This window comes from Xylella fastidiosa, from assembly GCF_011801475.1.
In the GTDB taxonomy this organism is placed as follows: domain Bacteria; phylum Pseudomonadota; class Gammaproteobacteria; order Xanthomonadales; family Xanthomonadaceae; genus Xylella; species Xylella fastidiosa.
Genome location: NZ_CP044352.1, coordinates 2,465,352 through 2,565,504, shown reverse-complemented (window position 1 = coordinate 2,565,504; position 100,153 = coordinate 2,465,352). Strand labels below are relative to the sequence as shown.

Sequence of the window (100,153 nt, the reverse complement as noted above, 5' to 3'; positions counted from 1 at the left end):
GAAAAGATGAAGATGATGCGAAAGCAGCTCAAGGGATCATGAAATTGACTATCAGACTATCATTGGGAGCGGATTTTTCCCAGACTTATTCATATATCCATTCATAAAATCCTCCTTGACAACGATTGGAGCAATTCTTGTAGAATAGGTGCCTCTTTAGTTTTACATAGATAGCTTAATAGAGGACCGATGGCCACCAAGCGTACTTATCAACCTAGTAATCTTAAGCGTAAGCGTGATCATGGCTTTCGTGCTCGTATGAGCACCGCAGATGGTCGTAAAATCTTAGCTCGCCGTCGTGCTAAAGGCCGTAAGCGTTTGAGTGCTTAATTAAATTTATCCTTTTAAACGCAGCTGAAAGTCAATTTTGTGTCTTCATTTGGGTACATTGAATTCATGTAAGCGCTTTCCTCGTTCTGCTAGGATTTGTTTGCCTTCGGAATATTATGTCGCCTTTGAGCAAGGTCGACGTTATTCGTCTGTTTTATTGAGATTGCATCATCTGCCGACTTCAGGACCAGTGCGTTTGGGCCTAGTAGTTTCCCGTAGAGTTGATATACGCGCTGTTAATCGTAATCGGATCAAACGAGCACTGCGTGAGGTAATGCGCCAGATCGCCTATAAGTTAGTTCCAGGTGACTACGTGGTAGTTGTTCGTCAAACTGCCAAAGACGTTAGTAATGCTGAATTGAGTGTGGCCTTATTGTCATTGTTACGGCGCATCGGAGCATTGCCTTTAGCTTCAATTGATAACGCAATGCTGCCTTTCTTCGAACGCAATTGTTCCCGTAAATAAACGAATTAGAACCCCGTTCCGACTGAACGAGAAATTTTTCTTAAATGAACCAGACTCGTGTATTACTGATATTTTCCTGGCTGACGGTAGCAACACTATTGTGGATGGATTGGAGTAAAAATAAAAATGAAACACTAGAAATCTCGGCTTCTCATAATCTTGGTGTTGATAGCAATTTGGAGTTGGAGCACGCAGTTCCCCAAATTCATGCTGGCGCAGTTCCACTTCAAAAAGACTCACAATTAATTGCAGCTGCTCCGAAAGTGCCTGTGATCAATGTAACAACTGATGTCCTACAGCTAAAATTAGATGGATTTAGCATACTTGCTGCTGATTTATTACGTTTTCCTCAAAGTAAAGATCGAGGTGCTAAGCCAATTAAGTTGCTTACAGATGATCCAAATTATCCTTACAGTGCCACTACTGGTTGGGTAAGCCAGAGTAATTCTCCAGTGCCGAATTTAAGTACATTTCTTCCTGAGCAGCCAGATGTTTCCTATAAATTGGCCAATGATCAAAATCGTTTAGTGGTCCCGTTTATTTGGACAGCTGCAAATGGAGTCAGCATTCGCCGAACATTTACTTTCGAACGTGGTCGCTATGCCATCTTAATTAGAGATGAAATCCGTAACAGTGGCGAGACCCCTTGGAACGCTTATGTTTTCCGTAAGTTGAGTCGGGTACCTATACCTAATATCTTAAACCGCGCGATGACCAATCCAGACTCGTTCAGTTTTAACGGCGCTGTTTGGTACAGTGAGAAAGGTGGTTATGAACGCCGTGCGTTTAAGGATTATATGAATGATGGCGGTCTTAATCGAGAAATTGGTGGTGGTTGGATCGCACTGCTTCAACATCATTTTTTCACTGCATGGATCCCGCAGAAAGATCAAGCATCGTTGTATTTATTAGCTCAGAATGGTTCACGTGATATAGCTGAACTCCGTGGGCCTGCTTTTACGGTAGCGCCTGGTCAAACTACAACGACGGAGGCCAGATTGTGGGTCGGTCCGAAGCTGGTCGAGCAAATTACTAAAGAGCATGTCAAGGGATTAGATCGTGTTGTTGACTATAGTCGCTTCCAGTTAATGGCATTGATTGGTCAAGGTTTATTTTGGATCTTGAGTCACCTGAACAGTCTTTTGCATAACTGGGGATGGGCTATTGTCGGTTTGGTAGTCTTGCTTCGTATTGCCATGTACCCTTTAAGTGCTTCCCAATATAAATCCGCAGCGAAAATGCGTAAATTTCAACCGCGCCTGCAGCAGCTTAAGGAACGCTATGGTGAGGATAGGCAAAAGTTCCAGCAAGCGATGATGGAACTATATAAGAAAGAAAAAATTAATCCCATGGGTGGGTGCTTCCCTATTTTAATTCAGATGCCGATTTTCTTTGCGCTGTATTGGGTGTTGGTTGAGTCTGTTGAGTTGCGTCAAGCACCTTGGCTGGGTTGGATCCAGGATCTGACTACGCGCGATCCTTATTTTATCTTGCCTCTTCTCAATATAGTAATCATGTGGGCAACACAAAAACTGACTCCGACACCAGCTGGTATGGATCCTATCGCTGGAAAAATGATGCAGGTGATGCCGTTGATTTTTGGCGTGATGATGGCTTTTGTGCCCTCCGGTTTAGCATTGTATTGGGTGATCAATGGTGGTTTAAATTTGTTAATCCAATGGTGGATGATTCGTCAACATGCAGATTTTTCACGTAAAAGGAGTAGAGAGAATATTAAATAATTATTATATCGTTTTCTCTAAATTTATCTCTCACGCATTATTTTCTCTATATATTTAAAATTCTTGATTTATTATTAATATAATCCCCCATGTTAAATCAAGCCAAACCGCTCAGTTCTTTATTACTGAATCTGTGTACATTGCTGGCACTTGTAGCTTGTAAGCATCAATCAACACCTGTTGAGTCTGCATCACCGGTCACTACCGTTTCAGTTGACGTTAAACATCATTCCCCTGACCCACAACAGGCCCAGCCACTTCTAGCGTCTTTGCATCAACAGTTAGAAAGTTACCGTCGTATTATGGTGCTTCTCACGGATGATGGGGTACAGTCGCCTCAGGAGCGTGTTACTTCGAGCCAAGTTGGCCAAATTCTGTTTAATGAAGGATTGAATCAACGCACCGCCTTTTCTAAAAGAATTGATGCACTGCTTGCTTCTGGTGCTCCTAACCGTTTTGATACTTTGACAGTAATACTGGATTATATTGAGTCCTCCCCTGATCTCTATGACGCTGATCGTTTGGCCTTTCGTGAAGCGTTAAATGATCTTGACGCCCGTATTAACCATGATTCGGCGCTTCCGGCGATAAAGTTGCGTCAACGTATTCATGAAGATATAGATGCATTAAATCAGATTGAGCGCAACTACAATCAGGAAATTACTCGGCTATCTATTCCTTTTGATCGTAATCGAGGAATCCTTATTAAGCGTGAAAAGTGGGATGACTACGTGGCGCATTTGCGTCGTTCTTACACACGTAAAATGATTTTGCATGATTATGGAATTCTCGAAGCTTATCCGATACCAATTGAAGAAAGCGAACATGAGATATTTGGTAATGAATTACCTCCTAAAACATTGGTACTTACCTTCGATGATGGCCCGCATCGAATTTATACAAATGAAATCAAAGAAATCTTACAGCACTATGCTGTGCCAGCAGTGTTCTTCGAGGTTGGACGTAATATTGGCAGATTCGATAGGGCCGGAAAACCGCGACTAGGACCTTTATCTAAAATCACCCGTGAGCTAATAGAGCAAGGATACGCAGTTGCTAATCATAGTATGACCCATGACCTGTTATCTAAGCTTAGTGGCAATGCGCTCCGCAAAGAGGTGATTAATGCAGATATAATATTGCGTGCAGTTGATGAAAGGCGTGCACCATTATTCCGCTTCCCTTACGGAGCGCGTAATGCTGAGGGGCTGCGATTACTTTCTGAAATCGGCCTTCAATCAGTGAGATGGAATATTGATTCCCTTGACTGGGCCGATCCAGTTCCCAATTCTGTTGCCCGGCGTGTACTCCTCCAGGTGGCCCAAAGGCAGCGTGGCATCATTTTATTTCACGATATCCATGACCGCGCAGTTAAAGCATTACCGCAGATTTTGGAGAAACTTATCGCTGAAGGCTACCAATTTGCTGGTTGGGATGGTCATGCTTTTAGCGTGAATAATAGCCATCCTAAAAGTGCCAAAATCGATGGTGAAGGGATAGAAACGACAGCTTCACGTTCTTGGGCAACAGTGATTGGTGTGGATGACTACACCAAATGGCCGAAATTGAAATACGCAGCTAACGACGCGCAGGCAATTGCTAACACATTAATTCAATCCTTTGGCTTTCCATCTTCACACGTCATTCTATTGAAGAACCGTGAGGCTACTCGCGATAAAATTCTTTCTGTTTTTAACGACTTGGCGAATGGCCGTATACAAAAAAATGATCGCCTATTCGTCTTCTTTGCTGGTCATGGCGCCACACGCCAACTCTCATTAGGACGCGAAGTGGGTTACATCATTCCTGTTGACTCGGATCCGGCGCATTTTGCAGATGATGCGATTTCAATGACCAAGATACAGAACATCGCTAAGAGCTTTGAAGCTAAGCATGTACTGCTTGTGATGGATGCTTGCTATAGCGGTTTGGGTTTAATGCCTAAACAGACACAGACCAGTCCTCGCCTTGCTACGAACATTAACCGAATGAGTCGTCAAATACTCACTTCTGGTGCGCCTGATCAACCAGTGACCGATAGAGGCCCAAATGGGCATTCCGTCTTCACATGGGCGTTGTTGAAAGCCTTGTCTGGGCATGCTGACTTTAATGATGATGGATTGATCACTGGTACTGAATTGGGAGCATACGTTGCATCAGCCGTATCAACGGTATCAGCACAAACCCCAGCATTCGGTCCCTTGCTTGGTTCACCGGGCGGGGAATTTGTGTTCGAGATACCCAGGCGTAAAAAAATTCTGACAACACAAAACACAAAGAGACCTGTAAAGGCGATTAACTTCAATCGTCCTTTTGAGTCCGCAAATACTACACGCCAAGCTAAAAAACTACATCAAAATACGACTGCCGTTAAATTAATCACAGTAAAAAATCTACACCGTGATGAGGCAAGATTATTATTACCTCCAACCGTTAAGTTGGGCAAAGGAAAGCTAGTCCAGCCTGCAAATGATCTTGGGTTGCAATTATGCACTAAGGAACTTACCGATCAATTCACTGACACACTGGAACTAAAACCCCACTTTTTACTGACGTCTAAAAATTTTGGTTTCTTTTATCCTCCTCAGAGCGAATATGCACAACATGTGCCGTGGTTGCAGAACACCCTCAAAATAGATTACCCACCTGTGACCACACAACTCAATCGTGGTGATATCTATTTACAGTTAAATAATAAGGATAAAGCGCGAAAAACGTATACCACTGACGTGGATCTTCAACCAGAAGATTCTGCTACAAAGCAGCTGGGTATGAAACTGACTAAATTATGAGCCAGCGCTCAACCAAGATGGGCGACACCATTGCTGCCATTGCGACTGCCTCTGGTGCTGCTGGAATAGGGATCATTCGTATTTCTGGCTCACAGATTAAGACAATTGCAACTGGTCTAGGAATGACCACCTTACGGCCACGATATGCGCATTACACCCGTTTTCTTGATGTCGATGATCAAGTCATTGATGACGGATTAGCAATATGGTTTCCTGCTCCGCATAGTTTCACTGGCGAAGATGTACTAGAACTGCAAGGCCACGGTAGCCCACTGTTGCTACGCCAACTACTGACACGATGCCTGGATCTGGGAGCGCGCCAAGCACGCCCTGGTGAATTTAGCGAACGTGCCTTCCTCAACGGAAAACTCGATTTGATACAAGCAGAAGCAATTGCCGATATGATCGGCGCTGCTGACCTGCGTGCTGCCCGTGCTGCTCGTAGATCGTTGGATGGCGTATTTTCCCGGCGTTGCGAAGCATTAGCCCAACAATTAGTCAGATTACGTATTCACGTTGAGGCAACAATCGACTTTGCCGATGAATCATTAGATACCCTAGACCGTGCCCAGATACGTACTTCTTTACAAACCTTGAATGTTGAATTGACCCAACTACTTCGAGACGCTGAGCATGGCAAGCGCCTTTGTGATGGACTGTATACCGTTTTAGTTGGTCCACCGAATGTTGGTAAAAGCTCACTACTCAATGCCTTAATTGGTAGTGACCGTGCGATCGTCACCGATGTTCCTGGTACCACTCGTGACACATTACGAGAGAGCGTACATTTCCATGGCTTGGAATTTGTTTTAGTTGACACTGCTGGCTTACGTGGAGAAGGCGATGCAATTGAGCGTGAAGGCATGCGTCGTACCCTCAATGAATTACAACGCGCTGATTTAGCATTGGTCGTCTTAGATGCCTGCGATCCCCAGATTGGCAGCCTTGCCCTTGCAGATGCCCTTACTTCAGTGCCACGCGTCCTCTGGATTCATAACAAACTTGATTTACTTACCGAGCCACCGTCCGTATTGGATACAGATGTGATCCCAGTGTCTGCAATGACAGGTGCTGGCTTGGACACATTGAAAACCCGCTTGCGCACATTACTGCTTGGCGAGACAGTCGAAACAATCGAAGGTGAATTTTCGGCACGATTACGTCATGTACAAGCCTTACAACGTACAGCGGCCCATGTAACCGATGCGAATGCACAATTCTCCTACGAACATTTGGAATTGACAGCTGAAGAACTTCGTTTGGCTTATAAAGCACTGGGTGAAATCAATGGCAGCATGAGCCCCGATGAATTACTCGGCCGGATCTTCTCAAACTTCTGTATTGGAAAATAAACACTATTTTTTAGACATCCAAACAAACCAGAAAAACCTATAAAGCCCGCTTTAATGCGGGCTTTACGCTTGACTATTACACGCCCAAACATACACATCTTAGACACACCACAGACCCAACCCAACGGCACTGGTGGTGGCAATACCACCGTGCAGCAGCACTTGAATACCTGACCCGCATCCTCACAGACCCTCCCCGATTCCCCGACCTGATCCCTGACCGCATCCGTCAGCATGTCAAACACCCCGCCCCCAAAATGCCCCAGCTCCCATACCGCCGGTAAAACCTTAGCTTTACACCAACACATCCCAAACCGAACCGACTTCTACCCTCATACCGATGCAGCAAGGCAATACATCGTCCTGCCCCAAACATTCAAACCGCCCCCCACCCCCCTATCCCTGCGATCAACCCCCAAAGACGCACACCCTGCTACGTGACCACCGATCCCATCACCGGCACAACCACATCAGATACCCCCAGTCTCCATACGACTGCCCCCCAAAAAAAAGGATCAAACCAGATACCAAAAAAATCACACACCCCAAACAGAACACCAGCAACCTACTGAAAAAAGATTGACCATCCCAAACCGCACAAAAAACCACCACACAGCCTCCTACAGATGGAGACGGTGCCACCGCCTGCCCCCAAAAATTCCCCCCATCCCCCCCGATTCTGCCCGTCTTTCAGATTTTTCTGACATCCACATCCGGCAAATTCCTCCCTTTCGTCTTCACCTTCTTCCCCTGTCGCCCCTGATAAAATGTGACAAAAATCACCAATTAACACAGCATCCCCCCACACCAAACGATTCGGGATGCCCCTTACCCAAAGGAAACCTCATGAACAAGGACCTCTACCGCCTCATCTACAACCGTGCCCTGCGTCTGTGGCAAGTGGCCTCAGAACTCGCCACCGCATCCGGCGGTACCCCAGGTCCTTCCCCGACAGCGCAACGGCCAGCCCGTGCCTGCCTCCATCCCATCCCCTTTGCCCTCTGGCTCAGCCTTGGCTGGGTGAGTATCACCGGCATGGCCACCGCCCAAGTGGTGGCTGACCCCCACGCCCCCGGCCAACAACGCCCCACCATTCTCACCGCCCCCAACGGCGCCCCCCTGATCAACATCCAGACCCCCAGCCCAGCGGGCGTCTCCCGCAACACCTACCAACAATTTGACATCACCCCACAAGGCGCCATCCTCAACAACGCCCGCACCCCGACCCAGACCCACCTGGCGGGCACCGTCCAAGGCAACCCCTGGCTGGCCGCCGGCACCGCCAAAATCATCCTCAACGAAGTCAACAGCCCCACCTCCACCCAACTGCACGGCACGATGGAAGTGGCTGGCGCCCGCGCCCAACTCATCATTGCCAACCCCTCCGGCATCACCTGCAACGGCTGCGGCGTCATCAACGCCCACCAACTTACCCTCACCACCGGCACCCCCATCTTCAACGCCCGTGGCGCCCTAGACCACTACCGCGTCCAAGGCGGCGCCATCCAGATTGACGGCCTAGGCCTAGACAGCCACAGCACCGACTACACCGCCCTCATTGCCCGCACCGTCCAACTCAACGCTGGCCTCTGGGCCCACACCCTGCAGACCACCACCGGCCCCGCCACCGTCGCCCTGGACGGACACCCCACCGCCTCCCTGCCTGCCCCCCCAGGCGACCGCCCCACCGTGGCCCTGGACGTCTCCGCCCTGGGCGGCATGTATGCCGGCAAAATCACCCTGATTGGCACCGAACACGGCCTGGGCGTCCGCAACGCCGGCCAACTCAGCGCCACCAGCGCCCCCCTCACCGTCACCGTGGATGGTCTTCTGGAGAACACCGGCCGCCTTCAATCCGCCACCGACACCCAACTCAACGCCACCGCACAAGTCACCAACAGCGGCCTCATCAGCGCCGCCCAGACCCTGACCCTGCACACCCCCACCACCATTGACAACCGCAGCGGCACCCTCAACGCCGCCCGCCTGGACATCACCGGCACCCGCCTGGATAACCGCGGCGGCCACATCCAACAAACCGGCCTCCAACCCCTCACCCTCCAGACCCAACACCTGGACAACCAGGACCAGGGCCGCCTTGGCGTCCTAGACACCCCAGCGCCCGCCACCCCGGCCACCCCGACAGTCACGGCCCCGATTAGCAACGCCCCTCCCACCGTCACCGCCCCCCCGGCCACCGACCCCACCACCTCCCCCGTTGCCCCCACCGTCCCCCACCTGGCCCATGGCACCCTTACCCTCACACAGACCATTGACAACCGCGGCGGCCACATCACCGCCGGCGGCCCCATCGACGCCATCCTCACCGACCTAGACAACCGCGACGGCACCGCCGCCCTCAACCGCCTCACCCTCCAAGGCCAACGCCTGGATAACCAACACGGCATCCTCACCCTCGCCACCGATGCCACCATTCACACCCACACCCTCAACAACACCGCCGGCCAACTTCACGCCAACGGCACCCTGGACCTCACCGCCGACACCTTCAGCAACCAAAACGGCCAACTCCTCACCACCGGCCCCCAGAACGCCACCCTCACCATTGCCGACCTCCTGGACAACCAACACGGCATCATTGCTAGCGCCGCGAACCTCCTGACCCTAAAGACCGACCACCTCAACAACGCTGCTGGCCAACTCCACGCCAACGGCGCCCTGGACCTCACCGCCCAACGTTTCAGCAACCAAAACGGCCAACTCCTCCACACCGGCTCCCAGAACGCCACCCTCACCATTGCCAACCTCCTGGACAACCAACACGGCCTAGTAGCCAGCGCGGCTAACGCCCTGACCCTGCACACCGGCCACCTCAACAACGACGCCGGTCAATTCCAGACTAACGGCGCTCTTGACCTGACCGCCCAACGTTTCAGCAACCAACACGGCCAATTCCTGCACAACAGCCCGCAAAGCGCCCACCTGCGGATTGATGGCCAGCTGGACAACCAACAAGGCGTACTCGCCAGCAACGCCGCCGAACTGACACTAGAGACTGGCCAATTCAACAACGACAGCGGCACCCTCCAACAGAGCGGGCAGGGCACCCTGCACATTGACGCCGCCACCCTGACCGGCCACGGCGGCACCCTGACCAGCCAAGGCGCCCTCACCCTCACCGGCACCCACACCGACCTCAGCCACGCCACCACCACCGCCCAACACATCACCATCCACACCGACGACCTCACTACCGCCGGCGGCCACCTCACCGCCTACGGAGAACACACCCTCCAACTGAATGCCCGTACCCGCATCGACAACACCGCCGGCACCATTGCCACCAACGGCAGCCTAGACCTGCACACCGCCGCCCTGGATAACACCGGCGGCACCCTCCACAGCACCGCCACCGGCCCCAACCGCCTAGACATCACCCACACCCTCACCAACACCGCCGGCCACCTCCTCCTTAACGGCCCCACCACCCTCACCACCGGCACCTGGACCAACACGGGCGGCCAACTCCAGATCACCGGCCCGGCCACCCTCCACGCCACCACCCTAGACAACCGCGGCGGCATCCTCCACACCGCCACCGGCCCCCTGGACCTGCGCGTCACCGGCACCATTAACAACCAAGACAACGGCATCCTCTCCAGCACCGCCGCCCTCACCCTCACCGCCGCCAGCCTCCACAACCAACACGGCACCCTGGATGCCGCCGGCCCCGCCCACCTCACCCTTACCGGCCTACTGGATAACACCGCCGGCCTCCTCCAAACCGCCCACACCCTCTGGCTCACCAGCGCCGGCCTCACCAACCGCAGCGGCACCCTCACCGCCGCCGCCCTCACCCTAGACACCCAAGCCCACACCCTGGACAACACCAGCGGCCGCCTCGGCACCACCACCGGCAACCTCACCCTTCACACCGGCCTACTGGACAACACCGCCGGCCTCCTCCAAACCGCCGCCACCCTCACCATCGACACCGGCGCCGCCCCCCTGACCAACCGCGACGGCGGCACCCTCCTGGCTGCTGACACCCTGGACCTACACACCACCACCCTGGACAACCGCGGCGGCACCATCGACTCCCAGACCGCCACCCACCTGCACACCACCACCATTGACAACACCACCGCCGGACACATCAGCAGCAACGGCACCCTCCAGATTGACGGCACCACCCTCACCAACACCGGCGGCCGCCTCCACAGCGGCGGCGACACCCGCCTCCACCTCCAAGACACCCTGAACAACCACGACGGCCGCATCACCGCCGCCGGCACCCTGGACATCACCACCACCACCCTGGACAACCACAGCACCCCCCTTACCGCGCCCCCGGCCACCCAGACCCGCGCCCCCACCGGCGCCCCAGACAACGGCCTCTACGCCACCCACATCCAAATCGCCAGCACCACCCTGGACAACACCGCCGGCACCCTCAGCGCCGCTCAAAACCTCACCCTCACCCTGAGCGACACCCTCACCAACACCGCCGGCCACCTCAGCGCCGGCGCCACCCTGGACCTCACTGCAGACCACCTGAGCAACCACACCGGCACCCTCCTCAGCGGCGCCAGCCAAACCCTGCACCTCCACCGCCTCACCGGCGACGGCCGCCTCCATGCCGGCAACGCCCTCACCCTGACCCTCCAAGACAGCCTCGACACCGCCGGCACCCTCAGCGCCACCGGCCTGCTCACCCTCACCACCGCTGGCGACCTCACCAACCGCGGCCTCATCCAAGCCGCCGACCTCACCGCCCAGGCCCGTGACATCACCACCACCGCCACCGGCCAACTCCTGACCACCGGCCACACCCACCTCACCGCCACCGGCACCCTGAACAACAGCGGCCACCTCCAAGCTGCCGACCTCACCGCCCAGGCCCATGACATCACCACCACCGCCACCGGCCAACTCCTGACCACCGGCCACACCCACCTCACCGCCACCGGCACCCTGAACAACAGCGGCCACCTCCAAGCCGCCGACCTCACCGCCCAAGCCAACACCATCACCAACACCGGCACCTTCCTGGCTACGAGCCACGCCACCCTCACCGCCACCGACACCCTGACCAACAGCGGCTTGCTCCAAGCCGCCGACCTCACCGCCCAAGCCAACACCATTACCAACACCGCCACCGGACGGCTCCTGACCACCGCCCACACCCAGCTCACCGCCACCGACACCCTCACCAACAGCGGCCTTGTCCACGCCGGTGACCTGACCGTCCACGCCCGTGACATCACCAACACCGCCACCGGCCAACTTATCGCCAGCAACCTCGCCCAACTCACCGCCACCGCCACCCTCACCAACCGCGGCCTCATCGACGCCTTCACCACCCACCTCAGCGCCCCCACCATTGACAACCTCGGCACCGGCCGCCTCTACGGCGACCACATTGCCCTCCAAGCCCACACCCTCACCAACCGCGATGAAACCAGCGACGGCCACACCCACACCGCCACCATCGCCGCCCGCCAACGCCTAGACATTGGCGCGGACACCCTGCGTAACACCGCTAACGCCATGATTCTCAGTGATGGAGATGCCGCCATCGGCGCCACCCTGGACAACACCCTCCACGCCACCGGCATCGCCACCCTCATCGACAACCGCAGCGCCACCATCGACATCACCGGCACCCTGAACATCACCACCACCACCCTCAACAACATCCGCGAAAACGTCCACATCGCCCACGCCCCCGACGTCGTGACCGAAGCCCGCATGTACCAACCCCACTGGCGCAAAAACAAACCCAACGGCGGCTCAGGCGACTTCCGACTGAGCAGCAACTACGACGCCCACGAAATCTACTACCTCAACCCCGCCGACATCCTCGAAGACACCCCCTACATCACCCCCGATGGCCAAAAGATCCACCGCGCCATCGTCCGCCTCACCCCCCAGACCAGCGCCTACTTCTATGCCCGTGGTGGCCTGCATGCCAGCCAGGCTGAACGCCGCCGCCTGGACCTCACCGCCCGCACCGGCGACAGCGTCGTCCTGTACTACACCGACCGTCAGGACAAACAGCCCAACCCCGACCACGTCGCCGCCGCCGCAACCAATGACAGCGCCTTCATCGGCCTGGACGCCGCCCAGCAAAACGAACGCTTAAAAATCGTCCCCATCACCTACGCCCCCGGCGATGACCGCCTCACCTACGACCCCACCTACGGCACCTGCACTGACGACTGCGTCCGCCTCGTCACCTGGCACGACTACACCGACCCAGACCACACCCTCATTGACATGCGCCGCGGCCCCAACGATGTCGACGACAACGAGCGCGAACGTCATGCCACCAGAACCACCCAACAAGAAATCCTCAACCCCGATGCCGGCGCCCCAGCCCTCATCCAGTCTGGCGGCACCATGCGTATTGACGTCGGCTACCTCTACAACCACTACGCCGACCTGCTGGCCGGCGGCGACCAAACCATCGTTGGCCTGCCCCCCCATCCGACCAAAGAAACAGCAGATGACGAACACAAGTACAACAGAGCCCTGCTGATCGACAACCGCGCCCTCCAACTCTCCCGTACCGACAGATTCCAAAACATCAGCACCACCTACCGTGGCAAAGACTCCGCACCATGGAGCAATGAATCCCGGACCACCCCCACCACACAGATTGGCGGCCGCATCACCAGCGGCGGCCACCAACACATTGCCGCCCAAACATTCAACAACGTCACCGACTCCACCCACGCCCCTGAGCCCATCCAACATGTCACCTACAACCCCAGCACCCAAACCCTGACCATTGCTGACGGCCACATCACCGTCACCGACACCCCCCCCAGCCTCCACACCGTCTCCCTTGCCGACAACGGCTTCAGCCACGGCCAAGAACTCACCTACATCCCTGAAAAGAGCATCACCACCCCCAACGCCCCCATCCGCGACCCCGCCGCCCCCCCCGCCGTCACCGTCACCCCCACCGGCCCCCTCACCCTGCCCAACAACAGCCTCTTCACCATTCACCCCGACACCGCCACCCTCATCACCACCGACCCCCGCTTTACCCTCGGCCGCCCCTACACCAGCGCCGACAGCCAACTCCACGCCCTGGGCGACCACGACACCCTCCACAAACGCCTCGGCGACGGCTACTACGAACAACGCCTCATCCGCGAACAAATCGCCCAACTCACCGGCCGCCGCCGCCTGGACGGCTACACCGACGACGACCACCAATACCGCGCCCTCCTGGACGCCGGCCTCACCGTCGCCAAACAGCACCAACTGCGCCCCGGCATTGCCCTCAGTGCCGACCAAATGGCCCAACTCACCAGCGACATCGTCTGGCTCGTCCAACAAGACGTCCACCTGCCCGACGGCACCACCACCGTCGCCCTCGTCCCCCGCCTCTACCTGCGCCCCCGCACCGGCGACCTCACCCCAGACGGCGCCCTCCTGGCGGCCGCCAGCACCACCATCAACGCCCACACCCTCACCAACACCGGCACCATTGACGCCCGCGACCTCATCAACATCAACACCCACATCATGGACCAACAAGGCGGCCGCCTTACCGCCGACGCCATCAACATCCACACCACCGGCGACTTCACCAACCTGGGCGGACAATTCACCGCCGGCGACTTCCTCAAAGTCCATGCCCAAGGCAACTTCCTTGCTAGCAGCACCCTACGCGACGCCACCACCCAAGGCACCCGCCACCACAGCGTGACGGAACTGGACCAACAGGCCGGCTTCACCGTCACCGGCCCCGGCGCCTACCTCGGCTTGAGCACCAACCAAGCCATGACCCAACAAGCCGTTGCCATCAGCAACACCGGCACTGACGGCTACACCTCCCTCAAAGCCACCGGCCCCCTACACCTGGGCACCCTCAACACCCACCGCAGCGACACCACCCAGTGGGACCCCCGCAACAGCCGCCACACCCGCATCGACACCGAACACGGCACCAGTATCCGCAGCGCCGGCGACATCCAACTCAACAGCGGCCAAGACATCAACCTGCGTGCCGTCACCCTCCACAGCACCCAAGGCACTGTCAGCGCCCTGGCCACCGGCAACGTCACCATTACGCACGGGGACACCCTCCAATACACCAGCCAAGATAACCACAGCAAACGCAGCGGCCTCCTCAACAGCCGCACCACCACCACCCACGCCGACCAACAACAGACCCAGGCCATGAGCAGCACCCTCAGCGGCACTAAAGTCCTCGTCAAAGGCAACAACATCACCGTCACCGGCAGCCACCTCCTTTCCGATGCCGGCACCTACATGCAGGCCAAAGGCGACCTCACCCTCCAAGCCGCCACCAACACCACCCAATCCACCTACTCAGAACACACCAAACAACGCGGCCTCATCCGCAACGGCGGCGCCTCCCTCACCCTGGGCAACCAAAGCCAGCGCACCGACAGCACCACCACAGCCACCACCACCACCGGCTCCCTCATCGGCGCCACCAACGGCAATGTGACCCTGCTGGCGGGCGGCCACTACCAACAGATCGGCAGCGACGTCCTGTCCCCTAACGGCGACATCGACATCCACGCCAAAAAAGTCGACATCATCCAAGCCCACCACACCAGCCACACCACCCAACACACCGCCACCCGCCAAAGCGGCCTCACCGTCGGCCTCAGCAACCCCCTGATTGCCGGTGCCCAGACCGCCCAGCAAATGCAACACGCCGCCGCTCGCAGCGGCGACCCCCGTCTCCACGCCCTGGCCGGCCTCACCACCGCCCTGGGCGCCAAAAACACCATTGATGCCGTGCGCCAAGACCCCCGCGCCCTGGGCGGCCTCAACGCCTCCCTCACCCTTGGCCGCAGCACACACGACAGCACCACCACCACCACCACCACCACCGCCGCAGGCTCCAACGTCAACGCCGGCGGTAACGTCCGCATCAGCGCCACCGGTGACGGCGAAGCCTCCACCCTCACCATCCAAGGCAGCCACGTCCGCGGCGACAACATGACTTACCTCAAAGCCGATGGCGACATCGCCCTACTGGCCGCCGCCAACACCACCACCAGCGACCGTCAAAGCCGCGGCCGCAGCGCAGGTGTCGGCGTGGCCGTGAACCTAGGCTCCAGCGGCACCAGTGCCGGCCTCACCGCCCACGCCAGCACCTCCACAGGCAGCGGCCAGTCTACCGACCTCACCTGGACCAACAGCCACGTCGGAGGCGGCAACCTACTGACCATTGAAGCCGGCGGCGACCTCCTCATGAAAGGCGCCATTGGCACCGCCAAACACGTCATTGCCGACATTGCTGGCAACCTCACCATCCAAAGCCTCCAAGACACCCACCACTACCGCAGCAAAGACCGCAGCCTTGGCGGCAGCCTCACCGTCGGCGCAGGCGTCAGCGGCAGCGCCAACCTCAACAACCAAACCATCCGCAGCGACTACGCCAGCGTCACCGAACAAAGCGGCCTGTTTACTGGCGATGGCGGCTATGACATCACCGTTGGCGGCCAGACCCACCTTATCGGCGGCGCCATCACCTCCAACAGCACCGCCATCCACAACGGCCTGAACACCCTGGACACCGGCACCCTGATCCTGCAAGACATTGAAAACCGCGCCACCTACACCGCCACCCAAGTCAACCTGGGCGGCGGCTACAGCCGCAACGGCGGCACCGTCGGCACCGACCAACAAGGCCACGCCGCCACCGCCACCCAGGTTCCTGGCACCACCTTACCCACCCACAACGGCCTCAGCGCTGCCCCTCCTGGCGCCATGACCGCCAGCGACAGCAGCCACAGCACCACCTACAGCGGCATCAGCCAAGGCGCCCTCACCATCCGCGACCCCGCCGCCCAACACGCCCTCACCGGCCACACCGCCGCCCAGACCATCGCCGGCCTCAACCGCGACATCCTCACCGACACCGCCACCAGCAACGCCCTCACCCCCATCTTTGACGAACAACGCATCAACGCCGCCTTTGACATCGTCACCGCCCTACAACGGGAAACCGGCACCTTCATCAACAACCGTGCTGCAGAAGCCACCCAAGCCCAACAGGCCCTGCAGGCCGAACACGCCAAACCAGCAGACCAACGCGACCCGGCCCACATCGCCGCCCTACAACAACGCATCCAAAACACCACCACCTGGGAACTGGGCGGCACCGGCCACACCATCGTGACCGCCCTGACCCTGGCCGCCGGCCAACAAGTGACCGGCCCGGCCACCCAAATGCTGCAAAACGCCGCAGTCAACTACATCCAAAGCCTGGGCGCCCGCGAAATCAAAGACCTTGCCGACACCCTGGGCAGCGACACCGCCCGCAGCGCCCTGCAAGGTCTCCTGGGTTGTGCCGGTGCCGCCGCCCAAGGCCAGGCTTGTGGTGCTGGCGCGGTAGGTGGTGCCGCCGCCGTTGTCATCAACAGCCTTCTAGACCGCGCCAACGGTGCTGAAGCGGCCAGCCTCAGCGCTGAAGAAAAACAACACCGTACCGACCTAGTCACCAGCCTGGTGGCCGGCATCACCACCGCCGCCGGAGGCGATGCCGCCGTCAGCAGCGCCGCCGCCCGCCTGGAAACCGAAAACAACGCCGCCTTTATCCCAGTGATTCTTGGCGCCGTCTGGCTAGCCGATAAAGGCATCACCGCCTATCAAGCTTGGCAAGACATCAAAGCGATTCGTTCCGGAGAAAAAACCCTAGAACAAGTGGCCCTAGAAAGAGGGCAGGACTACGTCACCTCCATAGTGATTGGCAACCTCGCTAAATACGGCCTTAAAGCGGCAATGATCGGCGGCCGCTGGATTTCTGGCACCGCAAAAGAGATTGCCAATGCAGAAAAAGAAGCGCTTAGGCAAATAAGAAATAACCCCAAAGGCCCTGATTTAACCCAAAAGCCGCCTGGTCAAATCATGGCGCTGCAGCGGCAAAAGCGCCTGGATGATGTGAAAAGCGTGATTGGCAGGCGTAGTCAAAAGGATACATTGGTCGTGGGAGGGATTGAGGTCAAAGCTGTACCCTATGACCGCAACGTTCCAGGGGGAAGTAATAAAAGTGGTACAACCAAGGTATTTGATTCACATGCATTAACCGATGCGCAGATTAAAGACTATGCACAGCAATTAACTGGAGGTGTGCCTTTAAAGCAGACGAGTAGGCCGGGGGTTTATACGGCTAAATTGAGTGATGGGAGCACTGTGACATTGAGGTCGGTTTCTAAATCAAATCAAGAGACTCAAGCGAGGTGGACTATTGATATAAAGGATAATCCCGCTTTAAGTGAGATTACAAATAAAACAGTTGAGCTTAAATTTAGGTGAGGTGAGTTTATGTTAACGCAACAACAGATAGATGATATTTATGAGGATTTAAGGGGGCCTTTAAGTTATCTTTGGGGTTATATAGAAAATGCGTATGCGACTCCTCCTACGCAAGTAGATCCAGCCTCATTTGAAGAAAGAAAAAAAGATTTCCTATTTATAATAGGTAAATTACTGGATGAGGGACGGCTCAAACTTGCCGAAAAGGGAAAATTTATGACAGGTACGACCGAGGAACAGGTAGAGATGTTTAGAAAATCATTTCCTGCTTCAGATGAAGAGATGGAACTAGGAGCTTGGTTCTTTGCAGACGAGTGTCCTGCCGGAGCAGTCTGGGTATTAAAAGGGGAAGGAGAAAATGGTGAGGATTATTATGATTGGACATGAGGTATGTTGATGCGTTGCATGATGCCTCATTCATTTCATTCCCTGTTGCAGTGATTTATTTAAATGCACAGATGCCGTGCCCGTAATGGGGCGGCATTCGCGTTGGTATTTCCGTAAATCTATTTATTACAAAAAAACATCCTCTTTTATTCAAGCGCAGTTGCATTAAATAAACTCCGCCGCAGACCAAGCCGCCCACGACCCCAGCAACGGATTCAATGACCAACAGCGGCAAACATTACGTGACCAAGCCATCACCCTCACCAACGAAGCCCAGGCCATCAAAGACGCCTGGGGACCGGGCGGCACCTACCGCCAAATCACCACCGCCTTAGCCGCCGGTGCCAGCGGCAACGTCAGCGCTGCCAGCAGCGACCTTGCCAAACACATGATCGTCAACTACGTCCAACAACAAGGCGCCACCGCCATTGGCCACTGGGTGGCCACCGGCCAACTGACCGAAGGCAGCCCCCTACACGCCGCCCTCCATGCCCTGCTGGCCTGCGCCGGTGCTGCGGCCAGCCAACAACGCTGCAGCAGTGGCGCCCAAGGCGCCGCCGCCTCCAGCGTCCTCACGGGATTATTTAGCGACCCCCGCCCCGAAGACACCGCCCAAGACCGCGAAGCCAAACGCAACCTCATTACCTCCATCGTCACCGGCATCGCCAGCACCACCCACACGGATGCGGCCACCGCCACCCATGCCGCCATCGCTGCCGTGGATAACAACTGGTTGGCGGCCAAACAATACGTTCAAATGGTAAGCGAGGAGCTTGAGGCCGCTACGGAGAAAGACAAAGGCCGCTTGGAAGAGGAGAAAGTAAGAGCGAAGTGGCGTGAGATCAGTGCCCGCCAAGATAAACTCACTGCTGATGGACTCTTAAAAGGCTTAAAGGAGTCAGGCATCAGCAATATCAACGGGCTGGAGCACTTGATCCTGCATCCGGTGGATGTCTTTCATGAGTTGGAGAAAATCCTTACCCACCCCAAATTACTGGTGCAATTAGGTGAGAGCGCCTTTCAAGAACTGCTTAACAAGGTTTCTCGCATGTCGGAAGCTCTCATTGTTGGAGGCGATCAACATGCTAAGCAGTTTGGTGAAGATCTCGGCTCAGTGATCGCGGATGTAGGCTTTGCATTGGCTGCGGCCGGCACCGTCAAAGCGGGAGAGATCCTCGCCGAAGCAGGCATCAATCTCAGTAAAGATGTCTTGGAGGGGATGGCTACTTCCAAAGCCAATAAGCTGTCCAACGTTGATGACATTGTCAGCGCAGAACAAGAAGCACTGACGCGGATAGGTAATCACCCCAACGGCCCGGATTTAACCCAAAAACCGCCTGGTCAATTTATCGCGCTGCAGCAGGAAAAGCGTATTGAGGATGTGAAAAGCGTGGTTGGCAGGCGTAGTCCGAAGAATGAATTAGTTGTTGATCGTATAAAGATTGAATACATACCGTATGACCCCTTAGTCAAAGGGGGCAGTAATAAAGCGGGTAATGTGAGGGTATTTAAATCAGAAGCTTTAACTGATAAACAAATCATGAATTATGCACAGCAATTAGCGGGAGATGTGCCTTTAAAGGAGACGAGTAAAAAAGGAGTTTATTTGGCTGAACTGAGTGATGGAACCAAAGTGACATTGAGGTCTGTTTCTTCTTCAGATCAAGTAACTAAAGCCAGGTGGACGATTGATATAGCAAATAATCCTTCTTTGAGGGAGATTACAAAAGAAAAAGTTGAACTTAAATTCAGATGATAGGTGATTAAATGTTAACGCAACAGCAGATAGATCATATTTATGATTCTTTAGGGTGTCCTTTGCATTTTCTTTGGAGCTATATAGGTACTGCGCATGGACTTTCTCATGATCAGGCTGATCCGGACTCATTTGAAGAAAGAAAAAAAGATTTCTTTTTTATAGTAGGTAAACTACTTGATGATGGCTTGCTCAAGCTTGGTAACAGAAAGACCGAGCTTATTATGGAGGGAAACATTGAAGAATTAGTGGAAATGTTCAGGAAATCTTTGCCTGCTTCGGATGAAGAGATTGATCAGGAAGTGGGAGGACTTTGGTTCTTTACAGATTGTCCATTTGTAGCTGCATGGGTATATAAGGGAGCGGGAGAAAATGGTGAGGATGAGTACGATTGGTGTTTTTAATGATGTGTGACTAACCCACTCTCTGCTGCGATAGTTTATTTAGATACACTGCTGCCGTGCCCCCAAGGGGGCGGCAGCAGTGTTCACGTGTGTATTTCCGTAAGTCTCTTTATTACCGAAAATCATCGTCTTTTATTCAAACGCAGTTGCATTAAATAAACTGTACTTGTTAGTTAACTCATCTCACTGCAGCAGCAAAAGCGTATTGATGAAATAGTCGCTTTGGTTGATAAAAAGAACACAAGAAATGAGTTGGTTATTTTTGGTATAAAAGTTAAAGCCACACCGCGTGGTTCCGTAGGGGGAAGTAATAAAAGTGGTACAACCAAGGTATTTGACTCGCATGCCTTAACCGATGCGCAGATCAAGGACTATGCACAGCAATTAACTGGAGGTGTGCCTTTAAAGCAGACGAGTAGGCCGGGGGTTTATATGGCCGAACTGAGTGATGGAACCAAGGTCACATTGAGGTCGGAGTCTTCTTCAAAAGCATCGACTCAAGCAAGGTGGACGATTGATATAGAAAAGAATCCTTCTTTGAGAGGAGTTAAAAAAGAAAAAGTTGAACTTAAATTTAGGTGATCACATGTTAACGCAACAGCAGATAGATAATATTTGTGAGGATTTAGGGGGGCCTTTAAGTTATCTTTGGGGTTATATAGAAAATGCGTATGCGACTCCTCCTCAGAAACCGGATCCGGCCTCATTTGAAGAAAGAAAGAAAGATTTCCTATTTTTAATAGGTAAATTACTGGATGAAGGACGGCTCAAGCTTGCCAAGAATGGCGAATTTATCCCGGGCAGCACCGAGGAACTGGTGGAGATGTTCAGAAAATCATTTCCTGCTTCAGATGAAGAGATGGAACTAGGAGCTTGGTTCTTTGCAGACGAGTGTCCTGCCGGAGCAGTCTGGGTATTTAAAGGAGAAAGAGAAAATGGTGAGGATTATTATGAGTGGACATGAGGTGTGTTGATGCGTTGCATGATGCGTCATTCATTTCATTCCTTGTTGCGATGATTTATTTAAATCCACAGATGCTGTGCCCCTCATGGGGCGGTATCTGTGTTGGTATTTCTGTAAATCTATTTATTACAAAAAAACATCCTCTTTTATTCAAGCGTAGTTGCATTAAATAAACTGTACTTGTTAGTTAACTCATCTCACTGCAGCGGCAAAAGCGTATTGATGAAATAGTAGCTTTGCTTGATAAAAAGAACCCAAGAAATGAGTTGGTTATTTTTGGTATAAAAGTTAAAGCCACACCGCGTGGTTCCGTAGGGGGAAGTAATAAAAGTGGTACAACCAAGGTATTTGACTCGCATGCCTTAACCGATGCGCAGATCAAGGACTATGCACAGCAATTAACTGGAGGTGTGCCTTTAAAGCAGACGAGGAGGCCGGGGGTTTATATGGCTGAACTGAGTGATGGAACCAAGGTCACATTGAGGTCGGAGTCTTCTTCAAAAGCATCGACTCAAGCAAGGTGGACGATTGATATCGAAAATAATCCCACTGTGAAGGACATTACAAATCAAAGAGTTGAACTCAAATTTAGATGAGGTGATTGCATGTTAACGCAACAGCAGATAGATGTTATTTATGAAGATTTAATCCATCCTTTCCATTTTCTTTGGGGTTATATAGGAGATGCGCATGGAGTTTCTACACTGCAAAGAGATCCTGGCTCATTTGAAGAAAGAAAAAATGATTTCTTATTTTTAATAGGGAAATTAATGGATGAGGGACGGCTTAAGCTCGCCAAAAAGGGTAAATTTATAACAGGCACGACCGAGGAACAGGTGGAGATGTTCAGAAGCTGTTTTCCTGCTTCGGATGAAGAGTTAGATACAGGAACTTGGTTTTTTTATGATGAGTGTCCTGCCGGAGCGGTATGGGTATTTAAAGGAGAAGGAGAAAATGGTGAAGATTATTACGAATGGACATGAGGTGTGTTGATGCGTTGCATGATGCCTCATTCATTTTATTCCCTGTTGCAGTGATTTATTTAAATGTACAGATGCCGTGCCCGTAATGGGGGGTATCTGTGTTGGTATTTCCGTAAATCTATTTATTACAAAAAAAACATCCTCTTTTATTCAAACGCAGTTGCATTAAATAAACTCCGCCGCAGACCAAGCCGCACGCGACCCCACCAACGGATTCAATGACCAACAGCGGCAAACATTACGTGACCAAGCCATCACCCTCACCAACGAAGCCCAGGCCATCAAAGACGCCTGGGGACCGGGCGGCACCTACCGCCAAATCACCACCGCCTTAGCCGCCGGTGCCAGCGGCAACGTCAGCGCTGCCAGCAGCGACCTTGCCAAACAGATGATCGTCAACTACGTCCAACAACAAGGCGCCACCGCCATTGGCCACTGGGTGGCCACCGGCCAACTGACCGAAGGCAGCCCCCTACACGCCGCCCTCCATGCCCTGCTGGCCTGCGCCGGTGCTGGGGCCAGCCAACAACGCTGCAGCAGTGGCGCCCAAGGCGCCGCCGCCTCCAGCGTCCTCACCGGATTATTTAGCGACCCCCGCCCCGAAGACACCGCCCAAGACCGCGAAGCCAAACGCAACCTCATTACCTCCATCGTCACCGGCATCGCCAGCACCACCCACACGGATGCGGCCACCGCCACCCATGCCGCCATCGCTGCCGTGGATAACAACTGGTTGGCGGCCAAACAATACGTTCAAATGGTAAGCGAGGAGCTTGAGGCCGCTACGGAGAAAGACAAAGGCCGCTTGGAAGAGGAGAAAGTAAGAGCGAAGTGGCGTGAGATCAGTGCCCGCCAAGATAAACTCACTGCTGATGGACTCTTAAAAGGCTTAAAGGAGTCAGGCATCAGCAATATCAACGGGCTGGAGCACTTGATCCTGCATCCGGTGGATGTCTTTCATGAGTTGGAGAAAATCCTTACCCACCCAAAATTACTGGTGCAATTAGGTGAGCGCGCCTTTCAAGAACTGCTTAACAAGGTTTCTCGCATGTCGGAAGCTCTCATTGTTGGAGGCGATCAACATGCCAAGCAGTTTGGCGAAGATCTCGGCTCAGTGATCGCGGATGTAGGCTTTGCATTGGCTGCGGCCGGCACCGTCAAAGCGGGAGAGATCCTCGCCGAAGCAGGCATCAATCTCAGTAAAGATGTCTTGGAGGGGATGGCTACTTCCAAAGCCAATAAGCTGTCCAACGTTGATGACATTGTCAGCGCAGAACAAGAAGCACTGACGCGGATAGGTAATCACCCCAACGGCCCGGATGTAACCCAAAAACCGCCTGGTCAATACATCGCGTTGCAGCAGGGGGCATTTAATAAAGCAATAGCCTTAGTTGATAAAAGTAACTCAAGTAGCGAATTTGTTTTTTCGGGTTTAAAAGCCAAAGTCACACCGCGCGGCTCTGTCGGAGGGAGTAATAAAGCGGGTAATGTGAAGGTGCTTGAATCAGAAGCATTCAGTGATCAGAAAATCAGAGAGTTTGCACAGCAATTGGCTGGAGATGTGCCTTTAAAGGAGACGAGGACACCGGGGGTTTATGCGGCTAAATTGAGTGATGGAAGCTGGGTACGTTTGAGGTCTGTTTCTTCTTCAAATAATGAGACTAAAGCGAGGTGGACGATTGATATCGAAAAGAATCCCACTTTGATGGAGCTTACAAAAACCGAAAAATTTGAAATTAAATTTAGGTGATAGGTGATTTTATGTTAACGCAAGAGCAGATAGATGATTTTTGTGAGGTGTTAGGGGGTGCTTTGGATGGCCTTTGGAGTTATATAGGGAGGATGCATGGAATTCCTCCTAATCAAGACGAGGATCCGGCCTCATTTGAAGAAAGAAAGAAAGATTTCCTATTTATAATAGGGAAATTACTGGATGAGGGACGGCTCAAACTTGCAAAAAAGGGCGAATTTATTACTGGCAGCACCGAGGAATTGGTGGAGATGTTTAGAAAATCATTTCCTACTTCAGATGAAGAGATGGAGTTTGGAGTTTGGTTCTTTGCAGACGACTGTCCCGCTGGAGCGGTATGGATATCAAAAGGAGAAGGAGAAAATGGTGAGGATTATTACGAGTGGACATGAGGTGTGTTGATGCGTTGCATGATGCGTTATTCATTTCATTCCTTGTTGCGATGATTTATTTAAATCTACAGATGCCGTGCCCGTAATGGGGCGGCATTCGCGTTGGTATTTCTGTAAATCTTTTTATTACCACAAATCATCATATTTTATTCAAACGTAGTTGCATTAAATAAACGCCGTTTGATTAGCGATATTCAAATAAAAGTGGAACCTGCCGCTTAAAGTCGGCTTTGACATCGTCGCCGCCCTACAACAACGCATCCAAAACAACACCACCTGGGAACTGGGTGGCACCGGCCACACCATCGTGACCGCCCTGACCCTGGCCGCCGGCCAACAAGTGACCGGCCCGGCCACCCAAATGCTGCAAAACGCCGCAGTCAACTACATCCAAAGCCTGGGCGCCCGCGAAATCAAAGACCTTGCCGACACCCTGGGCAGCGACACCGCCCGCAGCGCCCTGCAAGGCCTCCTGGGTTGTGCCGGTGCCGCCGCCCAAGGCCAGGCTTGTGGTGCTGGCGCGGTAGGTGGTGCCGCCGCCGTTGTCATCAACAGCCTTCTAGACCGCGCCAACGGTGCTGAAGCGGCCAGCCTCAGCGCTGAAGAAAAACAACACCGTACCGACCTAGTCACCAGCCTGGTGGCCGGCATCACCACCGCCGCCGGAGGCGATGCCGCCGTCAGCAGCGCCGCCGCCCGCCTGGAAACCGAAAACAACGCCGCCTTTATCCCAGTGATTCTTGGCGCCGTCTGGCTAGCCGATAAAGGCATCACCGCCTATCAAGCTTGGCAAGACATCAAAGCGATTCGTTCCGGAGAAAAAACCCTAGAACAAGTCGCCCTAGAAAGAGGGCAGGACTACGTCACCTCCATAGTGATTGGCAACCTCGCTAAATACGGCCTTAAAGCGGCAATGATCGGCGGCCGCTGGATTTCTGGCACCGCAAAAGAGATTGCCAATGCAGAAAAAGAAGCGCTTAAGCAAATAAGAAATAACCCCAAAGGCCCAGATGTAACCCAAAAGCCGCCTGGTCAAATCATGGCGCTGCAGCGGCAAAAGCGCCTGGATGAAGTATCCGCTTTGCTTGATAAAAAGAACCCAAAAAATGAGTTGGTGATCGCAGGGATAGAGGTCAAAGCCACACCGCGTGGTTCCGTAGGGGGAAGTAATAAAAGTGGTACAACCAAGGTATTTGACTCGCGTGCGTTAACCGATGCGCAGATCAAGGACTATGCACAGCAATTAACTGGAGGTGTGCCTTTAGAGAAGGTAAAGGACGGCGTTTATGCGGCTAAATTGAGTGATGCAACTATAGTGAATTTGAGATCGGTTTCTAAATCGAATGACGTGACTCAAGCAAGATGGACGATTGATATCAGGAATAATCCTTCTTTTATGGAAGCTGGAAATAAAAAAGTTGAGCTTAAATTTAGGTGATTAAATGTTAACGCAAGAGCAGATAGATGGTATTTATGAGGATTTAGAGCATCCATTTCATTTTCTTTGGTTTGATATAGGGGATGCTCATGGAGTTTCTTCTGGAGAAACTGATCCGGCCTCATTTGAAGAAAGAAAGAAAGATTTCCTATTTTTAGTGGAGAAATTGCTCGATGAGGGCAAGCTCAAGCTTGGTAATAGAAAGACTGAACTTATCATTGACGGAACCACGGCTGAATTGGTGGAAATGTTCAGAAAATCTTTTCCTGCTTCGGATGAAGAGATGCTGGAAGGGCTTTGGTTAGTGACGGAAGACTGTCCATTTGTAGCTGTATGGTTGTTTGAAGGAGAAAATGGTGAAGATTATTACGGGTGGTGTTATTGATGATGCGTGACTAACTTCATTCCCTGTTGCAGTGATTTATTTAAATCCACAGATGCCGTTCCCCTCATGGGGCGGTATCTGTGTTGGTATTACTGCAAATCTATTTAAATCTATTACCACCAATCATCGTCTTTTATTCAAACGCAGTTGCATTAAATAAACTCCGCCGCAGACCAAGCCGCACGCGACCCCACCAACGGATTCAATGACCAACAGCGCCAAACATTACGTGACCAAGCCATCACCCTCACCAACGAAGCCCAGGCCATCAAAGACGCCTGGGGACCGGGCGGCACCTACCGCCAAATCACCACCGCCTTAGCCGCCGGTGCCACTGGACGCCGGTGTGTACCTCCAGGGTCTGTCCGCTGCGTTGTAGATTCCGTAGGGCGGTGTACACCTGGGCAATGCGGCCTGTGGTGCTGGAGTCATCACGGGGGGGGGATGGGCTGGTAATCCGGCAGCCAATCGGCCAGAGGGCGCACGGCGTGCTGGCCGTCGCTCTGGGGTGCAGTGGCTTGGCTGATCACCGAGGGCAGCTCACGTTGGGCCACACGCAGGGCCTGAGCGGTGAAGGGCAGCAGGTCCGTGGGGAATGGGACGCGATCGGTCAGGACACGCAATGGCTCGGCCCTGTGCTCCTCTGTGGCAGGGGATGGGCTGCGCTGGGGTTGGTAGTCCACCACAATGCCAGCAATGGTGACGGTCTGCGGCATCAGAACGGCGTGATCGCCAATCATCGCGCCAGACTCTATCGGGTTTTCAGTGATGCGCAGCTCGGCTTGGTGCGTTTCTTCAAGCACTGCATCCAGGGTGATGGTGCCGATGTGGCGGTGGGTCAGGGTGATCATGAGCAGATAGATAGATGGATCACGGTACAGCATTACTATTTTCGTTTGACTTTACTGCAAAGTAATCGTTCGATTACAGTGCAGTGCATGACCTACACGCTAAAACGACTTGAAGGGTTCTCTGACTGGCTAAAGGGCCTAAAGGATGGGCTGGCAAGGCAGCGCCTCATCAAGCGCTTACGCAAGGTGCAGCTCGGCAACTTTGGAGACGTGCAGCCGGTGGGTGAAGGCGTGTTTGAAATGCGCGAACACTTCGGACCTGGCTGGCGTATGTACTACGTGCAGCGAGGCAGCTTTCTCATCGTGATGCTCGGCGGCGGCGACAAGTCAACGCAGCAATCAGACATTCGTCGGGCCATTGAGCTAGCAAAATCTTTAGAGGATTGACCCGTGACCATAACAAAGAAAATCAATGTCTCCGAACTGCCAGAGTTCGATGCCGCCGAATACCTGAACAGCGAAGAGGAGGTAGCCGCGTATCTCACGGCTGTTCTTGAAGAAAACGATCCAGCACTGTTAGCGGCTGCGCTTGGTGACATTGCCCGTTCACGTGGTATGTCTCAGATTGCGAAGGATTCTGGCATCACGCGGGAAGCTCTATACAAGGCCCTTCGGCCTGGTAGTGAACCACGCTTCGATACGATAAGCCGCGTCTGTACCGCCCTAGGTATACGTCTAGTAGCGCAACCAATGCATTGACACCGACTCTTTGCGCTCCTGATCCTGCCTTTGGACAGACTGGCTAGAGAGGTAATAGGCTAAGACGATCCCCTCAAAACGCCACAGCACTACCGGTATTGCGCAGCGCCATCTGGTGGTGTCTGTTGATGTCGGCGGCGGCTTGGCGACCGGCCAGGATCGGGTCGGCGGTATGGATATCGATCTTTACTTCCTGTTGGGAATGCACGTTGGGCTGAGAACGGGCGGGCGTGGCGGCCTGAGCAGCGGCGTGGCGCGCTGTCGTCTGGGCGGCCTGCACCTGTGCATTGACGCGCTGTGCCACCTCTTGGGTGTCACGACCGGCCCGGCTCAGTGCTGGAGCAATCGCTCGGAAAAAGCCTTTGATCCGCTCGGCCCCCTGGGCGATACGCCCGACGGTACGGTCCCACAGCGTCATGAGGGTGTCGAAGGCGCTGGTCAGGGCGGCGCTGATACGGCTGCCCATGGCGCTGAACACGGTGCGCAAGCGGTTCACCGCGCTATCGGCGCTGGCGATGCTGTGGCTAAAGGCCAGCGCACAGGCGTCCTTGACGCTGGCCCAGGTGGTCTTGGCGGCGGCGGCAGCCTCTTGCAGCGTGTGTTGGATGGACCCAACCGCGGCATGGGTGGTGCGGGTGCACCAGTCCCAAGCGGTGCCCACCGCCTGCTTGATCTTGTCAAAGTGGGTATAGATCGCATAGGCCAACAGGGCCACGCTTGCAATCACTACTCCAATGGGGTTGGACAAAAACGCGGCCCGCAACGCCAGCGCGGCAACCTGGAGCGCTTTCACCAACGGCCCCGCCAGCCACAGCACCAGGGTGCGGCCTGCACCCAAAAGGCGGCCAATATTACTCACCACGTGACCGATGGCCAGTCCCGCTAAGAGGACGCCAAGGGCGTTGAGTGCGGGCGTAAGGTGTTCAATCACGGCCTTGGCGCGCTTGGCGTAGGCAATCAGTGGACCCCAGAAGGCACCGAGCAAGGACTCTCCGCCGTCCAGGTAGGTTATGAAGTCATCGACCAGGGCCACGAGGGCCACGAGGGCCACAATCCCCGCAATCAGCCAGGTGAGTGGGTTCAGTGCAAAGGCCCGGGCCAGCACCGCGCCCACGGCCAGCAGCGCCGCTTTCCAACCAATGGTTTGGTTCACCGCGCTGTTCACGGCACGGATGACGTTCCATACGGCGGTGCCCGCTGCAATGAGGATCTTGACGACTTTGCCGATGCCATCACGCAGTTGCTCTTTATTGGCAATCAACCAGTGTTTGGAGTGCTCAATCAGCCGGGTGAAGGCCGGTGCCACCCCAATGGCAATGTTGGTCCGTAAGGCCCCCAGCACCACGCGCAGGCGTTCCATCGCATCGCCATACTCCAGCGCGGTATCGGCACCATCAGCGGTGATGACGCCTAGATCGTGTGCCTCTTGGAAGACGCTGTTTAACTGCTCACGACTCAGGCGCAGGGTTTGCAGCATTAGGAAGTACAGCCGTTAACAAGCTCAATGTGCCCAAGTGGCAGCGTTTAGTTGAAGGCATCGCGCAAGGACGCACTGCACAAGGAGACTGTGAAGCGATTTAGCCGACACCATCCAAGGCAAACCATATGCTGTGTTTTGGCCGCCGCTATGACATTCGCTTATGACTTGCGCATACGAGGCATTGAGGTATGCACCATCATCAATGTCCATCATGCATCCTGTTTAGCCGGAGAAAAGATTGTTATGGCCATCAGGGAAGGTGTTATCACAGAATGAAGAACGCTTCTCGCTGCACGGCCTTAAGCACTGAGGGGGTTCCTATAGTGAGGATAAGCGTTCCAGAGAGCACCGCACTGGGGCGATACGCGAGCGCTACGATGATGAAACACCTATCGTGGACGCTGCAAAGAAACCAGAAGTTTTCCCGATAGTTTTACCGGCGCTATCTATAAATAAACAGCGCTTGCATTTCTGTAAGCTATTGATTTTTTTGGTGGGCCGTCAAGGATTCGAACCTTGGACCTATTGATTAAGAGTCAACTGCTCTACCAACTGAGCTAACGGCCCGAAAAAACGATCAAGTTACTAGAATCTGGAATAATAATATAGTTTCTTGCTTATGCAACAGCACCGGAATGCATCACGCAAAATAGTATATTTCGGTTTAATGCGTTTATTGGGGTGGCTGAGGGGACTCGAACCCCCGACAACTGGAATCACAATCCAGTACTCTAACCAACTGAGCTACAGCCACCATTGAAACTGCCGCCTACCTGACCCGTTTACGCTGATATGGCGCACCCGACAGGACTCGAACCTGCAACCCCCGGCTTAGAAGGCCGGTGCTCTTATTCCGATTGAGCTACGGGCGCCTGGGAATGCTCCCCTGCCACCCCACTTAATGTATAAACAACCATACATTGAGTGAAGCATCATGGTCGGGGTAGAGGGATTCGAACCCCCGACATCCTGCTCCCAAAGCAGGCGCGCTACCAGACTGCGCTATACCCCGATAAATTACCCTTGAGTTGACGAAAAGATGGCTTAAGAGCGCGCCCATTATCATGAAGTGGCTCGTTCGCTGTCAATTAATATGCCCACTGTGTTCAGTGTATCCGCTATGCTTACCCATACGTCGTCACCATAGCGGTGGGGGCATATTAGAGACTTTATTAAGGAGAACAAATTATGCGTAGCGGAAATCCTGCTCTTAAGGAGTCCACGTTCCTTGATCTGGGTACCGGCTCGGTTGTCGTCCGTGACGGAAACGCAATGACTTTAAACGGTACAGTCAACAAGACTGGGGCCCTGCTGCTGTTAGCGCTGGTTACCTCCGTCTTCGCTTGGAATCAGTCGCTTGGGGTCGATGGCGTACCTCTGTTAGCGGCACGTGGCTATATGATTGGTGGAGCGATTGGCGGTTTAATACTGGCGCTGATTACTGCTTTCAAAAAAGAGTGGTCACCAATCACCGCACCAATGTACGCACTCTTAGAGGGCTTTTTCCTCGGTGCAGTCTCGGCAGTGTATGAGGCAAAATTTGGTGGAATTGTGTTCCAGGCCGTGCTACTGACCTTCGGTACATTAATGGCAATGTTGCTTGCCTATCGTAGTGGTTTGATTAAGGCTACAGAGAATTTCAAGCTCGGTGTCATGGCCGCCACGGGTGGCATCGCTTTACTCTATTTGATCTCCTTCGGATTAAGCTTCTTTGGAATACACATACCAATGATTCATGAAGGAGGTACTTTCGGTATCGTCTTCAGCCTGTTCGTCGTTGTGATTGCCGCATTGAACCTGGTGTTGGATTTTGACCTCATTGAGCATGGCGTTGAGCAAGGAGCGCCAAAGTACATGGAATGGTATGGCGCATTTGGCCTGATGGTCACGTTGGTGTGGTTGTACCTGGAGTGCTTGCGTTTGCTGTCTAAAATTCAGTCGCGCGACTGAGTTGCTACGGTGGTGGTGGGGGCGCACTGCGTGCTTAGCCCCCAGCCCATCCAACAGGGCTAACCACTCTTGCAAAGCCAAGAACATAGATTGCAGACTGCCTCAGAAGCGATCTGAATCAATCACCATTGTTTGCTCAATAGCTGAGACATCGGCGTCACTGAAGATCAAACATCACTCGCAACACTTCTAGCGCAGCACAGCAACACTCATATAATGACTTATGGTGTTGGCTTCCCCTGATATTGCGTCATGACAGCCACGCAGCAAAGAACGCCCCTCATACGGCTATTATTTCCTTCGCATCATCTGTGCCCCACATGGCCGTGTAACACCTCGTTGCAAACGGTTGATCATCACGCAACAGAGCAGAGCAATGCCAACCTCCCTTGTGAAGCAGCCCCCTCCGGGGTGATGAAGACGCACACCCATCCCATCCAATCAGCCCTAACCTTGTCATAGATGTACTCATCATCTGCGATGGCATGGTGTTCACCGCATCACTACAACTTTCCCGCACCCCGTCCAGAAAGCGTTTCTGGGCGGGGTGGCGAGGTTCATCTCCAGCCTGCTTACTTCCAGTGCGCGGCAATCAGCGGATTCAATGCCTTCTGATAATCGGTAGACAACGACGTTTGACCAAGTGCTGGCGGTGCAAACCCGGCCATCGCTGAGACCAGCGCATTCACTTGGCTATCGCGCAGCACCTTGCCATCGGATGTCTTGAACTGCTCGACATGGTATGCCGCATTGGAGTACCAGTCGCTGATCGTTATCTGATCCCCCGTACCAATGATGCTGACTTCCAGATCGTTACCGACATGTTGGAACCAAAGCTGATTGATGCTTACCCCCTGACCGATGGAAAGCACATCTGCATTGCCAGTAGTGGTGTCGTAGTCTTCGATCCGATCCACCCCAGCACCGATGGCGAACCGATACGTATCGTTACCGGTGCCGCCGTAGAGCACGTCATTACCGCTACCACCGTCCAGCGTGTCTGCACCTTTGCCGCCGCTGAGCATGTCGTTCCCTGCACCGCCGTAGAGCATATCGTCCAGTGCGCCCCCATAGATTTCGTCATTGCCATCCAGGCCATAAATACGGTTGCTGCCGTCTTTGTAGCCGATGATGGTGTTGTTGCTGGCGTCGCCGTTGCTGATGACACGGGCTTTGATGGCTGCTTCATCCCAGGTCACCCCGTCGCTGAACATGAATTGCTCAATCTTGGCATCCGAGAAGCCGGGGTGGAAATAGCTGCTGATGGTCAGTTGGTCGCCAGTGCCGTACTTGATCACCAGGTCATTGTCCTTACGCTCCAACGCAGTCAATGCGGTGGATGCCACATCGGCAAACCTCACCACATCGGTATTGCCAGGCGTACTGTCGCTGTCTTCGATCCGGTCCACCCCGGCACCGATGGCCAACCGATACGTATCGTTACCGGTGCCGCCGGAGAGCACGTCATTGCCGGTACCGCCGTCCAGGATGTCGTCCCCAAGTCCACCGCTGAGCTCGTCGTTCCCACCTTTCCCAATCAGTATATCGTTGCCTTCACCATTACCACCTCCCCTGATCAAGTCATTCCCTGATGTCCCCACCAGCAAATCCGAGCCCAAGGTACCAGGAAGATAATGTTCATTGGCGGCGTAAAGGATTACCGTCCAACTGCTGGATTCACGGTTGAATCCTTCCATATCCGGCGCTGCACTGAGTTGGTCGGCGAGAAAACCGATCGCGTTCCACCCCAGCCGTTCGGCGGTCTTGTATCCGAGAGCACTCACAAACTCAATGGCATCCAATATCCCATCCCGTGGATGACGCTGAATCCCCTGTTTGAGCGCCCGTTCTACACCGCTCCAGTCCATGACCCAGGCGCCATTGACAAAATCCTCCTCCGCCAGGTTGTAGATGGGTTCCATCCTGGTTTTCAGCAGCAGCGATTCATAAATATCCGTTTTGAACCGCTCATACGCCAATGCAATATTGGTCACCTGAGCATCTGACAAACTCACGGTCATCGTGCCAGACGTGGCATCCAAGGGCGTAAAACGTGCCTCCCCTTGCTTACCCCCGTAAGTGAACCCCATGAAGCGCTCCACAATGCCCAGCTTGCGCAAGAAATTCTGATAAGCCGCTGTGCCCGGGTTTAATCCAGACAACACATAAGTCACTGTGACGCCCTTGGAGGCGAGTGCCTCCGCTTGCGCCCGCAGAGACTGCATGTCCGAAGTGTTGGCCCATTTCTCCATCAAACCATCCAGCCGATCCAGCTGCGCTTGCCGCGTGGATTGCTGACTATAACTCTGTACCCAATCGCCCAAATCCTTGGACAGACTGATCGCCTCGTCCAGATTGCGCACCCGCCCGGAGCCGCGTAAAAAAGGCAGCGCCTTAGCCTGATCCGTCAACGCAACCTGTTGCGTGAAATCCCGATAGAACGTGTCAGCCAGCAAATCCAGATTCGCGGCAGTGCCAGTGGTGCCCTCGGTGGCCCCCGTCGTACTGTTGGAACGGGTAAACGTCCCCGCCGCTGTCTGCACATTGCCGTTCCCCAGATCAACACGCCCTGCCGTTGCCGTCACCCCAATCGAAACAATGTGATTCGCATCCAGCGTACTGAGTTCATTCGCCTGACTGATGCCGTCTTGATTCAGATCCCGCCAAATCCGCAGATTGGCGAAAACACGATCAGCCGCGTCGATCTTGCCATCCTGATGACTATCGACATCGCGCAACGCATCAAAGCCATCTGTGGCCAATTGGCCGTTGCGTTTCACGGTATCGGTGCCGAACAGCTCACGCCCGGAATCGATCGTCCCGTTACCGTTACGGTCCAGCACCAACCAACCATCGTCCGGCTTCAGCCAACCGGTGCCGGTCTTGACCCCATCGGCATCGTGGTCGAACAGAATGACCCGGCCATCACTACCTGTCGTTTCGATCCCGTCACCGTCCAAATCCAACGCCAGCGGATCGCGCGGCGGGAGCGGAGTGATCCGTTTGCTAACACTGGCACCACCTGCCCCTGGGCCACCCGCAGCCCCTGTCCCGTGGCTGTTGCTGCCGGTGCTGTCCCGGTCACTGTCGGCGCTGGCTCCGCCGAGGCGACTGCCTGAGGCATCAGGAAACTCAAACGTCCTTGGATCGTAGGTTGCATGCCCTTTTCCTATGGGATTAGGTTGATCTTTAATCACTTCAAAATGCAGGTGAGGGCCGCTAGTATTACCTGTGACTCCCACATAACCCACACAATCCCCTTGGCTGACCCGGTCCCCTTTCTTAAGCGTAGATGGTTCATTCAGGTGCGCGTATAAGGTGTACACCTTTTCGCCATTGATGGTGTGCTCTATGACGATCGTGTTTCCATATCCATCAAGCACATAACTACCATTTTTTTTCTTAGCATATGTGCCATAGACGATACCGTCAGCGGCGGCTGGGATGGACGTGCCTATCACAGCGGGAAAATCTTGACCGCGATGGTTGGTCGACCCCCCTGGAGTGGGTGATTTTCTAGGACCATAACCAGAGCCTGGGCGAAAATCGGAACCGGGGTTATAAATAGGCATGATTAATGTCCTCCTATATAGTCAGCGATACACACAAAACTTGATTTGTTTTTCCCTTCCTTTGCGAGGTAGGCCACCGCGGATCTGAATTTAAAATCCGTGGTAGCCGCGGTAGCAATGGGTAACTCATGACCGGTTCTTTTCTTAATTGCCGCCGCAAGACGCTGTGCACTGACCGGTACCGTGATTATATAAACTGAGTCTGTACTGGATGGGATTGCAATTTCCGTGGCATCCAGGCCCATAAATTTTTCATGCACTTTATATCGTGCCACATATTCTTCAATCTTATACGGAGAATAGCCCTTGCGCTCTAAAACGCCATTGCTGGTGCGCTTGGATTGTGAGTCAAAATAAAAATGATATGGAATACAGTCATCCAAGGCTGGAAAAATATTATCCAGCCAGTGCAGCTTGACATCGCCACGAGTCAATGATTGATTCTCAATTGATGATAAATACCAGCAGCTATCATTCACAAATTTGTATGCCATGAGATAATCTTTTCCAGGCTGATATAATACTTTTTCTGAATTTAAATCATCCATTATTTCTATTGATTTACTTTCCCTTTCTGCCTTTAAAGGAAACACAGGGAAGTGAACTTGATCGCCTCTTAAATGCTTGACTACTTTCTTCACTTCTGGTGCAGCCGACAAATCCAGCTCCTTGATTCTCAGCGGATACTTGGTGAAAGCCCGCTGGATGTTTACATCATTGGAGAATTTTTTAAAAAACGTTGTGAAATCTTCTCCAGGGCACGACACCGTGGGTTTTTCTGCGGCCTGCATATGCTCTGCTGCCGAGGTAGGGGCCACTGCAGCCACGGTGTGAGCCATAAATAACATCGCGGTAGCGGTGATGAAGCATCGCCAGGGGATTTTCATTATTAAACTCCATTGAGAACGGGGTTGCATACAACGCCAACAGTGCAAACAACGTGCCGCAAGATGCATTATTTATCGGGCATCAAATGCACATACAAAACTGGAGGTGTTGTTGCCTTCCTCTACAAGGTAGGGCACTCCGGATTGGGATTTAAATTCGGGGATCGCAATGGCCAGACGATGGCCGGTGTTTTTTTCCACCGCCGCGGTAAGACGTTCTACGCTGACCGGCAGCGTCACTTTATACATGCCGTATGGGCTGGTGGGTATTGTGATTTCCGTGGCATCCAGGCCCATAAACTTGTCATGTACTTTGTACTTTGCAACAGAGTTTTCAACCTGATAAGGAGTATATCCCTTGCGTTCCAACACCCCATTGCTAGTGCGCTTGGTGTGTGGGTCAAAATAAAAATAATACGGAGTGCAATTATCCATTGTGGGGAATATCGCATCCATCCAATACAGCTGTGGATGGCGCGCAGTGGATGCCTGATGATCAATGGATGACAAATACCAGCAGCCATTCTGCACGAATTCGTACACCGTGACATCATCCGTATTCGGTTTAATAAGCATGACTTTGGGGTTTTCATTGACATAGCGTTGCCGCACTTCAAGCATTTTCAATGATTGTTTCTCCCGTACGGCACGCAACGGAAGTACGGGTGATTTGATGTGATTGCTTCCCAAATAGGTGATGATTTTTCTCACCTCCGGTGCCGCGGACAGATCCATTTCCTTCTTTATCAATTGGTATTCGGTGTGTTCTCGTTGGATGCTGGCGTCATTGGAGAACCTTTCAAGAAACGATGAAAAATGCTCCTCGGTACAGTCCGCTCCATATGTGGCTGAGGAATACCGTTCATCCTCTTCTGATTCAGACTCCGCCGCAGCCACGGTGTGAGCGACAAACAACATTGCAGTTATGAATAATCGCCAGGGCATCTTCATTGTTAAACTCCATTTAAAATACGGTGGGATGCAACGTATAAACCTTGCGACGCAGCAACAACGTCAGTATTGCAAATCACCGTGCCCGCAAGGACACCCGTTTTGCTGTTGGTAAGAAGTAAACTCAGTGTCATGTGAAGAGAAATCCCTTTTCTCAAGCTATTTTCTTTCCGTCAGTGGCAACGGGCAGGGGCCGCATTGCAACTGATGGGTTAACGTTAACGTGCCGCCTATGGAGTGAGCAATATCATGACGTGATGTGATTCGCGTCGCATCTTAATGCCGCGATTCCGTCCATGCAATCGCCTCAGAGTATCGATATCAGCACGCGTGCGCCCGGAGTCAATCGTCCCGTTACCGTTACGGTCCAGCACCAACCAACCATCGTCCGGCTTCAGCCAACCGGTGCCGGTCTTGACCCCATCGGCATCGTGGTCGAACAGAATGACCCTGCCATCACTGCCTGTCGTTTCGATCCCGTCACCGTCCAAATCCAACGCCAGCGGATCGCGCGGCGGGAGCGGAGTGATCCGTTTGCTAACACTGGCACCACCTGCCCCTGGGCCACCCGCAGCCCCTGTCCCGTGGCTGTTGCTGCCGGTGCTGTCGCCAAGAGCATCACGGTTGTTTCCTTTCCCCGGTTGATTTCTTTCGTTATAGCGACGGGTATCATTCCAAGGGTCTGTAATGAGGTGACCTCGCTTCATTGCATCGTATACGCGACGTGCAATCTCGTCGCTACTTGCGGAATCCTTCCCAATATTACGGCCAACAGAGTTATTCCATTTATCCATATTCTTTTCATATTCAGGCTGGTTATGAATGAAATCGCCGCGTATCTCATTCAAATCTCCAAAAAGATGAGCTGCTGTTTCACCATATTCCCGAGTCATCGCTCCACTGGCGTAGGCATGACGAAAAGCATCCCATTCACCATTATGTGCAGTGCTAGGATCAAGTCCGTAATACGTTGCGTATCTATTAGCCTCTTGCATGTAACGGTTATAAAGACTTTCATATCCATTCATTCAATTTCTCCCATGATCAAAAAAAATCTATTTTTTGATTCGATTTTTGTGACTACCGCATTTTCTAAAGATGCACAATTAGCTGGTTTAAAGTGTTCTGGTAACTTCGTTTTGTGTTCAGATTGGATTTCATGGCTGGCAAGGATATCCAGATTTCTGGATCGCTTGAACTGATAAAGATTGACTGTTTCAGTTTCAGCAATAACAAAGGCCCAATGTGACTCATCTGCGATATACCCTGATGCTTTTAGGTACGCATTAATATGAACACTTTGTGGAACCTTTTCGTCAATGTATGACTGATAAGGGTAAAGGGTACATACCATTCCATGTGTCACTTTGGTGAGATCAGTGACACGAACAACCTGGCCGACCTTTAAGTCATTCTGTATATATTCTTTAATCATTTGATCTTTCTCCTTTGATTCACATCCAGTCATTGATGCGAGAGAAATAAAAAGAAAATTAATTAAGAGTATGTGTTGTATGGAAAGAGGTGAGATTCTCATATTTCATTTCCGATGAGTTTGTAATATTCTATGTTTCTTATTATTGAATGGATTGTCATGATGGGTTTTATCTGGTGCAAAGCCATAGCTATTATTATTTCCGTTCCCATCACTGATTTCATACCACATATGCCCCACAGCAGATTGGCCAGGTTTGTTATCCCCCGCATTCTTGAGCCATGTTCCTCTGCCAGCAATATTAATCGTTACCGTATACATATAATCTCCTTTGTTTTATTTTCCAGTGTAGGCTCTGCTAAATCGAATCTCGGCATATAAAGGCGCAAGCTCTGGCGCACCCTCTAGATAGTCAAGCCGGATGGTATATGTGCCAGCCTGGAGCGTGTCTTGTGCCAAAATAGTATATCTTCCCATGTAACTCTCCCCAGTTTTGGGGTGATCTACTATTTTATCTAGAATGACTTTGTTACCTTCCTTTTGAATGAATTGAACTCGGAACTTGGCAGGCACTCCTGGTTCAATCCATTCGTGATTAATAAGTTTTGAGCCACCCAGGAGGTCATAAAAACGCCTCTCTTCTTCAATCCCTCTGTTTTTATCAAGCAAACGGGACCATTTATTTGGAGCAGCAATGAAAAATTTTACATCAAGAGAGCAAGTTAACGGCCCCCCGAGATTTACGTCAAACGAATATGTTTCACCCACTTTTTTAAGATCAAAAGGTAAGTTGATTCTTGGTTTGCTTGGATCGTTTCTATTAAAATCAGGACCATAAAAGAAAATAAACGCTGTGGCCAACCCCAGGAATACCGTTGCCAGGAGTAACAAGATGCCGCGAGTGAAAATCTTTCTTGACATATTATTTATCCAGTTTCTCTATGTTGACAGCGTGACCTTTTTTGAAGTGAACCCGAAATGGAATATCACCTTCACCAGGAAACTGGTAAGCGTTTTTAAAGGTCATCCAGATTTCGCTATTATCTGGTTTTATCGATTGCGCCCACATTACTTTCATTGGATCACTATGTTCCGGCCATCGGGATGTGTCGGCAGTCACCTTATAGAAAAAAGCGCCTCCGGCTAATTTTGCTTCAAAGGGAGTCATCCCCAATAAGATGATCCCATGTAATATTGATGATCGCCTTCCCTTTGGGAAAATTTCAGGATGTTCTTTAAACATCGACTCGGCATACTCTCTATCTTCGTCTGGTATCATTTTCGAGGTCTTGATTGTTGGTGTGTGTACATTATTTGCATGGACGTTTTGCAAGAAAACAAAAAAAATCATCGTCAATAGAAAAACCAAACGATGAGATGATGATTTATCTTGTGCTGGAAGCACCCTATTCATGATGTCATTAAATGTCATTTAATTTTTCCTTAAATTATCTAAAATGAATGATTGTCAATTTCTACAAGTTTCCAACAGCCTTTCTTTTTGAAGAAATAAGATATTTGATAATCCGTGTCTGGCTTGACAACACGAACTTGTGCCTTGTTTGAGGTGAGTTTAATGACTTCAATGTCTAAGGGTATCCTGCTCCGCTCTTGGCTCAGTGGCATGACGGGAAATTCAATTTGCTCGCGTTGCAGTATCTGAATGAATTCTTTTGGTTCGGGTTGAGCAGTAATATCATATTGATGTTTTATCAGCGGATACGTGGTGAAAGCCCGCTGGATAGTGACGTCATTGGAGAACTTTTCAAGAAACGATGGAAAGTCTTTTCCGGGACAGGGCACGCTAGGTGTTGTTGTGGCGTGCGATTGATTTTTCTGTGTGTCAGGCGTGACCGCAGCCACGGTGTAAGCCATAAAAAACACAGATCCTATGAATAATTTCAAGACTCTTTTCATTGTTGAACTCCATTTAAAATTGGATGAAATAGAATACCTAGATATTTTTTAGGGCCATCATCAGACCCTGGGAGAAAATCGGAACCAGGGTTATAAATAGGCATAATTAAAATCCTCCTTCATCACTCGTTATGCACACAAAACTTGATTTGTTTTTGCCTTCCTCTACGAGGTAGGCCACCCCTGATTGAGGATTGAACCCTGGGGCTGCAATGGCCAACTGATACCCGGTTGTTTTTTTAATCGCCGCCGCAAGACGTTTTACGTTGACCGGTACCGTGATCATATGAATTGCGTATGTGTTGGATGGGATCGCAATTTCCGTGGCATCCAGGCCCATAAACTTTTCATGTAATTTATATCTTGCAACCTCTTCATCGACCTTATAAGGATAATATCCCTTACGTTCCAAAATGCGATTGCTGGTGCGCTTGGATTCTTTTTCGAAATAAAAATGATATGGAGTGCAGTCATCCATAGATGGATAAATATTATCCAGCCAGTGTAGTTCTTGTTGGCCACCAGTGAATGAGCGATTATCGGTGGATGACAAATACCAGCAGTCATTTTTAACGAATTCGTAAAGCATTAAATAATCTGTATTAGGTTGGATTAATATAATTTTTCTGTTCTCATTTAAATATCTTCCCGTGCCATTAATAATATCCAATGATTTCCTCTCCCTTTCTGCCTTTAAAGGAAACACAGGGAAGTGAACTTGATCGCTTCTTAAATGCTTGACTACTTTTTTCACTTCTGGTGCAGCCGACAAATCCAGCTCCTTGATTCTCAGCGGATACTTGGTGAAAGCCCGCTGGATGTTTACATCATTGGAGAATTTTTTAAAAAACGTTGTGAAATCTTCTCCAGGGCACGACACCATGGGTTTTGCTGCGGCCTGCACATGCTCTGCTGCGGAGGCAGGGGCCACAGCAGCCACGGTGTGAGCCATAAACAACACCGCGGTAGCGGTGATGAAGCATCGCCAGGGGATTTTCATTATTAAACTCCATTGAGAACGGGGTTGCATACAACGCCAACAGTGCAAACAACGTGCCGCAGGATGCATTATTTATCGGGCATCAAATGCACATACAAAACTGGAGGTGTTGTTGCCTTCCTCTACAAGGTAGGGCACTCCGGATTGAGATTTAAATTCGGGGATCGCAATGGCCAGACGATGGCCGGTGTTTTTTTCCACCGCCGCGGTAAGACGTTCTACGCTGACTGGCAGCGTCACCTTATACATGCCGTATGGGCTTGTGGGTATTGTGATTTCCGTGGCATCCAGGCCCATAAACTTGTCATGTACTTTGTACTTTGCAACAGAGTTTTCAACCTGATAAGGAGTATATCCCTTGCGTTCCAACACCCCATTGCTAGTGCGCTTGGTGTGTGGGTCAAAATAAAAATAATACGGAGTGCAATTATCCATTGCGGGGAATATCGCATCCATCCAATACAACTGTGGATGGCGCGCAGTGGATGCTTGATGATCAATAGACCACAAATGCCAGCAGCCATCCTTCACGAATTCGTACACCGTGACATCATCCGTATTCGGTTTGATAAGGATGGCTTTACGGTTTTCATTGACATAGCGTTGCCGCACTTCAAGCATTTTCAATGATTGTTTCTCCCGTGTGGCACGCAACGGAAGTACTGGATGGGAGATTTGATTGCTTCTCAAGTATTTGATGATTTTTCTCACTTCCGGCGCGGCGGATAGATCCAGTTCCTTGATTCTCAGTGGGTATTCCGCGTATTCCCGCTGGATGCTGGCGTCATTGGAGAACTTGTCGAGAAACGATGAGAAATTTTTCCCGGCACAAGGTGCATATTCCAATAAAGCAGAGGTATACCATCGGTCTTGTTCTGATTCAGACTCCGCCGCAGCCACGGTGTGAGCGACAAGCAACATTGCAGTTATGAATAATCGCCAGGGCATCTTCATTGTTAAACTCCATTTAAAACGCGGTGGGATGCAACGTATAAACCTTGCGACGCAGCAACAACGTCAGTATTGCAAATCACCGTGCCCGCAAGGACACCCGTTTTGCTGTTGGTAAGAAGTAAACTCAGTGTCATGTGAAGAGAAATCCCTTTTCTCAAGCTATTTTCTTTCCGTCAGTGGTAGGGGGTAGGGGCCGCATTGCAACCTATGGGTTAACGTGCCGCCTATGGAGTGAGCAATATCATGACGTGATGTGATTCGCGTCGCATCTTAATGCCGCGATTCCGTCCATGCAATCGCCTCAGAGTATCGATATCAGCACGTGTGCGCCCGGGGTTGATAGCGCAGCGTTTAAATACCGACATCCAAGCCATTCTGGAGTGAATGGATATTTATAAATTATTCGGACAAGCGCTATGGCCTTCTCAACGCCTGCAATCTGATGCTTTATAGATAACGGCCACGCCGGTTTTTTCCATACATTGACTGCGTAAATAAAAAAACTGCATGAGCCAATGATGTGCTTAGTGACCGTCTATAGTGATCACGATATTAAATAATTTAATAGGTGAAATATGAAACCCAGAATCCTGATATGTCTTGCTGCATTACTACCGGGGACCGTCTGGTTAACCGGATGCGCCTCTATTGGTGATCAGATTAAAGATGAATTCTCCTCTTACGCCGAACCTAAAGAGGGCGAACTGGCCCACATCCGCTTGATTGGCTCACGTCAGGTCAAGGTCTACCCCAATAGCACCTGCGTCAATCCAGGCGCACCAGGCAGCGGCTACCCCAACGGTTGGCAGATGTATGGACAGCGCAAGCGTGATCTGGGGATGCCCAAACTCCCTCAGACCCCGCGGCACTATATCGAGATTGCGGCCCGTGCTGCTCAGCCAATCACCGCTGCATTTTCCTTCCAGACCAGTCTCTTTCCCCAAAAAACACCGTGGAGCAGTGGCGGCAATGTCATCAACGTCAACCTCTGCAACATTGCATATAGCTTTGTGCCCGTGGCCGGTGCCCATTACGAAGTGGTTGCACGTGAAAACCGCCGCGTTTGCAGTGTGGACCTCACGCAACTGACCCCCGCAGCGGATGGCACCTGGCATGCGGTGCACGTTCCAGGCCGTGAGGTTGGCCATTGCGGCACCTCCCCCGCAGCGGCTGGACACTAGAAACCCAGCAAGCACACACATTTATGCGTGTGCAGCGGCGCGGTGGTGTTTCTGGCGTGTTTGCAGCACCACATGGGCTGCTCAAGGAGTCGGTCGGCTTGGATCACCGCATCCCACCACGGCATTAACAGAGTAAGACCACTGCTTCCGACGTTGATGCCGACGTCCCGCAGACACCAGCGCCCCTCCATGTGCACGCAGTGGCGTGTCACCTGAGTTGCTGTTGATCCCGGGTGCGTAGCGGCAACACAGATCGCAGCGCCAGCATCAAACCAGCGGCCCAACAATCTTCCTGCAATGCTCCGTACTACCCCACATCCCCACATCCCCATATCCCCATATCCCCATATCCCCATATCCCCATATCCCCATATCCCCATATCCGCAGCGCAGCAACGCAACGGCGTACTGAATGGCGCTGCCGATGCGGTGCTGTCCTGCATAGTGAACGTGTGTATTGGCCTTTTCTTAGAGGCTTTGATGAAAAAGGCCGCGTCCAGTCTTCCCACCTACCTGTCCCCTGCGGGGCGTGGCCCTTCCAAGTGCTGCCGCCTACTGATTTCGTCAACTCCATCCGAAGCGATATATCGCATGGCCACCCATACAGCCTTGATGCTTTTATTAACCATAAAGAATGTGATGAAATGCGCGGTATTTCCGCATTGCTGCGGCTCCCCCTTCAGAACCAACGCCGGTTTTTCAGCCAGGCCAAATCGCGACCCTGCCTAGCGCAGCCAACACAGCACAGACCAAAGATCGATATTGGCTGTGCAGCACATCAACAAGGTATTCACACACTCAAGGAGACTGTAATGACATTAAATCTGGGGAAAGCCATATTGGATTGCGTACAAACACGCCCCGAAGAAAAATTCACTGCACGGCAGATCGCCGAATGGATCTTCAGCACCTATCCTGCGGAATGTCAGCAGAAAAAATCCAATAGCCAAAGCGCTTCCATCAACACCGACAGCGACCTAATCCAACAATTGGTTGCGGAAATTGGTTCCCGCCGTCCCAGCTTGCAGAAGAAACACCCGGAACTGAAGGTCACCGAAGGCAGACCACGCAAGTACTACTACACCACACAAACAGACATTGCCGCAGTGGCTGCCGCGGAAAGCACCGCCACCAAGCCCACCAAGCAGGCGAATGGCAACGTAACGACGGGCGAACATGCACTCTACCCGCTGCTGTCGCGCTATCTTTTGGATGAATGTGGCGTCTACGCAAAGCGTATCGACGAAAAGCGTTCATCCAACAAGCGTGGCCCCAACGGCAACCGCTGGTTGTACCCCGATGTGGTCGGCATGCAGGATTTGGGTGTGGAGTGGCACCAACAAGTGCGCGATTGTGTGAGCCACTATTCCGACAAACGCACCAAACTGTGGTCCTTTGAAGTCAAGTTGCTGATCAACATGTCGAATGTGCGTGAATGCTTTTTCCAGACAGTCTCCAATTCCTCATGGGCCAATTTCGCCTATCTGGTTGCAGCCGAGATTGAAGGCCCATACACCCTCAAAGAACTACGCATGTTATTTGCGGCCCACGGCATCGGCCTCATCAAACTAGATAGCGACACCCCTGCGGACAGTCAGATCTTGATTCCAGCCCGCGAGCGCGATGACATCGATTGGGACATGGCCAACCGGCTCGCCACCGAGAACCGCGACTTTCTGGAATACATCAAATGCGTCAAACAGTTCTATCAAACTGGCGAAGCTAAATCAGCGGATTGGGATATCCCAGAGACCACCGACTGAAGCCGCCACCTACGCCAGCCAACCCCATAAAGGCCTGCCCACACTGACTGAAATACTCCAACACACCAACACTCCAACACTCCAACACTCCAACACTCCAACACTCCAACACACCAACACTCCAACACTCCAACACTCCAACACTCCAACACTCCAACACTCCAACACTCCAACACTCCAACACTCCAACACTCCAACACTCCAACACTCCAACACCTCAACACCTCAACACCTCAACACCTCAACACCTCAACACCTCAACACCTCAACACCTCAACACCCCATGCCATGCCGCAGACCATCCATGCCCGCTACATGAGTCACCCCAAACTTCCCTACCGCCTGACCTGAGTGACATTGCACTTCTCGAAACCGGCTCCTACCTTGCCCCCGGCGCTGCTCGCTGACGTCGGGTACCTGCCGACCTGAGCACCATGCAAACGCAGGGGCAACAGCACACTCAGGGTGCTGGAGCACACCTGGCCAGCGATGGCCTCACCACCAACCGATCCGGCATTCTCAGCAACACCGATAACAGGGATGTAGGCAAAGATGTGCCAACCATTGACCCCAACGTAAGGAGACACTGTTATGAAATTGCGAATCCCACTGTGTGTATCAATCTGTGTTGCCGGCCTACTGTTGTCGGCTTGCAGCACCGCTCCTGTGATCGACTCGGATACCGGCAAGCCGATCATGATGGCCGGACCTAAGGAGAGCCGCGATCTGACCCTGGAACAATTTCAGGTGAATTTTTTAGATCAGTACACCATCAAGCATGCCTTTATCAATGGCGTCAACATCTACCGCTGTTATCCAGGCGCACCGCCCAACAATGTGCAGATGGTGATGCAACGCAGTCATGGAACAGAGGTCCCGGGAATCATGGTTAACCTGGAAGGTCAACAGCCGACGGTTGTTCCACTGGATGCCTCTATCATCGGTGCCAAGAAGCTGACTCCCACCACCACGCGCCCTTTGCATAACGTCAGGGTGTTGAGAGTGAATGCGGTGATGAGATTTCATCCGCTGTGCAGGGCGCGGTTTGTGGGACCCAACGACATCAGTTTCGGCATCCGCAGCGCCACCAGCCAAAGTATCCAGGAGCATATTCAGGAACTAACGGATCTGATGAAAAAAACTCAGCAAGCCGATGAGCAAGCCATGGGTGCGCTCTATAGCCGCAGTAGTGCCCTCGTATCCAAACTTAAAATGAGTGGGGCCACATCCAACGTTGCTTTTCTGGAGGTCCCACAGACCGAGACGCGCTGGGGTAATCCCTGGACCTGGTACCGCGCGTATCTTCCGACCCCGCTGGGTGATGGCGTGGAAACCTGGATGACCCCGATCGGCGATAGCGGCTACTACATCACGGTGGATTTCAACTTTACTGAGTCAGAACGTCAAAAAAACACCGAGAATTACCAGCGTGCCCGTCAATTGATGGACAGCGTGTTGCAATCAGTGGTCATTCAAAAGCGGTGAGCGCTGTCCAGCAGCAGTGTCCCCCGACAATGGTTGCCGCCGGATTGCGATTGCCTCGCATGCGCGCGTGTTGCAAACACTGACCACACGCGGCAATCCGCTGTTTTTCGCGCACTTCAAATTAGGTGATGCTGCCGGATGGCGATGCCCGGTCGGTTCGATTTAGAGACGCTCAGAGCAACGTGTTCGAGCTGCTCGGGTCGTTCAAGGGTGAAGCTATGACGGTGGATCGCATCATGCAACACGCCGGTTTGGACAGCATCAAGCCGAGCGACCTGCTTAAGACCAAGGGCCTGCCAGAATCGCAAGACGCTGCCTACGGCGCACTCGTGGTTATGCTGCAACGCGTGGCCCTGTCTAGGATGCGATGCCGTGTGCGCTGAGTGCGTTCGTTATCCCTTCACAGATATTGAGCAAGCTTATTGGCACCCTCACAGGTGGTTGATGAACAACACTGGCTACGTGTGCTGCGCTGAAGCAGTCGGCACAGCTTCCGACAGAAGATCGCGCAGCACCGAAGCGAACGGGCCAGCTCATGCTGCTTATGCGCGACATGGCAGGCAGATGCAGCACAGCAGCCCGCCAGGTGCACGGAACCCGCAAAGGACCCCAAAACCGAGAATGGGGGCGGAGGTGTTGTGATTGATGGCGCAGCGTTGCCCCAGCGCACCGCCGCTTCTGGAGCTTACGCATCCTGGGGTGGTGCTGAGAGCAAGCAGGCCAGCCGATCGCACACCCAGCGAAAGCCAATCCGCTCCTGCTCCAGGCGCAGCCTGGGCTGGTGGCGATCGTATCGCAGGTCATCGTAGACGGCAGCCTCTTCCGTGGTGAGGTGCTCCAAGGCCTGGCGTGTCGGCTTGGATTCCTCGTCCCAGTGCACGCGATGCGCCAACAATGTGTCTTGGTCCATGAGCACAGAAGTCACGTGCCCAAAGTAGCCACGCAGCCGGTTGAGGATGGTGAAGCCGTGAGTATCCATGTCACCCCAGTAGTACAGTTGGCAGGCATGCAGCCACGCGGCGCGTGCCAGCTGTTCCCAGCCGTAGCCAGCGCCGAAGATGACGATCGCACCGGCCACCTTGGGGAAGGTGAGGAAGCTGATTTCGTTCTCGATGATGAAGACGCGCGTGATAGGGAGCGTCAGTGCCGCGAAGTGAGCCGCGTCTAGGCTGATGTCCGGCAGCCCTGCCCAGCCCGGCAGGCCGGGCAGCGCGGCGTCAAGCAGACGAAACCGGATCGGCACAGGCTTGTCGAGGAAGCCGAAGCGGCGCGTGAACTGACGCACGCCGTTGGCGGCCGTGTCGATACTCTCTGGCGGCAACGCCAAGTCCAGCAGCGCGGTCAACACGCTTTTGTGCGCCTCAATGAATTTGCTGTCCACTCCGGGCACATCTACTTGGCGTAGGTAAACGCCTGGACGAGGATGCGCCTGAAGCCAGGCGACCACGGCTAAAAGACGTTCCCAGCGGTCGGCCACCTCCAGCGCTTGGGTCGGGCGTCGTAACAGCCACGCCAGGAGCACTGGCTGCGCGGCTGCGGTCTGCTGCCACACCGCTTCAAACTGCAGCGCTTCATGCGTCTTACCGATGAAAGCCAACGCGTCTTGCAGGGTGTCCAGATAGACGGCTGCAGGAACCTGTTGTGTCCCTTGGACGCGGTGCTTCCATTCCCGCCATTGGATCCGAATCTGCGCGGTGCCAACGATGGCCTGCACCCAATCACGCACCGCCTGAAAGCGCTCGGACAGATCCGCAGCGTTGGGCGCCTGCAGCGTCAGGCGGTGCGGCCACGTCATGGCGTGTGTGTCCGTGACCAGCGCCCGCAGCAAGTCGCCCTGCTTCCACAGGCGTTCCACCTGGGCGCGCAGGCTGACTGGTGTGGCCCAACTCATCGGGCGTCGCCTCTCGGTCCGCTTCCATTGGTTTTCTCCGCCTGGTACTCCTCAATCGACAGGCAGCGTAGCTGCGAGTCGCACCCGCCCTTGTTGTGCACGAATCCCACGCTGGAGACGAACGGCTCAATGATGTGAATCTTCTGCAGCGGCGTCACGATCAACAATTGCAGGTTGAGCTTTTGGAATAGGCGCAGCCCGTACTCGGCTGACTCGTCCGAGCCGCGCCCGAACGCCTCATCAATAATCACGAAGCGGAACGATTCTGAACGCACCTCATCCCACTTCAGCCCAAACTGGTAGGCCAGGCTTGCCGCCAACACGGTGTAGGCCAGCTTTTCTTTCTGGCCGCCAGATTTACCGCCCGAGTCGGCGTAGTGCTCGTACTCGCTCTCATCGGCGCGCCAGCGCTCGCTGGCCGAAAACACAAACCAGTTGCGCACGTCGGTGACCTTGGCCGTCCAGCGCCGGTCGGCATCCGACAGCCCTTCACGGCCCCGGAAGCGGTCAATGATGTGCTTGACCTGGAGGAATTTGGCGTCCGAATACTGTTCATCGTCCGAACCGGTCAACGTACCTTCGGTACATGCCCGTAGATCCTGCTGGAAGTCGCGTATCTCAGCGTCCGGGCTGGGTTGTGCCAGCAGCGTGATGTAGCGCCCCCTTTTGTAGTCAATGCCGTGCAGTGATTGGTTGATGTAGTGATCCTGGTTGTAGTCAATGCCGTGCAGCGATTGATTGATGTCCTTGATGCGCTCGGTGATCGTCTCCCGCTCACGGTTGAGTTGGGCGTTAAAGCTGGCGATCTCGTTGATGGTGTTGACGTTCAGCAGTGCTTTGAAGCGCGCCTCGAATCGGGGCAGGTCGTCCTTCTGCAAGCCGTTGAGCATCCGTTCATACTCTGGCAGCGCCGCCAAGTCTGCGTCCATCTCCACGGTCTCAGCCTTGAACTGATCTTTGAAGCGGTGCATGGCGCCTGTAATACGGTCATTCAGTTGTCTCAGGTGAGCGTTCTCCGCATCAATACGTTTTTGTAGCCATTGGCGAACTTGCTGCTCGTGGTTGTCGCAAGATTCGACCGATAGCACGTGCTCCCCCAGCGCTTGCTGGCGCCAGCCAGCCAATAGCGCGATCTGCGCTTGGCTCAGCGGCGCATCATCCCAAGCGCTATGGGCCTGATTCCACATCTGCTGCGCCGTTTTTTGTTTGCTCTTGACCTCGCCCTGTTCGTGCCACGCGTTCTTGCACTTGTCCTCCAGCACCTTGACTCGCGTCTGCGCCTCTGTGAGTTGCTGTTGCAGGGTTTGCAAAATGTTAGATGTGGTTTGGAGCTCCGCGTGTTCCTCTTTGAGTCCGGCAATCTGGCGGACCAGGCTCATCCAGTCGATGTCCACAAAGTCCGGGTACTCCCCCAGCTTGTTGAGTGCATCCAGCCGTTCCTGTTGTTTCTGGCATTCCCGCTGAATGGTGCCGAGGTCTTGTCCCAACATGCCCATGCTGTCTTCCAGGTGTTGCCGTTGCGCGTTCAAAGTGTGCAGCTTGTCGGCATTGCTCCAGCCGAGGACGTAGCGGCTGCGGTCGTCAATGCGATGGCGGTCGTCCTTCTCATGGCGGCCACTGGGGTCTTTGATCTGGCCCGCCTGCGTGATGGCGCGGACCTCACGATGGAACTGCTCCATGGTGTCACAGCAGACGACGTTGCAGCGCCGCTGAAGTTCCTGTTGCAGCCACGTGTAGTGTGGTGACTCCGGTTTGATGATGAGTTTGTGTACCAGCGACTGCGCATGTAACGCTGCATCCTGCGTCGTATTGCGTGGACGCATATGGAAATACACCAGACGGCGCTGCAACTGCTCGCGGTTCACCCACTCGGCCACAGCCTTGTAGTACGCGTCCGGAACCAGCAGGGTGAGGCCAAAGCTGTGTAGCAACCGCTCGGCGGCGCCTTCCCAATCGCGTGCGTCCTCACGCACCTGGATGAGTTCGCCCGCGAAAGGCAATGCCTCCGCATCAATGGACAATGCCATACACAGATCATGACGGATGCCGATCTGGGCGGCGCTGATGTTGCTCTGGCGCTGTTGCAGACTGTTGATTTCTGCCAATAGTTTGGTGTGCTTTTCCCGAGCATCGTAGAGAGCACGATCCTTTTCGCTCTTGTCGTTATGCAACGTCGCAATGGCTGCGTTTAATTCCTCGGTATGTTGCGCAAAGCGCTGTTGCTGGGTGGAGAAGCCTATTGCATCGGCTGGCGCTGTCTCGTCAATCTTGGTCAGTAGCGTTTGGTAGCGGTCGGACTTCTTTTGGCGTTGTGCCTTGGTTTGCTCCAGTTGCTCAATCTCTGCCGCCAGCGCTTCCAGGCGGTCGCCGCCGTTGTCTCGCATATCCTGTTTCAGTTGGGTGACTTTACTGTCTGCGGCCTTGCGCTGTTCTTCCAGGTGCTGGATCTCCACAGTTAGCTGGGCCGCTTCGGCTGCCAGTGCCTCCAGGCGGTGCTTCAGCAGTTCCCCTTTGAGCTGTGCGAAGTAGGGCCGCAGTGTGTCACGTCCAGCCTCCAAGGTTTGAATATTGCCTAGCTGCGTCTGGTGCTTCTTGCCGTCCTCGACCAGGGGGGCGAGCAACTTCACCTGCTGCTTGGCTGTGAGCACGGCTTGATGCGCCCGGTCCAGGTCGTCGAAGTGGCAGATCAACGCCTCAATGCGGCTGCCCATATCACAGGGTTCTAGCATGTGGCTGCACACGAAGTCGGTGAGATTGCCCACGGACTTCATTGAGACGGTTTGGTGGAACAGCTCCAACGCTTGCTCGTGTTGGATGCCGAAGCGTCGGCGAAACCACGCCCCGTAGGGTGGGAAGCTGTCGAACAGCTCGCACCCTGCACCGCGAAGCTTCTTACGTAGGGTCTTGATGTCGCCGCCCAAGTTGTTGAAGTCCGTGGCGATGCCAAGGGCGCGTTCTGCCACCACGAACAGTCGGGCAGGCTGGCTTTGGGAGTCCTTCAGCCAGAAGACCTGGGCCAGGGTGATGACCTTGTCATAGCCGACGTTGTGGAAGACGCCGAGGATGACGGAGTAGTCCGACGTGCCGCGCAATGCTACGGGCTTAGCGGTGCCGGTGGCATCGTTGCGTTCGCTCTTGTAGTAGCCCAACACGTAGGAGCGCAACGAGCGTTCGCGGGCATCGGCCCCAGCGGCCTTGTTGTAGGCCACGCGCTGCGCTGGCACCAACAGGGTGGTGATTGCGTCAATCAGTGTGGACTTGCCCGAACCGATGTCGCCGGTGAGCAGGCCGCTGCGCCCGCCCAGGGTGTAGCACCACACACGGGTGTTGAAGGTGCCCCAGTTCACTACTTCTAGGTGCTGTAGCCGGAAGCCGACACGCTTGTCATCGGCAACGAAATTTAGGCCAAGTGTGGAGGTCTCACGCATCGCCTGACTCCCCTTGTGCTTCAGGCGTGGTGTCAGGTTCGTCTTGATCGTCTTGATCGTCCGATGGCACGGCATGATAGGCCTCCAAGCGTGCATCGAATTCGGCCAGCCATTGGGCATCTACAAAGGCTTTCAAGATGCGGCTTACTTCGTAGTTGTTATGGTTTGGTGTGCTGCTGGAGGGGGAGGGCAAGGGGCGCAAAAACCCCAGCTCGACCACCCTCTTGATGGTCGTGTCGAGCTGATCAATGAGCCGTGCCTCGTTGGTGGCGTCGGGCAGGAACACCCGCATCAGTTCGGCAATCTCCTCGCGTGTCAGCACCAGCCGGGGGGCACCGCCGCGCGCATCGGACTCCGCCATGCGTTTGCGCAGCAGTGCCAGCATCAGGCTCACCTTGTAGGGCAGCGCGCGACGTACGATCAGCCGAGGCGGGCGGGCACTGCCTTCGGCGGCGTCCGGGTCGGGGCGGCTCTTTAGGAAGGCGTAGCCTTCGGCTTCGTCCAGTACTAGATCCAGCCACAGCACGGCGGTGTGTTCTCTGACCTGTGTCTGTAGGCGCAGCAAGCTGGACCATAGGCGTTCTTCTTGGTTGCGGTACAGCACCCCTTTGAGCAAGTACACCATCAGGTGTGACAGTTTGGGCACTGTCGGCAGTGCGTTGCGTGGGGTCGCTACGACATCACTCTCATACAGCGTGTCCTTCATGGGCTCTGTCTCCTTGTGATGATTCCTGATGATCTGAGAGGGCACGCCGCGTGAAGATGATGCGGGGTAAGCGTGCCTCGCGGGTGACTGTTTCACCCACGGTATTGTTGGCCTGCCAGCGGATCGGCTCTTCTACCGTTTCGTCGACGATGCCGCGCAAGCCGTCCGGATCACTGCTGTTGCTGGTGTGGGCCAGCTCCAGGTAGGCGACCAGTTCGGCCAAACCCTGTTGCAGTGGCTCAGTTTGCAACAGGGTGCGCAGGGAGATCTGGGATTGGGTGCGCAGTGCGCGTTGGATGGCTAAGCGCAGGCGTGCTTTGTCCATCACAATTTGGTTAAACAAGGGGGTGGTGTCGATGTCGTCTGTACCGGCCGCAAGGACCAGATCAGCCAGGCGCGGCTTTGCGTGTGGGGTGAATAAGGGGCGTTCCAGCGGCAGTTGAATGTCCGCCCCGATCGCATCCAGGTGCATCACTGTGCCGGAGGGTGTCATGTCGCGCAGGCCGAGTGCGTTGCGCTCAATGCCGTGTAGCAGGTCCATAATGCGGCGGTTCTCCAGAAAAGCTCGGCTTTCCACAAAGTGGCGTAATTGCTGCGATAGTTGGCTGATGGTACGCAGGGTTTGTTCGCCGGCTTCTATCCAGTCGTCGTGGATGCGACGGGTACGCGGCTCCGGATGCAGCGCCGCCACCGCGGGCAGCGCCAGCACCTGGCCCAGCCGCTCGGAAAGTTCCTCGCGACGTCGGCTGGAGAGCAGGAAGTTCCAGAAGGCGCGGAAGCTGCGGCCCTGGTCAGAATCGCTGATGGCATCGCGCTCGCCCATGATTTCGTCCAGCAGCGTGCCCTTGGTGCCTTCCCACAGTGCGATTTTCTCGCGTACCTTGCGGTCCAGCTGGCGGAAGTTGTCTTGCACTTGGCGGAAGTCGGACAGCAGCTCACGCGCCAGTTGCTGGAATTGCTGGAAGCGGTCTTTGATCGCGGTGTCGTCCAGCAGCGGTGTATGCCCTTCCAGGACGTGGGCGATTTCGATGTCCAGTGCGTCGCGCTTCTTTTGCAGTTCTTCCACGCGCTTTTTGGGGTCGGTCTCGGTGCCGGTGCTCATTTGCTCCAGCAGCGCAAACAGTGTTAGCAAGCGCGATTCGGTGCCGACAAATGAGCGTTCCGTGAGTGACAGCAACCAGAGGATGGCTTTTTCAGTGGCCGGGGTGAGGTCAAACTGCGCTTCATCCGTGTCTGGTGTGTAGAACTTGCGTAGCCAGCCTTTGTCGGGTGCGGACCAGTCATTGAGGTAGTCCAGGGCGCCCTTCGGGTAGGCCTCCGGTCCTTCGTGTTCACGCAGCGCATACAGCGTGTCTTCCAGTGCCTGGGTGATCTTGGTCTCGCTCAGCAGGCGCGCGTTCGTTGCAACGAACAGGCGGTGCAGAAAGCTTGCGACCAGGGGGGCATGCGATGAGGTCAGTAACCGCCAGGCGGGGTGCCGCTCACGCAAGGTGGTCAGGGTGGCATGGTCCATCTCGGTCACGCGTGGAGGCCAGGGAATCTGTTGCAGTGAGCACGATGCTTGGGCGGCGCGTCTTCCCGTGGTCGGGTGCTGTCAGCGCAATGCGGTTGCCAGCGCTTGTGGTGGTATCGGCTGTGGCTGGGTAAGGTTGTGCCGTGGGTGTGTCTGGTGTCGTGTGTCTGCCACAGGACACATGCAGTGCCGCAGGCCGGATGCATCGTGGTGTTGTCTGCGTTGTGATGCAGCATGGGGATGGCGAAGGCGATGCGTTGTCGGTGAGCGCGTTGGGTCAGTGCAGTGCGTGTCATGAGGGGGCTGGCCTTGCGTTTCCTTGCGTGTTGGGATCGGTGTCTGTATCGGCACCGCGGGCGCGGATTCATGTGTGCACTGCGGACACGGTGCGTTGTCTACACAGATGCAGGGCGGTGTGGCTCGCGTCATTGATACACGGTGTCCTTGGTCACGCCCAGGGGGTGGGCGATCTGGGCGATGCAAATGCACGGTGCTGTGGTCATGGGGGGCATGGGAAGCATCTGCGACGGATCACGCCGGGTGAGAGTCTAGCAGTGGAACGTTGCGTTCCCAAACGTGGGTGCAGGGCGCAGCAGTGGGTGAATCGCAGCATCGTGCGTCATTGTGAGTGGTTCAATGCGCTACATCACTTGGTGCAATGCAAGCATTCGCCGGTGGCGTGGTGTGCATGACGTTGTGCCACGCGCTGCGGGTGTGGTTGTAGCAATCGGCTGATGAGTGCTGCGGACACGACACCTGCGATTGGGCCAACGAAATTCAGGCAGATCTTGATTGCATTTTGAGGAACGTTTTTATCTTGCTTGATGCGGCTAAAGGGGGCTTTCTGAAATACACACAGTGCGATGCCTTTCTGGAGAAGGGGGACTGTGCAATCGTCGTAGTCAGTTGGATATTTCAGGCATGAAGCGCATGACACAGGTGCATTAGAGACGTGCTTTCATTGATAGAACAGCAATGCTAATAAAGAGAATCGGCGGCACGTAGTTAAACCATGTGACGTTCCGAAGCATACGATTGACCCTGTCTGCCAGAAGAGCGACAGAGAAGTTCACTAAGAGGCCGCTCGTGTTGAAGATCAACCCGTACACCATAAAGGTCATGGCATTGCTATCTCGTGGGACGAATTGAGGGATCAGACTCAGGAAGAACAAAGCGATCTTGGGATTCGTCAAGTTAATCAGCACTCCTTGTATGAAGGTGCCTGTGTAACTTGAACGGGACGCTGTAGGAGTCTGGTTTGAAGCATTCTGACGCGGCCAGCTGAGGTAGGCGATGTAAAGCAGATAGGCCGCACCTATCCCTTGCAGGCCGGTATAAATGGATGGGTATTGCTTTAAAACAGTACTGATACCCAATGCGGTGAGGATGACGTAAATAAATACGCCAATCTCAGTCCCAAGCACTGCAGCCAGAGCAGTTTTAACCCCGTTCTTCTGGGATTGCTGAAGCACAAACATCATGGCTGGCCCCGGACTGATGCTAAACATCAGCACGGTCAGTATGAAATAAATAGAGGGGCCATGCATGGCTGCGTTCTCTTGCAAAAAGTGATGATGAAAATTCAAAAAAATAGGTTTGTAGCATCAATGAAGATCAATAGCGCGCGCGCTGGATGCAATCGCCCACGTCCAAGTGAAACACTCCGTCAGAGATGGGGGCTGACGGAATGGGGCGATATGCAAAGGGGGTGTGTGCACGTTGTATTGGTGGTGCTCTGGGCACTCGGCACGGTTTTGGAGTGCTACTGCGGTTCATCATGGGTTGTAAGGAGCGGTGGTTGTTGTGTTGATTTCCGCGGTATTGACGCTAAGAAAAAGCAGTCCTCCGGGGGGGACTGTCAGGAGTACGCCGGAATACCTTATCGCATTTGCTGTGATTGAACGGTGTCGCTTGTCACCCTCACGCAAGATGTGCGTTTAGAAAGCCGCTGGATATTTACGGTGTTGGTGGCGCTTCGGCAACGCTTGGTGAGGGTGTTGTGTGTCTCTTGGTATCTTGGCGTTGCAACTGACAATAAACTCTCTCATTCCGCGGCAGAATGATGTGGCATGAGTGAGCAATAACAAAGAGCAGGAACGTGCCGAGTTGCACAAAACCATTTGGCGCATCGCCAACGATCTGCGCGGCAGTGTCGATGGCTGGGACTTTAAGACCTATGTGCTGGGGATGCTGTTTTATCGTTTTATCTCAGAGAATCTGACCAGTTACATCAATGCGCAGGAGCCCCGAACCGGTAACGGTAATGTCGATTTTGACTACGCTCAATTGAGTGATGCGGGTGCCGAGTCCGGCCGCGCGGAAACGGTGAAGGAAAAAGGTTTTTACATCTTGCCTTCTGAGCTGTTTGTCAGGGTGCGGGCCGGAGCGAAGTTTGACGATAACCTCAATGAGACGTTGAGCAAGGTCTTTGCCAACATTGAGCGCTCGGCGATTGGCAGTGATTCTGAGCAGGACATCAAGGGGCTGTTTGATGATCTTGATGTCAACAGCAGTAAGCTCGGCCCGACTGTGCCCAAACGTAACGAAAAGTTGGTCAAGCTGCTTGAGGCTATCGGCGATTTGCCGTTGACCAGTAGTGAAGGCGGGTTTACGGAAAACACCATCGATTTGTTCGGTGATGCTTACGAGTATCTGATGCAGATGTACGCTTCCACGGCGGGCAAATCTGGGGGCGAGTTCTACACGCCGCAGGAAGTCTCTCAATTGCTGACTCAGATCACTGTGGTCGGCAAGACGGAGGTGAATAAGGTGTATGACCCGGCCTGTGGTTCTGGATCGCTGTTGCTCAACTTCGTCAAGGTGTTAGGACACGATAAGGTGCGTCAGGGCTTCTACGGACAAGAGATTAATCTCACCACTTACAATCTGTGCCGCATCAATATGTTTCTGCACAATGTGAATTATGAGAAGTTCCACATTGCACACGGTGACACGCTCACCGATCCGGCGCATTGGGATGATGAGCCGTTTGAAGCGATCGTTTCCAATCCGCCGTATTCGATCAAATGGGATGGTGATTCCAACGCGCTGCTCATCAATGATCCGCGTTTTGCACCGGCGGGGATACTGGCGCCTAAAAGTAAAGCCGATCTTGCTTTTACGCTGCATATTCTGAGTTGGCTGGCGGTCAATGGCACGGCGGCGATTGTTGAGTTTCCCGGTGTTCTTTATCGCGGCGGTGCGGAGCAGAAAATCCGCCAATATCTCATCGACAATAATTATGTTGATGCGGTCATCCAGTTGCCGGCTGATTTGTTCTTTGGTACGACGATTGCTACTTGCATCATCGTGTTAAAGAAGTCCAAGGGTGATAACGCGACGTTATTCATGGATGCTTCTAGTTTGTTTGTACGCAGTGGCACCAAGAACAAGCTGAGCACGGCGCATCAGAAAAAAATCCTTGATGGTTTCACGGCACGTCAGGACATTGAGCATTTTGCGCGTTTGGTTGACAACAGTGACATTGCCGCTAACGGCTACAACATCGCTGTGTCCAGTTACATTGCGCAGGCCGACACGCGTGAGAGTATCGATATCAAGGCGCTCAATCGTGACATTGCCCGCATCGTTGCAAGACAAGCCGAATTGAGGAAGCAGATTGATGCCATCGTAGCTGATCTAGAAGGGGAGCCATGATGAGCGGCCAAGGCCGCGGCGGCATGATCAAGCAGGGGCGTTCTTCTTGGGCGCCATTGATCGTGAGATTGTCCGGCAACGGTCAAGACAACGCCTTGCAAGCGGCGGGCAGTTTCAATGATCAGCAAGGGGTTGCTCATGCCACAGCGGGGTACGCAAAAGACGCTACGCAACGCTGCGGCCAGCAGCTTGATGTGGTAGCAGTCTCTCTAACAATGGTGAAAGTAATGCAGCAAAAAAATAGCGGAAAAAAACGGGGATGAGTCGGATTGATGAGTTGATTGCAGCGCTTTGTCCGGAGGGGGTGGGGTTCATGAGAGTTGGTGAGTTGCTTGAAAGAACCTCAAATATCCGATGGCAGGATACTCAGGGTGAAGAATTCCAATATATCGATCTGTCTTCGGTTGATCGCAATACCCACATTATTAGAGGCACAAAAACCATTAATAGTGGAACCGCGCCGAGTCGGGCGCAGCAAATCGTGCGCGAAAACGATGTAATTTTTGGTACAACAAGGCCGATGCTCAAACGCTACTGCCTCATTCCTTCTGAATACGATGGGCAAATATCTAGCACTGGTTACTGTGTCTTTCGACCAAAAAATGAATTGCTTCTACCAAATTTTCTGTTTCATCTACTAGGCACAAAAGCCTTCTACAGCTATGTAGAAGCAAATCAGAATGGTGCAAGCTATCCTGTCATCACGGACGAGGCGGTAAAAGCATTTCGCATTCCTAGACTGCCGGTAGAAGTTCAGGCTGAAATTGCAAAAGTACTTGATACCTTCACCACGCTAGAGGCGGAGCTGGAGGCGGAGCTGGAGACTCGTCGGCGGCAGTATCAGTACTACCGGGATGCGCTTTTGACGTTCGGGGAGGGTACGGATGCTGCAACAAGGGTCAGGTGGGTGACTTTGGGGGAGATTGCAACTTACGCTAATACGCGAATTCAGTCCGTCGGATTAGATGCATCTTCGTATGTTGGGGTTGACAATCTGCTTCCTGACACACGAGGTAAGGTTCGCTCAAATTTTGTCCCGACATCTGGAACTGTCATCGGTTATCAGGCCAATGACATCCTGATAGGAAATATTCGCCCCTACCTCAAGAAGATATGGCTTGCGCATTCAACAGGTGGTACCAATCAAGATGTGCTTGTTATTCGTATCAAGGATGAAGCCAAGGCCATGCTCAAGCCTCGCTATCTTTACTATTTGCTGGCTTCGGATGATTTCTTCACATATGACTCGCAACATGCAAAGGGCGCCAAGATGCCTCGTGGTGATAAGACGATGATCATGAAATATAAGATCCCCATCCCCCCCTCGAAGTCCAAGCCCGCATCGTTGCGGTTCTCGATCAATTCGACACACTGGTCAATGACATCACGGCCGGTTTGCCTGCCGAGATTGCGGCACGCCGCCAGCAGTACGCGTACTACCGCGACCGGTTGCTCACGTTCAAGGAGGCTGTATGAGTGAACCTATCCCACCCTTTCGTTATGCACCTATTGTGTGCTCTGAGCAGAGCACCATTGTTGCCGAGTTTGTACCCGAGGCCTCGGGTGTGCGTGAGGCGGGATATCAGTCCGAAGCGGAGTTGGAAGCAGCTTTCATCAAGCAGTTGCAGGGGCAGGCCTACGAATATCTGCCGATCACCTCGGAGGCCGCGTTGCTGGCCAATCTTCGGCGCCAGTTGGAAAAGCTCAACAAGGTCACGCTGTCGGATGCAGAGTGGGAAGGTTTTTTCAGTACCTGCATCGCGGGTGCACATGACGGCATTGTGGAAAAAACGGCACGTATTCAAGAAAACCATGTGCAGGTCTTGAAGCGCGACGATGGCACCATTAAAAACATGTGTCTGCTTGACAAGGTCAACATCCACAACAACACCTTGCAGGTGATGAATCAGTACGCAGTGGAGGGCGCTCGTGCCAACCGCTATGACGTCACGGTGTTGGTGAACGGTTTGCCGATGGTGCATGTTGAGTTGAAGCGCCGCGGCGTGGACATTCGCGAGGCGTTCAATCAGATCAACCGTTATCAGCGTGATAGCTTTTGGGCGGGTTCGGGGTTGTTAGATTATGTGCAGCTTTTTGTCATCAGCAATGGCACGTTGACCAAGTATTACAGCAATACGGTGCGTGCCGGGCATGTGGAGGAGCAATCTAACAAGCGCAGTAAGAGTAAGACGTCCAACAGTTTCTCTTTTGCCATTTGGTGGGCAGATGCGAAAAATCAGCCGATCACCGAGTTAACTAGTTTTACCAAAACGTTTTTCGCCAAGCATTCGCTGCTTAACGTGCTGACCAAATACTGCGTGTTTAATGCCAAGCGTAAGTTGTTGGTGATGCGGCCTTATCAGATTGTGGCTGCCGAGCGCATTTTGCAACGCATTGTCATTGCCACACATCAGCAGCAGTTGGGTACGGTGGCGGCAGGTGGCTATATTTGGCACACCACGGGCAGCGGCAAAACGCTGACGAGTTTCAAGGTGGCGCAATTGGCATGCGGTCTGGGTGTGATCGACAAGGTGTTGTTTGTGGTGGATCGTAAGGACTTGGACTACCAGACGATGCGTGAGTACGAGTCTTTTCAGAAAGGTGCGGCGAACTCCAACACGTCCACGGCGGTATTGCAACGGCAGTTGGAAGATTCCGACGTCCACATCATTATCACCACCATTCAGAAGCTTTCCCGCTTTGTCGCCAAGCACAAGCAGCACCCGGTGTATGGGGCGCATGTGGTGGTGATTTTTGATGAGTGTCATCGTAGTCAATTCGGCGATATGCACACCAAAATCACCAGGGCGTTTCAGCGTTATCACTTGTTTGGTTTCACTGGTACGCCCATTTTTGCTGAGAATGCAGGCAGTACACAGAACCCGATGCGGCGCACGACGCAACAGACGTTTGGCGATACGTTGCATACGTATACGATTGTTGATGCGATCAATGATAAGACGGTGTTGCCATTTCGCATTGATTACATCAATACGATCAAATCACAGCCGAATATCAAAGATAAGAAGGTGGCGGCTATTGATACCGAGCGGGCGTTGTTGGCACCAGAGCGGATCAGGCAGATTGTGAGCTATATCCGTGAGCACTTTGACCAAAAAACCAAGCGTGCCAGCATCTACCGTCACGAGGGTCAGCGACTGCAGGGGTTTAATGCGTTGTTGGCCACTGCTTCCATTGATGCGGCTAAACGTTATTACGCGGAATTGATGGCGCAGCAAAAGGACCTGCCCGAGGCACGACGGTTGAAGGTGGGGTTGATCTACAGTGTTGCTGCCAATGAGGGGGGAGGTGACGGGGGGCTGGGTGAGGAGGAGTTTGAAACTGAGGGTTTGGATCAAGAGTCGCGGAATTTTCTGGAAGCTGCGATCCAGGATTACAACGCGTTGTTTGGTACCAGTTTCGATACCTCGGCAGACAAGTTCCAGAACTACTACAAGGATGTGTCGGAACGCCTGAAAAAACGTAAGTTGGACATTCTCATCGTGGTCAATATGTTCCTGACCGGCTTTGACGCGACCACGCTCAACACGCTGTGGGTGGACAAGCCTCTGAAGGCGCACGGTTTGATACAGGCTTATTCGCGGACCAACCGCATTCTCAATTCGGTCAAGAGCTACGGCAACATCGTTTCTTTCCGCAATCTGGAGCAGGAGACGAATGAGGCGCTGGCTTTGTTTGGCAACAAGGACGCCAAGGGCATCGTGCTGTTGCGGCCTTACGCTGAGTATTACAAGGAGTATGAGGAGCGGGTGGGGGAACTGATGGCTGCATTTCCGCTGGGGAAGGCGATCGTCGGGGAGGCGGCACAAAAGGCATTTATCACGTTATTCGGTTCGATATTGAGGCTGAAAAATATTCTGACTGCTTTTGATGATTTCGGCGGTCAGGAAGTTCTCACAGAGCGGGAGTTTCAGGATTATCAGAGTCTGTATTTGAATCTGTATGCGGAATTTCGCAGTGCATCGGCTGCTGAGAAGGAATCGATTAATGATGATGTGGTCTTCGAGATTGAACTCATCAAGCAGGTGGAAATCAATGTTGATTTCATTTTGTTGTTGGTCGAGCAGTATGTGAAGAAAAAGGGGACGGGGGAGGATAAGGACATCCGTGCGACGATCGAGCGTGCCATTCATTCCAGCCCCAGTTTGCGTAATAAGAAAGAGTTGATTGAGCAGTTTGTCGATGCGGTGAGCATGAAGGCCAAGGTGGATGCGCAGTGGCAGGCTTTTGTGGCGGTGAAGCAGAGCCAGGAGTTGGAGGGCATCATCGCGGAGGAGAATCTCAACGCCGAGGCGGCACGTGAGTTCATTGGAAATGCGTTCCGCGATGGCAGCATCCCTGCCATGGGCACGGCAATCACCAAAGTCTTGCCGCCGGTATCGCGATTTTCCAAGAACAACGGCCATGCAGCCAAGAAGCAGGCGGTGCTGGACAAGTTTGCTACCTTCTTTGAGCGATATTTTGGGCTGGTTTGAACAGCGGGTAATGCAGAACTACGTCAGTCTGCCGTTTGGTGAACACATGGGCTTTTTGATTAGTACGCTCGACGGTGATCCAAGCCTTGTCACCGCCCCGGCCTTGCCTCCACGGCCTACAACAGTGAATACCGAACTGATCAAAGCAGCCGTCGTATTTCTTCGTCGAACTAGCCTGTCTATTGAGCCGGAGTCCTTCAAGAGGGATCTGGCCGCGCTCACCACGCTGGCCCTGACAGACGCGCAACAGCGCAAGTGCGTCGCGGCACTTGATGGAGACGTTTACGAGGATCTGCCCAAGGCGCGGATGGCGCTGGTCTTGCGCTTTGAGTCCTTGGTGTGTGCCCCCGGAGTGCAGTTTCAAGATACCGTGTCGCTGGAGCACGGCCTGCCGCAAACGCCGCCGGAGGGTTCGGACTGGATCAAGTGGTTCCTGGACGAAGACGAGCGCGATGGCTGGAGGCACCGTTTGGCCAATCTGGTTCCGCTGGAGAGGAACAAGAACGCGTCTGCCAGCAACGACGACTGTGCCAAGAAGAAGGACGCCTACTTCAGGGGCAAGGGCAATGCGTCCCCCTTCGTGCTGCTGCAGGAAGTCAGATCAGAAAACGCGTGGACGCCCACGCTTCTGGCAGAGTGCCAGCAATGCCTGGTGGGCGTCCTCAAAGACCATTGGAATCTCGCCGTCGCTACAGGCACGGCGGCAAGCTGAGAAACGTATCAATGCAGAAGACTCAACAAGACCAAAGCCAGATCAAGTGGATTTCCGACTTTATCTGGAACATCGCTGACAACCGCCTGCGCGATGTCTATGTGCGCGGCAAATACCGCGACGTGATCCTGCCTTTCACTGTGCTGCGACGGCTCGACGCCGTGCTGGAAGCCACCAAGGACGCGGTGCTGGAACGCAAAAAGTTCCTCGACGCCCACAACGTGGTCGAGCAGGATGGCGCGCTGCGCATGGCGGCGGGTCAGGCGTTCTACAACGTCTCGGAATTCACCTTGGCCAAGCTCAAGGCCAGCGCGGCAGGGCAGCGCCTGCGTGATGACTTCATTGCGTATCTGGACGGCTTCTCACGCGACGTGCAGGAGATCCTCACCAAGTTCAACTTCCGCAACCAGATCCAGAAGCTGGTGGATTCCCATGTTCTCGGCTACCTGATCGAAGACTTCCTCAACCCTGAGGTCAATCTTGCGCCGTTGCCGGTGAAGGATGCCGACGGTCGCATCAAGCTGCCCGCGCTGGACAACCACGGCATGGGTACGGTGTTCGAGGAGCTGATCCGCCGTTTCAACGAAGACAACAACGAAGAGGCGGGCGAGCACTTCACCCCGCGCGACGTGGTGCAGCTCATGGCCAAGCTGTTGTTTCTGCCGGTGGCCGAGCGCATTGAGTCCAGCACCTATTCGCTCTACGACGGTAGTTGCGGCACCGGCGGCATGCTGACCGTGGCTGAGGAAGCCCTGCACGCGCTGGCCGAGCAGCACGGCAAGGAGGTCTCCATTCACCTGTTTGGCCAGGAGATCAGCGACGAAACCTACGCCATCTGCAAGGCTGATCTGCTTTTGAAGGGCGAAGGTGCGGAAGCTGAGAACATCGTCGGCGGCGCGGATAAATCCACCCTGTCCGCCGACCAGTTCCCTTCGCGCGCATTCGATTTCATGATCTCCAACCCGCCCTACGGCAAGAGTTGGAAGACCGATCTAGATCGCATGGGCGGCAAGAAGGGGTTCAGTGACCGGCGCTTTATCGTCAGCCACGGCGGCGATTCCGAGTTTAAGCTCCTCACCCGTTCCAGCGACGGGCAGCTCATGTTCCAGGTGAACAAGCTGCAAAAGATGAAGCACAACACGCCGCTGGGCAGCCGCATCGCGCTGGTGCATAACGGCTCGGCGCTGTTCACCGGCGACGCGGGCCAGGGCGAGAGCAACATCCGCCGCTGGGTGCTGGAGAACGATTGGCTCGAAGCCATCATCGCCCTGCCGCTCAACATCTTCTACAACACCGGCATTGCCACCTACATCTGGGTGCTGGCCAATAAGAAGGCGCAAGCGCGCCGTGGCAAGGTGCAGTTGATCGACGCATCGCAGTGGTTCCAGCCGCTGCGCCGCAACCTCGGCAAGAAGAACTGTGAACTGGGTGCTGCCGATATTGCCCGCATCCTCGATCTCTACCTCGGCCAGACGCAGGAAGCTGCACAGTCCAAATGGTTCGACACGCAAGACTTTGGCTATTGGAAGGTCACCATCGAGCGCCCGTTACGCCTGAAAAGCCAGCTCTCTGACGAACGCATTGAGTCACTGCGTTTTGCCACTGGCGAGGAGGCATTGCGTGCTGAGATCTACGCCACCCACGGCGAGGCGCTGTATACCGAGTTTGCCAAGCGCAAACCGGCCATTGAGGCATGGCTGAAAGGCGAGGATGAGAACGAGGATGACGACAGCGACGACAGCGACAGCGGCGACGACAACGAGGCCCCCGCCGCCCGCAAAGCTGTGCCCGTCAAGCGCCGCAAAAAGCTGCTTGATGCATCGACGTGGCAGCGCGACAAAGCACTGATGGAGGTGGCGCAACGGGCGCAGCAGGCATTGGGCCGCGCCGTGTTCGACGACCACAATGCGTTCTGCGTCGGCTTCGATGCAGTGTGCAAGGCGCAGGACGCACGCTTAAGCGCGCCAGAGAAGAAGGCCATCTACAAGGCGTTGAGTTGGCGCGACGCCGCCGCACTGCCGGTCATCGCCAAGCGCAGTAAGCTCAAGACGGGCGAATGCTTCGAGCCCGGCTTTGATGGCGCGTATCTGGAAACCGTGGGCAAGGATCGCTTCATGGTCGAGTACGAACCAGACAGCGCGCTGCGCGATACCGAGCAGGTGCCGTTGCAGGAACCAGGCGGCATTGATGCCTTTTTTGCCCGCGAAGTGCTGCCGCACGCGCCGGATGCCTGGATCGCTACGGACAAGACTCAGATTGGCTACGAGATTTCGTTTGCTCGCTATTTCTACAAGCCCGTGCCGTTGCGGACGCTGGCCGAAATCCGTGCCGATATCCTCGCGCTGGAGCAGCAGACGGAAGGGTTGTTGCATAAGATTGTGGGGGCAGAAAAATAATGTTTGGCCCTTATCCGGATTACAGACGAACTAATTTGAAATGGTTTGAATATTTGCCTGAGTCGTGGGCCATCCTGCGTACCAAGCAAATGTTCCGCTTGGTCATTGAAAAAGCTCCAGCAAATAACCAGATGGAGTTGCTATCTGTTTACACCCATATTGGCGTCAGACCGAGAAAAAGCCTTGAGCAACGCGGCAACAAAGCCTCTACAACCGATGGATACTGGGTTGTAAAAGAGGGGGACATAATTTGCAACAAGCTCCTCGCTTGGATGGGTGCTATTGGCGCCTCCCACTATCAAGGCGTCACTAGTCCAGCCTATGATATTTTGACCCCGATCAAGTCATGCAACACTGACTATTATCATTTTCTATTCAGAACGAAGAAATATCTCCAGCAGTTCAAAATAAGGTCGAGAGGCATAATGGATATGCGCCTCAGGCTATATTTTGATCAGTTTGGGCAGATACCAATTCCAGTGCCCCCACGCCCCGAGCAAGACCAGATTGTCGCCTACCTGCGTGCGCAGGACGTGCACATCGCCCGCTTCATCAAGGCCAAGCGCGAGCTCATCAAGCTGCTCACCGAGCAGAAGCGGCGCATCATCGACCACGCGGTGACGCGCGGGCTTGATGTATCGGTGGCGCTAAAGCCCTCCGGCATCGAATGGCTGGGGGATGTGCCGGTGCATTGCAGGATAGAACGCCTTAAATGGGTTTGTCGATTTACATATGGAGATTCACTTTCAGACGCTAATCGCCGCCAAGGCAATGTTCCCGTGTACGGCTCCAACGGGCCGGTAGGTATGCACGATGTGGCCAATGTCGTGGGCCCTTGCATAGTTATCGGCCGGAAAGGTTCATTTGGAAAGGTGAACTACTCCGAGAGCGACCTGTTCGCAATCGACACAACGTATTTTGTCGATAAAAAATGCACGAAAGCTAATATCCGATGGCTTTATTACGTATTGATTTGGTGCCGGCTAGACCGAATCTCAAAAGATTCGGCGGTTCCTGGATTGGACAGAACCGATGCGCTGAACACCCTCGTGCCAGTGCCAGATGGGGCGGAGCAAGAGCAAATTGCAAAACAGCTTGATATCGAGACAGCAGAGGTAAATGACGCCATCACCAAGGTGGAGGAAGAAATCACCCTCATCCGCGAATACCGCGACCGCCTGATTACCGATGTGGTCACCGGCCAAGTGGACGTACGTGGCTGGCAGCCCGACGTGGAGGATGTGGTAGAAGACGCAGTGCTGGCCGCGCTGGGCGATGACCAGGAAGAGATGACCGAACAGGAGGATGACGATGACGAGGACTGACACCAGCGAGCGCTGGTTCGAGGCGCGCGTGGTGCGTGGCCTGACCGGTGTGCCGCAGCCCGAGTACAGCCATGAGCTGGCACCCACGGACTTTGCCGCCACTCACAACGGCTATGTGCAGGGCAAGCCCACTGACTACAACCGCGACGTGGCGTTGGATGTGGTGCAGTTGTTGGCTTTCTTGCAGGCCACTCAGCCGAAGGTGGTGGAGACATTGGAGCTGGCGGCGGACGGCATCAAGCGCACCCAGTTCCTGCACCGCCTGCAAGGGGAGATCACCAAGCGCGGCGTGGTGGATGTGCTGCGCAAGGGCGTAAGCCACGGGCCGGTACACGTGGATCTGTACAAGTTGCTGCCCACGCCGGGCAATGCCGCTGCGGCGGATGCTTTCGGCAAGAACATGTTCAGTGTCACTCGGCAGGTGCGCTACAGCAATGATTCCGGCAATGAACTGGACTTGGTGATCTTCATCAACGGCCTGCCGGTGTTGACCTTTGAGTTGAAGAATTCGCTGACCAAGCAGACTCTGGCCGACGCGATCGTCCAGTACCAGACCACGCGTAGCCCGAAGGAGTTGCTGTTCCAGTTGGGCCGTTGCGTGGCGCACGTCGCGGTCGATGATGCGGGGGTCGCGTTCTGCACCGAGCTGAAGGGCAAGGCGTCGTGGTTTCTGCCGTTCAATCAGGGCTGGAACAGCGGTGCGGGCAATCCACCCAACCGGGATGGTCTGAAGACCGACTATCTGTGGAAGCAGATACTGACCCGCGAGTCGCTGGCCAACATCATCGAGAGCTACGCGCAGGTGGTGGTGGTGGAGGAAGCGGATGCCAGCGGCAAGAAGCGTAAGACGCGCAAGCAGATCTTCCCGCGCTTCCATCAGTTGTGCACGGTGCGTGCCTTGCTGGGCCGTGCCCACAGCGACGGGGTGGGCGGGCGTTACCTGATCCAGCATTCGGCGGGCAGCGGCAAGAGCAACACCATTGCCTGGCTGGCGCACCAGTTGGTGGAGCTGCGCCGCAAGGACGACCCGATGACGCCGCAGTTCGATTCCATCATCGTCATCACCGACCGGCGCGCGCTGGACACGCAGATCGCCGACACCATCAAGGGGTACGACCATGTGGCGGCGATTTTCGGCCACTCCGACAACGCGCAGGAGTTGTGCGAGTATCTGCGCGGGGGCAAGAAGATCATTGTCACCACGGTGCAGAAGTTCCCGTTCATCCTTGATCAGCTGGGCGATCTCTCCGGCAAGAGGTTCGCGCTGTTGATCGACGAGGCGCATTCCAGCCAGGGCGGCAAGATCACGGCGCGGATGCACGAAACCCTGGGCGGCAAGGTGGCTGAGGAGGAGTTCGAGGAGGAGTTCGAGGAGGAGTTCGAGGAGGACAGGACGCAGGATGCGGTCAACGCGGAAATTGAAAGGCGCATCGCCTCGCGCAAGCTGCTCGCCAACGCTAGCTACTTTGCGTTCACGGCCACGCCCAAGAACAAGACGCTGGAGTTGTTCGGTGAGAAGACGCTTGTTGGCGACAAGGTGCAGTTCCGCTCGCCTGAAGAGCTGACCTATACCACGAAGCAGGCGATCCAGGAGAAGTTCATCCTGGACGTGGTGGAGAAGTACACCCCCTACGACAGTTTCTATCAAGTCGCCAAGACGGTGGCGGACGATCCGGAATTTGACAAGGTGAAGGCGCTGAAGAAGATCCGCCTCTACGTCGAATCGCACGACAAGGCGATCCGCCGCAAGGCCGAGATTATGGTGGATCACTTCATCGCAGAGGTTGTTGGCAAGCAGAAGATCGGTGGCCAGGCGCGGGCGATGATTGTGTGCAACGGCATTGCGCGGGCGATTGATTACTGGCGTGAGGTGTCGGACTACCTCACGCAGATCAAAAGCCCGTACAGGGCCATCGTGGCGTACTCGGGCAGCTTCGAGATTGGCGGGCAGAAGAAGACGGAGGCCGATCTCAATGGGTTTCCGAGCAAGGACATTCCGGACACTCTCAAGAAAGACCCATATCGCTTTCTGATTGTTGCCAACAAGTTTGTCACCGGCTTCGATGAGCCCTTGTTGCACACCATGTACGTGGATAAGCCGCTGGCGGGCGTGCTGGCGGTGCAGACTCTGTCACGTCTGAACCGCGCGCACCCGCAAAAGCGCGATACGTTCGTGCTCGACTTTGCCGACAACGCCGAGGCGGTGAAGGCGGCGTTCCAGGACTACTACCGCGCCACTATCCAGATGGGTGAAACCGACCCCAATAAGCTGCATGATCTGAAGGCCGAACTCGACGGGCAGCAGGTGTATAGCTGGTCGCAGGTGGAAGAGGTGGTGGGGTTGTACGTGAGTGGCGCGGATCGGGACAAGCTTGACCCCATCTTGGATGCGTGCGTGGCCGAATACACCGATAAGCTCGGTGAGGACGATCAGGTCAAGTTCAAGGGCAAGGCCAAGGCGTTCGTGCGCAGCTACGGCTTCTTTGCTGCGATTTTGAGTTACGGGCATCCTGCGTGGGAAAAGCTGTCGATTTTTCTGAACTTTCTCATCCCCAAGCTGCCTGCGCCCAAGGAGGAGGACTTCTCCAAGGGGGTGCTGGAGACCATCGATATGGACAGCTACCGGGTGGAGGCCAAGGCGGCGCTGAAGATGGCGATGGACGACGCAGATGCCTCTGTCGAGCCAGTGCCTTCGGGAGGCGGTGGCGGCAAGGGGGAGGCAGTCATCGATAGACTCTCGGTGATTATCAAAACGTTCAACGAGCTGTTTGGCAACATCCAGTGGAAGGACGAGGATAAGATCCGCAAGGTCATCGCCGAGGAAATTCCGGCGAGGGTGGCGCAGGACAAGGCTTACCAGAATGCGCAGGCGAATTCCGATAAGCAAAACGCCAAGTTGGAGCACGATAAGGCGCTCAACCGTGTGGTGCAGGAGTTGTTGTCTGACCACACTGAGCTGTTTAAGCAGTTCAGTGATAACCCCAGCTTCAAGCGCTGGCTGACGGATACGGTGTTTGATGCGACTTATCAGACTGGGAGGGGGCCGCCGAAGGCACCGCCACAGGTGGGGGCGTCGGCATGAGCAGGCATTGGTGTGGGAGGATGCGATGAGCAGAATGTCTCCAGAGGATCAAGTCAACATTTCTGCGCTTTGCAGAGCGGCGGGGTGACTGGAGGAAGAGGCTCTGTATTCGAGTAAGGGGCATTTCAATGCCGAAGCTACATGGGTGCGGCGCAAGGATTGGCTCGGTGTGCCAGTGACCGCTTTGGGTGTGATTGCAGGTGCGGTTCTGGTCAAAAGCCAAGCTGAGTGGGTCAATGTTTTCACCTTGCTGGCGTCGCTACGGACGGGGTTGGTGAGCTTTCTCAGGCTCAACGAGTGCGCTGCAATGCTGCCGGACAGTTTTTGGCTCTTCGGAAGGATGTTGGTTTTTTCGTGAGATCGAATTGCTTGAGACTGATCGGATGGGAGAGTTTGCTGAGCGGTTAAAGAGACTTGTTTCTACGCGCAATGAGCTAAAGCAGAAGAGTCGGAGCATTCCACGGGACGTCTGTGTCGCTGCACGTAAAGGCATCGAAGAAGGCGAAGTCACCCACAAGGTGGACAAGGAGAAATGACAGGATGTCGGTATTGAGTTTTCTGACGGACACAGTCAGCCGTGTCGTGCTCTCCGCAACCGAGCAGTCGTCGATCACGACGTCGATCACAACGTCAATCACAACGTCAATCACAACGCTTTAATCCCGGATGGCGCTGTATTTTGACAGGGGCGTGATCGCTCAGAATTTCCAATTCGGGTCATCAGGGTGAGGCACGATTTTGCGCCGTTCGATGGATGAGTGGTCCGATATTGATGAGATGGTCTTTTTTAGCGATGGCAGTGCTACTTCTGCAGACGTATCTGAGTCGATTAAAGGCTTTTGTCGAGAGGTGCTGAGGTGCTATGGATTGTCGGAGGTTGATCAATCCAGTCCAAGGAGCGTGCTTGAGCTGAATGACATCACATTCGATTTGGTGGCAGTGACAAAAATAGGGTTCGGAGAGATCCAGATTCTCAATGGCTCGGGTGGTTGGATGAGCACGAATCCGAATGACTTCAATGCGATGCGTGAAGCAAGGAATAAGGACATCGGCGCTTTGATCAAGCCAACCATCCGTTTGATGAAATACTGGAATGTGGCCAGCGGGTTCCTATTCGATTCATTTGCGCTGGAATCGTGGATTTGTGGTCAGGGTTTCTGGTGACAGTCAATCCAAAGGACGATCTGTTTTCGGTCGTCGACAATCTGAGCACTCATTTGTCTGACTCGCAATGAGTCAATCATGAAATGAGGCGTGCAAAAACTATTGTGGCCAAGGTCAGTCCATGCTCACTGGACAGTGGCGCGCGGTCGGCATCACTCCACGCGGTTCGGTCACCCATCTGGATTTCCTGCACGGTATTGACAGGCTCTTGGGACAGGGGCAGATGCAGCCCCATCCGGTAGCGGTAGCCGACGGTTTGCGGTTTGCTGTTGCCACGCATCAGCCGTGTTTTCGCTGGCTGGGCTGGTTGCGTGTGTGTTCGAGCACCCGCTGTGCCATTGCATCGCCGGTGACCAGTAAGGTTGCGGTGTCACAGTCATCGCGCAGGAAGGCGCGAAAATCCAGCGCGTGACGCGCAAACCACGTGCGCGTGCGGTTCACGTATAGGCCCACGGTGCGCATGTGATCAATGGTGATGACGGTTTGAGTGGTCAGTTCTTGCCACCTTTTTTCTTAATCGGATCGGCTTCCAGATCGCCGTACCAGAGGACGTTGGAGCCGTGCAGCAGGACGGTGCCGAACACGACAGGAATCGGTCGGCGTTCTTCTGCGGTTGGGGCATCAATGTCGGACAGGGACGCCGGTTTGGGCTCGGGCGGTTTCGGGGCGAGTGCGACCGAAATCAGTGCCGCTACGACGATGACGAGGAGGGACTGCATGGCGATTTCTCTAGGAATTAAGAAAACGCCCGTCGAGAAGGGGTTTTTGCTCGGGATGGCGGGAAAGCCGCCGGGGTTGTCGAGGTTGCCGAAACGTGACTCGCACGTGGCTGTGCTGTGGTCTTAGTCGACCGTCAGCAGCCCCTCGGTGCCGACTTCAATGGCCACCGGATAGAGCAAGCGAAGAAGTCAGCCGATGGCCCGAAAATCTGTGCCAACACACGACTTCAGGCCTTGAATGCGCAAGGGGGCAGCAGAGATCAGAGTGGGAAAGACGGCGGAATGTGCGCCAGAAACGGCGATTTCGGGAGGGAGGTACTCAAAAGAGGTAAGGGCCGTAAACCGCGCCAACACAGGGGGAACGGGCAAAAAAAATCCCAACCGGATCAGGGTTGGGATTTCACATTATGGTGGAGGTGGGCGGAATCGAACCGCCGTCCGAAAGTACTCCGTCCCCGGCCCTACATGCTTATCCTGGCCGTTAGGTCTCGTCGCCGGGCAGCACGACAGGCAAAGCGCACCCGGAAACCAGTCTGCTAGATTTAACCAAGGGTGGGCAGACGGCCACGTCTCAGCGGTTCCGTGATGATGACTCTACGCTGCGAGCACGGACACAAGCAGTTTCGAGGCTTAAGCCTTAAGCGGCTAGAGCGAAGTTGTCTTCGTTGGCAACTATAAGTGTGCTGCTGGATTTACGAGGAAAGCGGCCCCCTCGGCATGCACCAAGTGATTTTGTGACCCCCGTCGAAGCCAGTGCACCCCCGGTGAGGTAAACGCGTAAACAGCTGCCGGATGTCTTGCTGGACAGATGTTGGCCGGAAGCGAGTGTGGATTGTATGGGATTGAGGTAGGGGTTGTCACTGATGAGTGCTGTGGGGTTGTTGCGGGGTGATGGGCTTGATTCGGTGTGGTCATGATGGGGGGAGCGGTTGAAGAGGGGGCGTCATGGGGAGCGGTGTTTTCTTTTTCCAAGGGGTGATCTACAGGTGTGGTGTGTTTTAAGGAATGATGAATTTGAATGGGTAGATCGCAATGTCAAGGTGTGCGTAGGGCGAAGATGGGTTAATGGGTGTGTGTGGTGATACGGAAGACGTAGGCATGTTCGCCCACAGGTTTGTTCGGCAAATGCAGGTGAAGGCCGTCGTTGTGTTGCTCAAATGGGATTGGGCGATTGTCTGCGAGCAGTGTCACGCTGTAGACGTTGTCGGATGCGTTGATGGAGTGGATCACGGTTTGGCCGTTTGTCGGCCAGCCTAATTCGATGGCGTATAGGGTGTCGCCGTGCACGGTGAAGCGGAAGTCTTCGGCGGTATAGGGTTTTGTTTTGGTGTCTTGAAAGGTGCCGCCAGCGACTTCCGTTGGACCTTCGCCATAGGTGCGCCAGGGGTGCGTATCGTAGATGGCTGTGCCGTTGATGTTCAGCCATTTGCCGATGTTGAGCAGGATGGTGCGCTCGGCATCTGGGATGCTGCCATCGGCGCGTGGGCCGATGTTGAGGAGTAAGTTGCCGTTTTTGGCGACGACATCGGCCAGCATGTGGATGATGAAGGTGGGTGATTTATAGGTGTCGTTTTCAATGTATCCCCAGGAGGCGTTGCTGATTGAGGTGTCGGTTTGCCAGTGGGTGGGGTGGATGCCGGTGAGTTGACCGCGTTCGATGTCTAAGGTGCCGGCTCCATCGGGGAGGGCGCCGAGTTTGTAGTTCACTACGACGCCACATTGCGGTTGTGTGGTGGTGGAGGTCAGGTGTGTTGCGGTGATGGGGGTAGGCGGTGATGGGGCGGTGGACGGTGTGTGGTGAGGGGCGGCATGACAGGTGTTTTTTGTTTGGCCGTGGTTGTAGTAGTAAGCCAGCAGGGTGGGTAGTGTGTTGCGAAAGGCTGGGTGTGCGATCCACCAGTCAAAATAGATGAGTTCAGGGGAGTAGCGGTCGATGAGTTCTGTCGTGCGTGCTAACCAGTCGTTGAGCCAGGCTTGGGAAACGGGTGTCCAGTCGTTGGCGACGTCTTCGTCAGTTTTTCCTGCTAAGCGTCTCTGCGCTGGGCCGTATAAGTCGGCGTAGTGTGGGTCATTGATATCGGAATCAAATTGACGGCCTCCGTCAAAAAACCAATTGTGTTCGGCGCGGTGGGAGGATAAGCCGAAGTGTAGGCCTTGGGCTCGAATCGCTGTGGAGAGTTCGCCGAGTAGGTCGCGTTTGGGGCCGGTCTTAACTACGGTCCAGTCCGAGAGGTGGGAGTCGTACAAGGCAAATCCATCATGGTGTTCGGCCACTGGGACGACATAGCGGGCACCTGCTTGTTTAAAGAGTGTGGCCCAGGCGTTTGGGTCGAATGTGGATGCGGTGAACTGGGGGATGAAGTCTTTGTAGCCGAATGTGTTTTGTGGGCCATAGGTGGCTAGGTGGTGTTGATATTCTTTCGATCCCTGTTGATACATGTTGCGTGAGTACCATTCACTGCCAAATGCGGGAACGGAGAAGACGCCCCAGTGGATGAAGATGCCAAATTTGGCATTGTTGTACCAATCGGGGGAGCGGTACTGTTTCAGTGATGGCCAGTCGGGGCGGAATGGTCCGTGTGCCGCACCATGGTGTGCAATGTGTACGAGGTGGTCGCGTTCCGGTGCGTACTGGGCCGTGGCTTGTAGCCACTGTTGATCGATTTGTTCGGGAGAGTTAGTGGTTGCTGGTGGTGGTGCGGCTGCGAATAAGGGGAGTGGTAGTAGGGTGAGCAGCAGGGTCAGTCTGTGTGTCAGGGGTGCGGTTTTAGTTTCTTTGCGGGATATGTTTTTGCGAAGACGGGGGGCGAGTGTCATGGGAGGGGTGCTCCTGTGATGCGCTGATTGGAGCGGTCTGCATCCGGAAAGCGCGCCACTTTTGCAGTGGCGCGCGGTGAGGGTACTTAGAATTTGAAGTTCAGTTGTGCTTGGTAGCTACGGCCATTTTTGTACATGCCGATGGGGGCGTATTTAACTTCGTTGTACCAGTAGTAGGTTGAATTCAGCAGGTTGGTGGCGCTGATGTTTAGGGTGACCCAGTCGTTAAATTTGTAGGATGTGGTCAGGTCGAGTTCTTTGTAAGCATCTGTGAAGACCTGTGAATCCAGTCGTCCGATTTGGGTGAAGTATTTTGATCGGTAGCTGTAGTTAAGGCGGACTGCCCAGGGGCCCTGTTCCCAATAGGGGATCACGTTGTAGGTGTTTTTGGAGAGGTAGGGTAGGTTCAGGCCATCGTTAGAGTTGGATTGCGCATAGGTGTAGTTTGTGGCCAGACCAAAGCCGTAGGCGAATGCGTGTTGGTAGTTCAGTGAAAGACCGGTCACTTTGGCGCCGGTGGCATTCATCGGTCGGGTGACGGTGTAGGGTTTGTTGAAGATATTGTTTGATGGGTCGCTCAGGGTTTCGGTTGTGGTCGTGGTGACGATGTAGGAGCTGATGTCACGGTAAAACGCTTCCGCTGACAGCATGCTTGAGGGGGCAAAGTACCATTCAGCGGCTAGGTCGTAGTTGCTGGATTGGTAGGGTTTCAGGTTGGGGTTGCCGCCGCTTGCAGTCAGGTCGCCAGAGGTGCTGTTCAGTGAAAAGGAGCCTGCAAGGTCACCGTAACGTGGCCGGGCGATGACGCGAGCGGCGGAGAAGCGCAGGACGCTGTTGTTGGTCAGGTCATAGGCAATGTTGAGGCTCGGTAGTGGCTTGTAATAGCGTTTGGAGTCTTTTACCGGTTGATAGTTGACGGTGTTGTTTACGGTGGTGCTTTGCCAATACAAGATGTTGTCTTTGGTGTCCACGTAACGGATGCCGAGGTTACCGCGCCATTTTCCAGAATCGAAATCCAACTGTGTGTACAGGTTATTGGTGGTTTCTGTGACGCTGAATTGTTGGTTGTATTTGGTTTCGAAGGCCGCTTCAGGCAATGCTTTGAGATAGGACAGGACCGAGCGAAGGTCGGCGGTTGGCCAGTTGATGAGGTCGCCGCTGGCTCCCAGTCCGTTGTACAGTCCTGTGGGTGTCATGCCAGGGTTGAAGGCTGTTAATAGGACGTCTTGGTTAGCAAACAGTGCGTTACCACGGGAGGTTTGGCCGTTCTTATGGCCGATGTATTTGTAGCCGAATTGCAGTTTGTTGAAGGGACCCCAATGGAGGTCGCGTGTGGCGTCGAACTGGAAGTAATTTTCTTGGTCGTTGGTCCGAGTGTATTCAAGGCCGCCCGCTTGTTCGCCGCTCTTCAGGGCCCAGTTGGATGCGTTGTTGTTATCGTAAGTTACGCCGGTATGGGTGCCGTCGTAATTGAAGCGATAGCCGCCTTCTTGGAGCAGAAATTTCATTAAGTATTCGGGATCTTTTCCGCCAGTGGCTTTTGTCGTCCCGGTCTGGGTGGTGAGTACCCATTTGTCTCCGGACCATTGATGGTGCAGATTCAAGCTGTTTGTGGTGACTGTGCTTATACGGTAATTGGCATCAAGCTGTGCGTAAGGTTGTCCTGCTGTTCCATCGGAGACAGTCGCTGTGGTGATGTAGCCGTTTTGTACGTTGGCCGCAGAGACTTTGTTTAAGTCGTTGTTGCAGGTGGGGCAGATATAGCGTGATTCGCTGAAATTATTGTATTTGCCTTTGATGTAGATGCCGGTGAGGTTGAATTCGTTCTGTTCGTTCGGTTTCCACTGGAGTGCGCCTTGGAGTCCGTTACGTTCGCGGGTTTGTTGGAAGAATGCGCTGTTAATGCCAGCCGGTACTTTTGCGGTGGTTGGAGTGCTGCCGTCGCCAGTGATGGTGGCCTCAGGGGGGATATTCGCACCGGTGGTATAGCCGAAGAATTCAATGCCGGCGCGTGCAATGTCCTGTTTGTCGTGGGTGGCTGAGATCAATGCGCCAAAGTTCTCACTGTCGTTTTTCCAACTCCATAGGATCGAGCCGCGTGGGTTGCTTTTTTTGGAGCGGTCGTTGTAGCTGTAGCCTATCGAGCCGCGTATGGTGTTTTTCGGCAGGTCTAACGGTTGACGTGTATGTACGATCACGGTGCCGCCGATCGATCCTTCGTCGATGCGTGCTTCCGGTGTTTTATACACTTCCATCAGTCCGATGATTTCCGGAGACAGCAGGCTGTAATTGAAGGTGCGTCCACTGGTGTCGGTTGGGTTGCCGCCCCAGTCGCCGGAGGCAATGGTTTGGCCGTTGAGCAAGACGCGGTTCAGGGCAGGGTCGGTGCCGTTGATACTGATTTTTTCGCCTTCACCGAATTGGCGGTCTACGCTGATGCCTGGTAGGTGGGAGAGTGATTCGGCAGCGTTGCTGTCGGGAAATTTACCGATGTCTTCGGCACTGATCGCATCCACGATCGAATTGGCGGCGCGCTTGATGGACTGTGTTTTTTCCAGTGAGGCGCGGTATCCAGTGACAGTGACGGTATCCAGCTTGGTGATGGCTTCAGTGTTGGGGGCTGCCGTTGCTGAAGTGGAACAATAAAGTACGGATGAGATACAGAATGCTAGCTTTATGGTGTGGTTATACATTGCTTAATACTCATTGCTTATAAGTAGTGCTTGGTTAGTACGGTGAGCGTCGCCCAACGTAGGAGCTTCTGCCTAAAACCGTGTCGTTGCGGGGGTATTGCACTGCGGGTGTGGTTGCTGTTGGTTGATTTCTTAACTTATTTATGTCGGATTGGTTCGGTAGTGGCCGGTATCAATCACACGTTTTCCTAAAAACCGGGTATTTACCGTTTTTCAATTAACGGGGTCGCCAGGTTGAAATTGAGTCTTGATACTGTTGGTTGTGTTGTCAATAACAATTTTACAGAATCTTTATTGTTTTATTACTTTTCTTGCGGGTGTTTCTTGATGCGTCCGTGCGGTTGTGGTTTGACTGTAGATGTGTTGCTTGGCTGAATCGGTTTATTGTCCTGGTTCTTAAGGGTTCAGCAGTATTTCTAATTTGCATTGCATGTGATGTACTGCCGCATTGGGTTAATGCCATGTTTTTGGCATGTGCATCGTGGAGTGTTGAAGAATTTTTTCCGTTTTTCTCAATGTGTTTTTGCGGTAAGGAAGAGGCATGAGAATAGTCATGACCTGTTGATCCACGTAGGGCTTGCGAAGCAACGGGATGTTTATCGTGTCGGGGCCATAGGTTTGAGGCAGGGGATGTGCTCTGCCGGAAATGATTGCTACGAGGTTGGGGTGTTGGTGCGTTGCTGTGTCTAAATCGGCGGTGTTGCGATTGTGTTCGCTATCAGGGGATCTATGTGTTCTCAGGTGGGATCGGTATCGTTTATCTTTCCGAGGGCGCGTGCGCGCCGGGTGGCGGCGTCTATCGCTTTTGCGACAAGTGTTTGGAAGTCGTTTTCTTGAAATGTTGTGATTGCCGCTTCGGTGGTCCCATGCGGTGAGGTGACGCGGTGGCGCAGTGCGGCAGGTGTTTCCCCTGACTCGGTCATCATGCGTGCGGCACCCAATAGGGTTTGCTGGACGAGTGTGCGTGCGTTTGCGGTGGAGAGGCCTTGCATGATGGCTGCTGTTTCCATCGCTTCGGCAAGCAAAAACGCATAGGCTGGACCGCTCCCTGATACGGCAGTCACGGCGTCCATTAACGCTTCTTCGGTGATCCATAGGGTCTTGCCTACGCTGTTAAAGAGTTCTTCAGCGATGGTGCGTTGTGTGCCCGTGGTTTGTGAGGTGGCGAATAGTCCGGTTACGCCGGCACCTAGCAGGGCTGGGGTATTCGGCATGGCGCGCACAATCGCACAGGTGTCGCCAAGCCAGTGTTTGAGTTTGCAGGTGGTGATGCCTGCAGCGATTGAGATAACCAGTGGTGTGTTGGGTTGCACTGGAAGTGGCAGGGTGGCACACACGTCAGGCATCACTTGGGGTTTCACGGCCAGCACCCAGGTGCTGGTGTCGGTGGCCGCTTCTGTGGCTGTGGTGACGGCCTTGATTTTGAAGTCAGCGATAAGTGCATCGCGCAGTGCGGCGATTGGTTCGATGACGCATATTGACGTGCTGGGGGCGCCTTGGCGGATCATGCCTGCGATCAAGCTGCGCGCCATATTGCCGCCGCCGATGAATGCGATCTGTGATGGGCTGGGAAGTAGGGTGACGTGTGGCATAGCAATGCTGGAGAAGGAGGCAATTATGGTAGCGGTAGCTCTTGTCCACCGTCGATGTTGCACGGGGCGTCAACCATGCGTGTTGATCGGAGATGCAATGGGGGGCGTAAATGAAGGAGGGTGTGTGTCGATTGTCAAAGTGGCCGGTTTAGGTGGGTGTGCTCGTGGAGCAGTTGGTCACTGTTGCCACGATGCAGGGTGTGTTGGAGTTGCAATGTGGGTATGAGTCGTGGGCATCAGAGCGTGCATTGGGTGATGAATATCTGTGTATTCGAAGAGATGGACATGGTCAGTCATGGTGTTGCTTGATCCGTGCATCCGTAGTGTGTTGCAGGTGTAACGGTGAGTTGCGGTACTGGAGTAACTGTGATTTAGTCGAGGCATATGCGGTTTATTCAGAGCGTTCCACGGCAAGAGCCGTGAGTAATGCGTTGCCGCTTTTCCCGTATCGTAAAAGGCAGCCATGGTTTCCAGCACCCGCCAAAGGATTGAAGAGAGTATGTTGTACGATGCCAGCGATGAGCGGGATGCCTGTGGCTTTGGCATGGTTGCGCAGTTGGATGATCAGCCTTCCCGCGCGTTGCTTGAAATTGCCATCGCTGCACTTTCGCGCATGACGCATCGTGGGGGTGTTGCTGCCGATGGGCTGACCGGTGATGGTTGCGGCTTGTTGATTCGTAAGCCTGATGCTTTCTTGCGTGCGTTGGCTGGTGAGGCCGGTATCGCGCTTGGCCCCCGTTACGCTGTCGGTATGGTGTTCCTGCCTGGTGAACGTGCCGCGGCGGCGCATTGTCGTCAGGTGTTGGAGGCTGAGTTACAACGCGTTGGAGTGCGGCTGTGTGGTTGGCGTGAGGTGCTGATCAATCGCAGTGTGTGTGGGCAATTGGCACGGGATACGTTGCCGCACATTGAGCAGGTGTTCGTTGATATTGATCCTAAACACAGTGAGGATGCGTTCGGGGTGGCGTTGTTTCTGGCGCGTCGCCGTGCTGAGCGGCAGTTGTGTGACTATCATGATTTTTATGTCGCCACCCTGTCCCCCTATGCGATTTCTTATAAAGGGATGGTGTTGCCGGATAAGTTGCCGGTGTTTTATCCGGATCTGCAGCGCAGCGAGCTGTCTTCTAGCGTGATCGTGTTTCATCAACGCTTTTCCACCAACACCTTGCCGCGTTGGCCGTTGGCGCATCCATTCCGGTTGCTTGCCCATAATGGCGAAATTAATACGATTGAAGGCAACCGCCGTTGGGCGCAGGCGCGCAGTAAGGTGTGGCGAAGCCCGCGTTTCGATATCGCCGAGTTCGATCCGGTGATTTCGATGAAAGGCTCTGATTCGCAGAGTCTGGATAACATGCTTGAGCTGTTGATCGCTGGTGGCATGGACCTGTTACAGGCGTTGCGTATTCTGGTGCCGCCAGCAACTAGAACGTTGGAATTCAAAGATGCTGATCTGGCGTCGTTCTATGAGTTTTACGGCTTGAATACGGAGCCTTGGGATGGTCCGGCCGGTATCGTTGCTTACGATGGTCGCTATGCGGCTTGTATGCTTGATCGCAATGGTTTGCGTCCGGCGCGTTGGATGTTGACTGCGGATCGTCACTTTCTTGTTGCCTCTGAGGCCGGGGTATGGGAGTTGCCCGTTGAGCGGGTGATCCGTAAGGGCAAGCTCGGACCTGGTGAGATGATGGCGATTGATTTGAAGCGTGGTGATCTGCTTGATTCCGATGCGATCGACCGTATTAACCGCGCGCGCGCGCCTTACAAGCAGTGGTTGCAGCAGGGCGTGACTTATCTGCAAACTGAGTTGATTGATCCATCGTTGGTTGAGGAGCCTTTCTCCGACCAGACATTATGTAGTTATCAAAAGCTATTTCAGCTCAGCACGGAGGAAGTGGAGCAGGTGTTGCGTCCACTTGCGGAAACCGAGCAAGAAGCCGCTGGCTCAATGGGGGACGATACCCCGATGGCGGTGCTTAGCGCGCAGATCCGGCCGTTGTACGATTATTTCCGACAAGCGTTTGCGCAAGTCACGAATCCGCCGATTGACCCGCTGCGTGAAAGCATCGCGATGTCCCTCACGACCCAGTTGGGCAGGGAGACCAATATCTTCCACGCTGGTCCGGAAACGGTAAATCACGTCATTCTTGATTCGCCAGTTCTGAGCCAGCGTAAATTGCGTCAGTTGCTGAAGATGCCGCAGTATCTGGAAAAGAACCGGCTTATTGACCTTTCTTACACTGTGGATGAAGGGTTGCAGGCTGGGCTGAAGCGAATGTGCGATGAGGCCGAACAAGCGGCGCGTGATGGTATCGTCATGTTGCTACTGTCTGATCGCTATCCAGTTCCGGAGCGGCCGATGGCGCATGCGTTACTGGCGACTGGTGCGGTGCATCATCACTTGTGCCGGGTGGGCTTGCGTTGCGATGTCAACTTGATCATTGAGACAGGCACGGCCCGCGATCCGCATCATATGGCTTGCTTGTTGGGTTTTGGTGCAACGGCGGTGTATCCGTACCTGTCCTATCAGATGCTGTTTAATTTGGGGCGGCGGGGCATCCTGAAGTTGCAGAAGGCAGGCGAGCAGTCGCAGATTGGCCGCAGCTACCGCAAGGGGATCTACAAGGGATTGTCCAAGATCATCTCCAAGATGGGGATTTGTACGATTGCTAGTTATCGTGGTGCGCAGTTATTTGAAATCGTTGGTTTGGATCCGGATGTGGTGGCTTTGTGTTTCCCGGACACTCCGGCGAGGATCGGCGGTGTGAGCTTGATGCAGTTGCATACTGAGGCCTGTGAGTTGACTGCACGTGCTTGGAATGATCGCATCGCACCTGAGGTCGGTGGCTTGCTGAAGTATGTGCATGGTGGTGAGTACCACATGTACAACCCGGATGTGGTGATGACGCTGCAACATGCGACACGCACGGGTGATGCGGCGGACTGGCGCTTTTATATGGATGCTGTACACACGCGTCCACCATCGGCATTGCGTGATTTGCTGCAATTGAAGAAGGCGGAGATTCCAACCCCGTTGGATCAAGTTGCTCCGGCAACCGATGTTCTGTGCCGTTTCGATACTGCTGCGATCAGTCTTGGTGCGTTGTCACCGGAAGCGCATGAGGCGCTTGCCGTCGCGATGAATCGCCTGGGTGGGCGTTCCAATTCTGGTGAGGGTGGGGAGGACCCTGCGCGCTATGGCACCGAGAGGCGTTCGAAAATTAAACAAGTGGCTTCCGGTCGCTTTGGTGTCACTCCCGAATATTTGATTAATGCGGAAGTGCTGCAGATCAAGATTGCCCAGGGTGCCAAGCCGGGTGAGGGAGGGCAGTTGCCTGGCCATAAAGTCAATGATTTGATTGCGCGGTTGCGTTACGCCAAACCTGGTATTGGTCTGATCAGCCCGCCGCCACACCACGATATCTACTCCATTGAGGATCTGGCGCAGTTGATTTATGACCTAAAGCAGGTCAATCCGCAGGCGTTGGTGTCAGTCAAGTTGGTTTCGCACGTTGGTGTGGGCACGATCGCCGCTGGTGTGGTCAAGGCGGGTGCTGATCTGATTACGGTCTCTGGTCACGATGGTGGTACCGGTGCCTCGCCAATCAGTTCGATTCGCTATGCTGGTGTGCCGTGGGAGTTGGGGGTGGCCGAGGTACATCAAGCGCTGGTTGCTAATGATTTGCGTGAGCGCACCACGTTGCAGACCGATGGTGGTTTGAAGACTGGTTTGGATGTGGTCAAGGCGGCGTTGTTGGGTGCCGACAGTTTTGGCTTCGGCACTGCGCCGATGATCGTGCTGGGTTGTAAGTACTTGCGTATTTGTCATCTCAACAATTGTGCAACTGGTGTTGCGACACAAGATGAGCGTTTGCGTGCCAATCACTTTACCGGCTTGCCCGAGCGCGTAGAGAATTTTTTTCGCCTGCTTGCTGAGGAGGTGCGGCAGTGGTTGTCGTACTTGGGTGCGATGTCGTTGGATGACATCATTGGACGTACCGATTTGTTGCAGCAGTTGGAGGTGTCTTCACGCGAGGGGGTCCGTGTGAATCTGTCACGGCTGTTGACGAATGCCTGCTACGAAGGGACTCACTGTGCTGCGCAGCGTCTCTATGAGTCACCGGATAGTTTGTCGGTACAGATAGATAGTTTGTTGGCCGATGCAATTGCCAATAAAACCGGCGGTGATTACCGCTTTCTGATTCACAATACGGATCGTTCGGTCGGTACGCGCTTATCTGGTGCGATTGCCCGTGTGCATGGCAACCACGGGATGGAGGATGCGCCGTTGCACTTGCGTTTCCGTGGTACTGCCGGTCAAAGTTTTGGTGCATTCAATGTGGGTGGCTTGCATCTGGAATTGGAAGGTGAGGCTAATGACTACGTTGGTAAGGGGATGGCCGGTGGCTGTCTGGTGGTACGGCCGCCGCGTGGTGCACGTTTCGAGGCACGTCATACGCCAATTCTCGGTAATACTTGTTTGTACGGTGCGACTGGTGGCGAGCTTTTTGCGGCTGGGCGCGTCGGTGAGCGCTTTGCGGTGCGTAATTCCGGTGCGTTGGCAGTGATCGAAGGTGCTGGGGATCACTGTTGCGAGTATATGACTGATGGTGTTGTCCTGGTGCTTGGCAAAGTCGGCTTGAATTTCGGTGCGGGGTTCACGGGGGGCTTGGCTTATGTTCTGGACATCGAACGTGATTTCGTGGATCGCTATAACCATGAGTTGATCGATATCCATCGTGTCTCTGTTGAGGGCTTTGAAAATTATCGCCAGCATTTGCGTCATCTTGTTGTCCGTCATCGTGCGCTGACGGGTAGCATTTGGGCACAACAGATTCTTGATGAATTCCGGGATTACATCGGGAGGTTCTGGCTTGTGAAACCGAAGGCGGCGAGTATCGAATCGTTAGCCGAGTCGCTACGCAGTGCCGCTTAATGTGTGTGTTTCCCATTGCATAAACTAGAGAGAAGCAGGAAGGGACTGCGTTTTTCTCTCTGCTATCGCTCTTTCTCAGAGTATGTGTTCCCGCTGGATGGTGAGTGCGTGGAACGAAGAAGTCACGGAATCTTTATTTATGAGTCGCAAGCACGCTTTCCAATTTCTTGATTTGCCTCGGCAGATGCCGCAACGCATCCCGGTGGAGCTGCGTACTTCCGGGGATTGGCGGGAGTTATACGGTAAGTTCGATAAGGGTGAAGCGCAGTACCAAGCCGGTCGCTGTTTGGACTGTGGTAATCCATATTGCAGTTGGAAGTGTCCGGTGCATAACGCCATCCCGCAGTGGTTGCAGTTAGTGCAGGAAAATCGCATTGATGAGGCCGCAGCGTTGTGCCATGCAACCAACCCGCTTCCTGAAGTGTGCGGCAGGGTGTGTCCGCAGGACCGTCTCTGTGAAGGCAGTTGCACGCTGGAGGAGTTTGGTGCGGTCACTATCGGTGCGGTGGAAAAGTACATTGTGGATACCGCGTTGCAGCAGGGGTGGCGTCCCGATTTGAGCCATGTGCAACCGACGGGTTGGCGTGTGGCGGTGGTCGGTGCAGGGCCTGCCGGCCTTGCCTGTGCGGATCGTTTGGCGCGTGCTGGGGTCCAGGCGGTGGTGTATGACCGCTATGAGCAGATCGGCGGGTTGCTGCAGTTCGGGATTCCCAGTTTTAAGCTTGATAAGGCGGTGATGAGTACGCGCCGCCAAGTGCTTGAGGGCATGGGCGTAGAGTTTCGATTGGGTGTGGAGATTGGAAAGGATCTGGGGATTGAAGCGTTGTTGGAGGACTACGATGCTGTGTTCCTTGGCGTCGGTGCGTATCGCTACACGGACGGTGGCTTGCCGGGTCAGGACTTGAAAAACGTGTTGCCGGCATTACCGTTTTTGGTTCAGAACGGACGTATCATTTCTGGCAATGATCCGTATGGCCGTCCGATTGCCGGTTGGGAGGATCAGGTGCAGTTGCCGGATGTGGCGGGGAAGTCTGTGGTTGTACTCGGTGGCGGTGATACCGGCATGGATTGTGTACGGAGTGCGATCCGTTTAGGTGCCACCAAAGTCACCTGTATCTATCGGCGTGATGAGGCGAATATGCCTGGCTCGGCGCGTGAGGTTGCTAACGCGCGGGAAGAGGGGGTGCGCTTTCTGTTTAATCGTCAGCCATTGTCGATTCAATCCGGTACCGACAAACAAGCCATTGGTGTCACTGTGGTGGAAACGAAGCTTGCTGAGCCGGATGCCAATGGTCGTCGCAACGCAGTGCCTATCCAGGGTACTGAAGCGGTGCTGGAAGCGGATGTGGTGATTATTGCTTTTGGTTTTTCGCCGATGTTGCTGGAGTGGTTAACTGCGCAGGGTGTACAAGCGTCGAGCAACGGCCGCATTGTGGTGGCGTTGTCTGATACTGGCGATAGACTGACCTATCAGACAACGCATCCGAAGTTGTTTGCTGGTGGTGATTGTGTGCGTGGTGCCGATTTGGTTGTCACTGCCGTGGCCGAGGGGCGCGACGCGGCTGAGAGCATTGTGCGGTGGTTGCGTGCGACTGCACAGGTGATGGATGTTGCGGTGATCTGAGCGGGATGCTGACGCATTGCACCAAGCCTAGTGGGCTTCGCTGGAGGGAGGATGAATATTGGTTCTCCTTTTGGTTCTCCTTGAGTTTATCTTTGGGATGCTGATCGTGGCATCTGTACGGTTCTTTATGTTGTAGATGAATGTGTATCTCAGAGGTGGCTCCCACGCTTAGGCGTGGTTTCTGGCGATTGTCCGGGGGGGGGCTGTTGTTGTATAGCCCTCTTTGAGGATTGATTTTGGTCGAAGCTGCTGCTCTGTATTATTTTTATGTGTTGTCAATGAATGCTGCATTGCTGAGCATTGCCGATGGCCGCCTATTACTGTGCTTTTTAACAAAAAAAGATTTTATTTTTTTCAAAAAGAATATTCGCTTTTAAAGCGTTTTTTCCTGCTTTGCCGCTTTTTTCAACACAGTGTTAAAGCCTTCTATTTATCAGTATTGCCACTGTCTTATTAACAAGGTTATCCACAATTATTGTGGATAAAGGTGAGCTGTACCGAGCTGAAATGTGCGCTTTAAGTTACCTCGTGACGGGGTGAAAGATTCATAATTCCGTGATGCAGAAGAAATATTCGCAGTCTGTAGTAAGTGATGAATAATCTTTGAGTTGTGAAGAAAAGGTTTTTCGTCGTAGTCCAATGTCAATGCAAGACGTCGATTTTGAATCTGTTGAGTCAGCTGTAAGCAGGAATGACAAAACGGCGATGTTGAGGTGTGCGTATTGAGAGTGGTTGTTGATCGGGAGGATTCAGAGTTATTCATTCACTGTTTCATTTCAAATCCACTGCGGTACTCAACTTTTTCAGTTGTGCTCCAGTGTCGAGTCCACCCCCGTGTTGGGGGTGGTATCTGGATGTGAGTTTCCAATTATGTTGCTGTCAATCAAGTCAGTGGAGAGGGGGCGTTGTGGGTGAAAAGGCCTTGTTTCCCAACATCCTTGGTTGCTCACTCGATCACGTTTTTATTGCGTCTGGTGTGTTTTTTACGATTATTTGTGGATTTTAGTGATCTTACGTGTGTGTGATTCCAGGATGCTCATCTGCGGCTTGTCGTTGCCGTCACTGTTTGGATGCAGGTTGAATGGATAATCGGGACTAAACCAGGGGTTAGATCCCCACCACGTCAGTCCCAACCAGACGTCTGCGTTTTCCTCAATATAGCTGAGCATGCCTTCCAATGCTTTGTTGCAAGTATCGTTGTTGCCAGTAGCGAACTCGCCAAGGAAACCGGTTTTGTGGTAGGTGCGCAGCCAGTTGGTGAATGCTTCTAGCTTCTCGGCTCCGATGGTGGTGCTGATGCATTCGCCCGTCGTGCCGGTGCTATTTTCATTGAGATATTGGTGTACTTCGAACGCCATGTGTTTGGCAGGATCATTGATGTTCAGCAGCGCTTCTCCATTAGGGATGCCGTAGTAGCTGCTCAGCCAACTGTGTGCGCCGCTGTAAGCGGTACCCGGCACTAATACGAGGTTACGTGCGCCAGTGCTGCGGATTGCGTTGATGGATGCTTGAGCAGCCTTAGCCCAAGTGGTTGAGGTGATTTCATGAGGCTCGTTCATCAGCCCGAAGATGACTGCTTTGTCGTTGGCAAACTGTAGGGACAGACGTTTCCATAGATCAGCGAAGGCGCTGATAGGAACATTGTCACTGCCGATCAGCTCATCGTTATATTTGGCGTAGTTATGGATATCTAGAATGATATGTAATTTCTGGGCTTTCGCTTGCTCGACGGCGTTAAGAATCAGGTTGAGTTGCGTGGCGTCCAATGCATCATTCAGTGTGGGCTGGACGCGTTCCCAAAGGACAGGGAGGCGCACGATGTTCATGCCCTTTTTGGCCACGTAAGCGTAGTCAGATGCACTTGGATAAAGATAGTCCTTATAGAGAACACCTGGTTTATTGCTTGGGCTGAATTCCGGGCCAGGAAGATTGATACCAGCGTACGTCAGTATGTTTGTGGTATGGCTTGGTGATGTTGGTGCCAGTGTCGTCAAGCTTGTGAGCAGTATTAGGAAACAGGAGGGGAGGAGGCATAAAGGGTATAGAAAGGAAATGGGCATAGAGATATTTTTCGTGTGTTGTGTGTGGGTATGGTTCAGTTGTGATTGGTATCACGGTCTCTGAGAGGTGCGTACTAAATCATAGCCATCGTATATTTTCAGTGGGCAGCGAGTTATCCGTCGATGATAACAACGCTGTTGTTTGTGCCGAGGCGCTCTGCTGGGGTGTGTGATGTGTCTCAAATGCAGGTGTGGGTGAAGCGTAAGAGTGTTTTTGTCTTTTATGGTTTGGTGACTTGCTGGTATCTGCAGGGTAGTCAAGACACGTTGGCTGTTTGGACTCAGTACGTCGGCATCAATGGCGCTGTTGTGAGTCGTTCTAAGCGGTTGCAGATGTTGCAGTATCTATTGCTTGATGAGGTGTTTTATTCATTGATGCGTATATCACTGTTCTGCCGTGTTTGACATCAGTGTCGGTTTGGTTGCCATCATGCGGTCGCGTGTCGCTTTGAACGGTTGTCCTTCGTACCAATTTGGCCATTGCCCGCTGATCGTCAGGGCACGACCTACCTCGTACAGTGCTTGCAGGTCATCGACAGTACCATCCAACGTCCAAGTTGCTTGGTTGTCTATGTTGTTTGGTTGATAACGTTGCTGTGCATCGTTTTGATTAATGGTGTGCCCACCAGTGACGGTGCTGTTATTACGTAGGGATTCTCCGCGATGGATGTACAACGCAGGCACTCCCGCTTTGGCGAAGTTGATGTGACCTGATCGGAAGTATGTGTCGTTTTGCGTGGATGTTTCACCATGTAGGGTGCGTCCTTGAAGTGCGGCGACAGGTTTGAGAATGTCTTCCAGTTGTGAGCTGCCGAAGCCGATGACGGTCAGGTCACGTGTGCGGTTGGTGACTGACATCGTATCTAGGTTGATGACTCCAGCAATCTTATCCAGGGGGAAGCTGGGGTGCTGTACGTAGTATTTGGAACCGGGCATGTCCGATGCTTTGAATGCCGTTGCCAAGAACACGACGGAACGTTCCGGGCGTGGTCGTTGGTGAGTGTATGCATCGGCGATTTCTAGCATTCCGGCTACGCCAATCGCATTGCCCGCTATCTGGGTGTGGTTATTGCTTATGTTGTCGGTCTGTGTGTCGAGGTGATCCCAATGGGTGGTGTAGATCACTGCTTCATCAGCTTGTTGGCTGCCTGGTAGTACGCCAATGACGTTATGAGAGGTTTTTTGTGTGATGGTGCTTTTCAGGTCCACTGACCAGTTGGCTTTCAGTGAGATCGGTTTGAAGCCGCGTTTGCTTGCGTCGCGGTAAACGTTGTTGAGGTCCAAGCCGGCATTGGCAAAGAGTTGGTGTGCTGTCTGTTGACTGATCCATCCTTGTACTTGCAGGCGCGATTCTGAATCGTCGGCATTGGGCAGGTCATATCGTGGTCCAGACCAGTATTTTTGAAGTGCATCCCAGTGGTAGGTTGTTGCCATGTTGTCGTGCACGATCAGTGCTGCTGCGGCTCCTTTGCGTGCAGCTTCCTCGAATTTGTAGGTCCAGTATCCGTAGTAGGTCATACGCTTGGCACTGGCCAGTTTTGCGTTGCCATTGTGAAAGTTGGGGGTCTTGATGAGTATGACGACGGTTTTACCTTTCCAATTTTGGTTGGCGTAATCGTTCCACTGCTGTTCTGGGGCATCCACTCCGTAGCCGACGAACACTAATTCGCTGTTGTGCAGTTTCACTGTTGGTTGTGCAGTTCTGGTACCTAGCAGGATGTCCCGTCCGAATGTCAGGGCATGGGATTGGTCTGCGGTGTGTAACGCAGGGGTACTCGTCGGATCGGTGATCGTTTCGATCATGGGTACGGTTTGGAACCAGCTGTCACCATTGCCCGGTTGCAGGCCGATACGCAGCATTTGATCGCGGAGGTAGTTGATTGTTTTTTCTTCGCCGTTGCTGTTCGGGGCGCTGTCTTCGGAGACTTTTGAGGTGAAAGATTTTAGGAGTTCAGCAACATCTGCGGAGGTGATTTCAGCTGAGAATACGTGCGAATGAGTGGGCACGGTCGTTACTTCAGCGGTGGGCGGCGGCGGCGGCGCTGGAGTGCGTTGGCAACTGACCAGGCCGGTGCAGACGGTCAAGCTCAACAGGAACGTGCGGGGCATTGGAGGGGCTCGTCGCTGGATGACTGAGAAATTCTACTCGTGATCTGTCGTTGCGCGCGGTATGGGTTTGATATGTGATTAAGGAGGTAGTTGTTTCATTTGGTATCGATCAGGTTGTATTGGTTAGGTCTACGTCCGATTGCACGTTCATAAATCTTCGGTGTGTGTTGTCGTTTTCTTGTCAGGTAATCTGAGGATGTTTGGCTACAATTCGCATCTGTGTTGTAGTCATTGGATTGTCCGTTTGTTGTCTTATCGTTCCGTCCTTGTGCGTCTGTTTCCATTTTGTCTCCAGTGCGCCTTGGCATTGGTGGTCGGTGCGGTGCTGGCTGAGTCTGCCGTCGCACAGAATCAGAGTGAGACCGAGCGTAAGTTGGCTAGGACACGTAGCGAATTAAATGATGTGGCCAAGCAACGGCAGCAGTTGGAGAGTCAACGCGGTGATGCGACCCGGCGTTTGCGTCAGGTTGATGAGCAGGTCGCGCGCTCTGCACGTGATCTTAGTCGGATTGAGGATAAGTTGCGTGAGCAGGAGCAGGCGCTGATCCAAGCCCAAGGGCAACGTGAACAGATGCAGCAGGGATTGGAGGAGCAACGTCGTCAGCTTGCGGTCTTGCTGCGTGTTGTGTATCAAGTGGGTGACAGTGTGCCGCTCAAGTTGTTGTTATCTCAGGATAGTGTGGCGGATGCGAATCGGTTAGTGATCTACCATCGATATCTGCAGCGCGCGCGTGCCGAGCGTATTAGGGCGTTGACTCAGGAGTTGCAGGGCTTGGTTGCGTTGGAGCAGCGTATCGCTGTTCAGCGTCAGACTTTGGAGCAGACACGCCTTCAGCAGGTTGGACAGGCTTCCATCCTCAAGCAGGATCGGCAAAAGCAGGCTAAGACGGTGGCTGAATTGGATACTCGCTATCAGGAGCGTAGTAAACGCGAAAAAGTGTTGGGGCAGAATGCCAAAGCATTGGAGCAAGTGCTTGCCAGCCTACGTGCGGCGGCAGCGCGCGCTGAGGCTGAGCGCCGCGAAGCGGCCCGGCGTTCCGCTGCTCAGGCTGAGTTAGAAGCCAAGAGCGGTCATGTGCCCGCTAAGATGCCGCCTAAGGGGACGACTAACGTCACTGGACCCAAGGTGGGGGGGCTGAGTTGGCCGGTGACGGGTAACTTATTAGCATCCTACGGTGGGGCATTGCCGGATGGGAGGATCAGCAAGGGGGTATTAATCGCTGCTCCTGCCGGAAACAATGTGGTGGCAGTTGCCGATGGCATGGTGGTATTTGCTGAATGGATGACTGGTTACGGAATGATTTTGATTGTCGATCATGGCAACGGTTACATGAGTTTGTATGCAAACAATGACACGTTGTTGCGTAATCCAGGGACGTATGTGAAACGTGGTGAATTGGTTGCCAAGGTTGGTAGGTCGGGAGGGCAGGGAGTGTCTGCTCTATATTTTGAGTTGCGCCACAATGGTCAGCCGATCAATCCTTTGAGTTGGTTGCAAAAGCACTGAAGGCGGTGTGTGATTCCGTAGAGGTATCTGTCACGAATCTATGATCGTTATTTGCTGATTCGGCGGCCATTCAATCTGTATTGTCTGTTGCTTCCCGCATAATTCGTCATTGCTCGGTAGTACCGGGTGCCGTTTTCTTTCCGGAGTGCTGCATGCGTGTTGTTGGGTTGTCATTGGCCATAAGTGTGGTCTTGTTGTCTTTCTCGTTGTCGGCGAAGAATCCCAGCGGTGTTGTTATGTCTCCTCCGGTTGAAGAGATGGAAATGCCGGAGAGCAACGATGTTAACGTGCCGTTAGATGAAATCCGCCGCTTTGTTTCTGTGTATAACGCCATCAAGCAAGCCTATGTTGATCCGGTCAATGACAGGAAGCTGATGCATTCTGCGGTGCGAGGTCTGCTTTCGGATCTGGATCCGCATAGTACCTATTTTGATAAGGAGGATGCCGATGCCTTCGACGAGCAAACCAGCGGTGTTTACGATGGGATCGGTGTGGAGCTGCAAGAGCAGTCGGACAACACGTTGAAGGTGATCGCGCCGATTGATGATACGCCAGCAGCGCGTGCTGGTTTGCGTCCAGGTGATCTGATCGTGGCGATCAACGGCAAGCCGCTTGCCAATGTCGATGCGATGAAGCCGCTGCGCGGTGCGCCAGGCAGTCAAGTCACTTTGACGATTGTGCGCGATAAGAATGGCAAGCCATTCGATATGACAATCAAGCGTGAGACGATACACATCGCTAGTGTGCGTAGCCGTATGCTTGAGCCTGGTTATGGCTATATCCGTATTAGTGTTTTCCAGGCCGATACGGGTAACGATTTCCATAAGCATTTGGGACAGCTTAAGCAGCAAGCGGGTGGTAAGTTGCGTGGTCTGTTATTGGACTTGCGTAGTAATCCTGGTGGATTGCTGACGGCAGCGGTGCAGGTTGCTGATGCTTTGTTGGATAAGGGAAACATTGTCAGTACGCGTGGCCGTATTTCGGCGAGTGATACGCGCTTTGATGCAACGCTGGGAGATTTACTGGATGGTCTCCCGTTGGTGGTATTGGTCGATGCTGGTTCGGCCAGCGCTTCGGAGGTGTTGGTGGGTGCGCTGAGTGACAATCATCGTGCGCGCGTCATTGGCAGCTGTACCTTCGGTAAGGGATCGGTGCAGACGTTGTTGCCGCTTGATAATGGCGATTCGGTCAAATTGACGACGGCGCGTTATTACACTCCGAGTGGTCGTTCGATCCAAGCGAGGGGGATTGTTCCTGATCTGCTGCTCAAGCCAGATGGTGTTGGAGCGGCTGATCTTTCAGGCAGCGGGATTGATCGCAGTGAGGCAGGGCTTCCAGGCCATTTGCGTGGTACTGATGAAGGGGTGCCAGGTTGTACTTCCAGTGATCCGTTGCCGGGCGATACGCCGATCATGACGGCGTTGTTGGAGCTAAAGCAACCGGGTTCAGCGGTGCAGGCTAAAAAAGCGATCCCTGTAAAAGTGGTCAGCGATGTTAAGTCGGCAACAAAGAGTCCGTTGTCAGTGTTTGGTAAGGATAGGGCTGTCAAGCGAGTGCCGGTGGTGTCTCCTACAAGTGAGCAAGTTGATGGTCAGCCAAGCAAATAGCATGGTGTGCCGTATTGTTAGGGGGCTGTCTGTGGTTTTTTAAAAATGTTCGGATGATGTGTTGCATGTGGTTTTGTATGAATGATGGTGTCCTGGGTGTTTATTCGTCGGTGATCAAACACATGGCTGATGTCCTGTAATACGGTGGTTGCGCGCGGTTGGGAGTCTTCTTCAATAGAGTTGGTCTGCTTGTCGGTGCAGTTGGCTTTCAGTGTCTTGTTGATGTTGGTGGCTGAGAGTTTGCTGCAATGTGGTTGTGGCGGGTAGGTTCAAAACGGGTCGGTTTGTGTTTCTGGATGGTGTCCACGATCCAATACATTTCCGGTTTCTAGTGGATTGCTTTTAGGATGCCGCGTGCTGCTGAGGGGCGTCGTAGGAACGACGTTCAACGTTGCGTTCTGGGTGTGGGAATGGGTGTCCGTGTGCCTCAGATGTGAAAGCTGATGCTGTCCCATTGAAGTGATGAATTCTTTTTTCCCAGGTGTTTTTGTCGCTGTCGTTGTGAGTCATTGATTCACGATGATGTGAGGAAGTTAACCTGGATGTATGCGAAGGTTTTTTTAAAGGACTGACCGAAATCTTCTGTCTGAATAAATGTATGGGTTCATAGTGATGTTAGAAATGGTGTGATTAGGACTTGTGATGTGTATACGGGATGCTTCGGTCCGCTGTTTGACAGTGCTGCAGGAGGTGAGTTGGAGTTTTGAGATGTGTGGTTGGATCCGTTGTTGTCATGGGTGTTATTAGAATGTGTTTTGAATCATCAGGAGAGTGTTGATAGGTGATGGTAAGTGTGTCAGTAGTGATCCGGTGTTTGCCTCACTTGCTGGTGTGTGTGGGGGGCGGCTGTGTGTGAGAATGTAAATGTGGCTTGGAGATGTTTTAGCAGCAGTCGTTGCGGTGAATTGGCAGAGAGATTGAGATGTTGGTGCGTTTCCCACGAGACGCTGTTTTGCTCATGTCCCTAGAACACGCGACAATGGCAGTTCTTTATGCATCGGCTCTCTAGTGATCGTTGGGTCTGGCGGTTTGCTTGGTAGCCCGCATCCGATTCCACCTTAGATTGAGAGGTTCGTAGCACACTATGTCCAGTACGCCCAAGCTTATTTATACACTTACAGACGAGGCGCCGTTCTTGGCAACGCAGTCGCTATTGCCAATTATCAAGGCTTACACCAAGGTTGCTGGTATCCAGGTTGAGACACGTGATATTTCTTTGGCCGGGCGTATCTTGGCGCAGTTTCCTGATGTGTTGACCGAGACGCAAAGAGTCAGTGACGATCTGGCTGATTTGGGGCAAATGACGGCTAGTCCGGATGCCAACATTATTAAGTTGCCTAATATCAGTGCTTCAATGCCGCAGTTAAAGGCTGCTATCAAAGAGTTGCAGGAGCAGGGCTATTTGTTGCCGGATTATCCGGATGAACCAAAAAACAGTGCGCAAAATGATGTCAAGATGCGCTATGACAGGGTGAAGGGTAGTGCGGTCAATCCCGTACTGCGTGAAGGCAATTCTGATCGCCGTGCCCCGTTGTCAGTGAAGAATTATGTGCGTAAGTATCCGCATCGGATGGGGGCGTGGAGTACTACATCCAAGTCGCATGTCGCACATATGGAGGGCGGTGATTTTTTTGGTAGTGAACGTTCGGCTGTACTCGCTCAGGCTGGTATGTTGAAGGTCGAACTGATTGCTAAGGATGGCACGGTGACGGTACTCAAGGATAAGGTTGCAGTGAGTGCCGGTGATATTGTGGATGCTGCGGTGCTGAGTAAGCAGGCATTGGCTGTGTTTGTTGCTGCACAGATGAATGATGCGAAGTCACAGGGGGTGCTGTTTTCGGTACACCTGAAGGCGACGATGATGAAGGTGTCCGATCCGGTGATATTTGGGGTGTTTGTTTCAGAGTTCTACAAAGAGGCTTTGGCCAAGCATGCTGACACGTTGAAACAGGTCGGTTTTGATCCTAACAATGGTATTGGCGATTTGTACGCACGCATTGTTGCGTTGCCGGAGGAGATCCAGGCAGTCATCAGGGCTGATGTGCAGGCTCAGTATGCCAAACGTCCTGGTTTGGCGATGGTTAATTCTGTAAAGGGGATCACTAATTTGCATGTGCCTAGTGATGTGATTGTGGATGCGTCGATGCCGGCGATGATCCGTAGTTCTGGGCAGATGTGGAACGTTGCAGGGACGCTCCAAGACACTAAAGCAGTGATTCCGGATCGTTGTTATGCCGGCGTGTATAAAACTGTCATTGATGATTGCAAGTTACACGGTGCTTTTGATCCAGTGACGATGGGTTCGGTGCCCAATGTCGGTTTGATGGCGCAGAAGGCTGAGGAATATGGTTCGCACGACAAAACGTTTCAGGTACAGAGTGGGGGTGTAGTCCGTGTCAGTGATGATCGGGGTGAGGTGTTGTTCGAGCATTCGGTAGAGGTGGGTGATCTTTGGCGCATGTGCCAAACGAAGGATGCACCGATCCAGGATTGGGTCAGGTTGGCGGTGGAACGTGCCCGTCTGAGTCATGTTCCGGCAGTGTTCTGGTTGGACAGCGCCCGTGCGCATGATGTGCAGGTGATTGCAAAAGTTGAGCGTTATTTAAAAGATCACGATACCAACGGTTTGGATATACGTATTATGTCGCCGGTGGCAGCGATGGAATTTTCGCTGGCCCGTATTCGTAAAGGTCAGGACACGATTTCGGTGACCGGTAATGTGTTGCGGGATTATTTGACCGATTTATTCCCAATCATGGAATTGGGCACCAGTGCCAAGATGCTTTCCATTGTTCCGTTAATGGCGGGAGGTGGTTTGTTTGAAACTGGTGCCGGTGGTTCCGCGCCGAAGCATGTACAGCAATTTACTGAGGAGAATTACTTGCGTTGGGATTCGTTGGGTGAGTTTCTGGCGTTGGCTGCATCGTTGGAGCATCTTGGTAACCGCTATGATCATGTTGCTGCAAAGGTGTTAGCGAAAGCGCTGGACGTGGCTAACGGTCAAATTTTGGATAACAACAAATCTCCTGCGCGTGAAATCGGTGAGTTGGATAATCGTGGTAGCCATTTTTATCTCGCTTTGTATTGGGCTCAGGCATTAGCTGCACAGGATGAGGATGTTGTGTTGCAGGTTAAGTTTGCATCTTTGGCTAAAGTGCTGAGTGAGCATGAGATAACCATCGTTGCTGATCTCAATGCGGTTCAGGGATCTCCAGTGGATATTGGTGGTTATTATCATCCTGATTTGGCTAGGGTTGCTGCTGGGATGCAGCCTAGTAAGACCTTCAACGATGCGTTGAGGTTGTTCTCGAGTTGATCTTTTATTGTTGCCAAGCAGTCTATAGGGCTTGGTGAGTTTTGGAAGTAAAAATGAAGGCCCGCGTCTTTAGATGCGGGCCTAAACGTGAACACCAGAAAGTGTTATCGCTTTGTCAAAGCGATGAGAGGGGATAGATTTGATCTACTAGGCCTTGATAAGGCGGCCTGGATTTTATGATTGTGAGTAATGCTTACTGTATTGTTCCAGCATAGGCCTGAGAATGCCTGTAATTGGTATCTTATTAATTTATTCTAAACAGAAAGATGGAAAAGGTGGAGTAAGAATTGGCGTATTGGATTGTGGAGTGCCTATCTTTTTCTATTTAGGATGATGTACTTCGTACAGTAGAACGATATGGTTCTTGTGCCGTAAAAGTCATGCTGCGCTACCACTGGTTCAAGAAGCAATGCAGATTATGGGTGATCGTTTCGATTGAGTTCTTTACGAGCTGTAGTAGCTTCCTTCTCATACATTTAAGTAAAGGCACCCATTGGGATCTGTAATGATCCCGATATATCAGTAGACTGTAGTTTGTGTAGGTGTCTATGGTCTAGGCTGCAAGGACAGGGATTAGTTAGCGCTTCATTGAACCAAAGAACTCGTCGTTCGACTTGGTGTTCTTCATTTTATCAAGCACAAACTCGATTGCTGCAATCTCGTCCATTGGGTGCAGTAATTTGCGAAGGATCCAAATTTTCTGCAATAGATCGGATTCGATCAATAAATCTTCACGGCGAGTACCGGAACGGTTGATATCAATTGCCGGATATACGCGTTTCTCGGCAATACGGCGATTTAGATGTAACTCGCAGTTGCCAGTACCCTTGAACTCTTCATAGATTACCTCATCCATTTTGCTGCCGGTATCGATGAGTGCGGTTGCGATGATGGTCAGCGAGCCACCTTCTTCGACATTGCGTGCTGCACCGAAGAAGCGTTTGGGGCGATGTAGTGCGTGTGCATCCACGCCACCAGTGAGTACCTTGCCTGAGCTGGGTACAACGTTGTTATAGGCACGTGCCAAACGGGTGATTGAGTCAAGTAGGATGACTACATCCTTTTTATGTTCGATTAAGCGCTTTGCGCGTTCGATGACCATTTCGGCGACTTGTACATGGCGTGCAGCTGGCTCGTCAAACGTTGAGGAAATAACTTCGCCCCGAACAGTGCGCTGCATTTCTGTCACTTCTTCAGGACGTTCGTCAATCAGTAATACAATCAGGTGTACTTCTGGATGATTGGTAGTGATCGCCGTTGCTACCTGTTGCATTAGCATCGTTTTACCGGCTTTTGGGGGGATACTATTAGTGCACGTTGCCCCTTGCCTTGTGGTGCCATCAAATCAAGGATGCGGCCGGTAATATCCTCTGTCGAGCCGTCAGCGCGTTCCAAACGGAAGCGTTTGCGTGGAAACAGTGGGGTCAGGTTCTCAAAAAGGATCTTATTTTTGGAAGCTTCCAGAGGTTCGCCATTAATCGTATCAACGATTGACAATGCAAAGTACCGTTCACCGTCCTTAGGGAAACGAATCCGGCCCGACAGGTGATCACCAGTGCGTAGATTGAAGCGGCGAATTTGACTGGGGGAAATATAGGTATCGTCTGGACCGGCCAAGTAGCTGGCTTCGGCTGCGCGCAGAAAGCCAAAACCATCTGGAAGGATTTCCAGAACGCCGTCAGCAAACACGCCTTCGCCGTGACGGGTCAGTACTTTTAGAAGTGCAAAGATCACATCTTGCTTGCGTGCACGCGCTACACCTTCGTGGATGTTGAGTTGCTCAGCGATTTCTAGCAGTTTGTGTGCTGGCATCTTTTTCAGATCGCTCAGCGAATATATTGGGAATCCCTCTGGCACACTTGGGTGTGGACGTGGCATGTATGGTTCGTGGTTGCCGTCTTCACCGTTGCTATTGTTTTCATCGCGGAAACGATCACGATTACGCTCGCGTCGGTTCCGGAAGCGATCCCGTCTGTTGTTATTGAATCGCTGGTTCTGTTGCCCATAGCCTTCTGCTGATTCACTGCTGTCCTGTACGGAGGGAGTGGTTGCAGACGTTTGGGACATGACTTGCGAGGGAGGGGGGGCTGATTCCAAATGCGCAGCACGTTGAGCTTCGGTCTCTGGTGTTTGTGGCTGTACGGTTTGGTGTGTCACGGATTGTTGGCTACTTTCCACACTGGACTTGCTTGTGCGGATTTTACGCACGGTTTTTTCGCTTTCGCCATGCGAGGTAGCGCTCCCGCTTTCGGAACTTGTGATATCAGACAATTGTATTTTCCTCGCTATAGCTATAGGAGAGGCGAGCGCCCTGAAAAGGCGGACAAGGTGTAAGAAGTGGGAGTAATTTCAGGATACGGCAGCGCGCGTTGGGGCCGGATATGCCTCACCCTATCATTGTCCGTGTTGCCAAGCAAGCGGCGGCAACGCGAGTTATTTTTCTGCATTCATAATAGTATAGGGTAAATTATGAGGTATGAACGGTGCGAGGCATCATGAGTCGGTGTTTGCCAGCACTTTGTCAATCATTTGGGTTAGACGACCCTTTCCGACGGCGCCGGTCTGGGTAATTTGAACTTGACCATCTTTGAACAGTAGCAGCATGGGGATAGAACACACGTGATATTTAATCGCTAGTGCGCGGTTCTCGTCGATGTCGACTTTGGCAATTTTTAATCTCCCTTCGTAGCTTTGGGCTAAATCATCAAGTAGGGTAGAGATAATTTTGCATGGGCCGCACCATTTAGCCCAGAAGTCCACTAATACAGGCTGATCGGATAGCAGCACCATGGCATCGAAATTGGCATCGCTGATATGTAGAACATAGTCGCTCAATTGATATTTCCTTGGACGTGAAGGTAATTGCCAGTTAGACAGATTGTTACATTACGGTAAGCTGGGGTCCGTGCGATTGATCAATGGCTCAACCTGAAGTGGCGCTAGCTTGCGCAAAGATTTCAGTTTGCGGTGCTTCTGTAATCCATGCAAGACGCCTCCGAGCCGCTCCAGATCCAAGACAAAGACTGAATGATGAGCGATAAACCGTTGACAAATTTAAATTTTTCTTCATTTGATCTGCATCCAGCGTTGCTTACTGGGCTGACAAGAGCAGGATTTACACTCTGTACTCCGATCCAGGCGCTTACTCTTCCGGTTGCACTGGCTGGCCGTGATATTGCCGGCCAAGCCCAAACGGGAACCGGGAAAACTTTGGCGTTTTTGGTGGTGGTAGTTAACCGTTTACTTAGCAGTCCTGGGCTAGTCAATCGTAACCCAGAAGATCCGCGTGCGTTGATTTTGGCGCCAACCCGTGAGCTTGCGATTCAAATCTATAACGATGCAGTGAAATTTGGTGGCAATCTTGGGTTACGTTTTGCGTTGATTTATGGGGGCGTTGATTACGATAGGCAGCGCGAAATGTTGCGCAAAGGTGCGGATGTGGTCATTGCGACGCCGGGGCGCTTGATTGATTATCTTAAGCAGCACGAGGTGGTTTCGTTGCGCGTTTGTGAGATTTGCGTTCTTGATGAAGCAGATCGGATGTTTGACCTTGGGTTTATCAAGGACATTCGCTTTATATTGCGGCGTTTGCCCGAGCGTTGTAGCCGTCAGACTTTGCTGTTCTCAGCCACTCTCAGTCACCGCGTGTTGGAGTTGGCATATGAGTATATGAATGAGCCAGAGAAGCTGGTGGCGGAGACTGAGAGTGTCACTACTACGCGTGTCCGTCAACGTATTTATTTCCCTGCTGAGGAGGAGAAAATCCCATTGCTCTTGGGTTTGCTCTCGCGTAACGAGGGGATGCGTACTATGGTGTTTGTCAATACAAAGGTGTTCGTCGAAGGTGTTGCGCGCGCGCTTGATGAGGCTGGTTACCGGGTCGGTGTGCTGTCTGGAGATGTGCCACAAAGGAAGCGAGAGACTTTGCTTAATCGTTTCCAGAAAGGGCAATTGGAAATACTGGTTGCCACAGATGTGGCTGCACGTGGATTGCACATTGATGGCGTTAATTACGTATACAACTACGACCTACCGTTTGATGCAGAAGATTACGTTCACCGTATTGGCCGTACTGCGCGTTTGGGAGCTGATGGTGATGCGATTAGTTTTGCCTGTGAGCGTTACGCGATGAGTTTGCCGGACATTGAGGCATATATCGAGCAGAAGATCCCGGTTGCAGCAGTGACTGCTGAGTTGTTGGCTCCATTGTCGCGTCCTGGACGTGCATCGAATGGTAACGGTGATACTGTTGGAGATATTTCCCCA

General features: G+C 53.4%; 77 protein-coding genes, 4 tRNA genes, 1 other RNA gene and 3 pseudogenes (1 of these 85 running past the window's edge). 45 read left to right on the top strand and 40 right to left on the bottom strand.

Annotation, left to right across the window (positions count from 1 at the left end; genetic code table 11):
* Nucleotides 1-189 precede the first annotated feature (189 nt).
* The 7 genes from rpmH (at nt 190) to F7G16_RS11635 (ending at nt 18,343) form a co-directional block, all read left to right on the top strand.
* A complete protein-coding gene (rpmH, locus tag F7G16_RS11665) occupies nt 190-330 on the top strand; it encodes a 50S ribosomal protein L34 (protein ID WP_004085093.1) in 141 nt (46 codons plus the stop codon).
* A gap of 58 nt (nt 331-388) precedes the next feature.
* Nucleotides 389-796 (top strand): ribonuclease P protein component, encoded by a 408-nt coding sequence (gene rnpA / locus F7G16_RS11660; RefSeq protein WP_011098388.1) that lies wholly within the window; start codon nt 389-391, stop codon nt 794-796.
* A 44-nt stretch (nt 797-840) separates the two neighbouring features.
* Complete coding sequence (gene yidC / locus F7G16_RS11655; protein ID WP_004087831.1) at nt 841-2,538, top strand: membrane protein insertase YidC; 1,698 nt, start codon at nt 841-843, stop codon at nt 2,536-2,538.
* Nucleotides 2,539-2,627: 89 nt separating this feature from the next.
* Nucleotides 2,628-5,330, top strand: coding sequence for a polysaccharide deacetylase family protein (locus F7G16_RS11650; protein ID WP_004087830.1), 2,703 nt, complete (start codon nt 2,628-2,630; stop codon nt 5,328-5,330).
* The gene (mnmE, locus tag F7G16_RS11645) at nt 5,327-6,682 is read left to right on the top strand and encodes a tRNA uridine-5-carboxymethylaminomethyl(34) synthesis GTPase MnmE (RefSeq protein WP_011098387.1); all 1,356 of its coding nucleotides are present in this window, start codon (nt 5,327-5,329) and stop codon (nt 6,680-6,682) included. The genes F7G16_RS11650 and mnmE overlap by 4 nt, the downstream gene beginning before the upstream one ends.
* A gap of 846 nt (nt 6,683-7,528) precedes the next feature.
* On the top strand, nt 7,529-17,956 hold the full coding sequence (locus F7G16_RS11640; protein WP_167405121.1) for a two-partner secretion domain-containing protein: 10,428 nt from the start codon (nt 7,529-7,531) through the stop codon (nt 17,954-17,956).
* Nucleotides 17,957-17,965: 9 nt separating this feature from the next.
* The gene (locus F7G16_RS11635; protein WP_004090932.1) at nt 17,966-18,343 is read left to right on the top strand and encodes a DUF596 domain-containing protein; all 378 of its coding nucleotides are present in this window, start codon (nt 17,966-17,968) and stop codon (nt 18,341-18,343) included.
* Between the two features lie 165 nt (nt 18,344-18,508).
* On the opposite strand, the gene F7G16_RS11630 is transcribed toward F7G16_RS11635, so the two are convergent.
* Nucleotides 18,509-18,652, bottom strand: a complete 144-nt coding sequence (locus tag F7G16_RS11630) for a hypothetical protein (RefSeq protein ID WP_155115089.1) — start codon at nt 18,650-18,652, stop codon at nt 18,509-18,511.
* Nucleotides 18,653-18,731: 79 nt separating this feature from the next.
* On the opposite strand from F7G16_RS11630, the gene F7G16_RS11625 reads away from it, so the two are divergent.
* The 6 genes from F7G16_RS11625 (at nt 18,732) to F7G16_RS11600 (ending at nt 22,450) form a co-directional block, all read left to right on the top strand.
* Nucleotides 18,732-20,099, top strand: a complete 1,368-nt coding sequence (locus F7G16_RS11625) for a DUF769 domain-containing protein (protein WP_167405120.1) — start codon at nt 18,732-18,734, stop codon at nt 20,097-20,099.
* Nucleotides 20,100-20,110: 11 nt separating this feature from the next.
* Nucleotides 20,111-20,503: a DUF596 domain-containing protein gene (locus tag F7G16_RS11620; protein ID WP_011098384.1), complete on the top strand. Its 393-nt coding sequence runs from the start codon at nt 20,111-20,113 to the stop codon at nt 20,501-20,503.
* Nucleotides 20,504-20,725: 222 nt separating this feature from the next.
* Nucleotides 20,726-21,085 (top strand): DUF769 domain-containing protein, encoded by a 360-nt coding sequence (locus F7G16_RS11615; RefSeq protein WP_011098383.1) that lies wholly within the window; start codon nt 20,726-20,728, stop codon nt 21,083-21,085.
* Between the two features lie 4 nt (nt 21,086-21,089).
* Nucleotides 21,090-21,467: a DUF596 domain-containing protein gene (locus F7G16_RS11610; RefSeq protein ID WP_012382790.1), complete on the top strand. Its 378-nt coding sequence runs from the start codon at nt 21,090-21,092 to the stop codon at nt 21,465-21,467.
* A 236-nt stretch (nt 21,468-21,703) separates the two neighbouring features.
* Nucleotides 21,704-22,063 (top strand): DUF769 domain-containing protein, encoded by a 360-nt coding sequence (locus F7G16_RS11605; RefSeq protein ID WP_011098381.1) that lies wholly within the window; start codon nt 21,704-21,706, stop codon nt 22,061-22,063.
* A 9-nt stretch (nt 22,064-22,072) separates the two neighbouring features.
* Entirely contained in the window at nt 22,073-22,450 is a 378-nt protein-coding gene (locus F7G16_RS11600; RefSeq protein ID WP_011098380.1) for a DUF596 domain-containing protein, read from the top strand.
* Nucleotides 22,451-22,615: 165 nt separating this feature from the next.
* Here F7G16_RS11600 and F7G16_RS12445 read toward each other — a convergent pair whose 3' ends face one another.
* Entirely contained in the window at nt 22,616-22,759 is a 144-nt protein-coding gene (locus F7G16_RS12445) for a hypothetical protein (RefSeq protein ID WP_155115088.1), read from the bottom strand.
* 79 nt (nt 22,760-22,838) lie between these two features.
* On the opposite strand from F7G16_RS12445, the gene F7G16_RS11590 reads away from it, so the two are divergent.
* From F7G16_RS11590 to F7G16_RS11575, 4 genes are all read left to right on the top strand, one after another.
* The gene (locus tag F7G16_RS11590) at nt 22,839-24,200 is read left to right on the top strand and encodes a DUF637 domain-containing protein (protein ID WP_012382789.1); all 1,362 of its coding nucleotides are present in this window, start codon (nt 22,839-22,841) and stop codon (nt 24,198-24,200) included.
* Nucleotides 24,201-24,211: 11 nt separating this feature from the next.
* Nucleotides 24,212-24,592, top strand: a complete 381-nt coding sequence (locus F7G16_RS11585) for a DUF596 domain-containing protein (RefSeq protein WP_004087391.1) — start codon at nt 24,212-24,214, stop codon at nt 24,590-24,592.
* Nucleotides 24,593-24,899: 307 nt separating this feature from the next.
* Nucleotides 24,900-26,030 carry a DUF769 domain-containing protein gene (locus F7G16_RS11580; protein ID WP_012382788.1) on the top strand — a complete coding sequence of 377 codons (1,131 nt, stop codon included), beginning with the start codon at nt 24,900-24,902 and terminating at the stop codon, nt 26,028-26,030.
* A 4-nt stretch (nt 26,031-26,034) separates the two neighbouring features.
* The gene (locus tag F7G16_RS11575; RefSeq protein WP_004089371.1) at nt 26,035-26,415 is read left to right on the top strand and encodes a DUF596 domain-containing protein; all 381 of its coding nucleotides are present in this window, start codon (nt 26,035-26,037) and stop codon (nt 26,413-26,415) included.
* A 152-nt stretch (nt 26,416-26,567) separates the two neighbouring features.
* Here F7G16_RS11575 and F7G16_RS11570 read toward each other — a convergent pair whose 3' ends face one another.
* Nucleotides 26,568-26,711, bottom strand: coding sequence for a hypothetical protein (locus F7G16_RS11570; RefSeq protein WP_155115087.1), 144 nt, complete (start codon nt 26,709-26,711; stop codon nt 26,568-26,570).
* 135 nt (nt 26,712-26,846) lie between these two features.
* Nucleotides 26,847-27,266, bottom strand: coding sequence for a phage baseplate protein (locus F7G16_RS11565; protein ID WP_241547333.1), 420 nt, complete (start codon nt 27,264-27,266; stop codon nt 26,847-26,849).
* Between the two features lie 87 nt (nt 27,267-27,353).
* On the opposite strand from F7G16_RS11565, the gene F7G16_RS11560 reads away from it, so the two are divergent.
* Together F7G16_RS11560 and F7G16_RS11555 are read left to right on the top strand one after the other, a co-directional pair.
* Nucleotides 27,354-27,653: a type II toxin-antitoxin system RelE/ParE family toxin gene (locus tag F7G16_RS11560; protein WP_011098375.1), complete on the top strand. Its 300-nt coding sequence runs from the start codon at nt 27,354-27,356 to the stop codon at nt 27,651-27,653.
* Nucleotides 27,654-27,656: 3 nt separating this feature from the next.
* The gene (locus tag F7G16_RS11555; protein WP_004085003.1) at nt 27,657-27,965 is read left to right on the top strand and encodes an addiction module antidote protein; all 309 of its coding nucleotides are present in this window, start codon (nt 27,657-27,659) and stop codon (nt 27,963-27,965) included.
* A 73-nt stretch (nt 27,966-28,038) separates the two neighbouring features.
* Here the strand turns inward: F7G16_RS11555 and F7G16_RS11550 are convergent, their stop codons facing one another.
* From F7G16_RS11550 to F7G16_RS11530, 5 genes are all read right to left on the bottom strand, one after another.
* Nucleotides 28,039-29,442, bottom strand: coding sequence for a hypothetical protein (locus tag F7G16_RS11550; RefSeq protein ID WP_011098374.1), 1,404 nt, complete (start codon nt 29,440-29,442; stop codon nt 28,039-28,041).
* A gap of 494 nt (nt 29,443-29,936) precedes the next feature.
* A tRNA-Lys gene (locus F7G16_RS11545) sits at nt 29,937-30,012 on the bottom strand.
* A 110-nt stretch (nt 30,013-30,122) separates the two neighbouring features.
* Nucleotides 30,123-30,199: transfer RNA gene (locus F7G16_RS11540), tRNA-His, on the bottom strand.
* Nucleotides 30,200-30,238: 39 nt separating this feature from the next.
* Nucleotides 30,239-30,317: transfer RNA gene (locus F7G16_RS11535), tRNA-Arg, on the bottom strand.
* Nucleotides 30,318-30,380: 63 nt separating this feature from the next.
* A tRNA-Pro gene (locus F7G16_RS11530) sits at nt 30,381-30,457 on the bottom strand.
* A gap of 176 nt (nt 30,458-30,633) precedes the next feature.
* Here F7G16_RS11530 and F7G16_RS11525 point away from each other — a divergent pair.
* Nucleotides 30,634-31,395, top strand: a complete 762-nt coding sequence (locus tag F7G16_RS11525; RefSeq protein WP_004090267.1) for a Bax inhibitor-1/YccA family protein — start codon at nt 30,634-30,636, stop codon at nt 31,393-31,395.
* Nucleotides 31,396-31,967: 572 nt separating this feature from the next.
* Here F7G16_RS11525 and F7G16_RS11520 read toward each other — a convergent pair.
* From F7G16_RS11520 to F7G16_RS11470, 11 genes and pseudogenes are all read right to left on the bottom strand, one after another.
* Nucleotides 31,968-34,967 carry a calcium-binding protein gene (locus tag F7G16_RS11520; protein ID WP_004090265.1) on the bottom strand — a complete coding sequence of 1,000 codons (3,000 nt, stop codon included), beginning with the start codon at nt 34,965-34,967 and terminating at the stop codon, nt 31,968-31,970.
* Between the two features lie 2 nt (nt 34,968-34,969).
* Nucleotides 34,970-35,854: a hypothetical protein gene (locus tag F7G16_RS11515; protein ID WP_004090263.1), complete on the bottom strand. Its 885-nt coding sequence runs from the start codon at nt 35,852-35,854 to the stop codon at nt 34,970-34,972.
* 72 nt (nt 35,855-35,926) lie between these two features.
* Nucleotides 35,927-36,805 (bottom strand): hypothetical protein, encoded by an 879-nt coding sequence (locus F7G16_RS11510; RefSeq protein WP_004090262.1) that lies wholly within the window; start codon nt 36,803-36,805, stop codon nt 35,927-35,929.
* Nucleotides 36,806-37,107: 302 nt separating this feature from the next.
* Nucleotides 37,108-37,833 (bottom strand): annotated as a pseudogene (locus tag F7G16_RS11505) (DUF6973 domain-containing protein); the annotation flags it as partial.
* The gene (locus F7G16_RS11500) at nt 37,830-38,240 is read right to left on the bottom strand and encodes a hypothetical protein (RefSeq protein ID WP_004090259.1); all 411 of its coding nucleotides are present in this window, start codon (nt 38,238-38,240) and stop codon (nt 37,830-37,832) included. The pseudogene F7G16_RS11505 and the gene F7G16_RS11500, both read right to left, overlap by 4 nt.
* Nucleotides 38,241-38,345: 105 nt before the next feature.
* A complete protein-coding gene (locus tag F7G16_RS11495; protein ID WP_011098370.1) occupies nt 38,346-38,561 on the bottom strand; it encodes a hypothetical protein in 216 nt (71 codons plus the stop codon).
* Nucleotides 38,562-38,576: 15 nt separating this feature from the next.
* Nucleotides 38,577-39,161, bottom strand: coding sequence for a DUF5625 family protein (locus F7G16_RS11490; protein WP_004090255.1), 585 nt, complete (start codon nt 39,159-39,161; stop codon nt 38,577-38,579).
* Between the two features lies 1 nt (nt 39,162).
* Nucleotides 39,163-39,672, bottom strand: a complete 510-nt coding sequence (locus F7G16_RS11485; RefSeq protein ID WP_004090253.1) for a hypothetical protein — start codon at nt 39,670-39,672, stop codon at nt 39,163-39,165.
* A gap of 20 nt (nt 39,673-39,692) precedes the next feature.
* Nucleotides 39,693-40,115 carry a hypothetical protein gene (locus F7G16_RS11480; RefSeq protein WP_004090251.1) on the bottom strand — a complete coding sequence of 141 codons (423 nt, stop codon included), beginning with the start codon at nt 40,113-40,115 and terminating at the stop codon, nt 39,693-39,695.
* A 148-nt stretch (nt 40,116-40,263) separates the two neighbouring features.
* Nucleotides 40,264-41,157, bottom strand: coding sequence for a hypothetical protein (locus F7G16_RS11475; protein ID WP_004090250.1), 894 nt, complete (start codon nt 41,155-41,157; stop codon nt 40,264-40,266).
* Between the two features lie 72 nt (nt 41,158-41,229).
* Nucleotides 41,230-42,111, bottom strand: coding sequence for a hypothetical protein (locus tag F7G16_RS11470; protein WP_004090247.1), 882 nt, complete (start codon nt 42,109-42,111; stop codon nt 41,230-41,232).
* 575 nt (nt 42,112-42,686) lie between these two features.
* Between F7G16_RS11470 and F7G16_RS11460 the strand changes: the two genes are divergently transcribed.
* Nucleotides 42,687-43,292 carry a hypothetical protein gene (locus F7G16_RS11460; RefSeq protein WP_004090246.1) on the top strand — a complete coding sequence of 202 codons (606 nt, stop codon included), beginning with the start codon at nt 42,687-42,689 and terminating at the stop codon, nt 43,290-43,292.
* On the opposite strand, the gene F7G16_RS11455 is transcribed toward F7G16_RS11460, so the two are convergent.
* Nucleotides 43,289-43,735, bottom strand: coding sequence for a hypothetical protein (locus tag F7G16_RS11455; RefSeq protein WP_167405119.1), 447 nt, complete (start codon nt 43,733-43,735; stop codon nt 43,289-43,291). The genes F7G16_RS11460 and F7G16_RS11455 overlap by 4 nt on opposite strands.
* A gap of 369 nt (nt 43,736-44,104) precedes the next feature.
* Here F7G16_RS11455 and F7G16_RS11450 point away from each other — a divergent pair, with 369 nt between their 5' ends.
* Entirely contained in the window at nt 44,105-45,055 is a 951-nt protein-coding gene (locus F7G16_RS11450) for a COG2958 family protein (protein ID WP_004087430.1), read from the top strand.
* On the opposite strand, the gene F7G16_RS11445 is transcribed toward F7G16_RS11450, so the two are convergent.
* Nucleotides 45,015-45,263 carry a hypothetical protein gene (locus tag F7G16_RS11445; RefSeq protein WP_080729512.1) on the bottom strand — a complete coding sequence of 83 codons (249 nt, stop codon included), beginning with the start codon at nt 45,261-45,263 and terminating at the stop codon, nt 45,015-45,017. The genes F7G16_RS11450 and F7G16_RS11445 overlap by 41 nt on opposite strands.
* A 127-nt stretch (nt 45,264-45,390) precedes the next feature.
* Nucleotides 45,391-45,642, bottom strand: coding sequence for a hypothetical protein (locus tag F7G16_RS11440; protein ID WP_014607528.1), 252 nt, complete (start codon nt 45,640-45,642; stop codon nt 45,391-45,393).
* Nucleotides 45,643-45,646: 4 nt separating this feature from the next.
* Here F7G16_RS11440 and F7G16_RS11435 point away from each other — a divergent pair, with 4 nt between their 5' ends.
* Genes F7G16_RS11435 through F7G16_RS12440 form a run of 3 tightly spaced genes read left to right on the top strand, consistent with a single transcriptional unit; the run spans nt 45,647 to nt 46,923 of the window.
* Nucleotides 45,647-46,540: a DUF769 domain-containing protein gene (locus F7G16_RS11435; protein WP_004087434.1), complete on the top strand. Its 894-nt coding sequence runs from the start codon at nt 45,647-45,649 to the stop codon at nt 46,538-46,540.
* A 16-nt stretch (nt 46,541-46,556) separates the two neighbouring features.
* Nucleotides 46,557-46,706: a hypothetical protein gene (locus F7G16_RS11430; protein WP_014607527.1), complete on the top strand. Its 150-nt coding sequence runs from the start codon at nt 46,557-46,559 to the stop codon at nt 46,704-46,706.
* A 52-nt stretch (nt 46,707-46,758) separates the two neighbouring features.
* Complete coding sequence (locus tag F7G16_RS12440) at nt 46,759-46,923, top strand: hypothetical protein (RefSeq protein ID WP_225621592.1); 165 nt, start codon at nt 46,759-46,761, stop codon at nt 46,921-46,923.
* A gap of 302 nt (nt 46,924-47,225) precedes the next feature.
* Here F7G16_RS12440 and F7G16_RS11420 read toward each other — a convergent pair whose 3' ends face one another.
* The 6 genes from F7G16_RS11420 to F7G16_RS11395 all read right to left on the bottom strand — a co-directional run bounded on the left by F7G16_RS11420 (nt 47,226) and on the right by F7G16_RS11395 (nt 55,625).
* Nucleotides 47,226-48,431: a Wadjet anti-phage system protein JetD domain-containing protein gene (locus F7G16_RS11420; protein ID WP_004087436.1), complete on the bottom strand. Its 1,206-nt coding sequence runs from the start codon at nt 48,429-48,431 to the stop codon at nt 47,226-47,228.
* On the bottom strand, nt 48,428-51,859 hold the full coding sequence (locus F7G16_RS11415; protein WP_004087437.1) for an ATP-binding protein: 3,432 nt from the start codon (nt 51,857-51,859) through the stop codon (nt 48,428-48,430). The genes F7G16_RS11420 and F7G16_RS11415 overlap by 4 nt, the downstream gene beginning before the upstream one ends.
* Entirely contained in the window at nt 51,852-52,565 is a 714-nt protein-coding gene (locus F7G16_RS11410) for a DUF4194 domain-containing protein (RefSeq protein ID WP_004087438.1), read from the bottom strand. Before F7G16_RS11410 ends, F7G16_RS11415 begins: the two co-directional genes overlap by 8 nt.
* Nucleotides 52,546-54,078 carry a DUF3375 domain-containing protein gene (locus F7G16_RS11405; protein WP_004087440.1) on the bottom strand — a complete coding sequence of 511 codons (1,533 nt, stop codon included), beginning with the start codon at nt 54,076-54,078 and terminating at the stop codon, nt 52,546-52,548. Before F7G16_RS11405 ends, F7G16_RS11410 begins: the two co-directional genes overlap by 20 nt.
* 5 nt (nt 54,079-54,083) lie before the next feature.
* Nucleotides 54,084-54,374, bottom strand: a complete 291-nt coding sequence (locus F7G16_RS12435; protein ID WP_225621591.1) for a hypothetical protein — start codon at nt 54,372-54,374, stop codon at nt 54,084-54,086.
* Between the two features lie 648 nt (nt 54,375-55,022).
* Entirely contained in the window at nt 55,023-55,625 is a 603-nt protein-coding gene (locus F7G16_RS11395) for a LysE family translocator (RefSeq protein ID WP_004087444.1), read from the bottom strand.
* A 526-nt stretch (nt 55,626-56,151) separates the two neighbouring features.
* Between F7G16_RS11395 and F7G16_RS11390 the strand changes: the two genes are divergently transcribed.
* The 12 genes and pseudogenes from F7G16_RS11390 (at nt 56,152) to F7G16_RS11345 (ending at nt 70,910) form a co-directional block, all read left to right on the top strand.
* A complete protein-coding gene (locus F7G16_RS11390) occupies nt 56,152-57,735 on the top strand; it encodes a type I restriction-modification system subunit M (protein ID WP_011098361.1) in 1,584 nt (527 codons plus the stop codon).
* Nucleotides 57,732-57,998 (top strand): hypothetical protein, encoded by a 267-nt coding sequence (locus F7G16_RS11385; RefSeq protein ID WP_012382785.1) that lies wholly within the window; start codon nt 57,732-57,734, stop codon nt 57,996-57,998. The genes F7G16_RS11390 and F7G16_RS11385 overlap by 4 nt, the downstream gene beginning before the upstream one ends.
* Nucleotides 57,995-58,498, top strand: a pseudogene (locus F7G16_RS12430) (restriction endonuclease subunit S); the annotation flags it as partial. The gene F7G16_RS11385 and the pseudogene F7G16_RS12430, both read left to right, overlap by 4 nt.
* A 578-nt stretch (nt 58,499-59,076) precedes the next feature.
* Entirely contained in the window at nt 59,077-59,211 is a 135-nt protein-coding gene (locus tag F7G16_RS12425; protein WP_187695184.1) for a restriction endonuclease subunit S domain-containing protein, read from the top strand.
* Complete coding sequence (locus F7G16_RS11375; RefSeq protein ID WP_004087455.1) at nt 59,208-62,231, top strand: type I restriction endonuclease subunit R; 3,024 nt, start codon at nt 59,208-59,210, stop codon at nt 62,229-62,231. The genes F7G16_RS12425 and F7G16_RS11375 overlap by 4 nt, the downstream gene beginning before the upstream one ends.
* On the top strand, nt 62,206-62,943 hold the full coding sequence (locus F7G16_RS11370) for an HNH endonuclease family protein (RefSeq protein WP_234552903.1): 738 nt from the start codon (nt 62,206-62,208) through the stop codon (nt 62,941-62,943). Before F7G16_RS11375 ends, F7G16_RS11370 begins: the two co-directional genes overlap by 26 nt.
* A gap of 11 nt (nt 62,944-62,954) precedes the next feature.
* Complete coding sequence (locus F7G16_RS11365; RefSeq protein ID WP_004087459.1) at nt 62,955-65,339, top strand: type I restriction-modification system subunit M; 2,385 nt, start codon at nt 62,955-62,957, stop codon at nt 65,337-65,339.
* Nucleotides 65,339-66,664, top strand: coding sequence for a restriction endonuclease subunit S (locus F7G16_RS11360; RefSeq protein ID WP_038231639.1), 1,326 nt, complete (start codon nt 65,339-65,341; stop codon nt 66,662-66,664). Before F7G16_RS11365 ends, F7G16_RS11360 begins: the two co-directional genes overlap by 1 nt.
* Nucleotides 66,651-69,746 carry a type I restriction endonuclease subunit R gene (locus F7G16_RS11355; RefSeq protein WP_004087462.1) on the top strand — a complete coding sequence of 1,032 codons (3,096 nt, stop codon included), beginning with the start codon at nt 66,651-66,653 and terminating at the stop codon, nt 69,744-69,746. The genes F7G16_RS11360 and F7G16_RS11355 overlap by 14 nt, the downstream gene beginning before the upstream one ends.
* A 145-nt stretch (nt 69,747-69,891) precedes the next feature.
* Entirely contained in the window at nt 69,892-70,104 is a 213-nt protein-coding gene (locus F7G16_RS11970; RefSeq protein WP_042466539.1) for a hypothetical protein, read from the top strand.
* Between the two features lie 7 nt (nt 70,105-70,111).
* Entirely contained in the window at nt 70,112-70,282 is a 171-nt protein-coding gene (locus F7G16_RS11965; protein WP_178086807.1) for a hypothetical protein, read from the top strand.
* 202 nt (nt 70,283-70,484) lie between these two features.
* Nucleotides 70,485-70,910: a hypothetical protein gene (locus F7G16_RS11345; RefSeq protein ID WP_011098356.1), complete on the top strand. Its 426-nt coding sequence runs from the start codon at nt 70,485-70,487 to the stop codon at nt 70,908-70,910.
* A gap of 76 nt (nt 70,911-70,986) precedes the next feature.
* Here F7G16_RS11345 and F7G16_RS11340 read toward each other — a convergent pair whose 3' ends face one another.
* The 7 genes from F7G16_RS11340 to proC form a co-directional block, all read right to left on the bottom strand.
* Complete coding sequence (locus F7G16_RS11340) at nt 70,987-71,190, bottom strand: hypothetical protein (RefSeq protein ID WP_004087466.1); 204 nt, start codon at nt 71,188-71,190, stop codon at nt 70,987-70,989.
* Nucleotides 71,190-71,351 (bottom strand): hypothetical protein, encoded by a 162-nt coding sequence (locus tag F7G16_RS11335; protein ID WP_228446156.1) that lies wholly within the window; start codon nt 71,349-71,351, stop codon nt 71,190-71,192. Before F7G16_RS11335 ends, F7G16_RS11340 begins: the two co-directional genes overlap by 1 nt.
* A gap of 50 nt (nt 71,352-71,401) precedes the next feature.
* Nucleotides 71,402-71,629 carry a hypothetical protein gene (locus tag F7G16_RS11330; RefSeq protein ID WP_004087472.1) on the bottom strand — a complete coding sequence of 76 codons (228 nt, stop codon included), beginning with the start codon at nt 71,627-71,629 and terminating at the stop codon, nt 71,402-71,404.
* 408 nt (nt 71,630-72,037) lie between these two features.
* Nucleotides 72,038-72,392, bottom strand: a transfer-messenger RNA (tmRNA) gene (gene ssrA, locus F7G16_RS11320).
* Nucleotides 72,393-72,691: 299 nt separating this feature from the next.
* Nucleotides 72,692-74,416, bottom strand: coding sequence for an alpha-L-fucosidase (locus tag F7G16_RS11315; protein WP_370447378.1), 1,725 nt, complete (start codon nt 74,414-74,416; stop codon nt 72,692-72,694).
* Between the two features lie 116 nt (nt 74,417-74,532).
* Nucleotides 74,533-77,139 carry a TonB-dependent receptor gene (locus F7G16_RS11310; protein WP_004087477.1) on the bottom strand — a complete coding sequence of 869 codons (2,607 nt, stop codon included), beginning with the start codon at nt 77,137-77,139 and terminating at the stop codon, nt 74,533-74,535.
* A gap of 737 nt (nt 77,140-77,876) precedes the next feature.
* Nucleotides 77,877-78,731, bottom strand: coding sequence for a pyrroline-5-carboxylate reductase (gene proC, locus F7G16_RS11305; RefSeq protein WP_004087478.1), 855 nt, complete (start codon nt 78,729-78,731; stop codon nt 77,877-77,879).
* 463 nt (nt 78,732-79,194) lie between these two features.
* Between proC and gltB the strand changes: the two genes are divergently transcribed.
* Both gltB and F7G16_RS11295 read left to right on the top strand, forming a co-directional pair.
* Nucleotides 79,195-83,664, top strand: a complete 4,470-nt coding sequence (gltB, locus tag F7G16_RS11300) for a glutamate synthase large subunit (protein WP_004087485.1) — start codon at nt 79,195-79,197, stop codon at nt 83,662-83,664.
* Between the two features lie 139 nt (nt 83,665-83,803).
* Nucleotides 83,804-85,288, top strand: coding sequence for an FAD-dependent oxidoreductase (locus F7G16_RS11295; protein WP_011098354.1), 1,485 nt, complete (start codon nt 83,804-83,806; stop codon nt 85,286-85,288).
* A gap of 989 nt (nt 85,289-86,277) precedes the next feature.
* Here the strand turns inward: F7G16_RS11295 and F7G16_RS11290 are convergent.
* Entirely contained in the window at nt 86,278-87,348 is a 1,071-nt protein-coding gene (locus tag F7G16_RS11290; RefSeq protein WP_004087488.1) for a glycoside hydrolase family 5 protein, read from the bottom strand.
* A 144-nt stretch (nt 87,349-87,492) separates the two neighbouring features.
* On the opposite strand from F7G16_RS11290, the gene F7G16_RS11285 reads away from it, so the two are divergent.
* Nucleotides 87,493-87,753, top strand: coding sequence for a hypothetical protein (locus F7G16_RS11285; protein ID WP_230577827.1), 261 nt, complete (start codon nt 87,493-87,495; stop codon nt 87,751-87,753).
* Here F7G16_RS11285 and F7G16_RS11280 read toward each other — a convergent pair.
* Entirely contained in the window at nt 87,733-89,457 is a 1,725-nt protein-coding gene (locus tag F7G16_RS11280) for a M28 family peptidase (protein ID WP_004087491.1), read from the bottom strand. The genes F7G16_RS11285 and F7G16_RS11280 overlap by 21 nt on opposite strands.
* Before the next feature lie 196 nt (nt 89,458-89,653).
* Between F7G16_RS11280 and F7G16_RS11275 the strand changes: the two genes are divergently transcribed.
* The 4 genes from F7G16_RS11275 (at nt 89,654) to F7G16_RS11260 (ending at nt 95,887) form a co-directional block, all read left to right on the top strand.
* Nucleotides 89,654-90,964 carry a murein hydrolase activator EnvC family protein gene (locus tag F7G16_RS11275; protein ID WP_004087500.1) on the top strand — a complete coding sequence of 437 codons (1,311 nt, stop codon included), beginning with the start codon at nt 89,654-89,656 and terminating at the stop codon, nt 90,962-90,964.
* A 152-nt stretch (nt 90,965-91,116) separates the two neighbouring features.
* Nucleotides 91,117-92,571, top strand: a complete 1,455-nt coding sequence (locus F7G16_RS11270) for a S41 family peptidase (protein WP_012382780.1) — start codon at nt 91,117-91,119, stop codon at nt 92,569-92,571.
* A 129-nt stretch (nt 92,572-92,700) separates the two neighbouring features.
* A complete protein-coding gene (locus F7G16_RS11265) occupies nt 92,701-92,838 on the top strand; it encodes a hypothetical protein (protein WP_014607518.1) in 138 nt (45 codons plus the stop codon).
* Nucleotides 92,839-93,655: 817 nt separating this feature from the next.
* Nucleotides 93,656-95,887 (top strand): NADP-dependent isocitrate dehydrogenase, encoded by a 2,232-nt coding sequence (locus F7G16_RS11260; protein ID WP_004087502.1) that lies wholly within the window; start codon nt 93,656-93,658, stop codon nt 95,885-95,887.
* A 577-nt stretch (nt 95,888-96,464) separates the two neighbouring features.
* On the opposite strand, the pseudogene rho reads toward F7G16_RS11260, so the two are convergent.
* Nucleotides 96,465-97,897, bottom strand: a pseudogene (gene rho, locus F7G16_RS11255) (transcription termination factor Rho); the annotation flags it as partial.
* 483 nt (nt 97,898-98,380) lie between these two features.
* Nucleotides 98,381-98,722, bottom strand: a complete 342-nt coding sequence (gene trxA, locus F7G16_RS11250) for a thioredoxin (protein ID WP_011098347.1) — start codon at nt 98,720-98,722, stop codon at nt 98,381-98,383.
* Between the two features lie 195 nt (nt 98,723-98,917).
* On the opposite strand from trxA, the gene rhlB reads away from it, so the two are divergent.
* On the top strand, nt 98,918-100,153 hold the 5' portion of the coding sequence (gene rhlB, locus F7G16_RS11245; RefSeq protein WP_011098346.1) for an ATP-dependent RNA helicase RhlB. It continues 396 nt past the right edge of the window; only the first 1,236 of its 1,632 coding nucleotides appear in the window; the start codon lies at nt 98,918-98,920; its stop codon lies beyond the right edge, outside the window.

Coding starts and splice junctions, on each gene's coding strand:
- F7G16_RS11340 (WP_004087466.1), bottom strand. CDS start 71,190: ATGCGTGGCAACAGCAAACCGCAAACCGTCGGCTACCGCTACCGGATG.
- F7G16_RS11565 (WP_241547333.1), bottom strand. CDS start 27,266: ATGATCACCCTGACCCACCGCCACATCGGCACCATCACCCTGGATGCA.
- F7G16_RS11365 (WP_004087459.1), top strand. CDS start 62,955: ATGCAGAAGACTCAACAAGACCAAAGCCAGATCAAGTGGATTTCCGAC.
- F7G16_RS11415 (WP_004087437.1), bottom strand. CDS start 51,859: ATGCGTGAGACCTCCACACTTGGCCTAAATTTCGTTGCCGATGACAAG.
- rpmH (WP_004085093.1), top strand. CDS start 190: ATGGCCACCAAGCGTACTTATCAACCTAGTAATCTTAAGCGTAAGCGT.
- F7G16_RS11550 (WP_011098374.1), bottom strand. CDS start 29,442: ATGCTGCAAACCCTGCGCCTGAGTCGTGAGCAGTTAAACAGCGTCTTC.
- F7G16_RS11560 (WP_011098375.1), top strand. CDS start 27,354: ATGACCTACACGCTAAAACGACTTGAAGGGTTCTCTGACTGGCTAAAG.
- F7G16_RS11510 (WP_004090262.1), bottom strand. CDS start 36,805: ATGAAGATGCCCTGGCGATTATTCATAACTGCAATGTTGTTTGTCGCT.
- F7G16_RS12440 (WP_225621592.1), top strand. CDS start 46,759: ATGACGGTGGATCGCATCATGCAACACGCCGGTTTGGACAGCATCAAG.
- F7G16_RS11280 (WP_004087491.1), bottom strand. CDS start 89,457: ATGCCCCGCACGTTCCTGTTGAGCTTGACCGTCTGCACCGGCCTGGTC.
- F7G16_RS11310 (WP_004087477.1), bottom strand. CDS start 77,139: ATGTATAACCACACCATAAAGCTAGCATTCTGTATCTCATCCGTACTT.
- F7G16_RS11585 (WP_004087391.1), top strand. CDS start 24,212: ATGTTAACGCAAGAGCAGATAGATGATTTTTGTGAGGTGTTAGGGGGT.
- F7G16_RS11515 (WP_004090263.1), bottom strand. CDS start 35,854: ATGAAAATCCCCTGGCGATGCTTCATCACCGCTACCGCGATGTTATTT.
- F7G16_RS11610 (WP_012382790.1), top strand. CDS start 21,090: ATGTTAACGCAACAGCAGATAGATAATATTTGTGAGGATTTAGGGGGG.
- F7G16_RS11275 (WP_004087500.1), top strand. CDS start 89,654: ATGTTTGGCTACAATTCGCATCTGTGTTGTAGTCATTGGATTGTCCGT.
- F7G16_RS11600 (WP_011098380.1), top strand. CDS start 22,073: ATGTTAACGCAACAGCAGATAGATGTTATTTATGAAGATTTAATCCAT.
- F7G16_RS11270 (WP_012382780.1), top strand. CDS start 91,117: ATGCGTGTTGTTGGGTTGTCATTGGCCATAAGTGTGGTCTTGTTGTCT.
- yidC (WP_004087831.1), top strand. CDS start 841: ATGAACCAGACTCGTGTATTACTGATATTTTCCTGGCTGACGGTAGCA.
- proC (WP_004087478.1), bottom strand. CDS start 78,731: ATGCCACACGTCACCCTACTTCCCAGCCCATCACAGATCGCATTCATC.
- F7G16_RS11290 (WP_004087488.1), bottom strand. CDS start 87,348: ATGCCCATTTCCTTTCTATACCCTTTATGCCTCCTCCCCTCCTGTTTC.
- F7G16_RS11575 (WP_004089371.1), top strand. CDS start 26,035: ATGTTAACGCAAGAGCAGATAGATGGTATTTATGAGGATTTAGAGCAT.
- F7G16_RS11385 (WP_012382785.1), top strand. CDS start 57,732: ATGATGAGCGGCCAAGGCCGCGGCGGCATGATCAAGCAGGGGCGTTCT.
- F7G16_RS11620 (WP_011098384.1), top strand. CDS start 20,111: ATGTTAACGCAACAGCAGATAGATCATATTTATGATTCTTTAGGGTGT.
- F7G16_RS11420 (WP_004087436.1), bottom strand. CDS start 48,431: ATGAGTTGGGCCACACCAGTCAGCCTGCGCGCCCAGGTGGAACGCCTG.
- F7G16_RS11410 (WP_004087438.1), bottom strand. CDS start 52,565: ATGAAGGACACGCTGTATGAGAGTGATGTCGTAGCGACCCCACGCAAC.
- F7G16_RS11495 (WP_011098370.1), bottom strand. CDS start 38,561: ATGTATACGGTAACGATTAATATTGCTGGCAGAGGAACATGGCTCAAG.
- F7G16_RS11635 (WP_004090932.1), top strand. CDS start 17,966: ATGTTAACGCAACAACAGATAGATGATATTTATGAGGATTTAAGGGGG.
- F7G16_RS11395 (WP_004087444.1), bottom strand. CDS start 55,625: ATGCATGGCCCCTCTATTTATTTCATACTGACCGTGCTGATGTTTAGC.
- F7G16_RS11460 (WP_004090246.1), top strand. CDS start 42,687: ATGAAACCCAGAATCCTGATATGTCTTGCTGCATTACTACCGGGGACC.
- F7G16_RS11490 (WP_004090255.1), bottom strand. CDS start 39,161: ATGTCAAGAAAGATTTTCACTCGCGGCATCTTGTTACTCCTGGCAACG.
- F7G16_RS11295 (WP_011098354.1), top strand. CDS start 83,804: ATGAGTCGCAAGCACGCTTTCCAATTTCTTGATTTGCCTCGGCAGATG.
- F7G16_RS11360 (WP_038231639.1), top strand. CDS start 65,339: ATGTTTGGCCCTTATCCGGATTACAGACGAACTAATTTGAAATGGTTT.
- F7G16_RS11480 (WP_004090251.1), bottom strand. CDS start 40,115: ATGGCTTACACCGTGGCTGCGGTCACGCCTGACACACAGAAAAATCAA.
- F7G16_RS11485 (WP_004090253.1), bottom strand. CDS start 39,672: ATGACATTTAATGACATCATGAATAGGGTGCTTCCAGCACAAGATAAA.
- F7G16_RS11475 (WP_004090250.1), bottom strand. CDS start 41,157: ATGAAAATCCCCTGGCGATGCTTCATCACCGCTACCGCGGTGTTGTTT.
- F7G16_RS11650 (WP_004087830.1), top strand. CDS start 2,628: ATGTTAAATCAAGCCAAACCGCTCAGTTCTTTATTACTGAATCTGTGT.
- F7G16_RS11525 (WP_004090267.1), top strand. CDS start 30,634: ATGCGTAGCGGAAATCCTGCTCTTAAGGAGTCCACGTTCCTTGATCTG.
- F7G16_RS11640 (WP_167405121.1), top strand. CDS start 7,529: ATGAACAAGGACCTCTACCGCCTCATCTACAACCGTGCCCTGCGTCTG.
- mnmE (WP_011098387.1), top strand. CDS start 5,327: ATGAGCCAGCGCTCAACCAAGATGGGCGACACCATTGCTGCCATTGCG.
- F7G16_RS11455 (WP_167405119.1), bottom strand. CDS start 43,735: ATGCAGGACAGCACCGCATCGGCAGCGCCATTCAGTACGCCGTTGCGT.
- F7G16_RS11520 (WP_004090265.1), bottom strand. CDS start 34,967: ATGCCTATTTATAACCCCGGTTCCGATTTTCGCCCAGGCTCTGGTTAT.
- F7G16_RS11265 (WP_014607518.1), top strand. CDS start 92,701: ATGTCCTGTAATACGGTGGTTGCGCGCGGTTGGGAGTCTTCTTCAATA.
- F7G16_RS12435 (WP_225621591.1), bottom strand. CDS start 54,374: ATGACACGCACTGCACTGACCCAACGCGCTCACCGACAACGCATCGCC.
- F7G16_RS11435 (WP_004087434.1), top strand. CDS start 45,647: ATGAAATTGCGAATCCCACTGTGTGTATCAATCTGTGTTGCCGGCCTA.
- F7G16_RS11625 (WP_167405120.1), top strand. CDS start 18,732: ATGATCGTCAACTACGTCCAACAACAAGGCGCCACCGCCATTGGCCAC.
- F7G16_RS11330 (WP_004087472.1), bottom strand. CDS start 71,629: ATGCAGTCCCTCCTCGTCATCGTCGTAGCGGCACTGATTTCGGTCGCA.
- F7G16_RS11405 (WP_004087440.1), bottom strand. CDS start 54,078: ATGGACCATGCCACCCTGACCACCTTGCGTGAGCGGCACCCCGCCTGG.
- F7G16_RS11355 (WP_004087462.1), top strand. CDS start 66,651: ATGACGAGGACTGACACCAGCGAGCGCTGGTTCGAGGCGCGCGTGGTG.
- F7G16_RS11375 (WP_004087455.1), top strand. CDS start 59,208: ATGAGTGAACCTATCCCACCCTTTCGTTATGCACCTATTGTGTGCTCT.
- F7G16_RS11500 (WP_004090259.1), bottom strand. CDS start 38,240: ATGATTAAAGAATATATACAGAATGACTTAAAGGTCGGCCAGGTTGTT.
- F7G16_RS11450 (WP_004087430.1), top strand. CDS start 44,105: ATGACATTAAATCTGGGGAAAGCCATATTGGATTGCGTACAAACACGC.
- F7G16_RS11590 (WP_012382789.1), top strand. CDS start 22,839: ATGATCGTCAACTACGTCCAACAACAAGGCGCCACCGCCATTGGCCAC.
- gltB (WP_004087485.1), top strand. CDS start 79,195: ATGGTTTCCAGCACCCGCCAAAGGATTGAAGAGAGTATGTTGTACGAT.
- F7G16_RS11260 (WP_004087502.1), top strand. CDS start 93,656: ATGTCCAGTACGCCCAAGCTTATTTATACACTTACAGACGAGGCGCCG.
- F7G16_RS11470 (WP_004090247.1), bottom strand. CDS start 42,111: ATGAAGATGCCCTGGCGATTATTCATAACTGCAATGTTGCTTGTCGCT.